Raw genomic sequence first — 115,343 nt, 5'->3', positions numbered from 1 at the left:
GCGGCTAAGGTCGTGAAGGCCGAATACCAGTGTCCGTTCCTGCCGCACAGCCCCATGGAGCCGATGAACTTTTTTGCCCACGTGAAGTTCGAAGGCGATAAAGCGGTCAGTGCCGAACTCATTGGACCCACGCAAACCCCTGAACTGGCCCGTAACGAAACCGCAAAACTCCTGGGCATTCCCCCCGATAAGGTTACCGTTGACCTGACCCGTCAGGGTGGTGGCTTCGGTCGCCGGCTCAAAGCCGACTATGTGCACGATGCGGTGGAGGTATCGCGGCTGGTAAAAGCGCCGGTCAAGGTGGTCTGGACCCGCGAAGACGATATGACCGGCGGTAGCTACCGTCCGGCCGTTCGGTACCGCTTTGAGGCCGCGCTGGATGCCCAGGGGAATATGATCGGTTACCGGTTACGCGGAGCCAGTATAAACGCCGGCAACGCAACGCGGGAAAACAACTTCCCCTCGGGTGCCGTGCCGAATCTGCTGATCGATTCCGTCGACCATAAATCGCCGATTACTACGGGAGCCTGGCGGGCACCGATTACCAACTTCCTGGCCTTTGCTGAGCAGTCGTTCCTGGACGAAGTAGCGCAGGCCGCCGGCAAAGATCCGGTTCAGTTTAGGCTGGACCTGCTCGAAAAAGCAAAGAAGACGCCGGTGGGCGACATCAAATACGACGTCGACCGGATGATCGGCGTCATTAAACTGGCGGCTGAGAAATCAAACTGGGGTAAGAAAAAAGATGTAGCCCAGGGCTTCAGCGTGTACTATTCGCACCTGTCGTACGTGGCGCAGGTAGGCGAAGTAGTCATGCAGAAAGGGAAACCGGTGTTGCAGAAGATCTACGCAGCCGCCGACTGCGGCATTGTGGTCAACCAGAGCGGTGCCCGTCAGCAGATCATGGGCGGTATCGTGGATGGACTCGGTCACGCCATGTACGGCCGGTTAAGCTTCCAGAATGGCGCTCCTGAGCAAACCAACTACAACAATTACCGGCTGATTCGGCTAAACGAGATTCCCGAGATCGACGTGCATTTTGTCGACAACGGCGTTGACCCCACGGGGCTGGGTGAACCCGCCCTGCCGCCGACGGGTGCAGCCGCTGCCAATGCCTTTTTCAAGGCCACCGGCAAGCGCCTGTACAGCCAGCCGTTTGCCGAGCAGGATTTGTTTAAAGGCGTGTCTTAGACTTCTATCGAAACTCGTCTTGCCTGTTTCGCTCGTCTCCCGCTCGTCCGCGATTATATCGCGAGACGGGCGGCACGAGCGTTTGTAACGCTCGTGCCAGACAGACCTCTTATGCAGTGTATCCGCTCACAGATGCGCACCTCATTCATCCGCGTCACCAAGCACGCCGGCGGGCCGGTGGATGAACACCGCTACAATAACTTCCCTCCCATTCCCCTGCCTCTGTCAAACAAATCGGACATACGCTGGTTGAATGCATGAAAAGGTCTAATCCAAAAAATAAACATGCGTTGGCAAGGTAGGCGCGAAAGCGGAAACGTAGAAGACCGCCGGGGAAGCGGTGGTACGGGAATGGTGGTAGGCGGTGGGCTGGGCACCGTCATTATTGCGGTTATTATTTACCTGCTGGGTGGCGACCCGTCTTCGTATATTGGTACCGAATCCGATCCGGGAGCCGCGTCGCAGACACAAACGACCAACCCGCAGGACGATGAGGCCGCCCGTTTTGTCAAAACCACGCTGGCCAGTACAGAAGATATCTGGACCAAGGTGCTGGCTCAACAGGGTGAACAGTACAGGCCTCCGATCCTGGTGCTTTTCCGGGGAAGTACGCAATCCGGATGTGGCACGGCCTCGGCCGCCATGGGTCCTTTTTACTGCCCTGGCGATAAAAAACTGTACATTGATCTTTCCTTTTACGATGAGCTCCATACCCGGTTCAATGCACCCGGCGATTTTGCCATGGCCTACGTAGTAGCCCACGAGGTCGCTCACTACATACAGGACGAATGGGGGATTACGGATAAAGTCTCACAACTAAGGGGTAGACTCAGCAAAGTTGAAAACAATCAGCTTTCGGTACGGCTCGAACTCCAGGCCGATTTTTTGGCTGGCGTCTGGGCTCACTATGCCAATCAGGAAAAAAATTATCTGGAGCAGGGTGATATCGAAGAAGCTCTCCGGGCGGCCAACGCCATTGGCGACGATCGCATTCAGAAGCAAAGCCGGGGCTATGTAGTGCCCGATGCGTTTACCCACGGCACCTCCGCCCAGCGCGTATACTGGTTCACGAAAGGCTTTAAAACCGGCGACATCAACCAGGGTGATACCTTTAACAGCCGCGAAGATGCTAACCTTCAATAATTATCTTTTAACAATTTAATCGCAGCCCTGCGATTTTCGTTAAAATAACCCTATTTTGTCAGCGAATACCAAATCATTCTAACAGAACTGTTAATCATGAAAATTTTCGTAGGTAGTCTTCCCTTTTCGGTGGAGGACGACGAGTTGAGAGAGTATTTTGAGGAGTATGGAGAAGTAAGTTCGGCAACGATCATAATGGATAAATTTTCGGGGAAGAGCCGGGGATTCGGGTTTGTGGAGATGGCTAACGAAGAAGAAGCGAAAAAAGCCATTGCTGAGCTGGACGGTGCAGAGGTTGGCGGCCGGACAATCGTGGTAAACGAAGCCGAAGAAAAGCGGGACAGTCCCAGAAGAAGTAATTTCAGCGGAGGAGGAGGCAACTCCGGAGGAGGATATAATCGCGGTGGTGGCAATGGCGGCAGCGGTGGCGGCTTCAACCGGGGTGGTGGCGGTGGCTACAATCGCGGTGGCGGTGGTGGTGGCGGCTACAACAAAGGCGGTGGCGGTGGTGGCCGTGATCGCGACCGGGATAACCGGCGGGGTGGCGGCAGCCGATACGAATAAGACACTTCCAGCAGGAGACCGCTATACTGATCATCAGTATAGCGGTCTCCTGCTGTCTCATTTTACCTGTTTCGTCTCTATTTCTTCTCACAGACTACTGTACCTCAGCGTTCTAGTCAGTACCTTTTTGCATGTCAACATTAACTAATCCCGTGCGCGTGCTCGTTGTCGGCTGTGGCAACATGGGTTCGTCTCACGCCAAAGCGTATCAATTGCTGGATGGATTCGACATCTGCGGCATCGTCTCCACCGGAAAAAGTAAAGAAGTCCTGAATGAAAAACTCGGCGGTGGCTATGCCCTGTTCGACGATTACGCCACTGCGCTGCAAACAACCCGGCCTGATGCCGTTTGCATCTCTACCTACCCCGACACCCACGAAGCGTTTGCCATCATGGCTCTCGAACAGGGATGCCATGTTTTTATCGAAAAGCCCCTGGCTGATACCGTTGAAGGCGCCGAACGCGTAGTAGCTGCCGCCGAAAAAGCGGGTAAAAAGGTAGTGGTAGGCTATATTCTCCGCCACCATCCCTCCTGGGAAAAATTTGTGGAGATCGCCAACGACCTGGGCCGGCCGCTGGTCATGCGAATGAACTTAAACCAGCAAAGCCACGGCGGTATGTGGACCGTTCACCGCAACCTGATGAAAAGCCTCAGCCCGATTGTCGACTGTGGCGTTCATTACATCGACGTGATGTGCCAGATGACCCGCTCGAAACCCGTACAGGTCAATGCCATTGGTGCCCGGCTGACGGAGGAGATTCCGGCCGGTAATTACAACTACGGCCAGTTACAGATCCGGTTCGCCGACGGCTCGGTGGGCTGGTACGAAGCGGGTTGGGGGCCAATGATGAGCGAAACCGCGTTTTTTGTCAAAGATGTAATTGGTCCGAAAGGCTGTGTGTCGATCGTCGCCAAAAATGCCGGCGGCTCGGGTAAATCCGACGATGTGGACTCGCATACCAAAACCGAATCGCTGCGAGTGCATCATGCCACCCTGGACCAGAACGACCAGTTTACAAAGGCCGACACCTGGATTGATATGCAGGACGAGCCCGATCATCAGGAGTTGTGCAACCGCGAGCAGCGCTTCTTCCTGAAAGCCATTCAGGATGATCTGGATATGACCGATCACCTGCAGGACGCCGTCAACAGCCTCCGCATTGCCTTCGCCTGCGACGAGTCGGTACGGACGGGCCAGCCGGTTTTGTTGTAATCCCCTTATGTTGAAGGCTCCGGGTTGTAATCGACCCGGAGCTTTTTATTGTCCTGACCATACCGCCAACGTCACGCTTATGCTTATCGGTTACCCATAACTATCCCAAGCGTAATGAGGCCAACAATCAGGACAAACAAAATAACCATCAGCCAGGTAAGCCATTTCTTCCGGGGATGGTTGACCCAGTAGTAGAGCAGGCCCGAAAAAAGAAAAGACTGGAGCAATACCTCCGGAAGGCCGATCAGATGAAACCGGCCCGGCAATACCGTATAAATCAGTCCTTCGACGGAGCCGGGAGATGGCCCAAACGTATTGATAATACCGAGTATAGCCAACAGCAGCCAACTGATTAGCCATCCTCTGCGCTCTCCGAAGAACTTGTCCCGTACCGGGTAAAATGCAACGGCAAACAAGAGCCCCCGTAGCGGCTGGAATAGCGGTCCGGCCATAACGATGGGCTCACTAACCTGTCGCATCAATTGGCGTACCGATTCATCGGCGTACAGGTTGCGGTAGTCGAACAGGGTGAGCGCCAGGAAGCCCATGAGAAAGTAGGTGACCGTATGCGTGAGAGCCGCCTTGAAGGCCAGCGTCCCAAAGGAAGGTAATTGACGGTTCATGGTGGTTGAAGTCGTAAACGCTAAGAACGCCAATAAAAATAACTTTTCACTACACCAACACAAACCTTTATCCGGATGGCCATTTTCCCGACCCAGTATTCGACCCTCGCGGCTTCGGCGCTGAAAGACCGGATTGCAGAACGGTATGCCCTGAAAGACGCAACATGCCGGCTCCTGTTGCACGGCGTCAGCGATACCTATCTACTACAGGATGCGACCACTAAGTATATTCTCAAAATATACCGCAGCGCCCACCGGTCGCTCACCGAGATTAAGGGAGAAGTCGAACTGCTGAACATCATGAAAGCGGAAGGTGCCAAGGTATCTTATCCCATCGGGGATGCAGCGGGCGAATACGTTCAGGCATTCAACGCGGCTGAAGGTACCCGGCATGGAGTCCTGTTCAGCTTTGCGCCCGGCAGTCCTGTTTATGATCTGACGGATGAGCAACTACGAACCGTCGGTCGTGAAATGGCGTTTAACCACAACATTACCGCCCGGATCAGCCTGCAGCACGAACGTAAAAGCTATGATGTCCATACCACGCTGATCCGGCCTTTGCAACGGTTAGAAACTGCCTTCGACCACGATCCGGAAGGTTTTACCTACCTCTCCGAAACAGCCGACCACGTTATCCGGCGGATGAAGACCCTGGACACAGCTGCATTCGGCTACGGGTATTGTCATTACGACTACCTGCCCAAAAACTTCCATTTCGATGAAGCCGGTCAGCTGACCCTGTTCGATTTCGACTTTGCCGGCAAAGGGTATCTGGCCAGCGACATCACCTCCTTTCAGGTGCATTTGTTCTTCTCCGTTACCTACGCGGGCATGGCACCCGAAGAGGCCGACCGGCAATACCAGGTGTTTCTGGATGGCTACCGGGAGCTTCGGTCTTTGACAGACGATGAGCTTACCGCCGTGCCTTACCTTGGCTTCATGTTCTGGGTCTTTTACCTCAGTTTTGCCCGCGAAAACTTCGACGACTGGTCCAACTTCTTCTTCACTCCCCGTTACCTGAAAGAACGAGTCGGCCTCATCCGCCGGTACATGGGCATGTACACTCACTCCGTCCACTAGTAAACCGATTAACGACCCTGCCCCAGTTGCCGGATGTCCTTTACCTCCAGCACCCGCTTATCATACCCCCTCAGCGTGACGTTGATCATAGCTCGGCCAAGTTCCTGCAAGGTGCTGACGTAATTCCCGGCAACGGCTTTGAAGACCGGGTACAGCCACGACAGATAGGCGTAATAGGGTTTGGTATTTTTCAATCCTGGCGTTGGATGCAGATACCCCGGCCGGAACATATAGGCCGCTTTGAACGGTAACGCCATCAGGTGGTTCTCCGTTTTGCCTTTCACCCGTGCCCACATGGAGTTGCCCTGTTCGGTGCCGTCGGTGCCCGCACCCGATACGTAACAAAATGTCATCTCCGGGTTCAGCCGGGCCAGTGTCTGCGCGACATGCATCGTCAGGTCGTAGGTCAGGCGGTTAAACTCCGGTTCTTTCATGCCGACGGAGGACACGCCCAGGCAGAAATAACAGGCGTTGTAGCCAGTCAGTTGAGTTTCTATAGGCGACATGTTGTAAAAGTCTTTATGAATGATCTCTTGCAGCTTAGGGTGAGATACCCCGCCCGGCTTCCGGTTGATGACCAGTACCTGTTCGACATCCGGATGCTGCAGGCATTCGTGCAGGACGCCCTCGCCGACCATGCCGGTAGCGCCGGTAATAATGGCTCTGATTTTCATAGTTATTCTGGACTAACCGTTTCCTTCGGCTTCCGAATATATGTATCTTTCGCTATTTCCAACCCTGCCCATGCCTACCCGAAGAATATTTCTGAAAACAGCCGCAGCCGGACTGTCGCTTGTTCCTACCTGTGTGGCGGTTGCCGGTAATCTCAGCTCGGATACAAATCCGAAAAAGCCCGGCCACATCAAGCTCAGTTGCAATCTCTATTCCTTTAATGAGCCGCTGACTACCGGTCAGATGACACTCGAACAGGTGCTTAAATTCTGCGCTGACCTGGGTTTTGACGCCGTTGACCCGACGGCGTACTACTTCCCCAACTACCCCACCCTACCCGCCGACAGCTACGTCTATGACATTAAGCGGAAGGCGTTCCAACTGGGACTCGACATCAGCGGAACCGGCGTACGCAATGACTTCACGCTATCCGATCCGACTCAGCGAAAAGCCCAGATTGATCTTGTCAAAAACTGGATCGGGTTTGCCGCCCGCTTTGGTGCGCCAAACCTGCGGGTATTCTCGGGCAAAGCCTTAACGGCCGGGCAAAATCGCGAAGAAGTGACCAACCGGGTAGCCAGCGCACTCCGCGAATGCACCGAGTACGGCGCGCAGTATGGGGTAATGCTTGCGCTACAAAACCACGCCGACTTTATCGAAACCGCCGACCATGTGCTGCAAATCCTTAAGATGGTTAATTCTGAATGGCTGGCGGTCAACCTCGATATCGGCAGTTTCCGGATTGGTGATCCGTACGCCCAGATTGCGCAACTGGCACCCTATGCCGCTACCTGGCAGATCAAAGAGAATCTGTACGTCGACGGCAGGGAAGTTGAGACAGACCTGAATAAAATTGTCCGGATCGTACGCGACTCCGGCTACCGGGGCTACCTGCCCATTGAAACGCTTGGCAAAGGCGATCCCCGCGTAAAGGTGCCTGATTTTCTGGAGAAGGTCAGAAAGGCGCTGGCCGTAGCGGGTTAAGCAACCCTTCATTAACTGTTGTCATATGCCCCCGTTAACGAAACGTGATTTTCTGAAAACCCTAGCCGGTACTACCGGTTTGACGATGATATCCCCGATTTCTCTGGAAAAAGCGTTAGCCAACGTAGCTACCTTAACGCCGGCCGAACTGGCCAGGGACGAACCGTTCTGGCGGCAGGTCCGGTCGGCCTACACCATTACCGATGAGTTTATTCACCTCGAAAACGGCTACTACTTGCTGGCCGCGCAGGAGGTACTCGACCAATACCAGCAGCACATCCGCCGGATCAACGCGGTGTCATCGTATTACATGCGTACCCGGCAATTTGACGATAAGCTCGCTTCGCGAAAGCAATTAGCCGATCTGCTGGGTTGCCTCCCGGAGGAGGTCATCATTACCCGCAATACCACCGAGTCGCTGGATACCGTGATCGCCGGCATCGACTGGAAGCCGGGCGACGAAGCCGTAATGGCCGAGCAGGACTATGGGGCCATGCTCGATATGTTTAAGCTCCAGGCACGCCGGCATGGCATGATCAACCGCCTAATCTCCATACCCAACCATCCTCAATCCGACGAAGCGATTGTCAGTCTGTACGAAAGGGCTATTACGCCGAAAACGCGGCTGCTAATGGTGTGCCACATGGTAAACATTACAGGCCAGATTATGCCAGTCAGGAAAATTGTTAACATGGCACACCGGCACAACGTAGCGGTGCTGGTGGACGGGGCTCACGCGTTCGGACACCTGGCCTTCAGCATTGCCGACCTGGGCGGATGCGACTACTACGGTACCAGTCTGCACAAATGGCTCGGGGCTCCACTAGGCGCAGGACTGTTATACGTTCGTAACGATAAAATTCAGCCGCTCTGGCCCCTATTCGGCGAATCGGGATTTGCCGATGACGACATCCGTAAGCTGAACCATACCGGCACCCATCCGGTGGCTACAGATCTGGCCATTCAGGATGCGATTCGCTTTCACCAGCAAATCGGCATCGCCCGCAAAGAAGCCCGGCTACGCTACCTTCAACGCTACTGGACCGATCAGGTTCGGAACCACCCCAACATCATCCTGAACACCCCCGCCGATCCGGCCCGCTCCTGCGCCATTGCCAATGTAGGTGTCAACAACATAAAACCGGCTGACCTGGCCAAACGCCTGTTCGACCAGTACCGGATCTTTACAGTCGCCATCGACTACGCCAACGTACAAGGCGTACGCGTCACTCCGCACCTGTTTACTACCACGCAGGAACTGGATACGTTCGTGAAGGCGTTACGGACGATTGCCGGCTGAGGAAAAGCACGGTCTTCATAAACAACTAACGTTTAACACTGTTAGATTAAAGCTAATTGATTGTTTATGAGCAGGGCTTTTTTGAAAAATGAATCGGCAGATGACCCCGTCTTCATTCCGGCACGGGCTCCGCTGCCGCCGGGCACGCCCAACTATGTTACCCCCAGAGGGCTGTCTCTGCTACGGGCGGAGCTCACCGAACTGGAATCGGAACGCAGCCGCGTTCAGGCTGACGAAAATGACGAAACCGAACGATCACGGCAGATCAGCCTGTTGAATGGCCGCATCGCCAAACTCAACGAACGGATTGCCAGTGCCAGAGTGGTGGAACCACACAGTCAGCCGCACGATGAAGTGCGTTTTGGTGCCACGGTTACCCTTCGACCCCGTAGCGGAAAATATTCGGGTCGTGCGGGCACGCAGGCAGAGCGCCAATTAACGATTGTCGGCGTCGACGAAGCGGATCTGGCACAAGGTCTCATTGCCTTTACGGCACCCGTTGCCCGAGCCATGCAGGGAAAGAAGGTTGGGGATCTGATCACCCTGCCCTCCGTGCAGGGCGAAGGGGTGCTGGAAATAGTTGGTATTGCCTATGATTCAGGCTAAAACCAGAAACCCCGGCGTCTGCCGGGGTTTCTGACAATGCGTTTACCTAAGCTGATAACCATGCCACTGCATTTGGAAACGGAACCGATTACATCGTCGGAATGGCGATGCCGGTATACATCAGGCTTTTGTTGTACTTGGCAAGGGTGGTGGCTTTTCCCGTCTCCAGATCGATGGTAAACAGGGTTGATTTCTTGTTAACTTCGTACAGGGCCAGCGCCACTCCACCACTGGAAGAAATATCAAAACCACCCTCGCCCACTACTTTCAGGCCCAGCGAACCAACTTCCACAAGCGTGCCATCATTGGGCGGCATCTGCTTAAAAAGCTTCTGGCTGGCAACGTCAATATTATACAGGGTTGTGGTTGTCGCCCCAGCCATATTGTTGGTGTAAGCAACGGCGGAGATCCGGGCTCCGGCCTGGCCGTTAATCATTCCGTCGACGACTGCCACCGCGCCGGTTATTGGATTTACCCGGAGGTTCTGCCCCTGATCGGTTACGATTCGGATGCGGTCAACGGTGGGGTTAAAATCAAAGCCAGCCACATTGCCCATCAGCGAAGGCGTAAAGGGGCCCGGCCCAACCATAGTAGCCATTCCGGTTTCTGTGTTGATGGTATAGAGCCGGCTGGTACTCCCCAGGCCGTATAGCTGCCCGGTAGCCGGCCGAAAATCAATACCAAGTATTGTTTCACCCATTTGCAGGCCGGAAATCGTTACTGACTGGAGCAGCATTTCGGGATTTTTTGTCGAGTATTTATCCAGTTGGATGCCACCAGCCAGGGCGTAAAAGGTAATGTCGCCAAATCCCTTCCTGGCGTTAGCCGTCGATAAGACTTCGGGTTTACTAGGCACGAGTGCGTCGTTCTGGCAGGCTGCCAGCGTGGTAAGCAGGAGGGCAAAGGCCACAGCCTTCAATGGATTGACGATACCTTTCATAACTAACAATTGTTGAGGTGAAAAACGTTGTTACGCCCTTACCTACGGAATAGCGCTCCATCCGGATTGCTGGAACTTAGCAACTGCACCTGAATCGTGTAAATTCTTTCTACGGGTATAAAAACAACGAGGCCGGCATACCTAAATGCCAGCCTCGCCTTATCGTTATTTTACAATTACTTTTTGTCCTGCGTCAGCTCTTTTTCATTGTAGCTTAGCCCGTACTGCTTCAGCACATCGGCGGGTACGCCATCCCACTGGTTGGGGGTATTTCCCAAATAACCAATGTCTTTAATGCCCATGGGGCTGGTATAAAAGCCGGTGAGCACAAATCCCCGCAGCCGGTTAAAGAACGCGACGCCCTGACTCATCTCGGGCTTAGCCAGTTCGGGATACGCAATAGCATCGACAACCTCGATCTGTTGCGCTTTGGTGGTCTGCGCAAAAGGCTTCCCGTACTTTTTGGTGCAGTAGTTGTCCAGCCAGCGCAAGCCACCGCGCATAGGCGTCTGATTGGCCGGTACGTCTTTCATCATAAATTCGATGAAGGCGGGTACTCCGGCCTGCGACGCGCTGCCCGATTTACTGTCGGCCGGAATAATAATGTCCGACAGCACCGTAATGGTCTGTAGTTCCTGCGGGGTGAAGAACTTCTGCTTCATCAGCTCCGCATCGCGAATGGCTTCAAACTTCTGCCGACCGCCCGGTATTTTTATCGGGGTTTCGGGGGGCGCAGGCACAGCTGCTTCGGCCGGCATAACCGCCAGCCCCAGTGAACTCAACGAAATGGCTTTAAGGGTGTCTCTGCGTTTCATAGCTTAAATATTTTTCTGCTTAACTTGATCAATGAGGTAATCGGAGGTGCGCATGGAGCAGGCCAGGATGGTCCAGGTTACGTTTTTGTCACCCTGCGACGGGAAGGCAGCGGCATCCACCACAAACAGGTTCTTCACGTCATGGGCCTGCTGGAACGAGTTCAGGGCCGAGTTCTTCGGGTTGCTACCCATCCGGGCAGTGCCCACCTCGTGAATAATGCGGCCGGGGGCTTCCAGTCCGTAGTTGTTTTCCGCACCGGGTTTGTTACCCAGCGCAATACCGCCCATGGCGTGGATGATCTCCTCGAAGGTATCCTGCATGTGCTTGGCCTGCTTCACCTCGGCCTCCGACCACTTGTAGTTGAAGCGCAGCGTCGGAATCCCGTACTTATCCACGTTATTCGGGTCAATTTCGCAGTAGTTGCTTTCCAGAGGTACCGGTTCACCGCGACCAGCCATGCCGACAAAGGCACCATAGTACCGCCGGATATCATCTTTCATGCTGGCACCGTAACCACCAGCGGGACGCTTTTTGCCATCACGACCGGGAATCATGCCGTTCAGGCCGGCGACTCCGCCCATGAAACCGTAGCCGGGCATACCCATACCCCCGGAATATTCAATGTGGTACCCACGGGGGAAATCGAGTTTCTTATTGTCGAGCCACCAGGGCGTAAAGACGTGCATACCGCCAACACCGTCTTCGTTGTACCGCTTGCGGTCCATCAGGGTCGGGATGAACGCCGAACGGGACGCCCCGGTCGAGTCATTCAGGTATTTACCGATTACCCCGCTGGAGTTGGCTAACCCATTCGGGAAGCGCGATGATTTGGAGTTGAGCAGCAGCCGCGCCGTTTCGCAGGTACTGGCGGCCAGCACGACCACCTTAGCCTGCACCGTTTTTTCCTGCAGCGATTCGGTATCGACGTACGACACACCAGTAGTGAGACCCGTGTTGGCATCGGTCATCACCTCGCGGGCCATGGCATTGGTAATCAGGGTAACGTGGCCGCTCTGCAATGCCGGTTTCACCAGCACCGACGAAGACGAGAAGTCGGCGTAGGCCGAACAGCCCCGACCACACTGGCTGCAGTAGAAACACTGACCACGCTCTTTGTTGATGGGCTTGGTCAGAATGGACAATCGCGACGGGATGACCGGGATACCGATGCCCGTGGCGGCTTTCCGGATCATCAGCTCGTGCAGACGCGGTTTTGGAGCCGGCAAAAAAACTCCGTCCGGTTCGTTACGGATGCCTTCCTTGGAGCCAAACACCCCAATGAGCCGGTCAACCTTATCGTAGTACGGAGACACATCGTCGTAGCCGATGGGCCAGTCTTCGCCGATACCGGTCATCGAACGGCGCTTGAAATCATCGGGCCCGAAGCGCAGCGAAATACGGCCCCAGTGGTTAGTCCGGCCACCCAGCATCCGCGAGCGGAACCAGTGAAACTCGGTACCCTGGGCCGCCGTATAGGGCTCGCCCTCAATCTGCCAGCCTCCCCAAGCGGCATCAAAATCACCAAAGGCACGCGTTGTACCGGCTCCGCGCCGGGGTGACTCGTACGGCCATTTCAACTGGGTGATGTATTTTGGATCGGCAGGGTCATAGTACCCACCCGCTTCCAGCAGAACAACGTTGGCACCGGCTTTGGACAGCTGATAGGCCGCCATGCCGCCACCAGCCCCGGAGCCCACGATGCAGACATCGTATACTTTCGGAGCCTTTTTTATCTGAAATAAATCCATGTAGATAGGGTTAGAGAAGAGTAAAGTCTTCTTCAGCTTGTCATATAAAGCCAATTTATACGCATTTATACTATAGATCTGCCACTTTTAGCGTAGCCAAATGCATAATCAGTAACTCTACTACTACAATTCTCTGAAAATCGACCGTTTACAAACTCACCTTTGGGTACAAGGATGATTCCTTCGTAGTATTAGCCAGTCAAAACCCCAGTCTATCTGTTCCGTGAAATCATCCAGAACCCCGCTTTTAAACCTTCTCCGGCAAGCCTATCGGCTGGCAGTGGCCGCCAACCAATCCGAAAATCCGCCCGCTGACGAACTGATCGACCAATGGCGTGACCACCAGTCGCGTCGTCATTTTCTGCGCTCGGCGGGTCAGCTGACCCTGCTGGCCGGCGGCCTCGGTACCCTCGAAGCCTGCCGTCCCGATGTACTTGACCCGGCCCGGCCCCAGAACCGCGACCGCTCGGCCCGCCGGAACGACCAGCCGGTTGTGGCCATCATCGGAGCCGGTATTGCCGGACTCAATGCCGCGCATACGTTCCGGAAAAACAACTTTACTAACTTCACCATCTACGAAGGATCGGCACGGACTGGTGGCCGGATGTACACCGCCAAAAACATCATGGCTCCCGGTCTGACCACTGAATTGGGCGGTGAATTCATCGACAGCGGCCACCGCGATATGCTTCAGTTGGCACAGGAGTTTGGGCTGTCGCTGCTGGACACGCAGGCCCCGTCGGAGATGGCGCTCATCAAAGATGCCTTCTATTTTGGTGGTAACCACTATACGCTGAGCCAGGTAGTAGCAGCCTTCCGGCAGATTGCTCCGCAACTGGAGAAGGATATTAAAAGCCTGCCACCAGTCGTTGATTACCGCACCAAAGGCGTAGCGCAGACCCTGGACCAGTTATCGATCTCGGATTACCTGACCAGCATCGGGGCCGGTGGATGGCTGAAAGACCTGCTGGAAGTAGCCTACGAAACGGAGTTTGGTCTGTCATGCAGCGTGCAGTCTTCCATCAACCTGCTGTACCTGATTTCGGCCGATACCCGGAAAGGGCAATTTGACATTTTTGGTATCAGCGATGAACGCTACAAGATTGCCGGGGGTAATCAGCAGATCGTCGACCGGCTGGCGGCCTTGTACGAGAGCCATATCGAACTGAGCCGAATCCTGACCACCATTGATCCGGCCGGCACCAAACTGGCGCTTACCTTTGACGACGGCTCGGTGGTGCAGGCGGATTACGCCCTGATTACCCTTCCCTTCACCAAACTCAGGGAAGTCAGTATCAATGTCTCCCTGGAACCGGTAAAACAGCAATGTATTCAGGAGTTGGGATACGGCACCAACGCCAAACTGATGATGGGCTTCAGCGGACATCCCTGGCGAAGCGGGGGCTATACCGGCTATGTCTTTACCGACAATGGGGTACAGACCGGCTGGGACAACAGCCAGAGGCAGGGTATTCCGGGTGCCGGTGGCTATACGGTGTACCTGGGCGGGCAACGGGGCGTTGAGGTTGGTCAGGGAACGCCTGAACACCAGAAAGACATTTACCTGCCCCTGCTGAACCAGATCTTCAATGGCTCGCAGGTACTTTACAACGGTAATGTGCAGCGTTTCCACTGGCCGACGCATCCGTTCACCAAAGCCAGCTACGCCTGTTATACGGTAGGACAGTGGACGAGTATTAGCGGTGCCGAAATCGAGCCAGCCGGTCGGCTGTTCTTTGCCGGTGAACATTGCAGCTTCGAGTTCCAGGGCTATATGAACGGCGGTGCCGAAACCGGCCGGCGGGCGGCCCGGCAGATGCTGCGCTATGTAGCGGCTACCTCAGCCCGCCCAGTTTAGGAGGATTTTCGTACCATTTTCAATTCGACTTTATCCACACCATGAACCAACTAAAGTACGCGGTGCTTTTTGCACTTTCCTTTTTCGTGGCCCAGCCTGTTTTTTCGAGTGCCTCTTCGTCGTCCAGTCAGGAGGCCACAGTTGCCCGTCAGGCCGATACAGCACCCAAAGCGGCTGTTGCTTCTTCGGAAGAAAAAGCGGCTGCAGAGAAGACAGGAAAAGTCAGGAAAAAGAGGAAAGCGCAGGGCAGGCAAATTGAAATCTTCGCTATATCGGCGCTGGTGTTAAGCATCGCTGGCGCTTTTTCCTTTTATTACATCGCCGGTCTGGTCTTTAGTCTGCTGGCGGCCATAGCGGGTTTAATCAGTTTAGTGCGAATCCGGGAGAACCGGGACAAATATGCCGGCAAAGGGTTCGCTATCGCCGGCTTGATAATAGGTGTTTTGGGCGTGGCTTCGTTTGTGATTTACGGCTTGTCGAACGGACGGTTTTATTGATCGTTTGTTTTTGCAACGCAGCCAGTTTCCGCTCCAGCAGTTGCTTCTCAGCCTGTGAAGTAGTCAGCCGGATGGCCTGCTGCAAAATTCATGGGCGAGCGGATGATAAGCATGTACTTGTCCATAATTGCAGATTGATTGAAGGATGACATGATTTTGTTTTTGCCACTAAGACGAACTCGCCTTTAAAAACCGGACAACGTCCTGAAAATTTCTGCGTTTTTTTCGCCGGGCGTTCAGACCAGTTACAGGGTTGGCAACAGATGAAAAACAATTGAGGTGTATCTTTGCGGTATGGCACAATTAGGCAATGACCTGCAGGCGGCAAAACAATTATTGGAACAGGGAGAAGTCGTGGGTATTCCCACCGAAACAGTATACGGGCTGGCCGGTAACGCCTTCAACCCGGATGCGGTCCTTAAAATCTTTACGGTAAAAAACCGCCCCGCGTTTGACCCCCTGATTGTGCATACCGACTCCCTAACGAAGGTAAGTCAGTTTGTGGATGAAATTCCGGAGCCAGCCCGCAAACTGGCGGAGAAGTTCTGGCCCGGTCCGCTCACCTTGCTGCTGCCGAAGAAGCCAGTGATTCCAGAGCTGGTTACCTCGGGACTAAGCACGGTGGCGGTGCGTATTCCCAACCACCCGCTCACGCTGGCGCTGCTCCGGTCGCTGGACTTTCCGCTGGCCGCGCCCAGTGCCAACCCTTTCGGCTACATCAGCCCTACCACGGCCCAGCACGTAGTAAACCAGTTGGGTGACCAGATTCCTTATGTCCTGGACGGCGGGCCGTGTCAGATCGGCCTTGAATCAACCATCATCGGTTTCACCGACAAGCACCACCCCATTGTTTACCGGCTGGGCGGTATGGCGTTGGAAACCATTGAAGCGGTAGTGGGACCGCTCACGGTCCGCAGCCACTCGACGTCTAACCCGAAAGCGCCGGGTATGCTCAGCAGCCACTACGCGCCCCGAAAACCGCTGGTGCTGATGCCGACCCACTATGCCGCCGTCGACCCCGAAATGAGTGATGTCGGTGCCCTAGCCTTTCAGAGACCCATCGAAAACATTCCGTCCGACCGGCAATTAGTCCTCTCCCCAACCGGCGACCTGACCGAAGCCGCCCGGAATCTCTTTGCCTACCTCCGCCAGCTCGACCAGCTCGACGTCGACATCATCTACGCCGAAAAGCTCCCCGACGAAGGCCTCGGCCGCGCCATCAACGACCGGCTCCGGCGGGCTGCCGTGCGGTGAGTAGCCCGATGGCCTGTCCATCGGGTTCCCCTATCTTCCGTACATTGACGATCGCTGGTGGCAGACATTCCGACTCCACTGACTGTTGGGCGGTTTGCTGGTCTGAGACGGTTACGCCAGTTTCTGACTAAAAAAGTCGATGGTGCGCTTCCAGGCCAGATCGGCGGCCGCTTTGTCGAACCGCGGGGTGGTATCGTTCAGAAAACCGTGGTTGGCATCCGGATAGATGTACGCCGTGTATTCTTTACCGTGCTTCTTTAGCGCAGCTTCATACGCCGGCCAGCCTTCATTCACGCGGGTATCCAGCCCGGCATAGTGTAACTGCAGGGGAGCCTTAATTTTAGGAACGTCATCGATGGGCGGCTGCCCGCCATAAAACGGTACCGATGCCGCTAAATCGGGAACGCGTACGGCCATCAGATTGGCAATGGCTCCTCCAAAGCAAAAACCGACAACGCCCACCTTACCATTACTGGCTTTATGAACCTTCAGGTAATCGAAGGCAGCGATAAAATCTTCCAGCATTTCATCCCGGCTCCGTTTGCTTTGCATGGCACGGCCTTCGTCGTCACTACCAGGATAGCCGCCCAGGGGGGTCAGCGCATCCGGTGCTATGGTAACAAATCCGGCCAGGGCCGCCCGGCGGGCCACATCGGCAATGTGCGGATTAAGGCCCCGGTTTTCATGAACCACCACAATGCCGCCAAGTCTCTTTTTGGCATCGGCGGGCATGGCCAACTGGGCTTTGATGGTACCCCCTCCTTTGGAAGACGGATAACTGATGGTTTCCGTTTTCAATCGGGGATCATCGGTTTTAACCTGAATGGTGCCTTTATAATCAGGCATCAGAAAGCTCATCAGAGAGGCTACGGTAATACCGCCCACAGCATAGGCCGAGAGCTTCTGCGCAAAGTCCCGCCGGTCAATGCGGTTGTGGGCGTAGTCATCGTAGAGGTCAAAGACTTCCTGCTTAACGTCTTCTTTTTTAATTTCTTTCATGGTCGTTTGTCGTAGGTACGCTAATCGAACGGAATCCGGGTATTTGGTTTATGCAGTAAACGGGCTTGTCCCACTAAATCTACTCAGTTTTACATAACGGTGAAACGACCCGCCAGCCATAAGGTGAGAAGCAAGCAGGCTGCTGCGGCTTTACTTTTCAGACGAAAGGGCCCTGGTAATCTGATCGAGGTGGTTCTGATTATGCCAAGCTACCTTATCAAATTCGTCTTTGAGGGTGCGCAGACCAGTCTGGCTGTGGACAAACTCGTTACTACCCAGCTGCTCGTAAAACGAGTCGGCAAGATAAATAATGGCGTTTCGGTTGGCCCGGAACAGATCACGACTCAGATTCAGCGGAAACAACTCATAGGCCAGCGCTGCTGCCCATAAATCCTGATCAAAGGCCCAGATAACCTGCTTCGGCTCGGCAATTATGCGCCTGATACGCTCATGCAACACGCTTTCGGCATCGGCCAGGTGGACCAGAATCTGGCGGATAGTCCATTTGCCGGGCGCATATGTCCTGGCCAGATCGGCTTCAGGCAGATCAAAACAGGCGAGAGTCTGATCGCGGGTGGTGGTGAGATCGGTTAGTAAGGTCATGGTTACTATTGGTTATCGGTTTGTCTTCCTCCAGCGTTGTCGGGTACGTGAAATCTCTTCTCCGGTTTACGTTGGCAATGCCTACGACTATGGATTTGGGTATTCGGTTGACCCAGGGAAAGGTGTTAAACTGAACCAGCCCGACGACGTGGATAAAATCTTCGTCGGCCGAGCCATCGAGTAAGTAGATGACTGGATACCGGGTGGTGTCGTCTTTGTTGTACCCCTCCGGCAGGTATATGTTCAGCGTTCGTTTTTCGGCTAATTGAGTGGATTGTATCTCGTCAATGATCCCCAGCACAAATGGTTTGGCAGCTTTTTTGGCCATTGGTTTAGTTGTCTGACCAATAACGGGAATGGCAAAGAAAACCAGAAGGAGTATGCAAACAGGAGTTCTCATCATGATTCAGGTGTCAGCGCTGCTCTGTTCAGTTGGTAAACGGCACAAAGATCGTCGTTAAACTGCCGTTCCTCCACAAACCGGAAGCCCAGACGCTCATAAAACCGTCGAGCGTTGACATTGGTAACCAACGGGTCAAGCAGAATAGCCGACACATTTTTATCCCTGAAGCAACGGTCAATGGCTAGCTGCATCATCCGGGTCCCGTATCCTTTACCCAGGTCCTGTGCTTCCCCAATCCAGATGTCAATTGCCCGGAGGTTTGCCGGTACATCACCCCAGTAGTGGGAATCTTCCAGCGCCGGATCGATGATCTGGATAAAGCCGATGGGTCTGCCGTCCAGTTCGGCAATTAACTGTTCCCGCCAGGGCGGTTGCCGGTTCAGTTCAACCCCCCAGGCCCAGTCGTCATTTGGATCAGAGGCCACCGTATGCGGCTGCTCATCCCAATGTCTCAGCAGTGGCAGGTCCTGAATGGTGGCCGGGCGGAGGGTAATGCGCTGGTGAGCCATGGTCTATCAACAAAGAGGTGGTGTATGAACTGGCGCGGCTGGGTCCGTCGGTGAAGGTTTTCGTAATCCAGGCTATTTAAAACGCTGCCCCGTTACTGAAAAACCAGGCAGGTGGGCTTCGATACAGAAAACCCCTCATTGAGCAGCGTCAGCTTACCGGTGTCGGCATTTACGGAGAACACCGAAATGGTATCGGTTCCCATATTCGCCACCAGCAGGAACCGGCCGCTGGGGTCCAGGTTAAAATCGCGTGGCGTGTGGATGGTCTGTGTCTGCGCGTCTACCTGCGTCAACGTACCGTCGGACCCGATGCGAAACGCGGTGATGCCGTTATACCCCCGGTTGGATACGTACACGAACCGACCGTTGGGATGCAGCCGCACAGCCGCAGCGGTGTTCTTTTCCTTAAAGTCGGGCGGTAACGTCGCTACAGTCTGAATCGTACGGAGTACACCTTTCTTATCGAGGCTAAGTACCGACAGCGTCGCATCCAGTTCGTTGATCACAAACACAAACTTACCGGAAGGGTGAACGGCCAGGTGCCGGGGCCCGGAACCAGCCGTAGTTGAAAAATAGGGCTGGACCGGATTGGGCTGCACGGTACCCCGGCGGACATCTACCGCATAGTTCATGATCCGGTCGGTACCCAGGTCGGTGACAAACAGGTAGTGGCCGTCCGCACTCGGCAGGGCACAGTGGGCATGCGCTTTATCCTGGCGGGGTTTGCTTGGCCCATCGCCGGTATAAGTCTCAACAAACGTGGCGGGTTGCAGCTGTCCATCGCCGGTGATCGGAAAGGCCGCTGCGCTGCCCCCGGTGTAGTTGGCGACAAAGGCCATGCGTCCCGACGGATGAACCGAGACGTAACAGGGGTTCGCTCCCTGTGAAGACTGCCGGTTAACCAGCGACAGTTTGCCGTTCGAGTTTACCTGAAAGCCTACAATTTCGTTGGTCTGCGTGACAGCGTACAGGTGTTTCCCATCTGGCGACAGGCTCAGGTAACCGGGGCCTTTAAGCGACCCGGTGGTATCCAGTTGCGTAATGCGCCCGGTTGTCCGGTCCAGTTCGCAGTAGGTAATGAGCGAGGTTGGCCCCGGTGTAAGCGAGCCAATAAAAAACCGGGGATTGGGCTGGGCCTGCAGCAGGGTAACGGCAAAGAGAAAAATAAAAGAGACGGGTAACGTTCTCATGGGTAGTCCAGGTTGTCAGTGGGATTGCGGGAGACAGTCACCGTTCATTAGCCTTACAGGGATAGATTACGCTCAGGCTCGTAACTGTCCATAGCCGGCTGCTCCAGGGAGGAATCCGGTGATTGAGGTACGGTGTTTCGTCGCCGGGACATGAATGTGTACATGGCCGGGATCACGTACAACGTGAGCATCAGGGAAAACAGAAGCCCGCCGATAATCACAATCCCCATCGACATGCGGCTCCTGCCGGCCGAACCCAGCGCCAGCGCGATGGGCAGCGCCCCCAGAATCGTGGCCAGGCTCGTCATCAGAATAGGCCGCAGCCGAAGCGTGGCTGCTTCCAGCGCAGCGGCCCGGACGCCCGCCCCTTCTTCCCGCAGTTGGTTGGCAAATTCCACAATCAGAATCCCGTTCTTAGTCACCAGGCCAATGAGCATGATGATGCCGATCTGCGAGAAAATATTCAGGGTCTGATTAAAATACCAGAGTGCAAACACGGCCCCGCCAATAGCCAGCGGCACCGTCATCATGATGATAAACGGATCGATGAAGCTCTCAAACTGGGCCGCCAGAATGAAGTAAACCAGCACCAGCGCCAGCAGAAAGGAGAACAGAGTATTGGACTGACTCTCAGCAAAATCCCGCGACGCGCCACTGAGGGCGGTCTGAATGGTGTCATCCTTCAACCGCTCCCGGATTTTGTCCATGGCCGTAATGCCTTCGCCAATGGTTTTGTCGGGGGCCAAAGCAGCCATGATCGTCCCGCTCATGTACCGGTTATAATGGAACAGCTGCGGGGGACTGCTCTGCTCCTCCAGGGTAACGATGTTATCCAGTTGCACCGCCTGCCCCTGGGCGTTCTTCACATACATGCCCGTCAGGTCCAGCGGCTCATTCCGGTCGGCCCGGTCAAACTGCCCGATCACCTGGTACTGGCGGCCGGTCTGGGTGAAATAGCCGAAACGCTGCCCGGCTAGGGCGAGTTGCACCGTCTGGGCCACATCGGCCACTGATACGCCCATGGATTTGGCCTTCTGACGGTCGATGCGCACATTCAGTTCCGGCTTATTGAACTTCAGGCTGGCGTCGACCGAGGCAAAGGTCGGATCTTTCTGGGCCTCTTCCAGAAATTTGGGCAGATAAGTCCGCAGTTTGGCAAAATCCGGTGCCTGAAGCACATATTGCACCGGCAGGCCGCCCCGCTGATCGACCGAGATAGTCTGCTGCTGAATCGCCACCGATTTGGCATCGGGCAATTGCCGAAGCAGTTTGGTGGTATAATCGGCCAGCGTCTGCTGGTCGTTGAGCCGTTCGGTTTTATCTTTTAAAATGACCCGTCCCGTACCCACATTCGGGCTACCGGCCCCAATGCGGTTGGGCGCCGTAACGAGCATGATGCCGTGGGTTTCGGGCAGGGAGTCGTTGAGCAGTTGCCCTACCTGAAGCATATACCCATCCATAGCTTCAAACGAGGTACCTTCCGGAGCGGTCATCGACAGGCGGAACCAGTTGCGGTCGTCGAGGGGTGCCAGTTCAGAAGGAATATCCCTGCCGAAAAACCAGATCATCCCCAGCGTCAGTCCGACGATTGGGAGCGCTACCCACCCGCGTTGCAGAAATGAGGCTAGACTGCGGTTGTAGGCTGTGGTCAGTTGCTCAAAATACGGTTCGGTCTTCCGGTAGAGCCAGCCCTGGTGGTGCGTTTTCCGGTTCAGGTACGCATTGAGCATCGGGGTGAGGGTCAGTGACACAAAGGCCGAAATCAGGACCGCCACCGAGATCACCACCCCAAACTCCCGGAACAGTTTACCCACAAAGCCCTCCATGAAAATAACGGGCAGAAACACGGCGGCCAGCGTTATGGAAGTAGAAAGTACCGCGAAAATAATCTCGTTGGCCCCTTTAATGGCGGCTTCGACGGGCTTCATGCCCTGTTCAATTTTCTTGAAGATGTTCTCGGTCACTACGATACCGTCATCTACCACCAGACCAGTCGCCATCACAATGGCCAGCAGCGTGAGCACATTGATGGAGTAATCCAGCAGGTACATGACGAAGAACGTACCGACCAGCGACACCGGAATATCGATCAGCGGGCGAACCGCCACAATCCAGTCGCGGAAGAAGATAAAAATGATGATGACGACGAGGCCAATGGCGATCAGCAGGGTTTCGGCCACTTCTTCTACCGACCGCTTGACAAACACGGTAGAATCAAACAGCACATCGATCGTGTACCCAGGCGGTAAGTCCCGCCGAATACCGACCAGGCGCTGGTTCACTTCGCGGGCGATGTCGAGGTGGTTGGAGCCCGGCTGTGGTACAATACCCAGTCCGATGAGCGGAATACCGTTCAGCCGCAGGTAGCTTTCTTCATTTTCCGGCCCCAGCTCGGCGCGCCCAATGTCGCTGAAGAGGACATTGTTGTCGCCGGCATTTTTGATGATCAGGGCGTTGAAGTCGGCCTCGGTTTCAAAGCGGCCCTGGGTTTTCACCGTCAGCTCCGTAGTAGCGCCGGTCAGTTTACCGCTGGGTAGTTCAACGCTTTCCCGGTCCAGCGCATTTTTTACATCCTGGGTGGTAACGCCATAAGCCGACATTTTGCCGGGGTCCATCCACAACCGCATGGCGTATTTTTTCTGCCCCATGATCGATACCTCACTGACCCCCTCGATGGTCTGGAGCCGTTGCGCCACCGCATTCTCAGCATATTCGCTGACCTCCAGATGCGGGTGGGTGGTGCTCTGGAGCAACAGGATCATGATCTGGTCGGAGTTGGCATCGGCCTTACTCACGATGGGCGGACCATCCAGGTCGGGGGGTAAGGTCCGCCCGGCACCCGCTACCTTATCCCGCACATCGTTGGCGGCCCGTTCCATATCGACATCCAGGCCGAACTCAACGGTTATCTCGCTGCGTCCCTGGCTGCTCTGCGAATTGATGGACTTAATGCCTTCGATGCTGTTGAGCTGCTTTTCGAGCGGTTCGGTAATCTGCGACTCAATGATGTCGGCGTTGGCACCGGCATAGTTGGTCCGGATCGAAATTACTGGAGGGTCGATGGAAGGAAACTCCCGGATACCGAGAAAGCGAAAGCCGAGGTAGCCGAACAGCAGAATGAGCAGGTTCATCACGATGGCCAGCACCGGACGCCGGATCGACAGGGTTGAAATACTCATGCTAGCGGAGTTGAGAAGATGAAGGTGTCTTTTTTACAGATACCGGAGAGCCGTTGCGCAGGGCCATTATGCTGGAAACAATGACCGAATCGCCAGCCGTGAGCCCTTCCGTAACCTGGACGTTCCGCTCCTGACGCAGCCCGATCTTAATAAACTGCTCCTGGGCCTTACCGGCCTTTACCAGGAAGACTTTCTTACCTTTTAGTTCGGGTATAACAGCCTGCGAGGGTACCAGAATTGATTCGTTGTTTCCGCTCAGCCGAACGTGAACGCGGACGAACATACCGGGAACGAGCCGGCCCGCATGATTGGGAGCAATAGCCCTGATTTTTAAGGTGCGAAGCGTGGGGTCGACCAGCGGACTGATGGCTGCTATCCGGGCCGATACCGACTCACTACCCTCGGTGCTTAGTTGCAGGAGGGTTCCGACCCGCAGGTAATGCGCGTATTTCTCGGGAATGGAAAAGTCAATTTTAACGGGGTTGGTCTGCACCAGGGTCGCCACCAGCGTACCGGGCATCAAAAAAGCACCTTCACTGACCTGACGCAGCCCGATTTTGCCGCTGAACGGAGCCCTGATCTCGGTTTTTTCCAGTTGCGCCCGCAAGAGTTCCTTATCGGCCCCGATCGTGAGCGTATTGTTCGCCACAATGGCGAATTCTTCCTTGCTGACGCCCTCCACGGCCAGTAGTTGTCGCTGCCGCGTCTCTACTTCTTTAGCCCGCTGTTCCTGAAGGTCCAGCTTGAGCAGTTGGGCTTTGAGTTCCTTATCGTTGATTCTGGCAATCAGCTCGCCTTTGGCCACGGACTTGCCTTCTTTGCCAATCAGGTAGTTGAGCCGGCCCGATAATTCGGCCTTCAACTCGACGCTTTCATTGGGCAGGACGGTACCCGGTATGGTAATAAAATTCTCAACCGACTCTTTATGGACCAGCAACACATCCACCTTGACGGGCGGCTTATCACCCGATTTCGACTCCTTCTTTTTTGCCTCTTCCGGTCCCAGAATCAGTTTGCCTTTCGACTCTCCGGAAGCTTTGGGTAGAAGAAATAGTTTGCCAATTATCAGCGCTCCGCCCACAATCAGTATAAGTAATAATGCCCGCATGCAATATGACCTGGTAAGTAATCCAACAGTTCTAAAATTAAGTTAATCATTTTATCTACTCTTTCCGCACTGCCTGCGTTACCGAAGGGAACGCAGGGTGGGCAGCATCATTCACGGAAATCGCCGGACGGTTCAGACGGGCAGCGCAACGCCTTACTCCTACCCTGCAGCCCACCCGTATGGATAGCCACAACGGTAGCCCCGTCAGGAAAGTAACCCCGACGGGCTAAATCCAGAATTCCGTAAAGCATTTTGCCGGTATAGACCTGTTCAATCAGAACTCCGGTTTGCTGTTCAAAGTCCAGGATGAAAGCAATCAATTCGGGGGTAGTTTTGGCGTAACCACCAAAGTGGTAATCGGTGAGTAGCCGGAATGGCTTCGCCAAGTCCGCTGCGTTAAGTAATTTTTGCACATCATCCGTTAAAAAGCCCCCCCCCTTCAGCGCCGAAAAGCCGAGTACCTGCGTCGGTTCCGATGCGCCGGCAGCCAGTCCGGCCAGCGTGCCGCCGGTACCGACCGGACAGCATACGTAATCGGGTACCCGGCCCAGCTGCTGCTCAATTTCGGAGATAACCTCCGCTACACCCTGCACCGCCAGGTGGTTGCTGCCGCCCTCGGGCAGGCAATAAAAGCGCCCAAACTGGCTGGCTAATTGAGTTATAAACTCGGACAGGTCTTTCCGGCGGTAATCGGCGCGGCTGACGAAATGGAGGTGCATCCCGCACGACCGGGCAAACGCCAGCGTTGGACTATCGCGCTCCCGGTGGTCTTCGCCCCGGACAATGCCGATGGTGCTGAACCCGGCGAGCTGACCGGCTGCGGCCGTGGCAAACAGATGGTTGGAGTACGCCCCACCGAAGGTCAGCAGGGTATCGTGCTGCTGTTGCCGGGCAGCTATGAGGTTGTATTTCAGCTTGCGCCACTTGTTACCCGACACCTGCGGATGCAGCAGATCATCGCGCTTCAGGTACAGCCGGATAGTGGCCGGCCCGGATAATTGTTGCAGCGGTGATTCTCGTTCGGGTAGCATTGGTTAATTTTGTGCCAGACCATGCAAGATATCTTAGAACTACCAGACGAAGAAGAATTATACGAACACCACCGGATTGTGGTCGATAAAGGGCAGGGCCTGCTCCGCGTCGACCGCTACCTGATGGACCGTATCCAGAACGCCACGCGCACTAAAATCCAGGCGGCCATCGATACCGAATCGGTGAAGGTAAACGACCGTCCCACCAAGGCCAGTTACAAAGTGAAGCCGCTGGATGTGATCACGGTCTCCCTGCCGCATCCACCGCGCGAAACCGATATTACCCCCGAAAATATCCCGCTCAATATCGTCTTTGAAGACGCCGACCTGCTGGTGCTGAACAAGCCGCCGGGTATGGTGGTGCATCCGGCCCACGGCAACTGGAGCGGTACGGTGGTGAATGCGCTGGTGTACCATTTTCAGCACCTGCCCACCTCCCAAAACGGAGTAGCCCGGCCGGGGCTGGTCCACCGCATCGACAAAGATACCTCCGGACTGATGGTGATCGCCAAAACAGAATACGCCATGACACACCTGGCCCGGCAGTTTTTCGAGCACACCATCGAACGCACGTATAACGCGCTGGTATGGGGTATCCCCAACCCGGCGGCCGGCACCATTACGGGCCACGTTGGCCGCAGCATCAAAGACCGGCGCGTGATGGCGGTCTACCCCGATGGAAGCCAGGGTAAACACGCCGTTACGCACTTTAAAACCCTGGAGACGCTTCAGTATGTATCGCTGGTCCAGTGCAATCTCGAAACGGGACGCACCCACCAGATCCGGGCGCACCTGAAGCACATCGGCCACCCGCTGTTCAACGACGCCACGTATGGGGGCGACCGTATCCTGCGCGGCAACCCCAACGGCAGCTTCAGGGCGTTCGTCGATAATGCCTTCGCCCTGCTGCCCCGGCAGGCGCTGCACGCCAAATCGCTGGGGTTTGAGCACCCCCGAACCAAAGAATGGATGCAGTTTGATTCTGACCTGCCCGACGACTTTAACGCTGCGCTGACCAAATGGCAGAAGTTGCACAACGGCTAATCATTTCCGATGTCCAGGTTATCAATCAGGCACTATTTTGTAATTTCGCGCTCTAATTTTCCACCGCATGATTACGATTCGTCCCGGCACGCGTGCCGATGTTCCGCAGGTTTTTGAGCTGGTCATGGAACTGGCTATCTACGAAAAGGCTCCCCACGAAGTAACGAATACCCCCGAACAGATGGCCGAAGACGGCTTTGGTCCCAATCCGCTGTTTGGTTTGCTGGTTGCGGAAGATACCGATACGGACCGTTTGATAGGAATATCCCTGTATTATTTTCGTTATTCTACCTGGAAGGGTAAACGGCTGTACCTGGAAGACATCATTGTGACGGAGCGCTACCGGGGCCGGAACATTGGCCGTCAGCTCTTTGACGCCACTATTGAAGCAGCCAAACAGACCGGTTGTACGGGTATGATGTGGCAGGTGCTCGACTGGAACGAGCCCGCTATCGGCTTCTACCGGCAGTTTGGTACCCGCTTTGATAGCGAGTGGACCAACTGTCACCTCGATTTTTAGGTTATAACCGGTAAAAACATTCCGGCCCCAAAAGCCGTATCTTTAGTGTAAGTGAATAGTAAACAGAATGCTTGAAAAAAGACGGAAGGCGCTCAAAATTACCATCTGGACGCTGATTGCTTTATTTGTACTGGGAAGCGTCGGTGCAGGCGTCGCCTATTCAAAACGGGAAAGACTGCTCCAGGCCGGCCTGGAACGCGGTATCCGGAAAGCCAAACGGGATTATAACCTGGATGTCCGGATTGGGCTGGCTCATTTTTCCAATCCGACCACGGTTGCATTCAATGATATTTCGGTGGTACCCGCCGGTCGGGACAGCCTGCTGCGTATCGACCGGGCCGAAATCAGCGTCAGGTTCTGGCCGCTGCTGATCGGCAACATCCGGCTGGCTGATCTGAAGCTGGAAAATGGGATGGTGCAGGTCGTTAAACGCGATTCGCTGACCAATATCGATTTCCTGCTGAAGCGCAGCCGGGATACGACCAATGCCGATAAAAAACGGGCCGATCTGAGCAAAGTAGCGGAAAATCTGGTCGATAATGTCCTGTCCAAAATTCCCGACGATTTCGATGTGCGGAACCTGGACCTGCGGTTTATCGATGATGAACACCGCGTGAGCCTGCTCACCATTGCCGCCACCATTGACGATGAAATTGTCAACTCGATGCTGAAGCTGAACGGCAGCGAAGCCACCTGGCACGTAACCGGCCGGGCGAACCCTGACGAACGGCAGTATAACCTGGCTCTTTATGCCGACGGTCAGCCGCTGGAATTAAGTTATCTGCAAAATAAATTCAACATTAAGCTCCAGGCCGACACCGTTCGCGCCGAACTCAACGAGTCGGGCCGTTCGGGTGGCGTCTTCCGGATGAAGGGGTCGGGTTCGGTCCGGAACATGCGGGTCAATCACCCGGCCATTGCCCGCCATGATGTGCTGGTTGAGCGGGCAGCCATGGATGCCAATCTGTTCGTGGGCGAAAACTACGTGGGCGTCGATAGCTCCTCTACGGTGTATCTGGGTGAGGTGAGCGCCCGGCCGTTTGTCAAGTACACTCTGTCGCCGGATAAGATTTATGACCTACAGCTCCATACCGACATGGTCGACGCCCAGGCGCTTTTCAACGCCTTTCCGCAGGGGTTATTCGAATCGCTGGAGGGCATGAAAGTAGCCGGCAAACTAAAGTATGACCTGGCGCTGCACCTGGACACGTCGCAGCCTGATTCGGTGAAGTTCGACTCCGGACTCCAGCAGGATAACTTTCGGATCCTGCAAATGGGTAAAACGGATTTTACGATGATCAACCGGCCGTTTGACCATACCCCGTATGAAAACGGACAACCCGTGCGCACCTTCCGGGTAGGCCCCGAAAACCCGGATTTTACGCCGTTACAGGATATTTCGCCCAATATGCGCAACGCCCTGCTTACGTCGGAAGATTATACGTTCTTCACCCACAAGGGCTTCAATGAAAAAGCATTCCGGGTATCAATCGCGACAAACTACAAAGCGAAGTCGTTCAAGCGGGGTGCCAGTACCGTTTCTATGCAATTGGTCAAGAACGTCTTCCTGAGCCGACAGAAAACGATGGCGCGCAAAGTAGAGGAGATTCTGATTGTCTGGCTGATCGAAAACGAGCGGCTGGTTTCGAAAGAGCGGATGTATGAGGTTTACCTGAACATCATCGAGTGGGGCCGCAATATCTACGGCATCGGCGAAGCGGCCCGGTTCTATTTCGCCAAGCATCCGTCCGAGCTCACCCTCGGCGAGAGCATCTTCCTGGCGTTTGTGGTGCCCCGGCCCAAAGCCGCGCTCAACCATTTCAACCCGGATGGTACCCTACGCTCTTATGTGCGCGGCTACCACCGGCTCATCGGCAAGATTATGGCCCGGCGGGGTATGGCCCAGCCGGATACCAATGCCTACGGATTTTACACCGTCCAGCTCCGCGAGGGGCTGCGCCAGCAAGTCGAACCATCGGATTCGCTTCAGATCGAAGACATGATGAATAACGACGAACCGACGGATGGCGGTGGTTTGCTCGATGCCTTCCGGAACCTGTTCCGGGGCGACAAAAAAACCGAGCGGGAAGAGACCCTTCAGGTAGAATCAGAAACGACCAATCAGCCGGCGGCAACCGATACTGTTAAAACCCGGAAGCAGCTACGCCAGGAACGCCGGGAGCAACGACGCCGGGAACGGGAAGAACGCAAGCGTCAGGGCGACGGCGGATTGTTTTAGTGGGCAGTTCGCAGTTGGCAGTAGACAAATAGCAGTTAATGAGCGAGGCCGCACGGATGGGTGCGGCCTCGCTCGTTTGTTTGCAAACCGTTTCCAGTCTGCCTACTGCCAACTGAGAACTACCTACTGAGAACTCCTCCCGACGATTCCGTACGATTGGCCCGAAGCGGTAGCGTTTGCCTGGATAAAGGCAGCCAGGTCATTGGTCAGCTTTTCTTTGTGGGTGAAGAACAAGCCGTGGGGCGCCCCCTCATACACGACGATTTGCGCGTTGGGAATAGCCTGGTGGGTCCGCTGCCCGGAAATCTCAAACGGAACGATCTGGTCGGCATCGCCGTGGATCACCAGGGCCGGTACACTGATGGTCGTCAGATCCTGCCGGAAGTCGGTTTCCGAAAAGGACCGGACGCATTCAATCGTTGCTTTGGGCGAAGCCAGCATCGCCAGCATCTGGTAATACTGCAGCGCTGAGTCGCTGACGGGGTGACTGATAAAGTTTACCCCAAAAAAATTCCGGCCGAAGCCGTGCAGGAAATCGGCCCGGTCTTTTTTGATGCCTTCGATCATTTCATCGAACACCCCCCGCTCAATACCGTCGGCATGGGAGTCAGACTTCAGCATCACCGGCGTCACGGCACCGATAAACACCACACTCCTGACACGGGCACCCCGGTGGCGGCTCATGTACCGCGCTATCTCGCCCCCACCCATCGAAAAGCCGACCAGGGTTACATCCTGCAGGTCAAGCCCGTCAAGTAGCGCCTTTAGGTCATCGGCCAGCGTGTCATAATCGTAGCCTTCCCAGGGTTTGCTCGACTTGCCAAAGCCCCGGCGGTCATAAGCAACGCAGCGGATGTCGTGTTTTGGCAGCTCGGTCATCTGGTATTCAAACATTTCGTGACTCAGCGGCCAGCCGTGGATCAGAACGACGGTTGAATGGGCGTTCCCGGGGCCCCAGTCCTGGTAGTACAAATTAACGGGTTGTCCATTGGCGCTCTGGCCGGCATGAATGTAGCTCATAGAGGATGAGGAGTTAAGTGAAGCAACAATACGCCTAAGGATAACCAGATTTACCCCGAATGGTTGCTCCACCAGCAACGGCTTCTCCAGCAGGCTATCCGCCCATTGCCTTACTCATGGTTTACTGTTCTTAAGGCGTTTGGCCACGGCACTGCCCACCCGCCATTCTGCTGGCCGAAGCAGGGACCGGCGATTGTCAGCGCCAGTAAGGGTAATACACTGCCGCAGGTAAACCTTTTCTGCCTTTTACGAACTCGCTCCGGTCAACGGAGCGAAAGCTGATTAATTTTCAGGTACTGGCGGCAGTAACAACAAAAGAAGCACACCATGGCTTACATCGATCAGGTAATCGCTAACCCCAAAACCGGACAGTCCATCCGGTTCATCCAGACCAGCCGCGACACCCGCGGCCGGTTGCTGGAAATGGAATCGACTTACAATCCGCACTCCACCGAGCCGGTCGCGCACTACCATCCTCAGCAGGATGAAGCGTTTACCGTGCTCGCCGGGGCACTAACGGTCCGCATCAACGGCACACTAACGGCGCTGAAGGCCGGTGATACGCTGCACATTCCTAAAAATACCATCCATTCGATGTGGAACAATGGCGACCAGCCGGCAGTGGTCAACTGGCAGGTGCGGCCGGCGCTGAACACCGAGTTTCTGCTCGAAAGCGGCATGCGGCTCGCCAGTGACGGTAAAACCAAAGCCGACGGCACTCCTCCCCTGCTCCAGGCGGTTGTGCTGGTCCATCAGTTCCGGAACGAGTACCGGCTGGCCAAACCACCGTACGCGGTTCAGCGGCTGCTGTTTCCCATCCTGGCGGCTATCGGCCGGCTGTTGGGATATCGGGCAACGTACGAAAAATACAACCAGGAACAGCCTGGGGTAATGAAGGTACTTGAGTGACTTTATACTATCTTGCTATCCATTTTTTGGCCTTCATTACTGGTCTAAATCACCACCGGCTGGCACTGAGCCAGTTGCCTGAACATTGATAGCATTACCCCATGGGACGCTCAACCGTACACTACGCCGACAACAAAACTAATAACGCCTTAAAACGACTTCATAATAAATTACGCCCGGCCGGAACCCCCGTGCAACGGGTCGAGTACATTATTGAATTGCTGCTGCTCCGGATTTTTGAAACCAAAATCAAACAGGATGAGGAGTTTAAGCCGCTGCGTAAGCTGTTTTCGCCGGAGTATAAGTGGCGCAACCCAAAGACCGGAAAAGAAGAAACTAACGAAAACCGCCTGTTTTCGTACCTGGCTACGGTATCCAACGACCAGATTCTGGCCGAACTGAACAACAATTTCTTCCCCTTCTACGAGAACCTGCTGCAAAGCGCCCGTCAGGTTTACGAAGGCAACCTGCCCCAGAAAGTGCAGGACCAATTGGTATTGATTGAAGAGGTATTTGGTAACTCCAACTTCACTAACAACGTCAATAGCGGCAACCTTGGCGAGGTCATCAGCATCGTTACCAACGATATCGAAGACGAACGGCTGCTGAAAACCGATTTGCTCGGCGATGCTATCGAATCGTCCTTAAGCGAAACGGGCGGAACCAAAGATATTGGTCTGTTCCGGACGCCCGACCACATCCGACAGTTTATGACGGCACTGGTCGAGCCAGGTATCGATGACTTTGTGTTTGACCCGGCCTGCGGTACGGGTGGTTTTCTGTTCGATGCCTTTGAGTTTGTAATGCGCCGGATTGACCCCGACCAAACCTGGCCGGGCGAAAAAACGCATAAGGAGTTGCAGCAGTGGTTCGACCAGTACTTCACCTACAATCAGCTCGATTTTCCTAGCATTGAGCAGAGTACACAATTTTACCGCTCCGGGGTGGCGGGTATCGAGTACCTGGGCATGATTCGGAAGATGGCCGCCATCAACTTCTACATCCGGGGTCTGAACCCGGCCAACATCGAGCAGGGCGACAGCCTGGCCAAATACAGCCCGGTAACCGATGCCGAAAGCAAAACGGTGATACTGGCCAATCCGCCCTTCGGGGCCGAACGCGACCAGGAAGCCTACCCGGACGTGTGGCCCGAGTACGCCAAAGAATCAGAAACTACCATTCTGTTTGTGAAACTGATGGTGGAACTACTCAAAAAAGGCGGGCGAGCCGCCGTGGTGGTATCCGAAGGTTTCCATACCTGGGATCAGTTCAGCGCCAAAGCCCTGCGCAAACTGCTGCTGGACGAAAACCAGCTCAAAGCGGTTATCTCGCTGCCGCAGGGCTTGTTTGTGAGCAAAAGCGGGCAAGGCCCCAAAACCTCTATCCTGCTATTTGAGAAAGGTGGCGCTACCGATTGGGTCTGGTTTTACAAGGTAACCAACGACGGCTACACCATGGGTACCAACCGCAAAGAGCAGCCCGGCTGCCAGTTGGTGGAGTGCCTGACCCTCTACCACGAGTATGTGAAGCATGGCAAGCAGCCGCCCGAAACCAAACACCAGTTCTGCATACCAGCCGAGTGGATAAAAACGCTGGACCCGCGCATTAAAGACAAAATCCGGCAGGAAACCCGCACCGAACTGGCCGCAAAAGGTACCATCGAACGCGCTAAAAAAGAAGCCGAATACGACCGGAAAATAAAAGCTTGCAAGTTATCCGAACTGGAGAAGTCGATTCAGTTGAAGCAGTTTGACCAGATACTGGAAAACAAAATTCAGAACGAAATTGCCAAACGGATTGATAAGGCGCATCTGTATTCCTTTAACCTGAGCAACTACAAAAGCAACCTCAGCGAAAATCAGGTGCAGGATTGGCGAACAGCGCTGGAAGCTATACAGCCCAACGGCGTAGCCACGGTAGAAGAAGCCTACAAAAAGCTGAAAAGCGCCACGCCCGACAAAGCCGCGACGTACATTGCCCGGCTGAACCCGACAAACGCGCTCGAATCCGATATTGTCCGCGAGTACGTCAGTAATCTGGATGCAAACGTGGTAGCCGAACACCAGGAGCTTTACACGCTGAGGGAATTGCTGAAAAGCGGAGCCAGTTACCCCAAGGTAAAATTAGGAGCCCTGATTACGCTCCAGAGAGGTTCCATAACCGTTGAGGAGGAAAGCCTGTATAAACGAGTTACGTGCAAGCTCAATGGGCAGGGCGTTTTTCTAAGAGATAAGGTTTTAGGACAAGATGTTAAAACCAAACAACAACAGGTTTTAAAGAAAAATCAGCTTTTAGTGGCCGAAATAGACGCCAAATTTGGCGGTTATGGCATTGTTCCTGAGGCTTGTGAGGGAGCTATTGTCAGTTCCCATTACTACATCTACAATATTAACCAGGCAGAGTTATTGCCTGAGTTTTTAGGCGCACTATTGCAAAGCCCTCAGGTTCTTGAGCAGGTAAAAACATTTGTAAAAGGAACGACCAGCTATGCCGCCATTCGGTCAGGCGATTTCCTTGAAATTGACATTCCGCTACCTAATCTGGATGAGCAAGCAGAAATTGTTGCTCAGATTGACAAACAAAAAGCACTGATTGAGGGAGCAGAGAAGGTGTTGGATAATTGGGAGATTACGGAAGTTTCTTTTACCCGTGATGATACCCAGTTTCGGAATTTACAAATAGATAATTTCGCAATCGTTGGTACTGGCTCAACACCATCAAGAGAGGATAATGCCTACTTTTCAGGTGACATAAATTGGGTACTTACATCAGAGGTAGCAATGAATGAAATTGTTGAAACTTCGGAGAAGCTATCTGAAAAGGCAATTACTGACTATGCGCTAAAGATATATCCAGAGAACACCATTTTGGTTGCTATGTACGGCCAAGGTAAAACGAGAGGACAAAGCTCGCTGTTAAAAGTGCCTGCTGCCATCACTCAGAATTGCGCTGGTATAATCGTTAATGAAGAAATAGCCCTACCAAAGTATGTTTGGTATTACCTAATGTCAATTTACGAGAAAATTAGAGGGCAGGATTACTCAGGTGGCGGTGTACCTCATCTGAATTTAAAAATAGTTAAATCAATAAGAGTCCCGCTGCCAGACCTCGAAACCCAACATCAAATCGTAGCTGAATTAGACGCACAAATACAGGTACTGGATGGGTTACGAAAGATGAAGGCAGCCGCCGAAACAAAAATAGAAAGCCTGTTGTCCACGGTCTGGGGCGTTGTCCACGGTCTGGGGCGTTGCCCCCGCACCAGCCCCTGCCCTACTTGACGCATGAACGAACCTGAGTACCCACCGTTGCTCACGGACGGCTTTCAGTACATCACTGTAACGGATATAGACCGACTTATGGTAAAACCGTTCAGACAAGCCCGTCGGTACGAAATTGCCGAAGGGTTAAAACTTCTTATAGAAGAAATAAGCCAGTTGGGCTTGTCAGGCGAAGTCTGGGTTGACGGGAGCTTTGCCACCCGCAAGCCGATCCCCAATGATGTGGATGTCGTCTTTTTATTCGACAGAGATGCGGTTGAATCCCTCGAGGGTTCCAACGCGTTAAGGTTCAGAAAACTCTTGTTAAATCGTCAGGTTACATTATTACATTATCACGTTGATGTTTATTTTATTGACAAGAACAATCAGTTGGACAGAGCAAAGTGGCAACGCGTGTTTGGAATGAATCGCACTAAAACAGAAACCAAAGGGATATTCGTTATCCAATTCTAACGTTACTCTATGTCGGCCATTGAGAAAACACAGGAGTTGTTACAAGATGCAGAAGCCATGCTGAACCGCTACCGTGCTGAACTCGACGGAAAGCCTAACAGCCTGTTTTTGGAAGGCATGGTCAAGAACACGCAAGAGTGGATCGAACAATTGCAAAATGACCTCGCCCGCGAAAAAAAAAAGCCGAAGAAACCCCTTGTTAACGAAGCCACGTCTACTGACATAACGGTCATTAACCAGTTGCAGGCCTTAGGCTGGAAAGCGGGTGATACGCTGTTGTATCAGCAGGAGTACAAACTTACGCCGGAGCAGCAGGCGCAGTATCCGGGCTATAAGTCCATCAAACCCGACATTGTCTTACAGGACCTGAACGGCGACATCGTTGCCGTTATCGAAAACAAACTCACCGACGAACGGAAGGCCCTGCAAAAGCTCCGGATGGTTTATTCGGCCATTCTAAAGCCCCGCTTCCTGTACGCGTGCAGCGCCGAACGCATCCTGTTTTACGACAACGCCTGGCGCGGGCTGGAGGCCGGGGAATTCCGGCAGGTAACGTCATTTATGCGACTGGAAGAGATGAAGCTCAAAATTGAGCAGCAGCGCAAAATCGCTTCCAACCGCGAGATTGTAGTGGATACTACCATCGCCGGCGGCTACGACCCGTCCGTTGGTAAGGACCGATATTATCAACTGCAATGTATTTATACGCTGGTCGAACAATACAAAGCTGGCAAGCAAAAGATGCTGGTCCACATGGCTACCGGTCTCGGCAAAACCCGTACCGCCGTAGCCCTGGTCAAAACCCTGTTGAGTCACGGCCTGGCCAAGCGCATACTGTTTGTGGTCGACCGCCGGATGCTGGCCAAGCAGGCCGTCGACAAAGGCTTCGCCCTCATCAGCAAAGAATACCCATCGAGTTGGATTACCACGTCCAATTTTAAAACCCGGAAACACGCCAACATCCATGTAGTGGTCATTGACACGCTGGAGATGATTTACAGCGACATTCCGTCTACGTTTTACGACCTGATTATGGTGGACGAATGCCACCGCAGCATCAACGTCAGCCGCAAGCTGATTTTCGATCATTTTCTGTGCCCCCGCATCGGCCTCACCGCTACCCCCCGTTTAGCCGTGGCCAAAGAAGGCAGCGAGGTACCGGAAGAAGACCTCGCAATTCTGGACACTTATCGGCTGTTCGGCTGCGAAACCGGCGAGCCCGACTTCCGCTTCGATATGGAGCGGGGCATCCGGGAAGGGTTTCTTGCTCCTTACAAACCAGTTGAACTGTTGTCATCGCTTATCCAGGAAGCCGAAGAAAGCGGCATTGAATTCGACCACGTACTCGACCCGGCAGACAAATACCGGATTGACCTGGGTGCCGAAAAAAAGCTGAAGCTGGAACAACTCAACCGCAAGTTTATCTCCGAAGAAAACTGTCTGCGAATTGCCGAAGAACTGAAGAAGAATACCCAGTGGGGCGAAAAAGTCATCCTGTTCGGCGTCAGTCAGGCCCACTGCATCGAACTGGCCAAAGCTATCAACAAAGTCTTTGAAAACGACTACTCCGAAAAACCCTACTACGCCGAAACCATTATTTCGGAGAACAACGAACTGAACGAAACGCTGAAAGCGTGGTTTGAGAAGCCCTACCAGAAGCCTTACATCGCCGTCTCGGTCGATATTATGAGTACGGGTGTCGATATACCCTGTATCCGTTATGTATCGTTTGCTGCGCTGACCAAATCCGTCGGCCGCTACATACAGATGCTGGGCCGGGGCACCCGCATCGACCCCAAATCGGGTAAGTTCAGCTTCACCGTACTGGATTTTGTCGGGCTGTGCCGTCGCATGGACGATAACGGCTTCGGTACGCTGAAAGAAAACACAAAGATTGTAAAACCCCAGGGCGAGAGTGGCCGGAAGGCATCGGGCAGAACCACCCCGCTGGAAGGTGATTATTACCTGATTGACAACCCCGACCCGGCGCACCTGATTCAGCGGGTAGAGATTCACGGCGACGCCATTCACATCATCGATAACATCCCGATTGAACAAGCCCGGAGGCTGTTTGAAGAAGAGATTCAGAAAACCGACAACCCCGTGGTAGCCGAACTGCGGCAAAAAGCCCAGATTGAGGAGTATCAGCCCACAGAAGAAGAGATAGACAGATTTTTGGACTGGCTAAGCAAGCCCAATGTCTTTCTGGACGAAGGGCACCTTCAAAAAATGTACGATTATCCAGAAGGCTCGGCCTGGGATTTCCTGCTCCATGCCTTAGGTAAAAAGAGTATACCCACCCCCAAAGAACGTATCGAGAAGAACTATCTGGCGTATTTGCACACGTACGACTTTTCTGACGAGCAAATTGTAGTTCTTCGGAAAATAAAAGACCTGTTTGCTTCGAATATCACCTTGAAACGGGACATTGAGGTAAAAGACATCTTCGGTAACCCAATTTACGAGCGTCTTATTGGTTCGTACGAGAAGGTGAATACTAAGTTTGATGGTGATTTCAACAAGGTGTTGGTGGACCTGAAAAATACGCTTGGGCAAAAGCGGCCGGATGCCGCATAACCAGAATACTCTCCCTTTTACCATCTAATGCAGTAACTGTTCACCGTAGAAACACAATAAGTAAATCTTTACGAAAAACATGTTCTTCCGTCGGCAATACGTTATCTTGTATCAACGATAAACCCTGTCGACTATGAAAACGCGACTCCCTGTATGCTGGAAGAAGCTGGTCTTTCCGGCGGCTTTTCTGGTCATGACTTTTGGCACGGCGCAGGCCCAGCAACCAACCGAAATCATATGGGATAAGTATGGCGTACCCCACATCTACGGCCGCACCACCAATGACATGTACTATGCGTACGGCTGGTCGCAGATGCACAACCACGCCAACCTGATCCTGAAGCTCTACGGACAGGCCCGCGGCCGGGCCGCCGAGTACTGGGGCGAAACCTACCTGCCCTCCGACCAGCAGATACACTTGTTTAACCTGCCCGAAGTAGCCCGGCAGCAGTATGCCCGACAGGATGCCGACAGCAAAACCATTGTTGAATCGTTTGTAAAAGGCATCAACGCCTATGCCCAGGCGCACCCGGAAGCCATTGACGCTACCATGAAGCAGGTCTTGCCGGTTACCCCCTACGATGTGCTGGCGCATAGTACCCGCGTTATCTGTCTGGAGTTTTTAGCCCGCCAGGATATAGCGACCGCTACCCATCTGCTCACACCGGGCTCCAATTCCTACGCCATTGCCCCGTCCAGATCGGCGTCTAAAAAAGCCATGCTGGTTACTAATCCGCACCTGCCGTGGGGTGATTTCTTTTTGTTTTTCGAAGCACACTTAACCGCTCCTGGTTTCAATGCCTACGGCGTTTCGCTGGTCGGACAGCCCGTACTCAACATTGCGTTTAACGATAACCTGGGCTGGACCCATACCGTCAACACCATTGATGCCTCCGACCGGTACGAACTGACGCTGCAGGATGGCGGCTATCTGCTCGACGGGGCGGTGCAGCTGTTGGAAAAGAAAACGGTGTCGCTGAAAATCCGGCAGGCCGATGGTAGTATGAAAACCCGGGATCTGGCACTGGCTTACTCGAAACATGGTCCGGTAATCGGCGAAAAGAACGGCAAAGCCTACGCCATCCGGGTGGCGGGCCTGGCGAATGCATCCATGGCTAGCCAATACCACAAAATGGCCCAGGCGAAGGATCTAAAGGCATTTGAAGATGCCCTGAAAATGATGCAGAATCCGATGTTCAACGTCATTTATGCCGACAAAGCGGGCAACATCCTGTACCTGTTCAACGGCAATGTACCGGTACGAAGCGAAGGAAACTGGGCCTTCTGGAATAATACCGTAGACGGCCGGTCCTCGAAATACATCTGGAATCAGTACCACCAGTATGAGGACCTACCCAGGGTATTGAATCCGCCGGCCGGCTTTGTCCAGAATGCCAACGATGCGCCCTGGACCAGCACGTATCCTATGGTGCTGAAACCCTCGGATTACCCGCCGTACATGGCCCCGCAGGTCATGACGTTACGGCCTCAGCGGGCCGTTAACTTAATCAAAGACGATGCCTCCATCACGTTCGATGAGCTGATCGGCTATAAACTGAATACCGGTATGGAAGCCGCCGACCGTTTTCTGGACGACCTGCTGGCGGCCGTAAACCAATACCCCGATCCGGCGGCCCAGCGAGCCGCTGCCGTTTTGCAGAAGTGGGACAAAGCCACCAATACCGACAGCCGGGGAGCGGTGCTGTTTGCCAGCTGGTTCGACAAACTGGAGCCAGGTATGCTCCGCATTCCCTGGAACCCCGCCCAGCCGGTAACCACTCCCGATGGTTTAAAGGACCCGCAGCAAGCGGTAGCCCTGCTGGTCAAGGCTGCGGCCGACGTACAGCAGCTGTACGGTGCACTGGATGTGGCCTGGGGTGAGGTGAACCGGTTCCTGGTAGGCAGCCATAACGTACCCGCCAATGGCGGTTCGGAACGATACGGTATTTTCCGGACGATGTATTTCTCGCCGAACAAGCAGGACCAAAAAAATTATGCGGTAGCCGGTGATACCTACGTAGCCGTTACCGAATTTGGCGATACCGTGCACGCTCAGGTCCTGCTCAGTTACGGCAACGCAACCCAGCCCGGCAGCAAACACATCGGGGATCAGTTGCCTCTGCTGTCGCAGAAAAAGTTGCGTCCTGCGTTGCTGGACAGGAATCAGATTTTGCAGAACATGGAGAAGCGGGAAACACTATCGCCCTCCAACTAGACCACCGGCCCGACTTACGGCTGCCTGCCGCCAGCAACAAAGAAGGTCACCCCTATGCAGGATGACCTTGCTTAAACCAACCATTTAATTAAAAAGGGCAGGGCTCATACGTTCCACCAATAGGTAAATTTCAGGACCAGCGCCCGGTTGCGCACCGAGAACGGGAAGGGCAGGTAATTATCGGTGTACACGATGTACAGATCAGAGGCCGGCTTGTACCGCCACTGAAACCGGGAGTTCAGATTAATATTCTGCGTCTGCTGATTGTACTGCACAAACGTGGAGAAAAACACGGTGTTGGTCAGCGTTACGTCGACCTGCGAGCCAACCAGCCAGAAGGTCGTTCGTCCATAGGGGCCCGGCAGCCGGATGTCGTTATAGCTGGCATTAGCCAGCAGACTCACGTACGGCTGAAAGCGGTACCCGATTTCTCCCGTCAGGTTCAGGCGGGTTCCATCGGCGTAATACCGACCATAGCGGGTGTTGAACGCATACGTGAATACGCTTTGCGGCTTGGAGACGAAATCGGTGCGCCAGGCTTTCCAGTGGTGCTGCGTGCCGCGGGCCAGGGTATCTTTGCCGGAATTGGTCGGATCGAAGGGCAGCAGCAACCGCACATACTCATCCACCAGCGCCAGGGTAAACGTACTCTGGGTCCGGAAGGTGAGCGTGTAAAAGGCCATATTCAGATAGTCGGTCTTTTGCATGGCCGTTGTGTGGTAATGCGACAGGCTGACTTTGGGACCGTGACTCAGAATAATCCCTCCTTTCGGAAAAAATAAGCGGGCGGCTGTGGAGGTAAGGCGTACGTAGCCGTTCCGGGGCACATAACCCACTTCGGCGGTGTAGTTCCGGCCCACGTATTCTTCCTGCACCAGCACGTTCCAGCGCCGGCTCCGGTACTCCAGGTGAGCGGCCTGCACCACATCCTGACCGGATTTGTCCGGCGAGAAAGCTTTGAGCACAAAGGCTTTGCCGGTCCACTGATTGTTGGCGGAAGCCAGGTTGTATTCCAGTCCGATGTTCCGGTTGTAGCGGGAATGGCCGGGCGGGAGCGAATCCACCCCTCGTGCGTAGTTCAGGGATTCTTTATTGACGAACAGAAAACCGATATTGGACCGGGCAAAAACCCGGCGCTGGAGCGACATAATGGCAAAGTTCTGCTCGGGCAGACCGCGCTCGGCTACCCGCCCCGTCTGCATATTCATCAGCCCAATGCGCCAGTCTTTGGTTAGCTTGCCGCTCAGTCGGGCGCCCGCCCGGATGGGCACTCCCAGCCCTATACGGCGGGAGAAGAAGGGCCGGATGGTGGCATATCCGAAGTTGGCGAACAGATCGGCGTTCTCCAGAAAGAACTGTCGGCGCTCCGGGAAAAACAGTTCGAACCGGTCGAGGTTGGTAACCTGCCGGTCTACTTCTACCTGCGAAAAATCCGGATTGATCGTCAGGTCCAGGTTCAATGACGAGGTGATGCCGACCTTCACATCGACCCCGGCTTTTTTCTGGTAGGCCGACGGCAGATCTCGCTGGTAATTACGGCCTACGCCCCCCAGCACATACGGAATGACCGAAATATTGGCCCCGGTAGCCGGCGGAGGCTGATCCCAGACCAGTACACCGGCATACGCCAGCGAAGCGGTGGGGAATTGCCGGGGGACGGGGGCCCAGCTCGCCTTTTCGGTCGTTTTCAGATCCAGCCGGCTGAAGTTGATCCCCCACCGGCTTATGTTCTTTTTGTAGCGGATGGTCTTGAACGGAATGGCCATCTCCAGCACCCATTTATCCGGATCGTTTTTGACCACCGACACCCATTTGTTGTCCCAGTTCAGGTCTACCTCGCCACCACCGTACATGGTGCCGTCCCACTGGGCACCCGCTGCGTTGGCCCCGAACGAGAAGCCATTGGTCTGGTCTTCAAACGGGTCCATGAACAGCAGAAAGTTATCGTTTTTGCCGAACGCAAAATCCCGTCGCAGCGATTCGACATAAAAAGGACCGGGTACGGCATGGTAGCAAAGGGCAATCAGGTACAGATTTTCGTCGTCGTACGTCATCCGGACTTCGGTGCGTACCCTGGCCCGGCTGGTATCCATCGGAAGCACCATGAAGAAGTCGGTGGCTACCTCGGTCGTCTGCCAGGCGGCTTCGTTCATCACCCCGTCCACGCTAACGGGCAGCGACGTTTTCCGGATCGCGTACTGAACGGCCTCGTTCTTTTTCTGAGCGAGCGTCGGCAGGCTGATGAGCCAGGCAACAAATAGCAGGAAAAGGTTCTTCACAGGCAGGTTGAGCTTAGGCTGTTGTGCGGGTTGGCGGGTTGAGGAGTTGTTTCAGGTGATCCGAAAGACGCAGCGTTAAGGCCACCAGCGTCAGGGTCGGGTTGGCCGCTCCGCCGGTGGGGAAGCAGGAAGACCCCGCCACAAACAGGTTTGGGATGCCGTGTACACGGCAGTTGGCATCCACAACGCCTTCTTTGGGGCTCTGGTGCATCCGGGTGGTACCCATATGGTGCCAGCCGGCTCCGAGCGTTTCGGGCCAGCTCGTATCCTGCTTATCACGCAGCCAGTCGACCAGCCGCACGCGGCCGAGACCGGCAAGGCCCGCCTGCTGCCCGATCAGATCATATAAAGTACGGATGCTCCGTTTCTCCAGCGGAGTCAACTCCCAGTGCAGCGTCGCCCGCGGCATCCCCAGGGCGTCCTGTTCCCGATCCAGCGTGACGCGGGAGGCCGGGTTGGGAGCCTGTTCCATCCGGGTGAAAAGCGAGAACATGTTGTATCGGGGCAACGCTGCTTTGGGGGGATCGCCCTTTTTGTAATTCTGCTCCCGGAGTTCCCATTTCCGGACCGTAGCTTCGCCGGAGTCGGGAAACGTATCAATCATAGCGGGTGGCTGCTTGTCTTCCGTTTTCGGCCACAGGGATACCGTCCCGTTAAGGATCTTCAGTTCCTTCTGCTTTTGTTCCGGAATAGCCAGTTCGGCCCGCATCCTGGTAACAAAATACTGCCAGAGGTATAGCTGATTCGACGCAGGCGTAGTCAGAAACAGGTCGGCGGAGGTTACTTCCAGGTGTTCCATGAAATAGCGCCCCACCTTGTCGTAATCGTTGCCCAGGCCATTTGGTACCTGGTGGTTGGAAGCCAGCAGCAGCCGGGCGTTCTGAATGGCGCAGCCCGCCAGCACAAAATACCTGGCCCGTACGGTATGCTCTTTCCCCGCCAGATTTTTGACCGTCACCTGCCGGATGTGCCGGCCCTGCTCGTCGGTATCCAGGCGGGTAACGTTGGCGTAGGTATACAACTGGATATTTTTGGCGTTTACGATGGCATCCCGGTATTTGGTACCGAACCGGGTGGGTGGACTGAACTGCCAGATTTTATGCGTCACCATCTGCTCATCAAACGGCAGCGGAGTCAGCGAAGGGTCTTTATCCAGCCAGTAGCGGAGGTCATATTCATACGGCCCCAGGTCGAGCAAGGGGTGCGCCCTGGCGTAGTAGGGGTCCAGCGCTTCCCGCCCGATGGGCCAGCCGCTGTTGGGCACCCAGTCGCGCCGTTGAAAATCGATGGGGTCGAACGTGGAGCAAAAGCCGGCCCAGTGGCCCGTGGTACCGCCGAAATAATGAAGGCGCGACGATTGCAGGGGATAATAGCGCTGACCGGTGGTGTTGCCCCGGTACAGCTCCTGCATGGCGGCTTCTACCTCGAAACCTCCGCCCTCCAGCAGAATGACCCGGTGGGGTGTGTTCTGCCACTCCAGCGCCAGGCTGATGCCGGCCGCTCCGGCACCAATGATGCACAGGTCGCCTTCGATGAGCGAATGGGTTTCCAGCGTTCGGGCATCAATATGCATAATCGGTAAGACTGTTAAACAGTAACTAGTGAGTAAAGCGCGCATTGCCGGGCTTCGGTCTGCGACAGCAGCCAGCCTTCCAGGACGACGATCCGGCCTTCTTTAAAATCCCGCCGGATTTTATGGTCCAGCAGGGGGCCCAACATGGACTTGCCAAACGACCGGATAACCAGCGCAGCCGGGCTACCCTCCAGCAGCCGGTCCGTAAGCGTCTCCTGGTTGGCCTCGGTGGGGACCTGAGCCCGGTAAGCCTTGCCAATCCGGCGTACGGTAGCTTCGTCGGTCAGTTGCGAGAGCACCTGGGGCAGTTGCAGGGTACGGTCGGCCCGTGCGTGTCTGTTGCCGCAACCCAGCAGCGGAGCCGGCAGAGCCGCCACCAGCGCATACCGCAGAAAGTGCCTTCGTTCCATACGTCAGAATCAGCGAAGAATTATTGCCAAGACGCGTGTACTTACCCGGCGTGCTGGTTGCCGGGCGGGTATGCGTTATTATGACGCAAAGTATAAATTAGCGGGGTATCTACTCAGATTCGGAGAGATTTTATTTATTTGAGGCTGGTATTTGTCAGCCAGAACGGATCTAGCAACGAGGTGGAACAGGATTTAGAAGACATACTACAGCGCGGGGGTGAGTTATATCATCCCGGCTTTTCCATTGACTGCGCGATATTCGGGTTTCACGCCAACCAGCTCAAAGTCCTGCTGCTGAAGGTAAAGAACACCGGGCGGTGGGCGCTGCCGGGTGGGTTCATGCTGAAAAACGAAGATGTAGAAACGGCCGCGGCCCGGCTGCTGAAAGCCCGTACCGGGCTGGAGCACGTATTTCTGCGCCAGTTTTACCTGTTTGGTGACCTGGCCCGCAATGACGAAGCCTTTAACCGGCAGCGTCTGCGTAAAGAAAACATCCAGGCATCGGCGGAGCACTGGTTCCTGCAGCGGTTCCTGACGCTGGGCTATTATGCGCTGGTTGATTTTGCGCAGGCCGTTCCCCGTCCGGACTATATCTCGGAGGACTGCGCCTGGTGGGACCTGCACGAGGTACCGGCGCTGATGCTGGACCACAACCGCATCCTGGACAAAGCGCTGGAGACCTTACGGCTCCAGTTGACGTACCAGCCCATCGGCTACAACCTGCTGCCCGAAAAGTTCACCATGACGGAACTACAATGCCTGTACGAGACGATTCTGGGCCGGAAACTCGACCGCCGGAATTTTCTGCGCCGGATACAGTCGTACGGCATTCTCCGGCGGCTCGACGAGCGCCGGGACGGGGTGGCTCACAAACCACCCTATCTGTATCGTTTCGATTTGCCGGCCTATGAGCAGGCCCTGCGGCAGGGCCTGAACGGAGCCTGGTAAACAGGTCAGGTGCCGGACTGCCGGGAGCAATTCAGACCCGGATGTAAAGCTTCCGCTTATCCATCCAGTAGCCAATCAGCCACAACAGCAGCATGTAGCTCACGGCAAACGCCAGCGAGGCATTTTTATCCGCCAGCCAGGAGGTAAACAGGTTCCGGTAGAGCCAGCCGCTCAGGCTCGTGCCACCCACCCGGACCAGAATCAGCAGTTCGATAATGATGCCGGACAGCATATAAATGAAAAGTGGGTTTTTGCCGAATACTTCAAAAAAATACGTCCAGCGCCGGGCTCCCACCACATCGATCAGCAGCATGAGCGTTGCGAGCAGAAGCAGATCCAGACCAACCGTAAGCAGCACGTAGGAACTGGTCCAGATGGGTTTGTTGATGGGAAAGCTTAGATGCCAGAGCAGGGCGACACCAATGGTAAGCAGCCCGGCGATTGCCAGTCGGCCGATGGTGGGCAAGGTATTACCTCCTTTCTGAATAAAGACGCCCGCCAGGTAACCGGCCAGCACATTGACGACCGATGGCAGCGTACTGAGCAGCCCTTCCGGTTCAAAGGGGAGGCCGAAGCCGTGGTACAAATTGGCGGACTGTATCAGCAACAGGTCCAGTTTGCGGGAGGCATTGGTTTCCAGGCTGTAGGGGTCGGGGCCGCTGCCGAGGGCAAACGCAGCCGCCCAGTACCCCAGCAGTGCGAACGCGCTGAACAGGAGCGCCCCCCTGACCCTGGCGAACCGGATAACCAGCGAAGCCACCAGGTAACAGAGCGCAATCCGCTGCAACACACCCATGATGCGCAGGCTGGAAAAGTCAATCAGCGTCAGTTCGCCGTTACTGCGGGTAACAAACGGAAACGCATTCAAAAATAGGCCAATCAGGAAGATCAGGAGGGTGCGTTTACCCACCGCCCCGAAAAACGCCGGGTTCGGCTTCCGATCAAACTTGCGCTGGCTGAAACTCATGGCGTTGCCGACGACAAACAGAAAGGTAGGGAAGACCAGATCGGTGGGCGTGAAGCCGTGCCAGTCAGCGTGACGAAATGGGGCATAGATGGTCTCCCAACTGCCCGGTGTATTCACCACAATCATAAAAGCCACGGTCATACCCCGGAGAACGTCCAGCGAAAGATAGCGCTGGGTGGTCTGAAGCGCCTGTATTGGTGGGTTAGAAATTACGCTTGTCATAGCGGGTTTAGGTTTCGAAGCCGCAATTTAAGAAGTTGGGTTAATCATCACCAACCGATTAACCAGGACGGAAAAATAAAAAAAGTTATAAATTTTATAAAAAATACTTTGTTTTGTGGGTAAAGGATAGGAAATAGAGGATTCAGCGGAGAATCACATAGCTATGGCAATGACAAAACAGGTATCATGGACGCACAACTAAGCCGGCAAAATGAACCCCTAAAGATTCTGGTCTTCTCTGCTTCACTGAGGACAGGGTCACTCAACACGCAACTTGCAAAGCTGGCGGTCAGGGTGATAGAAGAAAACGGCGGCCTGGCTGACTATGCCGATATGCGGGAATTTGATTGCCCTTCCCTGAACCAGGATCTGGAAGTCGATGATTTTCACCCCGACGGCGCGCGGGAACTCCGGAAACGCATCCTGGCTAATGACGCGTTTATCATTGCTTCGCCCGAATACAATGGTTCTATGCCCGGTTTGCTTAAAAATGTAATCGACTGGACATCCCGGTTTCGGCCTCAGCCTTTTAACGAGAAACATGCGATGCTGATGTCTGCTTCGCCAAGTATGGCCGGCGGCAATCGTGGACTCTGGACGTTGCGCATGCCGCTGGAACACCTGGGGACGAGCGTTTATCCCAATATGTTCTCGCTGGCGATGGCCCATAAAGCGTTTACCGCTGAGGGTGATATTGCGGATGAAACCTTGGCCCAGCGCTTCAGAACAAACCTTTTTGCCTTCATGAGTCTGGTTGAAGCTGCAAAAAATTACCCTTGTATCAAAAAAGCCTGGGTAGAGTTTCTGGGCGAACAGACCGACGCGGTTACGGAGCGGGTGGAGTAAACCGGCACGCAACCGGATCAGCGGAACAAATAGCCCAATAACGTGTCCCTTAACGGCTTGACTCCAAACCAACCAATGAACCCTTACGTCACCTTATCCGGAACCATGAATGAACTACGCAAGCAAGGCTACGTAGAAGATTTCAATTTGCTACAACAATGCCTCGAATGCCGCAATGGTCAGTATAAACTGTTTGCGGACGATTTCACCGTCGACAATTTTTACCGGTTTGAAGGTCCGAGCGACCCGGCCGATATGGCTATTTTGTACGCCATCTCGTCAGAGCGCTATGGTTTAAAAGGCCTGCTGGTAAACGGCTATGGCATTTCCAGCGATGCCGTGACCGACGAGATGCTGCAAAAACTAACCGTTCGGGATAAAGGTCTGTCATGATACAATGACGGTACGCTGAGAGCGGTAAATCAGCCTTTGTGAATCTGACGTGGTAAGTCTGCCGAGTATTATTCTTTCTTTAATAAATTACCGCAAACACCTAACCCAATCCTCATTGCGCTGATTGCATGGAACAGCCGCGTAACAAACCTTCACGCCTACGTCTTACTTTATCGGTTGTTAGCCTGTTGGGGCTAATCCTGACCAGTATATTCCTGAGCCGCCGTAGTGTTCATCAAATCCAGGAGGCATCGGCCTCCATCTACAAGGATCGCCTGGTTCCGACGGCTATTATCGCTAAACTAACCTCACAGGTTTATCAGAAAAGATTATTGCTCGAACCGTATGGCGTGGGTAAAACCAAGCCGCAGGCAGGCACCGTGGTGTTGGCGCTCGATCGTTTAAATCGCCAGATAGACTCGTTGATAACTGAATTCGGGCAAACAAAACTGACGCCTGAAGAAGCGGAACGTTTGGAATTGCTCAAACAACGACTAACCGTTTATAATCAGTTGGAGGGAGAACTTACAGAATCTCTGACCGATCTGCCGAAAGCGCAGCAGGTTCTGTTTACCGGAACCGGGCATACCGCGTTCGGTCAGGTTGCCCAAACCCTGACCGAACTGTCCGCTTTACAGTTGACCGTAGCAGAGGAACTGTTGAGCCAGTCGAGGGGCCAATCCAACTATATCTATGTCCTAACCGCCATACAGATCGCCCTTGTGGTGTTAATAGCCTTAAGTCTGTTTTGGTACCGCTTCTAATCCTGCAAAAAGGTTAATAATGTAGTTTGATGCCCGGCTCCAGACCACGTGAGGCTGTTTATTGCCGTTCATCACTCATCTTTTCATCAGCTTCGGGTTAAAGATCCCGCAGGCCGGCACCATGGCTCTCGTCGGCTCTATTCATAGATGATGGTGAAAATATACATCATCAGGTTCACCAGCAGCACCGTTCCGTACAAGCCATTCGTCCGCCCTTTGTTCAGGGAAAGCATAACGGTGAAAATAGAAAGGCCCAACAGGATCATGGATTTTCGGTCAAGGCCCAGCACAAGCGGCAGATCCAGTACCGTACAGAGTATAGCCACGGTGGGAATACTTAAGCCGATACTCGCCAGGGCTGACCCTAAGGCCAGGTTAATGCTCGTCTGATACCTGTTCTTTGTGGCAGCCCGGACAGCCGCAATGCCTTCCGGCAACAGAATGACCGCAGCGATGGCCACCCCGACTAATTCGGTTGGCAACCCGGCGCTCACCATCCCATTTTCAATGACCGGCGAAAGCTTTTTTGCCAGCAGAATAACCGCACCCAGGCAGATAACCAACAACAGCAAACTGACCAGGGCTTCCCGCCGGCTAATGATGGTTTCCTCCTCTGAGGAGTCTGACATAAAGTAATGCCGGTGACGAACCGTTTGGGTGAACAGGAACGATGCGTAAATAAGCACGCAGGCAACCGTTACCATCACCAACTGCGGTTTGCTATACTGCGGACCGGCAACGCTGGTGGTAAAATTGGGCAGCACCAGCGTAAGCACCAAAATGGAAACGAGGCCGACCAGGGCGATAGTCACCGATTTGGTTTCAAACGTTTGCTCTTTATATTTAATAGTGCCTACGATCATACTGACCCCTAATATCCCGTTTAATATCAGCATCACCGCGGCAAACAGAGTATTTCGGGCATAGCTTTCCGACCCCTGGCCACCCGCCAGCATCAGTGATACAATAATAGAGGCCTCCAATAAGGTAACGGCCACCGCAAGGATGATGGTGCCGTATGGCTCACCTACCCGGTGGGCTACCACTTCGGCATGATGCACGGCGGCCATAACGGAGCCAATCAGAAACAAACCGGCCAGGAGGTTGATGATCAGGTTGCCGCCGATGGGAGCCGTAAAATACAAACCCCAGGCAAACACCGGTGCTAAATAGGTCCAGTTGAAAATTTTCTTCATGTACTATGGATTTGGAAGATGGTTGCGGTGCCGGGCTGGCTATCGATACGCTTACCAGCCAAACGGGTACAGTAAGGATGCCCTGCAATCACACACCATCCATTACATTGTGCATCGGTATTGATACGTCTCAGCCCGCCAAATTACCAGTTCCTGATCAACTCAGCAAACTACGTTGCCTGAACTAACCTTTTCCACCTTTCCTTTGCAACCCTTTTACAGCCTTTGGCATCTATAGTATTGATGACCAGGCTAGCTCGAAATCCGTTACGGCTGGTTACCTTTTTATGGCCGATGTTGCTGTAATTTCGTCCTGATGATCAGATTTTGTAATTTCGTAGAAACTTCATCCTTGAGTATGAAACGGATAACCTATACGCCAACCCTGGTGCTGCTGGCCCTGCTGAGTCTGCTCAGCGGCTGTGCACCCTCGGTTTACCAGCTTCGTCCGGTCTCCGGCGATGTGATTACCCTCGACGGTCGGCCAGTGACGAAGGCCGAGAAAGATGGTATCGTCGTGGTGGCTTCCTACGAGAAACAGGACATGGACTATGTGGTGCTGGATGTGGAAGTAAAGAACAAGACCGACGAGCCCATTGAGGTGAATCCGGCCGACTTTTCGGTCTACGCCCTCGGCAGCCATCAGGATACGCTGACCCGGCCCAATACCTCCCGGCCGTACATCCGCTCAGCCGCCGACCCTACTTACGAAGCCGACATGGTGGCGCGTAATCAGCTCCGGGAAGAAAAACGATTGAAGCGGGCGAAAGTGATCAATACCGTCCTGATGGTAGCGGTAGTCGCCAGCGATGTGGCCTCCACGACCTCCCGCCGGAACCAGACGTACGACCGCTGGGTAACCAACCGGACATCGCACAATGCCGCCTACCAGGCTATTCAGCTAAAGCGAATGATCGACTATGGCTCTTTTGCCGATAAAATGCAGCGTTACGATTACGAAGCTTACCGCTGGAAACAACTGGCCCTGAAAGCGACCACCGTGCCGGCGGGTGAATCGGTACGCGGTTTTGTGTACCTGCCCAAGACGCAGGAAGCCGCTTACCTCCTGCTCAACTACCCTACCCCCGCCGATGGCGAAAAGCTCTCCCTGCTGTTTGAGCAGCGGCAGGAGAAGGTCACCCCACAGCGCCGGAGGAGATAAGCCGTTACCTCGGAGGATACACCTACCGCAGCGGAGCACCACCAATCGGGTGCTCCGCTGCTGCGTTTATGGGTTTTCATCCCACGTTTCCGGTGATTCGTCACACCCGTTTTCAGGCCTCAGCTATGCGTCTTAATCTTGCTGAAGAAATGATTCAGTAACGATTATCAGGACTTTTTATGAAAACCTTCATCGTAAAAGCACTACCTCTCGTCCGGGTTTTAAGCTATACTTTCTTCCTTACCATCGCGCTGTTGATTACGGCTGCCACCGGCGACAAGCGCTTCCCTTCGTACATGAATCTGGTCGCTCAGCGTAATGATCTGGCTCGTAAACCCATCCCCCCCAGGATACTGGACCGGAAGCGGATAGCGGCCGTAGCCGACTCCCTCGCCAGGATGTATATGTCGGCCGGCACGGTGCCTGGCCTGACCATCGCCGTCGCCAAAGACGGGGAGATTGTAGTCGCCAGAGGGTACGGCAAAACCGATATCGAAATGGGCGTGGCCGCGCATCCGGACGCAGTTTTAAAGATTGGCTCCATTACCAAGCAGTTTACGGCGGCTATCATCATGCGCCTGGTCGAAGCCGGGAAACTGGAACTCGACGACCCTATTACCAAATACCTGCCGGATTATCCGGTGCAGGGGCGCTTGGTCACCATTCATCACCTGCTCAACCATACATCCGGCATCAGAAGCTATACCGGGCTTGATAAAGCCCACCGGCAGCGGGAGTTCCGGCTCGACCTCTCCTACGCCGAAATGGTGAACCTGTTTGGCAAACAGCCGTTCGATTTTGAACCCGGCACCAAATACCAGTATAACAACAGCGGTTATTACCTGCTGGGCGAGATTATCAGCCGGCTGACGGGCATGCCCTACGCCGAATACGTCGAGCACGAACTGCTGCAACCGCTTGGCCTGACGCATACCTACTACTGCGATGACCGCCGGATTATTCAGAACCGGGCGAAAGGGTACGAGTTTGAGGGCAACAAACTCACGAATACCAATTACATCAGCATGGCTATTCCCGGTCCGGCCGGTGCCTTATGCTCCACCGTGGGCGATCTGGTCCGGTGGACCCATCTGCTGCACAGCGGAAAGGTAGTCACGCCAATCTCCCTGCAACTGATGACCAGCCCGACCGTGCTTGAATCCGGTGATACGCTCGGTTACGGGTATGGTCTTCAGTTGAGCGAGATCGGGGGCTATTTTCAGGTCTATCACGGTGGATCGGTAAATGGCTTCCTGTCGGGTTTGGCGCATTATCCCGAAGCGGGACTCACCGTAGCCGTCCTGACCAACTCCGGCAAGGGAAGCCCGGGTCTGCTGGTGAAGGAACTGGCGCGGACGGCGCTCAATGCCCCCATGCGCGACCTGCCGCTGACGGCTCAGGAGGTAGCCCGCTACGAAGGTACCTACAAGTACCAGTCGACCGTTCGGACGCGTGACATACGGGTATTTGGCGAGAATGGGAAGCTCCATGTTCAGGCGGCCGGCCTGCGGCCGTACAGGCTCCTCTACCAGGGCAACCACACGTTTATCCCCACCGTCGATGACGACGACCGGCTAATCTTTTCCGTAACGAATGGAATCGCGCAGGGCTTCAAGCACCACGAGGGCCGCTGGACTGTAACGCCGGCCCTGCGCAAGCCGTAGCCATCTGCCGGCATCAAACTGTTTCTCTTTCAAGCAACCCTATCCAATGAATACCTATTTGCCATTGACCCACATGACACGCACAGCGCGACTGAAACGTTACCTAACCAACCCGGATACCGTACAAAAGGCTGAGTTCTGGGGAGCCACCCTGCTGTATGCCATCTTTATTTTAGCGTATGTCATCTTTGCCGACCCGGAGGATACCCCCAAAGCCGAATTTGAGCGAGCTAATGTGCCGTTCAGCTATTACGAGAACTACTACATTCCCAGCTTTATCCGATATTCAATTATTTACGTGGCCTTTCTGCTGCTCAATTTCCGGATTATTCCCCGCCTGGTACGGAAGGAAAAGGTATGGCAGATGATCCTGCTGGCCGCCCTGATTTTCCTGATCGCCGGGCTGGCCAGAGCAATCTCCGACAGCGACCTCAACGCTTACCTCGTACCGGTTTACGAGACCAGAGAAGCCTACAACGACTTTATCTTTACAAACGGCTTTTTTGTTGCCCTACTGCTCTTCGTTATAGTTGGTATTTACGCCACCTTTAAATACACGGTGCTTTACCTGGCTACTCCGGCAGAAGGGGTCAAATCAAAGAAACGTACCGTTATAAAAGATACTTTGGGAGCGTTCGGCTTATGGATCATCAGCATGATTCTGCTGCTGATGGCCGAAGCCGAAGGCGAAGTTCTGTTAGGCTGGAGCGTGATCCTGCTGACGGCCATCCCGGTTTACGCCCTCTCCTTCTTCCGGCTTATTCCAAATGCCTTAGGCCGGTCGCGGCCATTCCTGGCGTACCTGCTCCGGACTGTGCTGGTGCTGGTGATCATCAATCTATTCCTGTTTGTGCTGCTGACGCCCATGACAGGCAACGCCGAAATCGCTATAAACTATGTCTTGTTTAACACAATGTTTCAGCTTGTGATTACCGTACCCTTGTCCTGGATTTTGTATAAACGCTACCAGAAAGGCAGTGAAGAGGTGCTGGGCCTACAGCAGGAACTGGGGCAGTCGGAAGCCAACGTCGATTTTCTGCGCTCCCAGATTAACCCACACTTCCTTTTCAACGCGCTGAACACGATCTATGGCACCGCCCTACAGGAGAACGCTGAGCGGACAAGCGAGGCCGTTGAAAAGCTGGCCGATATGATGCGCTTTATGCTGCACGAAAATATGCAGCACAAGATACCCCTGACACGCGAAATAGAATACCTGACCAATTACATCAGCCTGCAGAAGCTGCGGACCGATCCTAATCTCACCATCCACGTCCAGATAGACGCCGGGTCCTCGGCCAATACCGTTCAGATCGCCCCCATGCTGCTGATACCGTTCGTGGAGAACGCCTTCAAACACGGCATCAGTTTGCGGGAGCCATCGCACATTATGGTATCTTTGGATGTCAAAGACGGCACGCTGAACTTTGACGTGCATAACAGCCGGCACGTAAAGCCGGTAAATGATCCGGAGAAGGATAAGAGTGGCATCGGCCTGTCGAATGTGAAGCAGCGGCTGGAGCTGTTGTATCCGAACCGGCATGAACTACTCATTCGGGAAACCGGGAACGCGTTCTTTATTCACCTGACGATCCAGCTTACCTGACCCATTTGCGTAACCCCGTTCGATGAAAGCCATTGCCATTGATGACGAGCCGATAGCCCTGGAGATTATTAAAGCACACGCAGCTAAAGTGCCTTTTCTGGAGCTGAAAGCTGAATTTACCGATGCGTTCAAGGCTCTGGAGTACCTGCAGAAAGAGAGCGTGGACCTGCTGTTCCTCGACATCAAAATGCCCGACATTTCCGGCATCGAATTCTTCAACAGTCTGAACAAAAAGCCGCTGCTGATCTTCACCACGGCCTACTCGGAACATGCCCTGACCAGCTACGACATGGATGCGGTGGATTACCTGCTCAAACCGTTTTCCCTGACCCGCTTTCTGAAAGCCTGCAACAAAGCCTACGAACTCTTTACGACCAGAAGCGCGGCTGAGGTAACCGACCACCTGTACGTAAAGACCGGCTACGAGCAGCAGAAAGTGTTTGTCGACGACATCCTCTACCTGGAGGCTACCGGCAATTACGTAACGTTCGCCCTGAAAGACGGCAGCGATGTGCAATCCCGCAGCACGTTTGCAGAAGCCATAAACCTGCTTCCGTCGGAAAAGTTCGTGCGAGTACACCGGTCCTACGTGGTGGCGATCAGCAAAATCGACAAGATGGAACGGCACCAGGTCACGGTTAGCAACCGAAGGATCCCTATCAGCGAAGCCTACCGGCAGAACCTTGTGGCCATGCTGAACAAATAGTCTATTACAAATTTTGTCCCACCAATTATCCGTTTAGCAATTTATGACGGTATGCTAACGACAAATTCAGTAAATTCTCCGGGCGTAGACTCAACCCTCATTTCACCTCCATGCCCCTTTGTTACTATATCATAACTGAGCGACAAGCCAAGCCCTGTTCCCTGACCAGTTGGCTTGGTGGTGAAGAAGGGTTGATAGATCTTGTTGATGACCTCCGGAGAGATGCCGGTACCATTATCCTTTATTCGCAATTCAACTTGACCGTTACCTTTATGGGTAGTTATCTCAATCTGTGGTTGATAGTCGAGCACAATCCCGGCCTTACCGGTTTGCTTCAACTTCTCCTGGGTAGCATAAAAAGCGTTGTTATAGATGTTCAGCAGTACCCGGCCTATTTCCTGTGGAGCAACGTTTACCAGTTTTAAATTGGGATCAAGGTTGAGCCGCAGGTCAGCATTGAAGCTCTTGTCTTTAGCCCGTAATCCTTGATAGGCCAGCCGCAGGTACTCCTCTGCTAGTTTGTTGAGGTCCGTAGGCTGCTTCTCTCCGCTACTAGACCGGCTGTGCTGAAGCATGCCTTTGACAATGCTATCGGCTCGTTTGCCATGGTGGGTAATCTTTTGCAGACTTTCTTCTAGGTCAATGAGCAGTTCTTTCCGAAGTGTGGGGTCTGGATTGGCTTTATCTTCTTCCTCTTTGAGCTCTCCTACCAATTCCTGACTCACCTCCGTCAGGTTGTTAACGAAGTTCAGCGGGTTCTGAATCTCATGAGCAATGCCCGCCGTCAGTTCACCCAGCGAGGCCATTTTCTCGTGATGAATCAATTGCGTCTGAGCCTTCTTTAACTCATCTAGGGATGCCTGTAGTTGTTGGGTACGATTAACCACCTGCCGTTCGAGCGTTTCGTTATGCTGCGCCAGAATCTGCTGCTTTTCCTGCTCTTGGCTAATTGTTTTTTTTGACAGTGTTTCCACCTCTGCCAACTTAATCTGGAGTGTCCGGCTGGTGCGGGCGTACTCGGCCGCCAAAATTGCGGAGAAGCTGACGGGCGATAACAAGTCGAAGCCCGCCCGGAAAACAACGGCTAAGACAGGATTGTCGGAAAAGTATGGGGAGAGTGCCGCCAACACCAGGCAGATCATCCAGATAATAGAATTAATGGCTACTATTCTTCCTTCGGATTGCCCCTGGCGAACTCCTTTCAGAGCCGTTTGCAGCGAAAGACCTACCTGATACAGGGTGGTAAAAAAAGCCAGCACAAAGCCTAGACCATAAACGGGCATACTTAGAGTTGCCAGCATATACCCAAGAATCAGCGTGCGGAAAAAGAAATCCGTTGGCCGATTGAAAACCTGATATAGCGCTAATGTGCCCAAGATACCAGCAATAGCTACGAACCCATACAGGAGCCAGAACAGGCCGAATGCCTGCGATACAGTCAGCGTTGATTCATAGAGCAGGGTTGGACCAATAAGCCATGGTGAATATAAGAGCATGGAGATGCCGAACGGAAGGTGTGCGCGTTGGCCTGGGTAACCAAAGTACAGGAACAGGTGAAACAAGGCCAGCATCAGAGTTATTCCGGCTTTCAGGGCGGCAGGAATCAGGATTAAGTGCAGAAAACGGGAGTAGCTAGTAACAGCGGCTTCGTGCGGAAGAAGGGATACGCGCAGACACCAAAGAGCGTAGCCATCCATTGGGAAGAACACGTAAAAGTTAGGCGCTGTGAACGAATATCGTACAGCGATTACCTGTTCACCCGCCTGGCTGAACGAAACAGCAACAGGTTGGTTAGTAATGAAGCGAGCTTTTTCAGTGTGTGGGTTGGGGCTTACCGTTCCCAACCGGGTTATTAAATGACCGTTCAGGTAGATCTCCGAAGCGCCCGTCTGCGATACTAGCAATGCGAGTGGTTTGCCTACTAGTGAAGTATCCACCTGCAGTCGCAGTCGAAACCAGCCAATCCCGGCCTGCCGAATGCGGTTTAACGAGTGAATGCTTTGGGCTGGGTTGATGGGACTCCACTGCCGGTCATTATAGGAGGGCCCGGCCCAGCCTGACTCGTCACCAGCCTGCCACGTCCACCCTGTATCCAGCACTATACCCTTTTCCGACAGGTTTCCAAGCTGAACAACCGCAGCCGATTGGCCCCACGTTGTTAAACGAAGTAGCCAGATAAGCAACAGTGTTAGTAGTCGCGTTTTCATTGACGCAGTGGATTATACAATTATGGGTAACCGCTCAATCCAGTCCTTACCGTTGCGGGTTCCAACTGTGTATAATTAAATTAGTGTGATTAAGCAGGAAGAGAAGTATACCGGTAAGAATCAGGAGGTGGGTACGTTGCCTTTAACCTTATACACTAAGTGACCTATATCCTGAGCCACCTTAAACAACCAAGGCACTTCGTTGGTCCAGGGCAGGCCTTTCTCGTACCGCTGTTTATCGAGCCAGCGTAGGGGAGCTAATAGATCAGGCTCGTGCAGTTTCCATATCTGGCAATAGGGTGCGTTAACCCCGCTGCGGGCAATGATTCCGTTAACAGCCCGGCGGGCGGCTTCATTGGCGCCTTCCATAGTGGCCAGATCGGTGTTGGTGCGCACGTAGTCCGAAGCCAGAAAGAAGTTCAGGATGTTGGTAGCGGCCTCTGGCCGTTTGCTCCATGTGTTGGCCACATTCACCAAAAGTGGTTCGTCATTATGATCGGAAAAAAAGTGGTTATCCAAAGCCTTAGGTGTACCATCATCCGTATCAGGGTCGGCTGGTGAGGTGATAAGCACGTGGCCTGCTGCATTTTGCGCCTTTTCTTGTTTTTGCTTAACGGTAATATCCTGATCTACATTAACCCAAACAATCATGCTGCGATCCAGTAACTTGCGCCCATCCACAATAAGGCTTCGTTCCATTTGTACCCAAACTTCGTCCTTGATCTCCTCTAAGGAGCATTCGTGGGCGGCTTTTCCGTTAAAGCCTTTCGTGAACCAGTCCGAAACATCCACCGACAATACGCCTTTAACGCTACCGTCGTAACACTGGCTTAAATCAAAATTCGGCCAGAACTGAGCCTGAGATATGCCCGTAACGGCCCAGGGAGAGTCAATGAAGATAACGTGTCCTTTATCAATCGGCACATCCTGGTTCAGGTAATACTGAATGCCGTTCATCCAGTTGAGGCTTTTAACCGGCTTCGGTGTTTCGCCGTTTTGGTGTTTATCCACCGAATGGCTAGTCTCGGCCAAGTGCCACAGAAAATCAAGGGAGTTGTCAACCGCTAGCATATCATCGCTGATTAGCTGAATCATACGCTCTAAAGGCACGGCTGCGATGTAATAATCAGCTTTCACCTCTTTTTTTTCACCATTAACGGCATTAATTACTGTCGCGCCGGTGATGATTCTGGTGTTCCGGTTGCACTGGAATTCAGTTGCATGATAGCCGTGATAATACTCGACCCCCATATATTTGAGGTGCTGAAGCCAGGGAAAGAGCCAGACCTCGTTAGTGGGGCCGTTCAAAATCCGGTCCGTGCTCGCAGCTGGATTAAACATGAGTAGTATGAGTTGCAGCAGAATATCGCCCCCGGTTTTGGTGCTCATAAGTTTCGGCTGAGCCGCTACCAGGGTGTGGGTAAGACCGCCCACGCAATATTCCTCGTAGGCTTTACTTTGTTGCTCCGTTTCCATGAACTGCCACCAACTAATGCGTTCGTATTCCTGCTGGCGTCGGGTGTAGCTGCTGGTCAGCAACTGCCAGAGCTTGTTAACAAATCGTTCTTTATCGGAGGCCGTCAGGCCCATGTCGGCATGAGTCATGGCATTGATGGCCGTTCGCAGATCTGCCATGTTTTTGGGGAAGCTTACCAGGTTGAGAATGGGCGCTTTGCCAAACCGGGCCAGCAACACCCGTTCCGTGCTGACCAGATTATCGAACACGCCGTTTGGGTTTCCCGCAAAGGGAATCCGCTTCATTGTATCGGTAATGTGTTTGTAAAAGCCGGGAAAGAACCTGAAGCCGTGTTCGCCCGGCAGGGGTTTGCTTCCGTTGATGGATGTACCGTCGACATCCACGCTGCGGGCTTTGCCGCCCACGTAAACAGGCTGACGTTCGTAGACCTCAACGGCAAAGCCGCGTTCGGCCAGTTCGTGAGCGGCACTCATGCCGGCAACACCACCGCCAAGAATAGCAACTTTCGGTTTCATAGTGAGGAGGAGAGAAGGTTGAGATAGGTAAAAAAGTATAACCGTTTATTCAATTGCAAATTACCGTAAATTTTAAATATCAATTTTTTATATAGCCCTTACCTGCCGGGACCCAGAATATACCTTCGCTGTTCCCATAAATCGACGTTAAGGTGTTCCACGGATCAAGCCGAACGGATTTTATGCCGTATGCGGTGACGTTGCGGGTCTGTCTATCTATCAAATTCAGACCACCACCGAACTTAGCAACCCAGAGCTGCCCCTGGCGGTCTTCATGAATATCAGTAATAATGTAATGTTGCAGACTATGTTCCGGATCATCAGGATCGGGCTTGAATACGGTAAAAGTATAGCCATCATAGCGGTTTAATCCATTAAATGTACCAATCCACATAAAGCCCTCGCAGTGCTGAAGCATGCACCAGACATTGTTATTGGAAAGCCCTTGCTGTGCCGTCAGGTGACCAAAATGTAGCGGCTGAGCATGGCTATACACGTAAATACATAGCAACAGTATGCTAAGGCACAGGAGCTGGCAAGTAGATAACAACTTCATGAAAAGGAAACCGGGTCAGGATAACACGTATCCTAAGTTACACATTTCCAGAGAAATAAAGCAGCGGCTATTTATTATTCGGTTGATAACAAAAAAGCCATAATCCAGACGGACTATGGCTTTTCCTTTATGTATGTACTAGCTGTTAATTCGGCCCACGACGGCCACCCCTGAGGCCGCCCGGCTGCTCATTGGATTGTCCGGCTGCCGGCTGCTCTACCTGGGGTTGCGGCCGATCACGCTGGATGTGTACGTCTGGTCTGGCCTGAGGTTGTGGCATCTCGGCGCCCCGGCGGCCACCCTGGATACCGCCACTGCCGAGCCCCTGCCGATCATTAGTTTCACTGCGCTGCTGCGGTTGCATAGAACCACCATAGTTTTCGAAACGGCTCCGTGGCCTTTCTACCTGGCTCTGCGGATTAACTGTGGTCTCGTCGGAACGCGTTCTGCGGTCCTGGTTCCGGTTGTACTGGTCAGGATAATTCCTCGGCTCAGCCCGTGAGCCACCAAATGGGTTTGTGCGGTTGTCGGAAGGCTGCGCTACCTCCGGCTGGGTATACTGTCCCCGCGAATTCTGCCGGTTATAAGTTCCGTTGTACTCGCGGTTTGTCGAAGGTGAGTCGTCTACCGAAGAGCGGCCCCGGTTGTTGCCATACGGATCCGGGTAGGCATTACCCCGTGAATACCGGTCCGGCGTATCAGGATATCGATTACCGGAATTGCTGCGGTTGTCTGGCCGGGTAGTGCCGTAGCCGGGATAGTTGTTATCCCGCCGGTTGGAGCGGTAATTGCCATTGTTCCGGATGCTGGGGCGGTAAAGACCCACATAGCCATCGCGGACTACCGGACGACCCGGACGGTTCATGTTATCGATCCGGTAGACCGGCACCCGGCTCCGGGTTACGTATTCTAGTTCATTACGATACGGTCCATACACATACGCCCGGTTGTTGCTCCGGTAGACATTGTTGATGATAGTCGTATTGTTGTAGATACGAACTACCTGCGGGCGAGGCACGCAGTAGTTGTACAAGCGCGGACTGGTGATGTACATCTGCGGCACAAATACCCAGTGCCGGGCCGGAATGTTGATGTTTACGTTGATATTAACGCCCGGACCCAGCGGTGCCCAGCCGTAATAGCCACCACCTGACCGCCAGCTTACCCAGGCCGGTCCCCACTCGTTGCCGGGTACCCACGTCCAGCCGTAGTAGTCATCGAAAAACCAGCGGCCGTAGTGAAACGGCCCCCAGCCCCAGGCATAATCAGACACCCAGGTGTTGCCGTATTCGGTAACAACCCAATGCCCGTTGGTGGCGTACGGCTGAAAATTCCGGTCAACCCTGGGGGTCCACACCGGGCCGTAGTTCGGATGATCCATCCACTGTCCGTAAGGAGCCAGTTCATCGTAAAAGTCACCCGATGGGTTACCATATGGCTGGTCGTAATCGTACGGATCCGGCCCATATTGGCCGTAGCCCGGCTGGGCCACCCCCTGCATCGGGAGAAATGTTCCGGTCAGCAGGATTACCAGCAGCCAGATCGGTTTTATCGTTGGAGTCGCTCTCATGTTGGGCCGGATTTAGGGATAGAGAAAACCCGGACTGCCATTAGACCGCACAAAAAGCAAATGGTTTAATCAGCACTCATTTTTTTAATGTGCCCGGTTAGAACCTCATTACTTTACATTCATTGTGGAAAATACCAGCTAAGGCCACCCTTCTACTAAGCAGATCCCATATAGCGAATGGTGAGAACTGTAATATCGTCGAACTGATAATGCGAGCCGATAAACTCCTGCAATTGCTGGCGAACAACGTCATTAATTACCTTAGGAGATTCCGTATCATCCATTGACCCGATTAACTCCTCAATACGCTTGAGACCAAATCGTTCACCGGCTGAATTGTTGGCGTCGGTTGCACCGTCGGTATACATAAAAAGGGTATCTCCCGGCTCCAGAAAAAGCTCCTGAGATTTATACGTAAAGGTGCCATCAATACTTAATGCCAGGCCCCCCCGCTTTTTCAACACTTCGATACCTTTTCCTTTCCGAATAATCAATGGGGGTTCGTGGCCGGCATCAATGTATTCTACTCTGCCGGTTTTCACATATAGAAGACCAACAAATGCCGTAACAAACATGAAAGATGGGTTATCGCTACTTAAGAACGTATTGATCTGATTTACCTCATCACAAAAATCACCACAGTTCTTATTAAGGAAATGACTCTTAAAAATGGCTTTGGTGATGGCCATGTAAAGAGAGGCCGGAATACCTTTGTCAGACACGTCGCCAATAATAAAAAACAAGCGCTCATCATCCATCATAAAGTAGTCGAACAGATCGCCACCAACAGACTTCGCCGGTTCCAGAAAAGCGTGCAGGTCAAGTGCCTTACTTTCGATAAACGGATTGGACACCTTGGGGAGCATCGACTGCTGAATATCTTTAGCAATGTTCAGATCCGTCTGAATAGCTAGCAATTGATCATGTTCATGCTGAAGCCTGCTCAGCATTTCAATATGCTCGATCGTTTTCTTTACGGTGATTTCCAGGTCTTCAAATTTGATCGGCTTGGTAATAAAGTCAAAGGCGCCCCGATTCATGGCTGACCGGATATTGTCCATATCACCGTAAGCTGATATCATCACTGCTTTCAGTAAGGGAGCCTTCAGATCATTAACTTTTGTTAAAAAAGTCAGACCGTCCATTCCAGGCATATTAATATCAGACAGAATAAGCGATATATCATTATTCTCCCTCAATATTTCCAAGGCTTCAATTCCGTTATGAGCAAAATAGAACTGATATTTTTTTTCCCGAATCTGTGGTCTGAACATTTGCTTGATGAGCATTTCCATGTCCAGCTCATCATCAACGCTTAAAATTTTGATTGCCATTAGCTTTAAAGTTTGGAACAGTCAAGTGAGTTTCGTTTAAAAAAGTCCCATCTAGACCAGAATGGGTAATGTTATGGTGACTTCGGTAAACTCTCCGGGCTCAGAATCAATAGCCAGAGTGCCTTTGTGAATCTCCTGAATGATGCTGCGGCTCAAAGATAACCCCAAGCCGGTTCCTTTTCCAACTGGTTTTGTGGTAAAGAACGGAGTAAATAATTTTTGCCTGACTTCCGGCGGAATTCCTATTCCATTATCCCGGATCCTTATAACCACGTACTGCGGTAACCGTTCCGTTGAAATAAAAACCTCCGGGTTGTATTTTTCACCGAACCGGCGTCGCTTTTCATTCACAGCATAATAAGCGTTACCAACCAGATTAATGATGACTCTATTAAATTCAGTAGCAGCAACATTTATCAACCCAACAGCCGGATCGAACCTGAAGGAGAATGTTACATTGAAATCTTTATCTTCGGCCCGTGCGCCCTGGTAAGCAAGCTTTGCAAATTCTTCGAGGATCTGGTTAATATTGGTAGGCTGAAAAGCAATTTCGTTAGTCCTAGTTTGAGAAAGCATGCCAAATATGATTCGCTCGGCACGCTCACCATTCTCCTGTATTTTGGTTAGATTGTTTTCAAGAATAACAACCAGATCATTCATTTCGGCTATGTCTTCCGGACTTGTACCCTCCTGAATCTTCTGTGAAATCTCCTTTACCTCTTTGCAAATAGTTACCGAAAGCTTGGAGAAATTAGTTATAAAGTTTAGTGGATTTTTTATTTCATGCAGAATACCCGCCGTTAAATTACCTATGTTTGCGAGGTTGTCCTGCTGAACAAACCGTTGTTTAAATACATCAATTTCTTTATTTAAGGCTAACACCATTTCGGATAAAGATGCGTTAGCTTTTTCAAGCTCGGTAGAGCTGCTGGTAGTTTCCATAATCGATTAAATTATACTGGTCACTTCAGAATAGTACGGCTATTAATAAATTATTTTACACATACTCTAAATTAACCTAATGCTGAGTATTCTTCTTTTAATACAGGTAAACTAATCACAATTTCGGTATATTCATCTTCCATTGAATCAATTGCAATTCTACCCCCATGAGTTTCCACAATATCTTTCGTCATAAACAGGCCTAAACCCGTACCTTTTGACGTTGGTTTTGTGGTAAAGAATGGGCTGAAAAGCTGTTGCTTTTCTTTAGCAGGTATACCTTTTCCATTATCTTTAAAGGTCAGCTGAACTTCATTATTTATTACCTTAGTTGATACACTTATTTCTGGCATAAAATTTTTCACACTCCTACTCTTCTCAGTCAGCGCGTAAACAGAATTACTGATGATACTACTAATTGCCTGACCTAACTCATTAGGCAGAATATTCGCTTTTAGCAGTTTTGTATCAAAACTGAAGCGTAAATTAACATCAACCCCATTATGTTCTTTTTTACCTTCCTGTAGCGCTATAATGCTTTTACTTTCTATAAAAGCATTTAAATCGGTTTCGCAAAAATTGGTCGTTTTTTCGCGTAAAAGCTTTTGCATATCCTTGACAATCCGTGAGGTGCTGTTGCCATGCTCCTGAATCTTACTTAAGTTATCTTTTAGTAACTCCAGATCGTCAATCACATCACTCTGCAGCTCTTCAGGAATTACCGCTTTCTGTTCCTCCAGCATCAATGTAATCTCGGTGATCAGGTTGTTTGAAAGTTGAGAGAAGTTGTTGATGTAATTGAGCGGATTCAGGACCCGGTCCATAATGCCTTTTGTCAACTGACCCACCGAAGCCAGCTTTTCCTGGCGAATCAGTTCCTCCTGGGTCGACTTCAGATTGTCCAGCGTGTTCTCTAAATTTCGAAGGATCCGTGTTTTGATAAAAGCTGCCAGCAAGTGTTCTTTTAAGTTTCGTAAGGTATTAAAATCCCGCTGGTCGAAGGCGTCATACCGGTTAAGGTTGTACAATATAATAAATCCTTCTACCCGCCCTTCAGCCTTCAAAGCAATAGCAATCAGCGATTTAGGCTGAGTAAGGCCGGCAACGAGCGGAGGATTCTTTCCGGCATGGAGTTGATTTTGAACAAAAATATCTTCAAAAACTTCGTCTGCATTAGTCAGGTAACGATCCAGGGCCTGATTAAGCGTTATACGCACTTCATCAAATAATTCTGCGTTCTTGATGCCAACCGATGCCCTGAATCTGAACATGTCTACTTCCGGGTCGTAAATCAAAGCGGCTGCGCTTTCCATATTGCGGATGATCTTCAGCCTTTCCAGTATTGTTCTGAACAGGTTGGTAATGCCAACTTCCGCATTAATGGCCTGAACGATCAGGTCAATCCGTTCGAGTTGGTCATTTTTCAGCGCTAATTCTTCTGATTGCTGTTCCAGTTCCTGCTTTTGACTCCTGATTTCTTCGGTGCGGTCTTCAATGAGCTTTTCCAGCGCTTGTTTTTCTTTCTCTGAGCGCTTCGTGCGCCAGCGCAGAATAACAACAACAAAGGCTATTCCCAGCAGTGCGTACAAGGTTTTCGCCCACCATTGCAAATAAACCGGCGTTCGGATAACGAATGAAAAGGTTGCTTCCTGACTCTGATCACCATATATGTTCCGGGCCCTTACCCTGAAGGTATACGAACCAGGCGGTAAGTTAGTATACTCTTTTTCGACCTGCGTGCTCCAGGCCGACCAACCTTTATCAAAGTTGGTCAGAAAGTACTGAAATTCGACGGGCTGATTGGGGAGGTAACTAGCCGCCGAAAATTCGAAGGTAAGGTTATTGAGGCTGGACGAAAATTTTGCATCCTGACCCATAATCGCCGGATACTCCGCATTACCGGTGAAGCCACTAAAATAGGTGCTGTCGCTGTTGAGCCGTATCTGACGGATCACGGCAGGAAAGGCCCCTGTGCTTGTCTGGGAAAACTGCTGATCATACCGGACGAGCCCGTCCATGCCGCCGAACCACACCACCCGGTCACTGTCCGGATAAATGACCGTAAACGCTACATCCGCTAATGGGCGCAGCAAGGCCTGCCTGGCACTGTCTATCCGGGCATTTGCATACACCTGAATGTGCTTTTGGTCACCATCGGTAGCCCACACGTTCCCGTTGCTGTCTTCTACGATGGCCCCAAACCAACTGGTGGTTTTTAGTCCGGAAAAGGTGCTGACCCTTTCAAACGTGTCTTTTACGCTGTTATAGGCAGAAATCCCGTCAGCACTGTACAACATCAGCCGCCCTGCCGATTTGAGCAGATGGTTGTCGATCAGTTTTTGATCGTTATCAAGGTATACCCGGCTTTTCTGGCTTTCAGGATAATAAGCGATCAGGCGATTTCCCATGGCCGACAGCCAGACGGTACCGGTACCGTCATCAACGATTTCGGTAATGTTGCCGATTTCCGATCTGCTCCGATCTGATATGGGCAGCCAGTTAAAACTGGCACTGGCCCCGTTTACCCGGATCTGGCCAAGGCTGTTTTCCGAACCCACGTACAGGCGGTTGGGATCGGTAGCGGATCGTACTACGCAGAATGAAAAGGCACTGGAAAGCTGACGTACTTCCTGGTTGACCAGTTGGTAGAGTCCGTTACTGGTACCGATAAAAAGTGATCCACCCGCTTCGGCCAGTGACCAGCAACCCCACGTAATGGGTGACACAGGGCGTAAGGCGGCCTTGTCTACGTAGAACAGCCCTTTACCCGTCGCTACGTACAGTTTTCCTTTATGGCGGAGGATGCTTTTAACCTGGCTGGCTCCGGCAAAATAAGACACTGGTGATGCCGTATTCAGTATAGCCACTCCATTATCCAGCGGCAGCCACAAATTGCCTTCCCGGTCTTCAAACAGATTTCCAACCTGACCACCTTCCAGTTGATTTTTGTAATCGCTAACCTGTAACAGTTCCCCTTCCCGGCTCAGCAAAACCAAGCCAAGCTTATCCGACCAGAGCGCCAGCCGATCGGATTGCAGGGTAATGGCTTTTCGGATAGCCCCATTGATGAGTAATTGATTCGCGGAGGAGGCAAATGGGAGCAGATTCTCGCCTGCCAACCGAAATAGCCCCAGATCAGGCGTAACGATCAGATTCCCGCCCCTGAGCGGTAATACTGCGCTGACACCTCCCGCCAGCCGGGCCGTTTGCCGGATGGGAACTATGCCGCCATTGATAAAACGGCCAAGGCCTTTACCGGGCTGATAAACGTAAGCAACGCCATTCGACAACCAGGCAGCCGCTATATCGCGGTCAACTGTCCATTCAGTTGTTCTGCCCGTCGTCTGATTCCATTGAAATACTTTCTGCCTGCTAAAAAAGATAGTGTTCTCCTGCTGGGTAAGGATGGTATGGATCTCCCCAAAATCGGTTCTTACACCGGTCGTAAGGGCCTTGTACTGCAACTGTCCGGTTTTATCCGGGGCTAAAACACCGAAGTCGTTGTTTCCCCCCACAAATAATTTCCCTTCTTCAGTGCGTCCAAATGCGGTAACTCTGGTTTGTTGGGCCGTATTGATCTGGTGCCAGTTTACCCCATCGTATTGCAGCACGCCGGCAAAATTGCCCACGTATATAATGCCCCGGCTGTCCTGCGTGACAGCGAAGTTCTGGGCATGTGCTTTATAGACCTGCGGACCAATCAGCCTGACAAATGACTGTCCAATTTCACCGGACCTTCCCGACTGCCCTATGCTAACCTGGTAACCTGCCAGCAGCAGGCAGATTACGAGTAAGCATGATTCTGCACGGCCCGATCGTTTATACCTGATTTGCCTACACATACAACTTTTTAATATACTACCTGTTCCTGGTATACGGTTCCTAAGTGTTGGTTTAAGTCATTACAAGCGGTTCATATTTTGTCGTACCCGGTCCCTCTACCCGGTGGTGGTTTGTGATTCGCTCACAAAGGCGAAGATGAGTCTGATCGTTTGTCAGCTCATAATAGGCCATTAGCTCGTTGAAAGCCTGCGTATCCGATCGATATAAACCATATAGCGCGGCTTCGGCCAACGCTTCACTGGCCGAGCCGGCAAAGGCCATATATACCAGCGAAAGATCGCTATCGGGGTACTCCAGCAGTTGCCAGAGCGCCAGGGTTCGGGTATGATCCCGAATTGCCGCCGGGTCTTTGTTAACGATATCAACCAGACGGTCTCTGGGCGTCTGGTGCTGCTGAGGATAAAAAGCCTGCATTTTCAGGATTGTCTCCTGAATGGAAACATCGCCAATGATGGGTAGTATTCGAACTTTCATTTCGTCTGACAGTACCATATCGACAATCTCAATCAGGTAGCTCTTCCGTTTTCCGGTTGCTTCAAAATACAGGCTCCGCAGTTGGTCGATCCGGGCATCACCGTACATGACAGTCAGCAGATTAAAAATTTTCGACAAGACTTCGGTACGCTCGTGCCGGAGGGCCTCAATCAGCTCACTATCGCTCAGGTTATCAATCAGATCTACCTCAGCGGCTAAGGTCCAGATATAAAAAGAGAGTTTGTTGTCGACCTCCTGGGTGATAGACAACTGTTCGGTAAAGTTAGCCTTATAGCCCATTTGCGTTAAGGCCTCATATACTTTGTCTCGAATGATAGCGGAGGGGTTAGCCAGGTTCTGACGCAGAAACCGTACGGCTTTTGCACCCCCTATGTCACGGACAACGTCGATGAATACCAGCGACAGATCGGTACGGGCAGCCATTTTGACAAACGATTTTTCTACTGCCTCAACACCTGCATCACCAAACATGACCATGGCCCGCACCACATCGGGCCGGAATTCTTCTTCAGCGAGGTTGCTCACCAGAAAAGGCCATAATTCCATACGCTTTAGCTGACCGGCGGCTTGCAGGGCGGCTTTACGCGTTCGGGGGTCCGGGTCCTCCAGTAAATGAATCAGGTGCTTATAAGCCAGATAGCGCTTTGACTGGCCAAGATGCTGCGCAGCCGTCAGACGGTCACAACTCTGCGGAGATAACGAAAGGGCCTGAAGGTCTTCATAGGAAATTGTATCGGCGGGGACGGTGCATTCGTCAGCCTCCTGTCGCGCAACCGCATTCGTAAACGCTGTCTTTACCTGCGATAGCAACGACAGGAGCCGGTTCCGGTATTCGTCGAGCATGACCAGCGCGCACAGTAGCCACGCAGCCAATACGCCGGTCAGTAGCAGATAGACTTCCAGGGTTCCGACCACTTTGAACTGCATTAACACAAGCAGAAAGCCACCGGCCACAATATACCCCAGGGGCTTGGCATAGGACTCTACCCGGTTCTGAAGATGAACACTCTCCTGCTCCGGAACAGGCTGAAACAGCATCTGGAACGAGGTATCACTAAACGACCGCCGGATAGACGTTATCAGGAATCGACTGATCAGGATCAGGAAGAACACGCCACCGCCGGTGGTCTCAAGACCGATGACCCCGGCAGCGATCAACAGCAACCCGATGGGCAGCATAGTGAGGCCGGCGGCCAAGCCAAAAGTTTTGGTAACGAACCGGTACAGAAACGCTTTGATCAGCAACTCGATAACCGAGCAGAGGAACAGAAACTGCCCCAGAAACTGGGCGAGTTGATTCTCATCCGGGTATTGCTTTTTACTGGTAATGGAAAAGTTAAATTCGATCAGGTATAAGCAGGCAACCGGCAGCAACGCCAGGAGGTACACATATACGTGGTAGCGATTCTGGAACAGGCTGAACTGCTTCTTCTCCTCGTTAGCCGGTTGCTTCTGACGAACGTGGGTGAAGGCTAGTTTTTCCCTATTTTTCCGGAGAATCAGGAGGAGGATGAAAAACGAAATAACGATGCTGGCCAACGAGATATACAAAAGTCCCACCACGCTAACCACTTTGCTGCTCAGCAATAGTTTGACCATCAGGTTAGCGGCTATGGACGAAGCCACCTCGCCTGTACTGATGACACTGAAAATCCGCTTGGCCTGCTCCAGGTCAAATATACGGGAAGCAGAAAGCCAGAAGGTAAAGCTGAATACGAACAGATTCGTACGTATCCAGAGAAACAACACAAAGATTATCCACTTATTGTCGGTCAGCCTATACGCCAGCAGCAGGCCGGCAATAGACAGAATCAGCGCAATAAGCAGGTAGGCCGACAGGCTGGAGAATTTGAAGCGGGCCTGAAGAAAAAGATTACTGCGCCCGATAAAATGGAGCATAACTCCGCCAATGATGTAGGCGACCGGGAGCAGTTCCGTATTGAATTTGGTCAAAAACAGCGACGTAGCGGCTACATAATACATGTACAGCCCAAACCCGATAAAAAATGCATAGCTGATCAACAAAAAGACTACGGTCTTTTCGTTTCGCCGGATGTCCAGTAAAGCCAGTATTTTGTTACTGAGCTCCATACGGTTTCAGATTCTCTTATAAAGGTTACAGTATCAGGTCCAGAAGAAAATTAACCGGTCACCAATGCTTTCGGTAATGCCCAGGTCGTCAAGAAAGCTTTTCTCTTTGGAGGGTGCGAATTCAAAATTCTGCCGTTCAAAATCACTGTAACGCTGGGGCAGCGAGGTGGTAAATTTGAATGGGTGCATGCTTTCTTCGACACTTATGCCCAGTTCCCGCTTTAGCTGATTGACAACAATACGCCCGGTATCCGTATACGAACCGTCGGGAAATGGCTCAATATGCTCACAGACTTTCCAGTAAGCCCGAACCGCGAATGGGTTTGAGGTAATGGCGTAAAGCAGGAGCCGGGTGTTCTCCTGGCTGATGCGCTGGTTAAATTCGTTGGTAGCGTTTGCGATCAGGTGCTGTAGTATACCCTGGTTCCTGTAGTTCAGATCGGTTACGGCATACCCGTTGTAGATAGCGGTATAAGCCCGCTCTCCGGCTCGTACCTTGTGCTTGCTACGGTAACTGAACAGCAGGATACCGATGATTTTTTCCTGGAATATCGCCACAAAGGCAGTATCGTTTATGGCGAAAATCCGCTCTATGAGCTCATCCGCATTCTGGTAGCTGCTTTCTACCAGTTCATACAGACGATTTTTAAAAGCCTGGTTATCAGTAAGCTGTTTTCCCTCCAAAATATCAAACTCGATAGGCAAAACATCGACCGGGTTATAGTCCATTTTTATATCCTGTTTCATATAGTTTATTTTTATAGATTTATCATCACCCGGATCATACCGTTAAGGCCCTTTTGAGGAGTTCGGTACGCCTGTGACACACCATTGGCGCTCCGTCCCCCCGGATCTGAATATTGCTCATTGAGCATATTATGGATAATAAGCTGAACATCCAGGTATTTATTTATCTGATAGGTAATGGCTGAATTAAATAGTTTATACGCAGCAAAATAACCGCCCGGTCCGGTGCTGGCCTGATCGGCCGGATTTCTGCCCACCGGGTTATCGGGCACAGAGGTGTTTTTACCCACCGGCCGGGCGGCTACATAATTGAACCGTACATTTACGTTCAGCCGATCTTTCAGCAGTAAAGCGTTCACTCCGGCATTGAAGTGGTACGGTGCAATGTCGCCAGTTACTAAACGAACCGTTTCGTTTCGCCCTGCCACCACGGTGGTTACGGTCCGGTGGGCGTTGGTGTACGTCGCATTGGCGTAGAAGGTAAACCGCTCCGACAACTTGTAATCGGCCATAGCCTGAATACCAAAAATATCGGCTTCACCTGTATTCTGTTTCTGGAGCGTGGTCCCCGATCGGTAAGCCACGCTTACTTCCTCTACAATATTGGAGCAGAGCGCATAGTAAGCCGATAGCCCGATTTGCAAGTCTGGATTCGGCACATAGTTGGCGGCCAGCTCAAAATTCCGGATTCGGTCGGGGAGCAGGGCGGGATTATTCAGCAGCCGGGTCGAAGCCAGGGCGTAACGGTCACGGCTGGAGGCATCCTGGAAAGCCTCGGCATAAATTGCTTTAAAAGCAAAATGGCCGGGCGTATACACGATAGCCAGACGAGGATTGAACACCCGGCCGTAGCCGCCCGACCTGCGGATTCGCGCATAATCAAAGCGGCCCCCAAACACAAACTGAAGCGCAGGCAGGGGCGAATAAGTACCCTGAACGAAAGCACCGATATTCCGGTACCGGAACATATTACCGCCCTGGGCCGTATCCAGACTGCTTCGTCCGTACTCCTCGGCACTGCGGTAGATCGGGCTGGAAGACGTATCGACCAGTTGCTTGTAATCGCCCTGTAGGCCGCTGTTTCTGAATTCCAGACCGCCAATGACATCGAGATGGTTTGCCGGCGATGCAATTACTCGTATCTCGTTCCTGAACTGGTCGGAGTGCTGGAAGAAATACTGCGTTTCCCAATACGGCTGCGCATTATTCACCAGATTGTAGGCCATCCGAACGCTCGCCGGTAACACATTGGTAGCAAACTGAGCCTGAGTGCCCGTCGGTAAAGCCGCTAATGAATCTTTAACCGATTGGGTCAATGGCGCTAACGGGAGCGTTCGGGTACTGTAGTTCCGCAGGGTTACCGCTCTGGATCGGTCATTGACTGAGGACGTCCGGTATTGGGTAGTATTGATCAGAACCAACTTATCTTTTATGATTTCCCGGGTGTAGGTGTTATAAAACAAACTTTGCATAGGAATCCAGACGCTGCCATTCTTTACCCCGGCCCGCGAAAGGTCGGTACCTGCATTGGTAGATGCCTGATCCATCCGCCAGATCTGGTAGCCCATATTGAAGTCATTGATGACAACATTAGCCCGGACGTAAAATGATTTCAGCAGGTTAGAGTACCCAATGGGAGCGCCATTCACGTTTTTCGTCATGGCCCGTTTGTCGTACGCCCGGGCTGCCTCTACCCCCGCCGGGGTTAAGGTGAGCGTATTCCCGTTCAGCGAGAAGTACGGTCCCTTCAGCCCATAAATATCACTGTAGCGTTTGCCATTCTGGCTAATCCTGAAAAGAGTCGCATAATCCGTAGTATTGAAGTCGTCAGGATTGTAATCGTATTCGGCATAACCCGAAAGGTCATTCAGGGTGGAGTAATACGCGCGTCCTGTCACCGAGAAACTAATATTCTGAATCCGGGCCGCGGTGGTTACGTCGGCATAGCGGGTGTTGTATGACCCATACCCCATATCGGCTTTCAGGATGGCGTTTCCCGGACCGGTAAGCATTTCTTTCGGTGTTTTCGTAATCACATTGATCACTCCCAGAAACGAGTTGGCACCGTACATCGTAGAGGCCGGTCCGTATACGACTTCAACCCGCTTTACATTGGTTATGGGAACCTGAACCGACCAATAAGCGATATTGCTCCAGAAGTCATTCTCCTCGATGCCATTGATCATGAAGAGTGTCCGTTCGGTATTGTCAGAGCGGTAACCGCGCTGGTAAATGTTCGAATAGGTCAGGCCGTAAGACCGCGTAACATCGAAGCCCGGCAAATCATTGAACAAAATCTCCAGATCGGTATAACCGCGCCGGCGGATATCTTCCTCTGAAATAACCATAGCGGTAGCGGGCGCTTTATACAGGTCTTCCGGCTTCTTGGACACCGACGTTACCTGCACCACCCTCGCCTGCGTTTGCTTCACCCGGTTAACCAGATTTACGAAGCGATAAGGTAGCAGCAATTCCGTTTCCGGCTCATAATTAGGGTTATAACTAAGCATTTGTTCGATAGACTGACTAGCTCTTTCCGTAGAGTCGAGCGCCAGGTACGTCAGCGACATCAGCTTGTAGGCCAGGCTGGTATTATCTTTACTGAACCCTCCGTAACCCAGACAGGGTTTCAGCAAGGCAAACACCTTGTTGAAGTTACCTTCATTGTACGAGTCCTGAGCCTCTTTTATTTTGTAATCGCCACACCCAACCTGCGCGCTGGCGGAATGAACAATCCCCAGCGAGCAACAACAAAGAGAGAACAAGCAGGAGAAGTAGCGGTGCTTCATACTATATAACTGATTTCTTAATTGACCTGAGGCCGGTCAATGTCCTTACCTACATATTTATTCCATTCCTCCACCGTAAGGCTTCGGGTGACCTTTTTGGAAACCCGCTCGTAAAGGTCGTTTATATCGATCGGCATAAGCCATATAGCCCGATCCTGCCCGCTGATAATCAGCCGTTTACCGCCCCTCCGAAAAGACACATCCAGGATCCAGTTTCCATAATCGTCGATGCTGATGGGTTGTTGCTGCAGCTCCCTTTGCACCAGGTTACTATGGTTCCAGACATGCACGCTGCCATCGTAACTACCACTGACCAGGTATTTCTCATCGGGCGAAAACGCCAAACTCGACACCGTCGACTTATGGTTCCCGGCCAGTGAGCCCAGGTATTCGCCCACTTTATACTTACCATATTCCCACAATCGTACCGCCCCATCGGCACTGCCGGTTACCAGCATATCGCTATTTGGGCTAAGCGTGATGGCGGTAATCTGGCTGTTCAGATTAGGCTTAGTAATTATGTCTGGCTGTTTGTCGGGGGTGAGAAGGTTAACAATGGCTAATTTACCCGTAGCACTGCCGCAGATCAGATGAGTGCCGTCGGCGGTAAGCGCAACGGAGGTAAGTGGCAGGCCCGTACGGAGGTGAACCAGCGAGTCGAGGCCGGTTGGCTTAATCTGCCAGGTTCGGATGTCGCCCTCCGCCCCTACAGTAACCAGCTGACCGGCGGCCTTATATAGCGTGGTCGCCAGAATCCTGGAACGATGGGCCGGATACGTGGCAATACTTTTCGGTTTGGAAACATCCCAGGCAAAAAGCTGTCCTTCGGCGGTGCCGGCCAGAACCAGCTTGCCATCCTTTGAGAACGTAAGGCTTCGAAAACCCATAGATACCTTGCGGGCCGGCACGAGTGTACGTACGGGTTTAATGGAGTTGAAATCCCAGATCCGTACGGTACCATCATCGCTGGCCGAAGCCATCAGCGACTCATCTGCATTCAACGCTACGCTCCTGACGTTGTCTTTATGTCCTTCCAGGATGGTGTTCTCGTTAGCGGCTTTCGAGAGGGCCAGAAAAATACCGGGTGCGTTGGCGGAGCCGTTGTTCTCTTTGTTGAGCTGGTAGGCGGTAAGGGCGAGTAACTTCGGCAATTCATTCTGCGAAATGTCAGGCATCTGCGACGTTTGAATCGCCAGTGCCTGAGCGATTGCCAGCTTGCGTAACCGGTTGGCTTCTTTGGCGTTCTGTTTGGCCAGGGTTTCCGAGGTGCGGGCCCGGCCGGCGTTTTCATCAGCAATGTCAGCGTTTTTCTGGGCGGTTTCGGCGTTTCGTTTGGCTTGGTCAGCATTACGCTTGGCCTCCTGTGCATTGGCAAACGCTTCTTCCCTCGATTCTTTGGCCAGTTGCTCCTGGGTCCGGGCTTCCTCCGCATTCATTTCGGCCAGTAACGTTTGCCGGCGGGCCCGTTCGCTTTGCTGTTCGGCAATTTCCTGAAGCTGAAACGCAATTTTACTCTGCGATGTCGCTTTTTTGAAGGCCCCCTCGGCAATTCCCTGTTGTTTCTTGGCTTCGTTTGCGCTGCTCCGGGCAAACTCTTCAGCCTGTTTGGCTTCCGCGTTCAGAAAGATCAGATAGATGGTGGCCAAAATAGCCGCAATGGCCAACCCGATACCCAGCATGGCCAGGAGCCGGTTTCGCTTTATTTCCTGATGCTGGCGTTTTTCTTTGCTCTGAACCTCAAACTCGTATTGCTTACGGCTGTAATCCAGGTAATTGATAGCCTGTTCAAAGTGAAAATTGTACCGTCGCGCCCAGGCAGCCGTAGGCTTGCTATCCCTGAGCCATTTCAGCGCAATCAGCAATTCAGGGTTAGTGAGCAGCCCGGTTTTTCCCTCCTGGTACTGACTCGCCGACATACTGATTTGCTGGTATAGCTTTGCCGATTCTGTTTCTTCGCGAACCCAGGTCTGGAGCCGTTCCCATAAATCAACAATGCGCTCGTGCGCAAAGTCGATCACGGTTTCGCCCACCAGGGGTACTGAAGGCTGAGGGAGCAGGAACGAAATACCCGGATCGCGGAAACGGTCGATGACGTCTAACAGCAGTTCCTCGTGGAGGCCGGTGACCTTCTGAATTTCCTGTAAGGCTATGGGGCGCGTACTCCCTGTTTCGGCCGGCCCAAGGCAGACAAACGATTTGAACAGCTTTTCGGTGGCGATGCGACTTTTCTCGGTTATAAACGAGTTGTAAACTTCCTCTGCATGCAGTGTGATGGCACCGTGCAGGGTACCAATGGCCGTGTAATCATTAACGGATACGGGCAGATCATTTTGCTGGTGATTTTGCTGCCAGTAAGCCCAGGTACGCATCAGCGCGTGCTGGAGAATCGGCAACTGATCGTGCTTGTCACCAACATCGGCCAGTATCTGCTCGGTTAATTCCCCGGTAATGGGAATGTTAAACACCTCGAGGGGGCGCGTGATTACCTGCCGGTATTCGTCGCGGGTCATGCGGGGCAGCAGGTAGCAGCCCTGATTAATGGCTTCCGTCAGTCCTTCATAATTTGTACAGGCATCCAGGTAATCGGAGCGGACGGTCAGTACGATATATACGGGCTGGCTGGTACTGAGCAGTTCCAGCAGTATCTCAATGAACCGGTCGGTTGGGGAGTCCTCCTGCGCGGATGAATCAACATACCGAAACAGTTCTTCAAACTGATCGATGAATATTAACAGGTTCGAATTGAACCGATACGTAAGGTTACTTAAAAACCGGGGGCTGATCCAGTCAGGCTCATCAGCAGGCAGTGGGAGTTCACCTTCAGGGGTATGGCGCTCTACGGCTTGCTTTACCGCTTCTGCAAACGAATCGGTTGCATGAATACCCGGATTGAACGTAATGACAAACCAGTCGTCAAATTCTGCTTTGTCAAGGCCTCCCTGCTCAATACCGGGAATAACACCAGCTTTTACCAGGGATGACTTTCCACTTCCGGAGGAGCCAACGACGGCAACAAACCGACTGGCCGCCAATTTTTTACGAACCTCTTTTATTTGGGAGTCCCGACCAAAATACAAACCGGCATCTTCAGGCTCAAAGCTACGTAAGCCGGGAAATGGGTTAACGTTCAGTAAAACTTCCGACATAGTTTTGTACTTGTTTCAGTAGGTGAAACGTTCCGGTGAGTATGTCGCTTCAGGAAACACGACTTCGCCTTTCAGGAAACTAAGGTTAATATTAGTGAAAATTAACTAAAACGGCAATTTCAACGGGTTCGGGCAGAAGGTCCTGAAAAAATTTAATGGCCTGCGAGGTATCACAGGCCATTAATAACATTGGGAGGAAACTGATTTCTTTACGTTTTCGTCGGGTCTACGTGCATGATAAATATATTTCTGTTTTTATCATCAACGTATTCGTATTTGAATTCATCGACGCCTTTAATGGTCAGCCAGATGCCCATTCCTCCAATTTGCCTTTCTTCCAGGGGCTTATTGAAATCTTCTTCATCCGGTAAGTCCTTAGTGGTCGGATCAAAAGGTATCGCCTTATCTTCAAAAATAACCGTAAGTTTTGCGTCAGATAGTTCAGACAGTACCTGTATATCTCCGCTCCGGCCCGCCTGCTCATAGCCGTAGAGGATGATATTGGTCGCTATTTCGTCAACGGCCAGCGTGAGTCTGTAAGTCGCCTTTTTGTCTAACCCTGCCTGCTGGGACAGTTCTTTCACGTACTGCCTGATCGGGTCAAGGGAGTCAAGGGTTCCCGGAAATAGTTTCGACTCCATTTTTGTCCGTGTCAGAAAGAGTATTCATCAACAATATTGACACTGTGATGAAGGCCGGTTTTTTCCAGTGTTTCAACAATGACCGGCTGGGGCTTTACAATGTAAATGGACAGATCCGGTCCAATCTTCTGTTTGGAAAAGATAAGCACCCGTAAGCCGGCCGATGACATGAAGCTCAGATTTTCGACCAGCAAAACCAGGTCCTTCGGTGATTCAGCCGCGACCTTCTCAATCTCTGCCTGAAACTCCCTGGATGATAAAGAATCTAGTTCGCCCGACAACGTCATGATAGCGACCTTTTTCACCTCTGAAGTAATAAAAAAGCTCATGATTCTCTCTTTTATGTTAAAAGTTAGATTTAAAATTAAAAAACCAGCGACTTACCGGCCCACCAGAATTACCACCGAGCGTGATCCGACCCAAACCGTGTTCTGCTGGTCGAGCAGGGGTTCCGCCCCAATCTCGAAGCTATCGGCCGGATGCGGCAAATCGGTATTGACAGACAGGTACCACTTTTTCTCATTTGGTAAATGAGGTAATTCAAAGGCCAGCCCCTCCCAGTACATGTTCATAGCGACGTAGATTACGTCATCTTTGCTTGAACCCTGTTTGGCATGGTCTCCGCAAAACATTACGGCAAACGCACGGCTCGATTCTGACCAGTCGGGAAACCAGGCGCTCACGCCGTGGAGACTGACATCCGGGAGGCCGCTGCCCACATAATCTCGGTGCTGGAAGTGCTTTGAGTTTCGCAAAACGGGATGAGCCTGCCGGAAACGGATGGTATGTCTGGCAAAACTATACAGATCCGAATTCTCTTCCATCAGGGACCAGTTGAGCCAGTTCAACTCACTATCATGGCAATAGGTATTGTTATTCCCTTTTTGCGTGCGGCCCATCTCATCACCCATGAGCACCATGGGCACGCCCTGGCTGACCATCAGAATGGCGAAGGCGTTTTTTATGAGCTTATGGCGGAGATGATTGATCGCCGGATCGTCCGTTTCTCCTTCCCAGCCGCAATTCCACGAGTGGTTATCGTTGGCCCCGTCGTTGTTATTCTCACCGTTTGCCTCATTATGCTTGGTGTTATAGGCAAACATATCGTAGAGGGTAAAGCCGTCGTGGCAGCAGATGAAATTGATACTGGCCGTTGGTCCGCGCTGGTAATACAAATCCGGTGACCCCAATATCCGCTGGGCCATATCCCCTACCTGACCTTCATCTCCCTTTAGATACTTCCGCAGGTTATCGCGGTATTTTCCATTCCATTCGGCCCATCGTCCATAGGCCGGAAACGACCCAACCTGATACAAACCGCCGGCGTCCCAGGCCTCGGCAATCAGCTTACACTTAGCCAGAATCGGATCGTGCGCCAAAGACTCCAGCAACGGCGGATTGCTGAGCGGACGACCGTCCTGCGCCCGGCCTAGAATGGCGGCAAGGTCAAAACGGAACCCGTCGATATGGTAGTCGGCCGCCCAGTAGCGCAGGCAATCCAGTACCATATTCCGTACCACCGGATGATTACAGTTCAGGGTGTTACCGGTGCCGGAGAAGTTAAAGTAGTATCCTTCCGGCGTGAGCATGTAATACGTCTTGTTATCGATCCCGCGGAACGAAATAGTGTGCCCCCGGTGGTCTCCCTCTGCCGTATGGTTAAATACCACATCGAGCCAGACTTCGATACCGTTCTGGTGCAGTTCTTTGATCAGCGTTTTTAATTCGTCGACCTGCATCCCGAACTTCCCGGTTGCCGCGTAACCGGCCTTCGGCGAAAAGAAGTTAACCGTGCTGTAACCCCAGAAATTGATGAGTAATTCTCCTGTTACCGGGTTTTCGCGGCTGTTTTCCCACTCATCGTACTCATAGATTGGCATCAATTCAATACAATTGATGCCCAGTTCTTTCAGATAAGGAATCTTGCTACGGATAGCACTAAACGTACCAGGATTTCTGACTTCAGAACTCGGGTGCATGGTAAAGCCCCTGACGTGCATTTCGTACACGACCAGGTCCTCAATGGGCAACTCAAGCGGCCGGTCATCTTCCCAGTCGAAATCTTCAAAAGCCAGTCTTGACCGGTAGGGGTATATGTTATCCCAGTTTGGTTTGGCCAGCCAGGTGTCCCGGCCGCCAATGGCTTTGCCGTAGGGATCACTCAGGATAATACTCTTATCAAACCGGTGACCCTGCTCCGGGTTAAACGGCCCATCCATCCGGTAGCCATACTCCAGTCGTTCAAAATCCAGATCGAAAACAATCATGCAATACACATTGCCGATGCGGAATTCATCCGGGAAGGTGATCTCTGCAAATGGTTCCGGTTCTCCCCGTTCGAACAACACGAGGGAGCAGGATGTGGCCGCGCTGGAATAGATACTGAAGTTTACACCGTTAGGTACCATTGTGGCCCCAAACGGCAAGGCATGCCCTCTTCTAAACTTTATCCCTTGCTCTTCATGGGTAGGATAATAGTCGATCCGTATATCAGCCATAAGTTTTATACTTCTTTAAATGCTTGAATACCCTCTTCAAGGTTTTCGGCCAAAATGAAGAAGTTTAAAAACCCGGTATTTGCCATGACATCCTGTATATCCTCCGATGTTCCTACTAAGACCACCTGGCCATTATTCGCTTTAATCTGCCGGTAGATCATCAATAATACCCGCAAGCCGGCACTAGAGAGGAATTCTACTTTTGTCAGATCAATTATAATTTTGTCTTTTCCTTCGGCCGCCGATACGGCACTATTCTGGAACTCAGGCGCTGTTTTACTGTCAATATTCCCTGCGGCTTCAATGACAGTGATGCCTTCTTCAGACTTAACCGTTACTTCCATTGGTCTATAAGCGTTGATGTCTTTACTGAACCGGACTAATTAGAACTTTTACCCGAACCTGCTTACTTGTCTCCGGCAATTTTACCGTCAGCGCCTGGGCGTCAAAATTGCTGTAAGGCTGATCGTCGATAAAGCATTCGCTGATATGAACACTGCCTTTGGGCAGAATATCCGGCGACACATACAGGATGTTGTCTTTAAACGAATCCGGGTATGGCTTGAAGTAGAAATAGGTTGGCTCCTTCGTGATAAGCAGGTTGGTGTATACCGCAGACAGATAACACAATTCTGTGCTGTGGTAGGCACTCATGGAGTGGCTGCCTTTAAACCGCTCGTTGCCAAGCAGGTAAGGCATTCCATTGGCAAACGTATTGAAATAGACCCCTCCATCATCAAGATCCAGGAAGAATGCATTGTAAAACGCAGCCGACTCCCTGGCTAATTTCTTGTATTCCTCATCCTTCAGAATACCGTGGAGTATCAGATACGCCAGAATACCCTGCTCCTGCTGCCACCAGGCTTTACGGTCGTGCCACACGTAGCGGTGATACTTGCCCCCAATCGGGTTCTCGCGCTCAACCACATCGTACCAGCCCCCCCGCTGCAGGTCAGAGCCGACAGCCGGCATGATTTCGGCGATCTTTTTGGCAAAATCAAGATACTCCTGCTTCGGATTCAGCGAGTGCATGCGCATCAGGTTCCAGGCAATTTTCAGGTTGTGCCCCACAACGGCCCGGTTTTGCTGCCAGCCCCAGGTCTGATCCTTGCTCCAGTCTTCGTGGAACTTCTCCTGCACGAACGGACTATTCTCGTAATCCGGGAAGTACTTGGTGATGGTATCAAACGTATATTCGAGGAAGTCAGCGTACTTCTGCTCACCGGTTGCCAGGTACAAGTTGATCAGGTAAGCCGGTGCGTGGTCACCCACGGAGTTCCAGTTTTTACGGGCGCGGTTATGGGCCAGTGATTCAGCGCGGGGGTCTAACGCAAACGGATCGACATGGGAGAAATAGCCTTCCTTCTCATTATCCTTATAGTACTTTTCAAACAGATCAATGGTCTTTTCTATATCGGACATAATCCGCTTATCGCCCGTGATGCGGTACGTCTGAGTCGGACCGGCCAGCGCATAGATCTGCTCATACATGGGGATAGAATCATAATCATCGCCAAACTCCGACGTGAGCAGTTTGGTCTCTTTATCGCCCTGTACTTTAACGCCATGGTACCAGTAAATCAGGTCGGCGTCCTGGTCGTAGAACCGCATGTGCTCACGCAGGTACTCGGTTCCCAATTCGGCTCCTTCCAGGAATTCATCTTTACCCGTCAGCAGATAGGCGGACGCAAAGCCATAGATCATCCTGGAAATGGTGTCGGTTTCCTGCAGATAATCTCCTTTTTTAGCCCCGGCCAGGTGCAGGATCGTCCGGTAATTTTTATAATCTATCTTGTCATGCGGGTGATTAAACTGCCATTGCAGGTATTTGGAAGCAATCGAATCGATTTGGTTGATCCACCAGTTTTGCTCTTCCTGACGATATTGCCCAGGCTGACTCCCCGGGAACACCATCCACTGGACCTCAAAAATGGGTTCACTATCCCCGTTGGGATAGAATGTACCGTAACAGAATACAAATTGGCCTTTCTGGGACAGCATTTCGCGCAGCACACCCGTCGCATCTGAATAAGGCTCATTCAGGTTCCGGGTTCCCTTGGCGTACGTAGAGGCTATCAGGTTTAGCTTAAACTGCCGTTTATCCGGTGTTTCTACGGTAAACGATCGTTCCGCAGAGTTAAAATCTAAAATGTACCCGGCGATTGTGTCCGAAAAGGTAAAATCGATTTTCATATTAAAATAGTGTACGTATATGGTTGTGAAAAAGGATTTATAGGAGCTGGCTAACTACGGCCCAACAACTCCCTGCTACAACAGTAGCAGTTCAAATGCATGAACAGGGATTAATTCTATTAACCCCTGCTGGGTTGACCTTGGGCTATTATTGTTTACAGCTTCAGTACTTTATAGGTATAGTACTCAGCTGCGTATCGAATCAGATATTGTTTGGCACTTCAACCTATTCCCGGTTCCATCAAATTGGCGGCCCCGGAAAAGATTATGGAGAGAATTGTTAGTCAGCCTGATTTCTGCATAACTATATTGCATCAGACAGACCAACATGTTTAGAGGATATGTTTCTGAGGAGTCTCAGTCAGTGCTTGACTGCCAGGAAGTTCAGAAAACATCTACTTGCCTTGCGGCACGGGACAGGTCTAAAGACCGATTAGCACTGGAAAGATAAGCAACTATTACGGTTCTTTATTCATTCCACTCTAAATATGCCCTTTTATTTTCTGCGTAAACATATGTTTTGTAACACTAGATTGCAAATGAAATAATTTATTAGGTACTTTATCGATTGGGGCCCTGAAGAAGGACAATTAGCCGGCACAAATAACCAGCTGATTAATAAGTAATTACTCTTACACTGGAGAGCTACTCCAAACAGCACAGTTTAGTAATCGGTAATGCCCTAAGTGCCTGTGAAACATTAAATTTACCTTTGCCATACCTGCATTTTAGTTGACATGGTAAATCAGATGGTAACCATACAAGTCTGGCTCACCCGTACAGCCCACCGGAAAATCAGACTCCGGCCGCCCGGTGCCCGTTACTGACCAAATGGTTGGCCCAGTCTGTAATGAAGACCGGGGTCTTACCCCGGCGGTTTCACAGCATTGAGTGAAATTATAAGATAAGTATGTCACTATCAGTCACATACGCCGATAACTTGTGGTACATCATTACCGATCACTAACTCATTTTACCAGATCGATACCTACAACGCCTATATTGCCCCTGTTTTAAACTAGTTGGGTAACAAGATCTTACCAGCCAGGGTAAACACGTTATCAAAAAATTAAAATATGGAATAACTCTTGCGTTTGGTGAGGTTCTTTACAACATTTGGAACAGCTTTCCATCGGAGGCTTCCGGCCAACGCTTCGGTTTAACTACTAAAGTTCTGCTTTTAGTTAAATTCGACTTTCTAAGGAGTTTCTTCCTGCCCTATTTCTAAGTAACATTTAAGCCATTCACTAAAAACTTCGACTTTATGTCAAAGAAAGTTCTAGCTATCTTATCAGAGTTCGGTTACTGGGGTGTTGAGTTGGTGGGCCCGCTTGAGAAACTGGAGCAGGCCGGCTATACGGTGGAGTTTATGACCCCGAAAGGCAAAAAAGCACAGGCGTTACCTCCCAGCTTCGATACTACGTATGTAGATCCCCCGCTGGGAATGTGTGTAACCACGCCTGAGGCTGCCGAAAAAGTACAAGCCTTTGAAGCTACTAACCGGCTCGAACAGCGCCGGAATATGTCGGAAGAGATTCCCGAAAGGCCTTATTTTTCATCACCTGATTTCCTGAGAAAATTTGAGCAATATTTCAGCGATGTGAAGGAAGCTCAGAATAAACTCACCGAAGAATATGCAGCGCTGCTGCTGGTGGGTGGTAGCGGACCAATTATTGATATTGTCAACAACCAGCGTGTACACGATATCATTCTGGGCTTCTATAAGAAGAACATGCCGATCGGCGCTATCTGTTACGGGGTGGCTCCGCTGGTGTTTGCCCGTGACTTCAACGAGCGGAGGTCTATCATTCGCGGTAAGCACGTAACGGGCCACTGCATTGAATACGACTACCACGATGGTACAGGTTTCCTCAATACCGATCTGAATATGGGGCCACCGCCATATGTACTGGAGTATATTCTATCCGACGCGGTTGGACCGGATGGCCAGTACCATGGCAACTTCGGTAAAGGGACGTCCGTGATTGTGGATTATCCGTTCATTACGGCCCGCTCCCTCCAATGCTCGTTTGAGTTTGGTGAACAGTTTGTCAACGTGCTCGATCATGGCCTGAAGCGCTATGGGTGGTAAAACCCGTCTGCTGATACTTGTTACCCCTTAATTCGGTATTCACAACAATATTAACGTATGGCAGAGCAATCAAAAAGGACAGGAAACTTCGCAATCATCGAGCAGTTCCTGGCCGACGGAATGGATCACATGTTCGGTAATCCCGGCACGGTCGAACAAGGCTTCCTGGATGCACTGGAGTCCTATCCGGACATGAAATACATCCTGACCCTGCAGGAGAGCGTGGCCGTGCTGATGGCTGATGGCTATGCCCGTGCTTCGCAGAAACCGACTATTGTCCAGTTGCACAGTTCGCCCGGTATCGGCAATGGCGTTGGTGCCCTGTATCAGGCCAAACGCGGTCATTCGCCCCTGGTAGTGATTGGGGGTGACGCCGGATTAAGCTACCTGAACATGGACGCTCAGATGGCCAACGACCTGGTTGCCATGATGGCCCCCGTTACCAAGTATTCTACTATGGTAACTGATCCGCGTTCGCTGCTGCGTACCCTGCGCCGGGCCATCAAAATTGCCGGCACGGCACCAATGGGGCCGGTGTATGTCTGCCTGCCCATGGATATGCTGGACGCGGTAAATGAGGAAGAGGTATTTCCGACGTTCATACCCTCAACGCGGGTAGCTCCCGATCCGGACATAATCCGGCAAGCCGCCGGGAAACTGGCGAACGCCCGGAAGCCCATGATTTTTATCGGCGACGGTGTGGCCTACTCGGGCGCGACCGACGAACTGAGGGAGGTAGCCGAACTGTTGGGTGGTGAGGTTTATGGAGTCGATTACGGTGATTTCATCATGGACTACACCCATCCGCTGTATCAGGGAAGCACTGGGCATATGTTTGGCGACTACAGCCACCCCATTACCAGCAAAGGCGACGTTAATCTGGTTGTGGGTACGTATATGGTGCCGGAGGTATTTCCCCACCTGGGCGACATTTACGCGCCGGGTGCCGAGGTGATTCACTTCGACCTGAACGCCTACGAAATAGCCAAAAACCATAAAGTGACGCTGGGCGCGGTCAGTGATCCTAAACTGACCCTGATTGCCCTGCGGGATGCGTTACAGGAAATCATGACACCCGAACAGGTGTCGGCTGCCCAAAAACGCACCGATGAGATCAGACAGGCTAAAGAGGCCAGACTTCAGGCCGAACTGGAGGCTGATCAGAAGACAAGCGGCAGTACGCCCCTGCACATGGCCGACTTCGCCGAGGCTCTGGCCCGCCGACTGCCGGAGAATACCATTATTTTCGACGAAGCGCTGACCTCCTCACCGGCCCTGACCCGGTATGTTCCTCCGCGTAAGCCCGGCCACTATTTCGTAACCCGGGGCGGTTCCCTGGGTGTCGGTATACCCGGTGCTATGGGCGTTAAACTCTATAACCCCGACGCTACGGTAATTGGCTTTACCGGCGACGGCGGCTCCATGTACACCATCCAGGCCTTATGGTCGGATTTGCGGCATCGCATCGGGGCCAAATACGTGATCTGTAATAACGGCTCGTATAAGCTGCTACAGGCCAATATCGACCAGTACTGGAAAGAGCGGAATATCGGCAAGCATGAATTTCCCATTAGCTTCGATCTGTCGTACCCGGCCATCCGGTTCGATCAGATTGCGCAGGCTATGGGTATTAAATCCATGCGCGTTGAACATCCGGACCAAATCGAAGACGCCATTGACGCCATGCTCGCCGACGATCAGCCTTTCCTGATCGATCTGGTAGTAGAGGGCGACGTAAAACCGGAAGCGGTTGAGAAGAGAACCCGGTCATCAGCCCGAGTGCTGGCCGATACGGTGTAGTTAAACCAGTTTGTCACATCATTCATTCACTAATTCCCATAAAGTCATGATTACCAGTGAAACTCTATTGACCAGCGAAGCCATCGAGCAAATGGCAAAAGATTGGTATCGTAAACTCGATGTCCATGTGCCTATGGTTGAGATTCTGCCGATGCTCGCCGATAAAGAACTGAAAATGGTTTTTCCCGAAGCTACGGTCTACGGATACGCCGGCTTCGAAGGCTGGTACCAGCGCGTGATCCGGATCTTCTTCGACGAGGTACATACCGTAAAATTCGTTGAGTCGACCATTAACGGGGATACCGCCAACGTAAAAGTGGTTGTGCAGTGGGAAGCCAGTGTCTGGAATGCGCCCGAACCGTTCAGTAAGCGCATCAAACTGGATGCCTATCAAACCTGGGAGGTAGCGTACTCTCCCGAAACAAATGCGCCGATCGTTACGACCTATATTGTTGACGATCTGAAATACCACGAAGGTTCGGCTACGCTGTAACCAGACCAACCACCATTCACCCCCGACGTAAAACGACCATGAAAAACGTACCCAGCTCCAAGCTTGGTGAGATGTACCGTTCGCACATCCAGTTCATTCTGGATAAAAACATTGACGCATTACTTGACCAGTACACTGACGATGCCCTGCTGATCAGCAGCTTTACGAAAAAGCCGATCATCTACAAAGGACGGGATCAGATACGTGAGCACATGCAGGGCATTCTGGGAATTGATGGTCTGGAGACCGAAATCATTTTCTGGGCCGAGACCGAAGATCCTGAAACGCTCATGATTACCGAACAGATTACCATGACTACCCAGGATGGCGAAAGCCAGATGCGCTTTGCCGATAGCTGGGTACTGCGCGATGGCCGGATTGCCATTCACTTTGCCGGAATGGTACAGCATCCGGATGGTTCACTGGCTTAGATTCCTGTACCCTATATCCTTTTCTACTTATGGATCTTAATTTAACTGTCAATGGAAGTTCGTTACGGGCTGACGTTGAACCACGTACGCTGCTGATTGACTTGCTGCGTGAGCAGGGCGGCCTTACAGGAACAAAGTGGGGATGTGGCTCAGGGTCCTGCGGAACCTGTACCGTTCTTGTTGATGGCAAAGCCACCAAGAGTTGTCAGGTGCTGGCCGTAGAAGCCGAAGGCGCTCAGGTAACAACCATCGAAGGATTAGCCACCGATGGCCAGCTCCATCCGTTACAGGAAGCGTTTTGGGAGCATTTTGCCGTTCAGAACGGGTTCTCAACGCCCGGTACCATTATGGCAATGGCCGAACTCCTGGAAAACAACCCTTCTCCAACCGAAGCCGATATCAAAGCCTGGATGCAGGGCAATCTGTCGCGGGAAACCGGCTATCAGCAGATAATCGACGCGGTAAAAACTGCCGCCCGTCACATGGTAGGGCTGAATGGTCAGGAGTCGGCGGCTGTTAATAATGGCGGTATTGGTGATTCGGTCAAAACCAGAAAAACACGGGATTTACTGACCGGAGATGCTAAGTTTATTGCGGACATGTCGCTGCCGGGTATGCTCCATGCTGCCATTCTGCAGAGTCCGCACGGACACGCGATCATCAAAGGCATTGATACCTCGGAAGCGGCCAAAATGCCGGGGGTGGTTCGGATCTTTACGGCCCAGGACACCATGCAGCATATCATGCCAATGCCGGTTATCTGGGTACCACCCAATATTGAAAGCCACTTTCTGCCTCACCCCTCCGGCATTGTACCGGGATCGCATAGTGTTTTTGCCTCCGACCGTGTGCGCTTTGCCGGCGACCAACTCGCGGCCGTAGTTGCTGAAACGCGTGAGCAGGCGTATGATGCCCTCGCTAAAATCAAAGTTGATTATGAGCCGCTGCCGGTCGTTCTCGATCCGGAAGAAGCCCTGAGCGAAGGCGCTCCTCAACTCCACGAAACGGCCCCCAATAACCTGATGATCCATACCGTTTTTGGCGACAAGACGGCGGTAGAACAGGCCATCAGCGATGCTGAGGTTGTTGTAGAGCAGCGTATTTACAACCAGCGGATGATGCATAATACGCTGGAGGTACGGGGTGTGTTAGCGAATCATGATGCCGTTACGGATCAGTATACCCTCTGGACCAATACACAGATCCCATTCCCGCACCGGCTCCTGATTTCTCTGTACGTGCTGGGTATTCCTTACAACAAAATGCGGGTGATTGTACCAGCCATCGGCGAAAGTAATGGTTGCAAAGGAAACCTGTACCCGGATACTCCTCTGGTGCTGTGGATGGCCAAAGTGCTGGGCAGACCGGTAAAATGGGTGGATACCCGGGAAGGCTTTTCCCGCAATACTGCCCAGTCACGCGATCAGGTGCAGTACGGCACCATTGCCGGCACAAAAGACGGAAAGATTACGGCACTCTACTGCCGGGCGTTCAGCAACGTTGGGGCTTACCCGGTTATCAATGCGCCTGGTCAGCCGTTAGCGCTGATCGGCCGGAGTATCACCGGTGCCTATGCGATTCCGAATCCCTGTTACGAGGTCAACGTAGTCTACACCAACAAGGTACCTACCGCACCGATGCGGGGATCAGGACGAGCCGAGGCTATTTTCTTCATGGAGCGGATGATCGACCTGTTTGCCCGGAAGATCGGTAAAGATCCGGCCGAGGTCCGGCGCATCAACATGGTTAAACCTGACCAGTTCCCGTATGAGAATGGTTTAGGCTGGACCTATGACTCGGGCCGGTACGAGGAACTCCTCGACATGGCGCTGGAGAAAGCCGGTTACGCCGACCTGCCGGCCATGAAGCAGGAGGCCGAGGCCCGTGGCAAATGGCTGGGTCTGGGTATTGGGTCGTACGTTGCCGTAGCCGGGGTAGGTAACTCCGGTAAAATGGCGGGCGAAGGGTTGATGAGCGGCACCTGGGGCAGTTCCTATATCCACGTAGCTCCTTCGGGCGAAGTAGCTATCACCACCGGTGCCCAACCGCACGGGCAGTCGCAGGATACCACCTTCCTGCAGATTGCGGCCCAGGAGCTTCAGATTCCTATGGACTACATTACGCTGAAGCACTCCGACACGTCTAATCCGATCTATTACGGACAGGCCAGTTACGGAAGCCGTTCGCTGAGCGTAGAAGGCCCGGCGGTGCAGAAGGCCTGTCAGAAGATCATTCAGAAAGCCCGCGAATATGCCGCCTACCTATTTAAGATGCCCATTGACCTGATCGAATACAAAGACGGTAAGGTAATTGGAACACCCGCCCCAGATCAGGCAGTTATGTCGCTGCAGCAGGTTGCCCTGATGCTCTGGTTTGCCTGGGATCTGCCCGAAGGCATGGACCCGGGACTGGAAGCTACCGCTTACTTCGACCCGAAAAACTTCAACTTCCCATTCGGTACGCACATTGCCGTGGTTGAAGTTGACCAGCAGACCTACGCTGTCTCGCTGAAGCGGTATATCGCGGTCAATGATTTTGGCGTGGTTGTCAATCCGCAGGTTGTGGATGGGCAGAGTTACGGAAACATTGCGCTCGGTATTGGTCAGGCACTGTCGGAAGAGGCCCGGTACGATCCCGAAACAGGATTGGTTATCACCAAAGATTTCGATTCTTACCAGATACCGAGAGCAGGCTGGCTGCCGAAAATCGAGTTGCTGCGGACAGAAACACCATCGGCTTCAAATCCGCTGGGCGCTAAAGGCGCTGGTGACGTCAGCAATCCGCCCGTTGCCCCTGCCATCGTTAATGCTATCTGTAATGCACTCGCGGAGCAGGGCGTCGAGCATATCGATATGCCGATAACGCCGGAAAAAATCTGGCAGGTCCTGCACGCATCTGAACCCGTAACCGCTTAAGATCATGATCAGAACCTCTTATACTTATGCCGCTCCGGATACCCTGGAGGAGGCCCTGAGCCTGGTGGGCCAGGATGGTCAACAGGTATTAACCGGTGATCAGTCGTTGATCGGTCAGCTGAAGCAGGGCATAGCGCAACCGCAAACGCTGGTCAGTCTGCGTAAAATACCGGGGATGGCGAACATTGACGCTACGGCCGGCGACGTTCAACTCGGCGCCCTGGTGACGTACGCCGACCTGTCCAGGCACTCCGCCCTGGCTGGTATCCCGGCTTTGGCGGAAGCGGTGAACACCATTCAGGACCCGCACCTGCGTAACCATAGCACCATTGGGGGGGCACTGTACCAGGGTGGCCCTATCCATGGCCCTGTCCTGGCCGTACTGGCAGCCCTAGATGCAGAAGCCGTACTGGCCACCCAGGCAGGTGAGAAGCGGGTAGCGATTACTGAACTGCTCCAGAATGGGTCGTCGGGCCTGTTAACGTCGGGCCAACTGCTGAAAGGCGTGGTTGTTCCCCTTAATCAGGATGTTACCTGCACCTATCTACCGCTGGAACAACTACCCGGCCAGCATGCCCGTAAAGGCATAGCGGTGGGCTTTCGCAGGACTGCGGAGGGACAGGCGGACCAAACCAGACTGGTTGTAGCTGGTTTTACACCCTTCCCGGCCCGCTTTGATGGCGTAGACGGATCGGTCAGTCAGCTACAACTGGAACAGACCATGGCTACCTGGCTGACCACTGTGCCTGCCGGGTTCCAGCGCCATCTGATTAAGGTGCTCATTAATCGGGCACTTTCCACCATTGGTGTGTCCTGACGGGATTGATTACCTGATTATTTTCCAACATAACAGACAATTTCTTAAGCTATGGATAATCACGCGTTCTACGAAAACCACCTGGAGCTGCTGGCCAAAAACGACGCAAACGAGCTGGTCGAACATGACTACCACGATGATGCACAGATGATTTTGCTGGTAGCCGACGAGCCTATTTACGTGAAGGGTAAAGAAGCTTTGAAAAAGCAGTTGGACGAATACCTGAAGTATATCTACCGGGGCTTCAAATCAACCGAAAAACTGGCCATTACCGATGACAGCATCTTTCTGGAAGCGACTATCGAAACGACCAATGGCCCGGCCAAAGTTTACGATGCACTGTACATGAAAGACGGAAAGATCTTCCGTCATTTTTCCGGAATTAAATAAAATTGCTCCTCACCCCTATTAACCAACGCAGATATGAATACCACGACAGGGACCGCTACCGGCACTATTACAAAGCTAGAGAAAGGACCTTATACCATCCATAGTTACCTGAGTCCGGAGTCGGCGGAAATGGTTTGCACGCAAATCATTGAAACCCCGTCGTCCCTGGTCGTTGTTGATGCGCAGTTACTGAGGAGTCAGGCGCTGGAAGTCAAGAGCTATATCGAAAGCCTGGGTAAACCCATCCATAAGTTCATCATCAGCCACTGCCACCCCGACCACTGGGCCGGCCTGGAGGTTTTCCCCGACGCACCGGTATATGCGCGGTCAGAAACCATCTTTGAAATTCAGAACTACGGTCAGGGTATGCTCGACAGCAAAACACCGCAGTTTGGCGATGCCGTGACGAAGGTGATTACGATGCCAACCAACGTGCTGGATATCGAAAGCGAGGAGCTTGACGGACTACAACTCAACTATGTCAAGCTTACTGATACAGAATCCGTTTACTCGGTGATGATTAAAATACCCCAACTGAAGGTGCTCATCGCCCAGGATACGGTGTACAACGGTGTGTATCCGTATTTCGGTGACCGGGATTATTACACCAAAGCGTATTGCTTTGATACCTGGACGGCTATTCTGGAAGAACTGAAAGCAGAGGGTTATGAAGTCATCTTCCCCGGCCACGGCTTACCGACCGACGCCAGTGCCCTGGACCGCATGATAGACTACCTCAGCTTTGTTAAACTAACTGTCCTGTCGACAACCGACGGCAACGAAATGATCAGCAAAATCATGACGCATTATCCAGGGTACAAGATACCCGATATGCTCTATTTGTCATCGTTTATGCTGTACAATGCACAGGGCTGATTATCTGAAAAAGTAACCTTAATTAACTGTTAATTTTCTACATACCATGAGCAAGAAAGTACTAATTCTGGCATCGAACCTGGGCTTGTGGGGAGAAGAATTGCAAGCTCCCTGGGATGCGCTGAACAAAGCTGGTTTCGACGTTACGCTGGCTACGCCAAAAGGTATTACGCCACTACCACTCGAACTGAGCGTTGATAAAAATTTTATTGATCCGATGCAGAACTACCATGTCAATCCAGGTGAAGTGGTTGATCGCATCAATGAAATTCTGGATAACGGTGAGTGGGATAATCCGATCAAAATAGAAGATGCCAACATGGCCGACTACGATGTGCTTGTGCTGGTTGGCGGTCCCGGTTCCCCGCTCGATCTGGTAGGCAACCCGTTTGTGCATAAGCTGTGTGTTGACGCATACGCGCAGGGTAAGATACTCGGGGCCCTCTGCTACGCCGTTGGGGCGTTTGTCTGGGCTCGGGATACGGATACCTTACACCGCAGTATCATTTACGGCAAAAAAATTGTGGCTCACCCGCGTGAGTGGGACTTCACGGGTCCGTTGAATTATCCCTTGTCGCGCCGGAATTCCCAGAATGCGGGAACCGATCTGGTAACGCAGGGTTTCATTTTCCCGCTTTGCGTAGTCGTCGAGGATGCTGTCGGTCCAGGCGGACGCGTTTACTCCGACCCAACCGCTAACCGCGAGAAACCACAGGTAATGTACGACCATCCGTTCGTTACCGCCCTATCGGTTGAGTCGTCTATCGCGTTTGGTAACAAGCTGGTTGAGGTTCTGTCCGTATCAGCCGAAGTACCGGCTTAAGCAATCCTGACGGATCACCTTCTGGTGATCATAGCCATCCAACAGCATGAAGCTAAAAGGCAAAAAAATCGGTATTCTTCTGGAAAGCGATTACTTCGAAAACGAGATTTTCTATTACAAGTATCGCTTTCCGGAAGAGGGTGCCGACCTGCATTTTCTGACCCGGCTCTGGGGTCAGGAGCGCATCACTTTTCACGGCCATGAATACAAAGTACCCATGGACTGCTCGGAAAGTTTCGAGAACATGAGCGACGAAGAACTGCGGAGTTACGCGGCCATTATTGTCCCTTCCGGGATGGTATCTGACCGGCTCCGTTACACCGAAGACGTGACGAAAATTCCACCAGCCACCGAGTTTCTCAAGCGGGTATTCGCCGAGAAAAGCGTCCTGAAAGGTATAATCTGTCATGGACTCTGGCTGGTGGCTCCGGCCACAGAGCTGGTGAAAGGCCGGCCGCTGGTTTGTCATAATAACCTGATTGGCGATGCCAAGGCTTATGGAGCGGTATATACCAACGAAGATGTGGTTGTGGATGATGATCTGGTAACCGGCCGCTCAGGGGGGCACGCTCACTTGTTTGCCAAGAGGATAATCGAAATCCTCTCCAAGCAGTCAGAACCGGTTCCTGCTCTTGAAACAGCCTAGCGTTATCGGCATTTTTATCCGCTGCTCCAGACGTTAAGTAATTCAAAGGAGTGGTTATCTGCACCGCGATGTAGATAGCTGCTCCTTTTTAGTAGAATTATCCGTATCAGTACTACCACATTCATTTTCACTTTCAATTCTAAAAATCATGCAAACACTCTCCAAAACGGCCATTCCGGAGGCTCACGGAATTGAGCGCTATAAAGCGATCATGCGCTTTATTGTTGAAAACAACGATGCCAGAACGTTCAATGAATATCTCGAATTTGTGTCGGAAGATTTCGTAGGCCATACCCACTTTGTGCCCGGTGATCTTCATGGCAATCAGGCTTTAAGCGGATTCTTTTACGTAACGGAGGAAGTTGCCTTTCCGGATGGTTCTCATAATATCGAACACCTTTTCGGTGAGGGCGAAATTGTCACGCTGGTGCTTAACTACACCGGTACCTTCACGGGTCCATTGCCTGATGGAACCCCGCCAAACGGCAAAGTAATTACATTCCGGTATAACATATTGTGCCGGTTTGCCGAAGGCAAGCTGGCCGAATTAACGTGGTATTCGTACGACTCGCATGCCCTGATGACGGAACTCGGAATGGTATAATCGCCCTGGATCATGACCTTTAAGCAAAAACTGAATTCTGGTGAAATCGTATATGGCTTAACTTTAACAATTGGCAATCCAATCATTGCAGAGTTAGTAGGGCACCTCGGTTTTGACTGGGTCTGGATTGAAGCCGAGCACACAACCATGGGTCTGGAGACGATTATGGCCCAGCTTCAGGCTATCTCGGGAACCGGCACCAGTACCGTGGTACGCGTTGATTGCAACGATCAGACGATCATCAAGCGCGTTCTGGACACTGGCCCGGACGGAATCCTCATCCCCTCGGTCAATACCCGCGAAGAAGCCGAGAAAGCCATAAAGTTTACCAAATACCCGCCCTTAGGGGAGCGAGGAATTGGCCTGGCTCGTGCTCAGGGGTATGGACTCCGGCTGGGCGATTACATAAAGTCGGCTAACGACGAAGTAGCCACGATCTTTATGATCGAACACGTTACGGCAGTTCAGAATATCAACGAAATCCTACAGGTGGAGGGGTTAGATGGTGTGATCATCGGAGCCTTGGACCTAGCGGGCAGTATGAACCTGCAAAATGATCTGGGGAATCCGCAGATAGAAGCCGAAATCCAGAAGGTCCTGCAGGCCTGCAATCAAGCGGGTATTCCCTGCGGTGCGTTTGTCGGAGACCCTAATCAGGCCAAGGCCCGTATCCAGGAGGGATTCCGGCTGCTGACATTAGGCGCTGATGTCCTTTTACTGGCCTCATCAGCCAAAAATGTGCTTGAAACGGTAAAAAACGCCTGATTCATCAACAGCCCTGCCGCCTGGCAGGGCTGTTTCAATACGAACGTAGTAGCCAAACTTAATTGACCAGCAGAGACCATTATGCCTACCCTAAAGTTTTCCCACATCGCTTTATCCTGCACAGATCCGGTTGCCATTGAGCAGTTCTACTCTACTCACTTTGGCTTTTCCAGGGCCCGCGTCATTCCGTTGGGCGAAGACAATGCGATTGTGTTCCTGAAAAACGACCAGGACGTTTACCTGGAGTTATTCCGGGCCGACGCCGAAACTACAAGCCCCAAAGTTGAGACGGGCGACGGTCCACATTTTTCGGCAATCCGCCACATTGCTTTCCAGGTCGACGATGTAGACGCTAAACTGGCCGAGATGGGAGACGCTGCCGTACCAACCCTGGGCCCGCTCGATTTCAGCGATTTCATACCCGGCTGGAAAACCGTTTGGGTGAAAGATCCGGACGGAAACATTGTCGAAATAAGCCAGGGGTATACAGACGAGGCAAACCCGGTTTAACCAGGCCATTTATGTTGGTCGGTTTCACCGGCATCTTCTGGTTTCAGACCTGGCGGGTGTTTAGATCGGCGTACTGGTTCCGGCGGTAAAGTACAGTTCGGCCACGGCCTTCTGGTATTTGGCCCGTAACTGCGCCAGCTTTACCGCCATATCGATCAGTTTGGCCTCCCGTGCGTTTACCAAGAACAGGGAGCTCTCCCCGATCTCGAACTTCTGCTGCTCGGCCCGAAGTAAGACGCGTTGATTAGCCACCGCCTGTTGCTGGACGGCAATCTGGTTTTCCAGCGCCTTAAGTTCATTGTAGGCTCCCTGCACGGCATTCAGGATAAACCGGCCGGTCTGCTGCCGCTCCAGCGTTACCTGCTGGGCTTTGATCTGTACCTGACGAAGCTTTCCCCGCTCCTTCCGGAGAAATAGCGGAAACACCAGGTCTACGCCGATCTTGTGGTTGGCCGGTCGGAACGAGTAGTACATTGGCCAGTCATTGGGCCCGCCAACGAGCGCCGTGCCACTCAACAGACTGGCGTTGACATTTACCTGCGGCTTCAGCATTTCGCGCCGGAAGCGCTCTTCCAGCACCAATTGCCGGAACTTGGTATCGAGTTTGGTCAGGTCGGGGTGTTGCTCGGCCGCCCGGTTCAGCAGCGACTGCAGCACTTCCTCGTTGGCAAGCGCCAGACCAGAAGCCTGCGGAACCACATTTGCCGGTAAATCGACTGGTTGATTGTTGGTATTCCACAGAAAAGCCGACATACGGAGCCGGGCATTCTGTAAGTCTACCTCGGCCTGCTGGCGCTGCACCAACCGGTCCTGCGCCGTAATCAGGGCTTCGGTGGTATCAATGGCTGCGGCATCGCCGAGCAGGGCACGCTGGCGAACAGCCCGGTACCGGACATCAGCCAGCTGATACCCCTCCTGAATTAGCACGTATTGCTGGTACGCTACATACCAGTCCCAGTACGTTTTAGCGGCATCAAACAGAGTCTTGTTAATGAGCTTCAGCCGGTCGGCATCGGCTAGGGTTACCGCCAGTTCTGCCTGTCGCAAGGCATTCCGGCGGGCGTCGATCAGCAACCCCTGCCCCACCGGTATGTTGATGCCCACCGCCGTCAGGCCAGGGGTCGACATCCGGTCTTCGGCATTAACAAACGAGCCCCGGTTGCGTTCATGCGTAACTTTGATGTCGGCCCCGCCCAGCCATACCGGCACCGACAGGCCCGACAGCCATTTATCGTAGTAGAGTTTATTTCCGAAATCTTTCCGGTAGTACTCACCAAGCAGTTTTGGATCAAAGGCACCCTGGGCCTGGAGCACCTCCTGACGGGCTTCGTCGTTGAACAAAGCTGCCTGCCGGACCAGGGGATGATTCTGCGCAACAACCTCATAGAACGACCGGGCCGTGAGTACAGTCGTATCCGGCTCGGCCGTCCACAGGACAGTTAATAACAAGACAGCTGGTATCATTTCTTTGGCTCCTGCGCTTTAGGTTCTTCATTCAGGCTCGGTGGAAACCCGTTCAGCAGCCGCCAGATCTCATACCAGACCGGTACATCGTCCAGCATGACCCAGCCGTAGACACCAGACCCGGCCCGAAGCTGTTTGGGCCAGGGATGATCGTCGTCTTTCGGCTTAACCAGCAGCCGGTATTTGCCGCCCTGGCTATTGACCGCATCCACCACGGCCACCTCACCCCCAAATGTACCAACCGCCACCAGTGGCCAGCCCGAAAACTGGACCGCCGGCCAGCCGTCAAACTCCAGCCGGACCGTGCGCCCCCGCGAAATGAGCGGCACATCCATCGGCCGTACGTACAGTTCAACCGCCAGCAGGGGTGAATCCGGTTGCAGGGTAGCAATGGACTCGCCTTCCTTTATGGTCTCACCAATACCCGCTTTCAGGGCCCGTACCACGTAGCCATCCTGCGGAGCCCGGATGACGTACATACCCCGACGAACATCAACGCTTGATATTTTATTCTGAATCTTGGAAATCTCCCCGGAGGCTTCTGCCCGGTACGAGACCGCCGAACTGCGGTCTGACATCGCTTTGGCCAGCTTCTCCTGGTAATCGGCCTGAATGTTGGTCAGGTCAAGCCGGGCGTTGATTAGTTCCTGCCGCGATACATTCAGTTTGTTTTCCTGAGAAATCACCTTGGCGTAATCTTCCTGGACCTTCAGTCGGCGTGACTCAAGATCGGTCAGGGAAAACAGACCTTCTTTATACCCTCGTTCAAACCGCTCCAGCCGGTCCCGGGCAATCTGGTAGTTATTGCGGGTGGCAATCAGGTCGGTACTGTCGCTGACGACCTTAAACTGAGACTGCCGCACCTTGTTACGGGCCGACTCCAGCTTCACCCTCAAACCGGCCTGCAGGGCCTCAATCTGCCCGTCCAGAGCCGCAATTTTAGCCACAGTAGCCTCCATGCTACCTTCTTTGGCCGACCGCTGCTCCTGAAGCCGGAGGGGCAGATTCGGGTCAAAGTATTCGTCCTTGATCTCCGAGACGACGACCAGCGTATCCCCTTTACGGACGTATTCGCCTTCCTGAATAGCCCACCGCTCGATCCGGCCCGCAATGGCGTTCTGAATCGTCTGCGGGCGATCCTGGGGAGTTAGGGCAGTAACCGAGCCCTCACCGGTTACGTTCTGCCGCCAGGGCATAAACAGGACAATAAGCAGCATGGCCAGCATAAACAGCAATAACCTGGCCAACCGCCGTCCGGCCTGCAGATTAGGCAGGGTATGCAGCGTACGAAGCCGGTAGTGCTGAAAAATGGTTTCGTCTACCCGTTGTCTTGATAAATTTAGCATGGATAATCAGTCATCTAAGTACTTGACAGAAGCCCGGCTCAGGGCTGATATGTTACGTCGGTTTCGGCCAGGGGCAAATCGGTCACATTGCCCAGTTTTTCAACGGCCGTGAGCAAATCAAACACGACATCAATGCTCATGACGAGCTTCTCTACTGAATTGGTGATTAAGACAATAACCAGTTCAGCGGCCACAAACTGGCCAAGCGTCATCTGACGATCGACCACCAGCAGCGTGCCCAGAACCAGTAGTGCCCCAGTCACGATGGTCTTAAACCCAACGGCATTGTAATAAAAGCGTCTGAGTACACTAAAGTGCTCATTTCGGTATTTGAGGTAGTTCGCTACCAGTTCATCGGTTTTGTCCATCATGCCCGGCGAGTCGGGATCCTGGCGATAGTCTGGCAGGTTACCGGCAATTTCCTCCAGCCAGCCCGCTACCTTGTACTTGTATTTCGACTCGCTCAGACTGGTGCGTAAGCCCGAGGGCCCATAAATAAGCACCACTCCTATCAGCATCATAATGGTCAGAATACCCACGGCGATAAAAATCGGGTGGTAAAACGAGAGCAGAATGATACCAAACAGAATTTGAATGAGGGCAGCTGAAATATCAATCAGAAGCTTGGGCAGCCCTTTTTGCAACGTAAGCACGTCGAAGAACCGGTTCATCAGCTCGGGCGGGTAATACGGGTCCAGGGCTTCGGGCTGGATACGCGGCAGGCGAAACGTAAATTCAAAAGCGGCCTTTACAAAGATTCGCTGCTGCAGGTATTCCACCAGCGCCATCTGGCTGATCAGCAGAATGCCGGTTAGCACGACCCCCAGAACCACCAGCACAATGAGCAGGTAAATGGAATTGAACACCATTCCGCTCGACACCAGGTTGAATACCGCCTGTATGCCCAGGGGCAGCGACAGACTGACCAAGCCGGCTACAATGGCGTACAGGTAGATATACCAGATATCCCGCTTCTCATTGGTCAGAAGCCGAATCAGGCGCTGGAGGGGAGTAAGAGGCTTAAGGTTATCCGTATAAGAAGTTATCATTCACCGTAAATTTTAGATCCAGACTATCGGGTAGCGGTCAACCAGACTTTTGATCCTGCTTTATAGGTCCGAACTAATTTATATTTTATTTGTTAGAGGGTTAAACTACCAATTAAGATAGTTTTACTTTCATAGTCGCAAACATAACTATTAAACCTAAAAGTTCATTAACTTTGAGGAAAAATTTGGGGTAGGCCACTAAGACATCACATGCATGGAATATACAGTACATGTCCGGATGAACGACAAACTTTTTCTACGTGATCCGGAGCAATCAGAATTAGGTCGCCGGATAATCCGGCAGGGCATAACGCTGATTGATGAGATTGGGTTCGAGGAGACGACCTTCCGCAAACTGGCCGACCGGATCAGTACCAAGGAAGCCAGCATTTACCGCTATTTCGAAAACAAACACCGGCTGCTGGTGTATCTGGTGGCCTGGTACTGGCAGTGGCTGGAATATCAGGTGGTTTTCCAGACCCATAACCTCAATAACGCCCACGACAAACTGGAAAGTGTGCTGCGGCTGCTGTTGCTGAAAGACATTGAGGAGATGGCGTCCGACGATATTGATATCCGGGCCCTACACCGCATCGTAATCCGCGAAGCCAGTAAAGCATACCTGACCCGGCATGTGACCGAAGACAACCGGCAGCAATTGTTTAAGCCGTACAAGGACTTGTGTGGTCGTATTGCCGGCCTGATGCTTACCTACCGTCCGGATTATCCGTTTGCCCGCTCGCTGGCCAGTACGATCATTGAAACAGCCCATTACCAGTCGTTCTTTATGCAGCACCTGCCGTCGCTGACGGATTTTGGGGCTACCAAAGACGAAAATCAATTGCTGGCTTACCTCCATCACCTGCTCTTTACCTCGCTCGAACACTGAACCGGACCGGTATGGCGCCCCTTTCTGAAACCGGCAACTGAGCCGTGCTTCGATTGTTATTGGATTATATGAATGAATTTGAGTATCCGGAGCAAACCCAGTTCTATTTTTTCAGATTATTGGAAAAATACAATTCGTTGTAACTCTGTAGGAACCTTTAGAACTTTCCGGAGAAACGCCTGACTATTCAGATTTCGAGTATGACGTTTTAAAGAACTTTGGTTAAGCTATTGTTAACCAGCTCCTTTCCGCTTGCATTTGATTTACCCATCGGCCTACCTTAGTCCCGGAAAAACCAAATTTTCTTCACCAATGAAAAAGTTCCGAATTAAGGTTGCCGTGCTCATTGCAGCATGGAGTCTGGCCAGCATGGGAGGTGCTTTGGCCGACGACAAAAAACCAGGGGTCAGTAAGGTGAAAGTAGTAAAGTCCGAGCAAAAGAAGTTTCGTTTATATACACCCGAAGGGGAATCACAGGCAAGCCAGTCGTATTATGTAACCCTGATGGACCCCAACGGTGTGCTGCTCTACGAAGGTAAGGTAGCGAAGAAAGGCGAGGCCGTTACCTCGTTCGACCTGAAAAATCTGCCCGATGGCCGGTATTACCTTAGGGCTTCGACCGACGCCTGGTATATGTCGCAGGGGCTCACCATTCACAACGACAATCTGTCTATCGACGAGCTGGATTACAACCTGCTCCAGAAGCCTACCCTGGAATCATACGATACCAACAAGTTCAAGGTGTCGTTTCCCAGCGTTAGCCGGGACGATGTACAGCTGTGGATTCTGAACCGCTGGGATGAGGAAGTCTACGCCGATATTGTTTCCAGTGAGCGGCCGCACCGGTTCGACCTGAGCCGCTTACCGGCAGGCCCGTATAAGATTGTGGTCCGGCTGGCGCAAAAGGATTTTGTCGAGCCGATTACCATTAAGTAACTACTACTTTCGATGCACTGATCATCGGCCCCAACTCGGACGGGGCTGATGGTTACACCCCTCCAATGCCAGTAGAGACGCAACACGTTGCGTCTCTACTTTTTTTAAATCGTCATCTCTCCGGTCAGGCGCATGACAGCCTGCTCTTTCATTTTAGCTTCAAAGACAATATCGACCTCCTTGCCGTAGGTATTTACGGGCGAGTACAGCCAGTCAGCATGGGCTTCGCGCCGGGCTTTAGGATCTTCACGCGTCTGGCGGGAGTCGGAGAAATGCACCACCGGCCGTACATCCCAGGTTTTGTAGGCCGTCATAAACGCTTCTTCTTCGGTCTGGTAGCCGGGGTTGAGTGAGTGGTGGAAGTAATCGAAGACAATAGGCGTACCAATGGTTTCGTATACGGGTACCAGGTCGGTGACCGTGTACAGGGTAGGCCGGTCGTCGTTCTCTATGGTCAGCCGGGCGCGCAGATTTTCCGACAGCAGCCGAAAATTCTGGGCAAAACGTATCAGGGTAGCCGTTTTGTCGCCGTAGGTGCCGCCGGCATGAATATTAATTTTGTTCCAGTGCGAAGGTCTCAATCCCATCAGGTCAAACACATCCGAGTGGTATTCCAAGTCCTTAATGGTGTTCTCCAGCACGTGTCCCTGACCGGCCAGGTGGTTAAATGGCCCCGGGTGTACCGTCAGCCGGATGGGCCGGCGGCCGATCTCCTCCAGGGTGGCGCGAATTTCGGAAAAATCGGGTAGCGAGGAGATTTTATACTCCGAGGCCCAGGGGAACAGGTCAGACGAGACGCGGAAGATCCGGAATCCGTGCGCCAGATTCCAGTCGACGATTGTGAGCAGGTCCTGCACATTTTTCAACGCCAGTTGCGAGGCATAGGCAATTCCTTTCTCCTGAAAGGTCTTTTTGATCATGCCCCGGTTGGTCGTAACCTTCTCGGCCTGCAGGCTCAGGTTGATGCAGGCGTAACCGATATTCTGGGATGCTTCAACTTCCATACCGCAAGAACTACCTGAACAGCCTTCGGGTTTAGCGGATTTACCGTTCGTTCAAAAGTAGCCGATTTTATTGCCAATCCGGTTTATGTAGCTTACATTGACAATATGACGTCTTTTTCCCCGGCTGTAACAGCCATGACCTATCTAAACGCTGAACAACTAAACGCGCTGGCCCGCACCTGGAAGGTAGCCGCCTTTAGCCTGAATCAATACCAGGCCCGCTGCTGGGACACGCTCACCATTGAACAGCACCTGGACATTAATGCCTACCAGAACAGCCTGCTTAACCGCGCTCACGACCTGGAGACCGGTATCGTCAAAATCGGATTTGATGACAACGCACAAGCCATTCAGACTATTTCGGTGGTGACCATCGAAGCCCAGAAATCGCTGCAAACCACCAGCACCATTCCCATAGGGATGAACATTGGAGCCATACTGGTAGCGCTGGCAGCGGCTACGGCCCGCCGGAACGCCAAAGCCATGCAACATGCGTTGCGTGAGCTGGATGATCTGGCCGGCTTTACCCTGTAAAAAAGCCCACTCACCGAATGAGCGGGCTTTTACGGTCGTACAAACCAGCTGTGCTTACCGAATGTCGACCAGTTGTACTTCAAACACCAGATCCTGACCAGCCAGCGGATGGTTGGCATCCAGCGTAACGCTTTCGTCGGTCAAATCCCGAACGATCACCGGAATCGGCTGCGGATTTCCATCTTCGTGCATATTGAGCGTCATACCTACCTCCAGCGGAATATCATCCGGTATTTCGGAGCGGTTGAGCGTAAAGACCATTTCTTCATGAGCCGGGCCGTAGGCTTCTTCCACCGGAATCTGTACGGTTCTGGTTTCGCCTACCGCCATTCCGCTGATGCCTTCATCGAACCCTTTGATCACCTGTCCGCTGCCGAGGGTAAACTCCAGCGGCTCACGGCCTTTCGATGAATCGAAAACCGTACCATCAGTCAGTGTGCCGGTATAATGCACCTGAACGGTATCGCCGGCTTTTGCTTGTGCCATATTGAAAAACAATTAATTTTCGACAAAACTACCGAAACCCGGCCGGAACCGGGCACCGTTTCCTCTGTTTTTCCAATTATTTAACAAAACGCGGCCGGCGGTATTCGCTGGTACGTGTTTCCTGCTCATTTGCCGGTGCCTACCGGCTCTGCCCTGAGAAGCTCTATCACGGTGGAAATTTCATTAACGATTTTTTCATCGTTGTAATCAAACCCAACGCTCTGGTACCGAATGTTCCCCTGCTGATCGATGATGAATTTTGTGGGGATTCCCTGAACCTTATACCTGCTAGCTACCTGACTATCGAGATCGAGGGGGACCGTGATGGTGTATTGATTTTCCTGAATAAAACCGGCAACTCGTTGGATCAGCACGGCCTCATCATCTTCCCTTTCCCTGGTGTTGATAAACAGAAACGTCACGTCCGGCTTATTCCGGAACTTGGCCTGGGTCTGTAACATGGCCGGAAAAGAGGCAATACAAGGGCCGCACCAGGTGGCCCAGAAATCGATCACCACGATTTTGCCTTGCAGGTCCGCCAGGGTTACCGTGTTCCCGTCCAGATCGTTCAGTGAGAAAGGCAGTGCCGGTTCGTTGACCAGCAGCTTCGTGACTTCTTCGCGCAGTTTTGCTTTTGCTTCGGCCTCCAGTCGGGCGATATACAGATCAGCCTCCAGTGAGCTTCCCGTCTGGGTCAGGAATAGCTCCCGAAGAGCCGCTTTCATCCCGGAGGTGCCTTTACCAGCCTTTATATAAGCTTCGCCGTTCTCCCTGGCTTCGTCCGTATGGCCGGCCTGGATGGCGCAGCGAATGTATCGCTCATTCCCCTCCGGATCTGAACGTTCGGCCGGCAGATTAGCGTTGGCTTGTTTATACGCGTCAAACGCTTCGGCTACCCGGCCCTGCCGGTCTAAAATGTAGCCGTAGGTATCGATTAGCGCACTGTACCGCTCCTTCTTAATTTCCTCCCAATCCAGTCCCGGTGGCAGGACCACATGTTCCGGTTGCTTCTCCTCCTTCAGCAGCGTCAATGATTTTCTGGATAATTCCTCGGCAAACGACAAATCGGTTCCCTGTTCAGCCAATTGCCAGGCGGCATCGTTCAGCATCATTGGGTCGTTAAACAAGGCCGGCCGTTCGGCTATAAACTGTTTCAGGGCCTCCAGCTCATTATGTTTCAGGAAAGCGGTGATCAGACCGGTGGTCAGGCTCTGTTTCCAGAAGGTCTGGTTGTCGTCGGCAAAATCTCTCTCAAAGTCCGAGAACAAGGCTATTTTCCTGCCCAGGTCCTCCTCCTGATCCACCAGCCGGGCGCGTTCGCTCTGGGCAACTGGTCCTTTGGGATCTTTCTGAATCACAAGCTGTGCATAGTGTTCAGCGTTCTCCCGGTCACCCAGTAAGCCATATAGGCCGGCCAGGGCGTTTAAATCAGTAGGGCCCATATCGGATATGCCCGCCTTGGCCTCCTCAATCCCCTTCAGGATCAGTTCCCGGTAGCCGGGCTTGCGCTCGATGGCATGGATAGCCAGTATGTCTGCCCAGTAATCGGCCCTGCTGGCCGGGTAATGCTCTATTTCCTGCTCAAATAGCGGTAAGGACTTAGGTATGTCGTCTCGTCCTAACCCGAATATGAACGGAAAGGCCGTTCGATAGACCGAGCCGAGACCACCGAGTGCGTACTGAACCGGTTGCCCGGCATCATGCACGGCCACCGAATAAAACGCAGCCTCATTATGGTCTGCTTTGCCACCCGGCGGGCCAGCCACCATAAAGGCAATAGCCACACCGGTTGCCTCGTTGGGCAGGGGCAGGGCACCCGTCCAGGTGTCGTCCTGGCGGGTTAGGGTGACGCGCTCCGGCTGCCTGTTTTTCATAAAAGCGGGTGAGCCAAAATACATGGCCAGACACTGCAATTCTGGCTCATTCTCCAGCGGAGTGCCTTGCGGGCTGTATATAAACTGTACAGTTTGACCAGGCAGAGGTTGGCCCGGCGTGAATTGAACGTTCATAGCATCACTCACTTATTAGCGCTGATTGGCCTTGTGCTGAGAATGTCGATAACGGTCGCGATTTCGGTGATGGTCTTTTCGGGGTTTCCATCAAATCCGATGCTCCGGTACCGAATGCTCCCTTCCTGATCAATGACAAATTTGGTCGGTATACCCTCCACCCTGTAGGCACTGGAGACCTTATTATCAAAGTCGAGCGGTACGGTGAAGCTATATTGCTTTTTCTGAATAAACTCCGCTACTTTTTTGGTTAGTACCGGAGACTCATCGCGCCCCTCCATGGTATTGATAAAGAGAAACTTAACGTTTGGATTGCTCTGGAACCTGGCCTGAGCCTGCTGCATGCTCGGAAAGGAGGCTACACAGGGTCCGCACCAGGTAGCCCAAAAATCGACCACCACGATCTTGCCTTTCAGATCGGCCAGCGACACCTTGTTTCCGTTCAGGTCAGTCAGCGCAAACGCCGGGGCGGGCTCATTCACGAGCGACTTCAGGATTTGTTCATGGTGTTTAGCCTTGTACTCAGCTTCCAGCCCGGCAATATACGCGTCAGCATCGCCGGCCGTACCCGGCTGCTTTTGGTATAATTCACGCAAGGCTTCTTTTATCTTCGGCGTACCCTTACCTACCTTTACAAAAGCCTCACCGTTCTGTTTAGCCTCGTCAACATGGCCGGCTTTTATTGCGCACAACACGTACCGCTCGTTCACTTCCGGATTAGACCGGTCGGGCAGCAAGTCAATGGCCTCCTTATAAGCCTCGTATGCTTCTTGGATACGCCCCTGTTGCTCTACTATGTAGGCGTAGGTATCCATGTACATGCGGTAAGGTCCTAATTTTCTTTCCTCCCAATTCCGGCCCGGACCAAGAAAGGTATTTTCCGGCTGCTTTTGATCTTTTAGGAGGACTAAAGACTTGTTTGAAAGCTCTTCAGCGAATAAAAGCTCCTGACCTTTTTCTGCTAATTTCCATGCTATTTCATTTAACTCACCAGGATCACTAAAGTATTTCTGGAAATTAGAAACAAAGACTTTCAATTTAGAGAACTCGTTTTTGTCTGCATAAAATAGTGCCATTTGATAAGCCAAATTCTGTACCCAAGTAAACGGAGAACCGGCAAAATCTTTCTCAAAAGCAAGGAAAAGCGACCCCTTCTTCGTTATATCTTTTTCAGCCTGAACCTCTATAGCTCGCTGCTGCTGAGCCATTGCACCATTAGGTTCTTGCCTGATTGCCTGTTGTTTATAAAATTCTACTTTTGCTTTATCGCCAATGAGATCGCTTAGCCGAATTAGATTTAGCAGTTCTCTGGAAGTCAACTCCTTTTTCCCTGCCACATAGGAATCAGTTTCCCTTCTAATTTTTTCCTTATATCCTTCTTCTCGTTGCTCTACATAGGCAAAGAGAATGGAAGCCCAGTAAGCGTTTTTACTGGAAGGATACATTTCAATTTCCTGCTTGTAAGAACTTATAGCATGGGTGATATTTGTCTCAGCTCCAACAGTATATAAATATCCATGCCCCCTAAAAAGCTCTCCCAATCCACCGAACGCATATGGTACCGGCTTTCCACTGGCATCGCACACCATAGCCGTGTAAAGAACTGACTGGTTGTTGTCCACTTTAACAGGATGGCCCGATCCCACAAAGGCAATAGCTACTCCGGCGGCTCCTTCTGGCAGGGCCAACTCACCCGTCCAGGTAGCCCCCTGGCGGGTTAAAGTGACTGTTTTAGGCCGGCTCAGTTTCATAAAATCGGGAGAGCCGTAATACATAGCCTGGCATTGCACCGTTAACTCATCCGCAAGCGGGGTTCCCTTCGGCGTATACACAAAGCGAACGGTTTGCCCGGCCAGTGGCTTGCTGGGCGTAAATTCAACCTGTGCGGCAGCCGGTAGGCAAAGAATTAACAGAAAGAGGAAGCTATGCAGAAAAGAGGTTTTCATGGGTCAGGAGGTTAGTCTATCCACAAACGTAGCGATCCCGTACTAATTTCCTTATCAGGCAGTTTAGTTTCTATTTATCGGTAATGATGCCGCTAAACCTGCGTAACAAAAAAGCGGGTCTCTGGCCCGCTTTTCAATACTTTCATTCAATCTAACACTGTTAATAAGCCCGTGCAAAGACTACCCGCCGGCTGGAAGGCTTGCCGGTATAAATACACTGACCTTCCTCCTCCGGAGCATCCAGCGGAATGCAACGGATGGTTGCTTTTGTTTCTTCTTTTATGGCCTCCTCGGTTTCGGAGGTGCCGTCCCAGTGGGCCAGGATGAAACCGCCTTTTTCGATCTGCTCCTTAAACGCGTCGTACGAGTCGACGCGGAACATATTAGACTCGCGGAACTGCAACGCCTTCTGGTATATGGTCTGCTGAATGTCGTCCAACAGATTCTGGATATGGCCGACTATGCCATCGAGCGCCACCGTTTCTTTGGTCTTCAGGTCGCGACGGGCTACCTCGACGGTACCGTTTTCGAGGTCGCGCATCCCCATCGCCAGCCGGACGGGTACGCCCCGCAGTTCGTATTCGGCAAACTTCCAGCCGGGCTTGTTCGCATCGCTGTCGTCGAACTTCACCGTAATACCCAATTTGCGCAGTTCCTGCATGACCGGCTTCACCTTGGCCGACAGTTGCGCCAACTGCTCTTCGTTTTTGAAGATTGGTACGATCACTACCTGAATCGGGGCCAGTTTAGGCGGCAGCACCAGGCCATCGTCGTCTGAATGGGCCATAATCAGGGCACCCATCAGGCGGGTACTGACACCCCAGGAGGTACCCCAGACATAGTCGAGCTTGTTTTCTTTAGTCAGGAACTGCACCTCAAACGCTTTGGCAAAGTTCTGCCCCAGGAAGTGCGAGGTACCGGCCTGCAGTGCCTTACCATCCTGCATCATGGCTTCGATGCAGAGCGTATCTTCGGCACCGGCAAAGCGCTCATTGGGCGTTTTGGCGCCCCGGATCACCGGCATGGCCATCCACTCTTCGGCAAAGCGGGCGTACACGTCCAGCATCTGCCGGGTTTCGTCCATGGCTTCGTCGGCAGTAGCGTGGGCGGTGTGTCCCTCCTGCCAGAGGAATTCGGCGGTACGCAGGAAGATCCGAGTCCGCATCTCCCACCGCACCACGTTAGCCCACTGGTTGATGAGCAGCGGCAGGTCGCGGTACGACTGAATCCAGTTGCGGTAGGTACTCCAGATCACCGTCTCCGAGGTCGGGCGGACGATCAGTTCTTCTTCCAGCTTTGCTTCGGGGTCAACAATCACTCCGCTGCCGTCTTCGGCGTTCTTCAGCCGGTAGTGCGTTACCACCGCACATTCCTTGGCAAAGCCTTCGACGTGCGACGCTTCTTTGCTCAAAAAAGATTTGGGGATGAACAGCGGAAAGTACGCGTTGGAGTGGCCGGTCTCCTTGAACATATCGTCCAGCGCCCGCTGCATCTTCTCCCAGATGGAGAAGCCATACGGCTTGATCACCATACAGCCCCGAACCGCCGAGTTTTCGGCTAGGTCCGCTTTCTTAATCAATTCATTATACCACTCGGAGTAATTTTCACTGCGTGAGGGAATCGCTTTTGCCATTTTTTATAAAAATTTTCGAGCCCGTTTAAACCATAAGGTAGCTAATCGGGTCTAACTATCTGAGGAGCTTGCAAAGATAGGTTTTTATCCTATATTTGTTGCAGGCCGAATTAATTGGCATATTTTGACGTTATAATAGTAACATTACCTTTGGTCAAACCTTTCTACATAAAAGCATCAGTCATGAGAACGAGTCATACCTGGAAATACATTACCATGCTGGCCGTCATGGGTCTCTGGGGCTGTAGCTCCAGCCGCCAAACGGCTCAGAACGCGGGTGAGGTAGACGATCTGTACGGCAATTCGTCCGATGCGGTTGTATACGCCGGTACCCAGCCTACCCGGACGCGGCAGGCAGAACGGCCCTCCCGGGTATCGTCTGACCGGCAACTGCGCGACCGGAATCCGGAGTACAGTGAGTACGACGAGCAGCGCGGCTACGACAATGAAGATTACTACACGGATCTGAGCACCCGGAAGCTGCAGCGTGGCATCTCGGCCGATCCGGGCTGGAGCAACGACAATGCGTACCGCAGTGGTTTTGCCGACGGCTATAACTCAGCCGCCTGGAGCCCCGGATTCAACTCCTGGCGCTGGAACCGCTGGGGCTGGAATAACTCCATGTTCTGGAACGGCTTCAATATTGGCGTCGGCATGGGTATGATGCCCATGGGAATGGCGTATGGCTACTCGCCCTGGGGCTTCAACAGCTGGAACCGCTTTTACGATCCGTTCTGGGGACCGAATTATGCCTACGGCGGGTTTGGCAGCTTTTATGACCCCTGGGGTTACTCGCCCTACGGCTATGGTTACAACAGTTTCTACGGTGGTGGTTTCTACGGTCGCCCGGTTATTGTAAGCAACTCCGGTATCATTACCGGGCCGGCTACGGAGCGGGCGCGTACTTACGGAGCACGTAATGGTGGTTCATCTGATCGCTACAACAACGCGTTCAACAATACGCCACGCACTTATACACCGAATAATGGCGGCCGTCGGGCTGGCACGGATAATGCGGGTTATACCACATCGGCACCGGCCCGCAGCAACTCATCGTCTAATGACGGTTACTACGCTCGTCCGCGCCAGAACAGCCGGGGCTCGTATTACTACGAGAATCCGTCGAACAGCGCAGGTCGTACCAGCTCGGATGCGGGTTCGTACCGGGCACCCAGCAATTCATCGTCGAACGACGGCTACTATGCCCGTCCGCGTCAGAACAGCCGTGGTTCGTATACGCCCGCCGAGAGCGGTTATAACTCAGGTGCCCGGGGTAGCTACCAGAACCAGTCGCCCCAGTACCAGGCACCGCGCCAGCAACAGCAGCCAACATATCAGCCGCCGTCACGCAGCGCGGATACCTATTCGGCACCGTCGAGCGGAAGCCGGGGTGGCGGATACAGCGCACCGAGTGGTGGCGGAGGGGGATCATCCAGTGGTGGCTCGCGCGGCCCTCGCTAACCAGCCTTACGTCATTTTTTCATAAAAAAACCCCGCCTGTTTCTACAAACGGCGGGATTTTTCGTTTATAGGATAATTGGTATCACCACACCGACTAAACCTTTTACGAGCCGGTGTAGTCTAATGATACACCACATCTAATAAACACCATGAACAGAAGTATATGGATTACCGGTGGCTTGCTGCTGACAGCCACCGTATCGTACGGACAGTACGCCAGCGATGCCTTCCGCTATTCTGAACAAACGATAAACGGAACCGCCCGCTTTCAGGGCTTAGGCGGGAATCATACCGCTCTCGGGGGCGACGCCAGTGCGGCCTTCGGTAACCCTGCCGGACTGGGCTTTTACAACCGCTCTGAATTCAGCATCAGCCCTGCCTTACGGCTGGTTAATGTAGATGGCAGTTATGCCGGGACCACTACCAACGCCCAGAAAGCGTTCCCAACCATTGGGCAGGCCGCGCTGGTTTTTGCCGGCAGCCCGCAGAGCGACAGCCGGGCGTGGCGCCGTACGTCATTTGCAGTCACCTACTCGCGGCAGGTCAACCTTAATAACATCTTTACCTACCAGGGCCGTAACCTGCGCAGTTCGCTGGCCGATGCGTATGTGCAGGATGTAAACCGACGCAATATATCCTCGGCAAATCTGGACCGGGAGTTTGACCCCCAAACGAACACGGCCAACAACATAGAGGCAGCCGCCTATCAGTTGTACCTGGTTAACCCAACCGATCCGAGTGGTAATGGTACCCAGTATGTTCGCTATGATGTTGGGGTGCCCACCGAGCAGCGGGGCAGCTATACCGCCAGGGGAGGTCAATCACAGTGGACGATTGCCTACGCTGGTAATCTGGAAGACCGGCTGTATTTAGGGGCATCGCTGGGCCTGACCCGCACCCGCTTTGATTTTACCAACGTCTTGGACGATCAGTACATCGGAGGCCGTGTCTTTAGAGGCTTCAGCGAAAGTTCTGACCTGACGGTTACCGGCGGAGGAATCAATGCCTCCTTTGGGGCTATTTTCAAGCCCGACCAGAATTTTCAGATTGGGGTCGCCCTGACATCGCCGACCTTTAGCAGCCTGCGCGAAGAGTATAACCGCTCGATCACCATTGATCCAATTGGTATCCCCGTCGAAAACAATCAGCTATTTGTTCCGGACGTTAAAACGGTTGAGGTCGCGCCCAACAATTTTGAGTACTCGATTACCAGCCCGCTACGGGCATCGGGAGGAGCAACGTATTTTCTGGGCCGGTCCGGTTTTTTAACGGCTACCGCCGAATATGTAGGGTATTCGGGCATGCGCATCGGAACCAATTTCTACCAGGCAGCCGCCGACAACCAGGCCTTCCGTGAAGATAACAAGCGGGAAGTACAAAATACGTATCAGAGCGTAGTTAACTTCCGGGTCGGGGGCGAAGCCCGGATCAACCTATTCCGGGTACGGGCCGGGGTAGCCTATCTGCCGGACCCGTATAAAGTAAAGATCGATAACCTCGACCGGACCAAGTTCCTGTTTTCGGGCGGGTTTGGTGTACGCAACGACCGCTTCTTTGCCGATGTGGCCGGCTCTTACCTGATGTTTAAGTCAGCCTATACGCCCTACACCCTGAGCAGCCCCCAGGATTTTGCGTCGGCACAGTTGACGAATCGGAATACGAACCTGATGCTGACGGTAGGGGTGTTTTTCTAAAAGGTCAACATTAAAGCGTCAAAGGCGCCAATACGCAGCGATTTTCAGTGCGTATTGGCGCCTTTGCTATGTCTACCCTTGTCACAACCAGTCGCCCAACCGCTGCATAATCTCTCCCGCCGTCGTTTCGCCGGACATGATAATAGTGGCCTGCGAATAAAATGGTAATCGGTCCGTGTATTTCTTCCGCAGGTTCTCCAGCAAAGCCGGGTCGTTTTGTTGATAGAGCGGCCGGTCGGCGATGGCGTGAGCCATCATACGCTGCAGCAGGACTTCCGGCTCCACATCCAGAAATACCGAAATTCCGGTCGCCTTAATGTACGCCATGTTGTTATGAAAGCAGGGTGCTCCGCCCCCGGTAGCTACGACCAGGCTGCTCCCCGGCCGGATCGAATGCAGCACCTCACTTTCTACCCTCCGGAAGTAGTCCTCGCCCTCCTGCGCAAAAATGTCGTTGATGCTCCGCCCTTCCTGCCGGACAATGAGTTTATCGGTATCGGTGAACCGATAATGCAGCTCCCGCGCCAGTTGCTTGCCAATCGTACTCTTACCCGACGACGGCATACCAATTAGAAAGATGTTTTTCAAAACTATTTAACTAATTCAACTACTTCCTCCGGATCGGGCGTGGCGTTGTGGTGCCATTTGCCTTTGACGACCCCATTGCTGACCAGCCAGGTGCCCGGATTGGAGCGCATAATGGTTTTCAGCACAGTAGCATCCGCTTTATAGTATGGAATGTCAAGCTGGTATTCCTGGCGGAAGCGCTTGATGTCGTCGTCACTGACGGAGGTTAAAATCTGGGCCGTAATAGTGGAGGTTTTCAGCCCATTGACCAGCGACCGGATAGAGGTAATGGTACCAGAGTCAAAGTCTTTAGTATCCTTTATAATCACGAACAGCTTATTCCCCTCAAAGGTTTGCTGGGTGAAGTCGCTCTCATCCGTCCAGACCCGGTAATCAGTAATTTTGGGTTTGGCGTTTTCGTTTACCAGCACCATCTGCTTAAACTTATATGTGGTGTCGGTGGGGTACTGTTCAAACTCAAACTCTTTGCCGCCCCGCTCCACAATGTATTTATACCGCAGCGGCTCCGATGGTTTCATCTGGTCGGGGATACTCTTACCAACCGCGTACGGTAGAAGATCCAGCGGAGGCAGGTACATAATGGCGTAAATCCCTAAGCCAACCGACAGCACGGTTGTCAGGGCCACGATCCAGCCGGTTTTGGCTGCCCGGAAGCGGTTGCGATGACCAATGATGAACAGGATCAATACCATCAGCACCACATCCTTGCCAAATGAAGTCCAGGGTGTCAGCTTGATAGCATCGCCGAAGCAGCCGCAGTCGGTTACTTTGTTGAAATACGCCGAATAAAACGTCAGGAAGGTAAAGAATCCAACCAGCAGCAGAATGATCCAGGACGTAAGCCGGGGCTTGTACGACACCAGCAGGGCTACGCCCAGCACGACTTCGGCGGCACACAGAAATACAGACAAGCCGAGCGTCAGGGGCACCAGCGCCATAAAAAAGTTGTGCAGCAGGGGCAGATCCTGGGCAAATACCTCAAAGTACTCCTCCAGTTTGATCTGGGTACCCACAGGGTCGTTCAGCTTGATCAGACCCGAAAAAATAAACACCACGCCCACCAGAACCCGGGCGATTTGAGCGGCAATTTTCATTCCCGGCGTACCGGTCTTGATCTTCGGTGGTTTGACTTGATTTGTATTCATTGTAACACTTCTTCCTCCAGCTTTATCAGACAAAAAACGGCATAATTAATCATATCCATATAATTGGCCTCTACCCCTTCCGACACCAGCGTAGCGCCTTTGTTATCCTCGATCTGCTTGGTACGGAACAGCTTCATCAGGATTATATCGGTCATGGAGCTCACCCGCATATCCCGCCAGGCTTCGCCGTAATCGTGGTTTTTGGCAAACAGCAGATCCATGACCTGCTGCATCTGATTATCGTACAATTGCTCCAGTTCGCTGGTGGGAATTTCCATCCGGGCGTCCGCGCGCAGGTGCAACTGAATCAGCGCCATGACGCAGTAATTGATAATGCCGACAAACTCCGGCTCAATGCCCTCGCCTACCCGGCTCACGCCTTTTTCCTGCAGCGTACGGATGCGCTGCGCTTTTATGAAAATCTGGTCGGTGATGGACGGCAGTCGCAGGATTCGCCAGGCCGTGCCGTAATCCTGGTTCTTTTTTAAGAATAACTCTTTGCAGCGCTGAATAACTTGCCGATATTGACCCTCGGTAGAAGACATAATTAAGAGTTAAGAATTGAGAGTTAAGAGTTGAAACAGGGCTGACCGGCTGTTATAAGCTAGAATCAAAGCAGAGCCTTTTAATTCTTAACTCAGAACCGCCGGGCGGCCCTGTCTTAACTCATAACTCTTAACTCATTTGTTGGCGAAAGTTACGAAAAAAACGCTCAATTGCCGGGGCAAGCTGGTCGATTTAAGCACGACTACGGTGATGGGAATACTGAACATTACCCCCGATTCCTTCTACAGCGGCAGCCGGGTCGGTGCCGAGCAGGTGGTCGAAATGGCAGAACGTATGCTGGCTGAGGGCGCTACGTTTCTGGATGTGGGTGGCTACTCCACCCGGCCGGGAGCCGCCGAACTTAGTGCCGACGAAGAAGCCGACCGGGTTCTGCCTGTGATCGAGGCCATTCTCGCCAATTTCCCGGAGGCTTTGATCTCAGTAGACACCTACCGGGCGTCGGTAGCGCAACAGGCAGTCACGGCCGGGGCCTGTCTGGTAAATGATGTGTCGGGGGGAAGGCTGGACCCGGCGATGTTTCAGACGGTAGCCGACCTGGGTGTTCCCTATGTGCTGATGCACATGCGCGGGACTCCGCAGACGATGGCGCAGTTAACGCAGTATCAGGATGTAGTCACCGATGTTATTGATGAACTACAAACTCCTTTGGCGGCTCTGCGGGGGCTGGGTTTGAAAGACATAATACTGGACCCCGGCTTCGGGTTTGCCAAGACCCCGGCGCAGAACTTTCAACTGCTGAACCAGCTAGACGCCTTTCAGGTGTTTGATGAGCCGCTGCTGGTCGGTTTATCCCGTAAATCAACTATCTGGCGAACGCTCAGTATAACGCCCGAAGAAGCGCTGAACGGCACCACCGTGCTGAATACGGTAGCGCTGCTGAAAGGTGCGGCTATCCTGCGGGTGCATGATGTAAAGGAAGCGGTAGAAGCGGTGCAGTTGATGGCCCATGTTCAGGCATTGGATAAACGCTAAAACAGCATGCAGCCAACAGGTTGCATGCTGAGTTGTAAATAGGTCATCCCTAACCTAATAAGAATTTTACAACGCTATATGCCGGATGTACGAATACTTTCTATTCGGCGTTGAGACCTCCAAAGTGTACGACCTCGATCTTAGTTCAGAAAGGTTGAGCTTAACCAGGCTGGCCTTTTTGGTAAGCGGCTCCCAATAGATATTTTGCCCGTTTTTATCCTGCAGCTTAACGATTAAGCGGTACTGCTCCGGGTTTTCGACCTGCACGCGAAGCAATCGCCGGGATTCGTATTCCGTCACGTGTGAATTCAACCGAATATTGTAGTTCAATTGATTATGCACGGCTACCTCCGCCACTGATTCAGGTTTCAACGCGGGGCCGGTCCAGACTGCGGTCCGGTTGCTGATGGCTACCTCCTCCAGCGGAGCGGATTTGACTGTGCCTGCAATGAGCTTATTAGCCATTACCCGGTCGAAGATCTCATTGATCAACTGTACGTTCTGATCGGTAAGCTTGATATACTTACCCGCCATCACCTCTTCGTAGACGAGTTGGTTCTCGACGTTGAAGAATTTGATTACCGTGTTGCGATTCTGGTTGTCGGTAAACAGTTTCCAGTGTCCTTTATCCGAAACCGTAGGATGTTGCGCATAGAGGTCTGACTGCGCATTAGAGGAGATTGACACTAGCAAAGCCATCAGGCACAGCAGCATTCCTGTTGTCAGGTGTTTTTGGGCACACGAATTCATGGCGTACGTAATTTTTGATGAGGAAGGTAAGCCTCTCGAAGAAGCTTATGTAAGTTGGTAGTCCTAAAGTTGTAATGATAGGTTGTAGTGAGTCACTACAAACCGAATGGAGTTGATATGTCGGTTCAGCTTTTTAGAAAAGGACAAGCTCAACCGCACTA

The 115,343-nt window shown here is 52.6% G+C and carries 94 protein-coding genes (1 of these 94 running past the window's edge); 47 read left to right on the top strand and 47 right to left on the bottom strand.

Annotation, left to right across the window (positions count from 1 at the left end):
* The 5 genes from ABD949_RS23440 to ABD949_RS23420 form a co-directional block, all read left to right on the top strand.
* Window positions 1-1,188 carry the 3' portion of a molybdopterin cofactor-binding domain-containing protein gene (locus ABD949_RS23440; RefSeq protein ID WP_345247547.1) on the top strand. Its footprint begins 960 nt before the window's first position, so the window shows 1,188 of its 2,148 coding nt (coding positions 961-2,148); the start codon falls outside the window, past its left edge; its stop codon occupies window positions 1,186-1,188.
* Between the two features lie 111 nt (window positions 1,189-1,299).
* A complete protein-coding gene (locus ABD949_RS23435; RefSeq protein ID WP_345247545.1) occupies window positions 1,300-1,449 on the top strand; it encodes a hypothetical protein in 150 nt (49 codons plus the stop codon).
* Between the two features lie 24 nt (window positions 1,450-1,473).
* A complete protein-coding gene (gene ypfJ, locus ABD949_RS23430) occupies window positions 1,474-2,331 on the top strand; it encodes a KPN_02809 family neutral zinc metallopeptidase (protein WP_345247543.1) in 858 nt (285 codons plus the stop codon).
* Window positions 2,332-2,427: 96 nt separating this feature from the next.
* Window positions 2,428-2,895, top strand: a complete 468-nt coding sequence (locus tag ABD949_RS23425) for an RNA-binding regulator (protein ID WP_345247541.1) — start codon at window positions 2,428-2,430, stop codon at window positions 2,893-2,895.
* A gap of 131 nt (window positions 2,896-3,026) precedes the next feature.
* Window positions 3,027-4,109, top strand: a complete 1,083-nt coding sequence (locus tag ABD949_RS23420) for a Gfo/Idh/MocA family protein (protein WP_345247539.1) — start codon at window positions 3,027-3,029, stop codon at window positions 4,107-4,109.
* Window positions 4,110-4,192: 83 nt separating this feature from the next.
* Here ABD949_RS23420 and ABD949_RS23415 read toward each other — a convergent pair whose 3' ends face one another.
* On the bottom strand, window positions 4,193-4,732 hold the full coding sequence (locus tag ABD949_RS23415; protein ID WP_345247537.1) for a hypothetical protein: 540 nt from the start codon (window positions 4,730-4,732) through the stop codon (window positions 4,193-4,195).
* A 75-nt stretch (window positions 4,733-4,807) separates the two neighbouring features.
* On the opposite strand from ABD949_RS23415, the gene ABD949_RS23410 reads away from it, so the two are divergent.
* Window positions 4,808-5,812 (top strand): phosphotransferase enzyme family protein, encoded by a 1,005-nt coding sequence (locus ABD949_RS23410; RefSeq protein ID WP_345247535.1) that lies wholly within the window; start codon window positions 4,808-4,810, stop codon window positions 5,810-5,812.
* 8 nt (window positions 5,813-5,820) lie between these two features.
* Here ABD949_RS23410 and ABD949_RS23405 read toward each other — a convergent pair whose 3' ends face one another.
* Window positions 5,821-6,486 (bottom strand): NAD-dependent epimerase/dehydratase family protein, encoded by a 666-nt coding sequence (locus ABD949_RS23405; protein WP_345247533.1) that lies wholly within the window; start codon window positions 6,484-6,486, stop codon window positions 5,821-5,823.
* Between the two features lie 70 nt (window positions 6,487-6,556).
* Here ABD949_RS23405 and ABD949_RS23400 point away from each other — a divergent pair, with 70 nt between their 5' ends.
* The 3 genes from ABD949_RS23400 (at window position 6,557) to ABD949_RS23390 (ending at window position 9,374) form a co-directional block, all read left to right on the top strand.
* Window positions 6,557-7,468 carry a sugar phosphate isomerase/epimerase family protein gene (locus ABD949_RS23400; RefSeq protein WP_345247531.1) on the top strand — a complete coding sequence of 304 codons (912 nt, stop codon included), beginning with the start codon at window positions 6,557-6,559 and terminating at the stop codon, window positions 7,466-7,468.
* 85 nt (window positions 7,469-7,553) lie between these two features.
* The gene (locus ABD949_RS23395) at window positions 7,554-8,768 is read left to right on the top strand and encodes an aminotransferase class V-fold PLP-dependent enzyme (protein WP_345247529.1); all 1,215 of its coding nucleotides are present in this window, start codon (window positions 7,554-7,556) and stop codon (window positions 8,766-8,768) included.
* A 66-nt stretch (window positions 8,769-8,834) separates the two neighbouring features.
* Window positions 8,835-9,374: a GreA/GreB family elongation factor gene (locus tag ABD949_RS23390; RefSeq protein WP_345247528.1), complete on the top strand. Its 540-nt coding sequence runs from the start codon at window positions 8,835-8,837 to the stop codon at window positions 9,372-9,374.
* 88 nt (window positions 9,375-9,462) lie between these two features.
* Here ABD949_RS23390 and ABD949_RS23385 read toward each other — a convergent pair whose 3' ends face one another.
* From ABD949_RS23385 to ABD949_RS23375, 3 genes are all read right to left on the bottom strand, one after another.
* A complete protein-coding gene (locus tag ABD949_RS23385; protein ID WP_345247526.1) occupies window positions 9,463-10,314 on the bottom strand; it encodes a DUF4394 domain-containing protein in 852 nt (283 codons plus the stop codon).
* A gap of 176 nt (window positions 10,315-10,490) precedes the next feature.
* On the bottom strand, window positions 10,491-11,129 hold the full coding sequence (locus tag ABD949_RS23380) for a gluconate 2-dehydrogenase subunit 3 family protein (RefSeq protein ID WP_345247524.1): 639 nt from the start codon (window positions 11,127-11,129) through the stop codon (window positions 10,491-10,493).
* Window positions 11,130-11,132: 3 nt separating this feature from the next.
* Complete coding sequence (locus ABD949_RS23375) at window positions 11,133-12,878, bottom strand: GMC oxidoreductase (RefSeq protein ID WP_345247522.1); 1,746 nt, start codon at window positions 12,876-12,878, stop codon at window positions 11,133-11,135.
* A 223-nt stretch (window positions 12,879-13,101) separates the two neighbouring features.
* On the opposite strand from ABD949_RS23375, the gene ABD949_RS23370 reads away from it, so the two are divergent.
* The 3 genes from ABD949_RS23370 to ABD949_RS23360 all read left to right on the top strand — a co-directional run bounded on the left by ABD949_RS23370 (window position 13,102) and on the right by ABD949_RS23360 (window position 16,487).
* Complete coding sequence (locus tag ABD949_RS23370) at window positions 13,102-14,736, top strand: flavin monoamine oxidase family protein (protein WP_345247520.1); 1,635 nt, start codon at window positions 13,102-13,104, stop codon at window positions 14,734-14,736.
* A gap of 41 nt (window positions 14,737-14,777) precedes the next feature.
* The gene (locus ABD949_RS23365) at window positions 14,778-15,233 is read left to right on the top strand and encodes a DUF4190 domain-containing protein (protein ID WP_345247518.1); all 456 of its coding nucleotides are present in this window, start codon (window positions 14,778-14,780) and stop codon (window positions 15,231-15,233) included.
* Window positions 15,234-15,527: 294 nt separating this feature from the next.
* Window positions 15,528-16,487, top strand: coding sequence for an L-threonylcarbamoyladenylate synthase (locus ABD949_RS23360; RefSeq protein WP_345247516.1), 960 nt, complete (start codon window positions 15,528-15,530; stop codon window positions 16,485-16,487).
* A 111-nt stretch (window positions 16,488-16,598) separates the two neighbouring features.
* On the opposite strand, the gene ABD949_RS23355 is transcribed toward ABD949_RS23360, so the two are convergent.
* The 8 genes from ABD949_RS23355 to ABD949_RS23320 all read right to left on the bottom strand — a co-directional run bounded on the left by ABD949_RS23355 (window position 16,599) and on the right by ABD949_RS23320 (window position 25,509).
* On the bottom strand, window positions 16,599-17,486 hold the full coding sequence (locus tag ABD949_RS23355) for a dienelactone hydrolase family protein (protein ID WP_345247514.1): 888 nt from the start codon (window positions 17,484-17,486) through the stop codon (window positions 16,599-16,601).
* A gap of 150 nt (window positions 17,487-17,636) precedes the next feature.
* Window positions 17,637-18,089, bottom strand: coding sequence for a DinB family protein (locus ABD949_RS23350; RefSeq protein ID WP_345247512.1), 453 nt, complete (start codon window positions 18,087-18,089; stop codon window positions 17,637-17,639).
* A complete protein-coding gene (locus tag ABD949_RS23345; RefSeq protein ID WP_345247510.1) occupies window positions 18,034-18,417 on the bottom strand; it encodes an alpha/beta hydrolase-fold protein in 384 nt (127 codons plus the stop codon). Before ABD949_RS23345 ends, ABD949_RS23350 begins: the two co-directional genes overlap by 56 nt.
* A 71-nt stretch (window positions 18,418-18,488) precedes the next feature.
* Window positions 18,489-19,001 carry a GNAT family N-acetyltransferase gene (locus ABD949_RS23340; RefSeq protein ID WP_345247508.1) on the bottom strand — a complete coding sequence of 171 codons (513 nt, stop codon included), beginning with the start codon at window positions 18,999-19,001 and terminating at the stop codon, window positions 18,489-18,491.
* A gap of 92 nt (window positions 19,002-19,093) precedes the next feature.
* Window positions 19,094-20,191, bottom strand: a complete 1,098-nt coding sequence (locus tag ABD949_RS23335) for a lactonase family protein (protein ID WP_345247506.1) — start codon at window positions 20,189-20,191, stop codon at window positions 19,094-19,096.
* Window positions 20,192-20,244: 53 nt separating this feature from the next.
* A complete protein-coding gene (locus tag ABD949_RS23330; RefSeq protein WP_345247504.1) occupies window positions 20,245-23,370 on the bottom strand; it encodes an efflux RND transporter permease subunit in 3,126 nt (1,041 codons plus the stop codon).
* 1 nt (window position 23,371) lies between these two features.
* Window positions 23,372-24,478 carry an efflux RND transporter periplasmic adaptor subunit gene (locus tag ABD949_RS23325; protein ID WP_345247502.1) on the bottom strand — a complete coding sequence of 369 codons (1,107 nt, stop codon included), beginning with the start codon at window positions 24,476-24,478 and terminating at the stop codon, window positions 23,372-23,374.
* A gap of 107 nt (window positions 24,479-24,585) precedes the next feature.
* On the bottom strand, window positions 24,586-25,509 hold the full coding sequence (locus tag ABD949_RS23320) for a 1-aminocyclopropane-1-carboxylate deaminase/D-cysteine desulfhydrase (RefSeq protein ID WP_345247500.1): 924 nt from the start codon (window positions 25,507-25,509) through the stop codon (window positions 24,586-24,588).
* Window positions 25,510-25,530: 21 nt separating this feature from the next.
* On the opposite strand from ABD949_RS23320, the gene ABD949_RS23315 reads away from it, so the two are divergent.
* The 3 genes from ABD949_RS23315 (at window position 25,531) to ABD949_RS23305 (ending at window position 29,312) form a co-directional block, all read left to right on the top strand.
* Entirely contained in the window at window positions 25,531-26,553 is a 1,023-nt protein-coding gene (locus ABD949_RS23315; protein WP_345247497.1) for an RluA family pseudouridine synthase, read from the top strand.
* A 67-nt stretch (window positions 26,554-26,620) separates the two neighbouring features.
* Window positions 26,621-27,073, top strand: coding sequence for a GNAT family N-acetyltransferase (locus tag ABD949_RS23310; protein ID WP_345247495.1), 453 nt, complete (start codon window positions 26,621-26,623; stop codon window positions 27,071-27,073).
* Window positions 27,074-27,140: 67 nt separating this feature from the next.
* Window positions 27,141-29,312, top strand: coding sequence for a transglycosylase domain-containing protein (locus tag ABD949_RS23305; RefSeq protein WP_345247493.1), 2,172 nt, complete (start codon window positions 27,141-27,143; stop codon window positions 29,310-29,312).
* A gap of 123 nt (window positions 29,313-29,435) precedes the next feature.
* On the opposite strand, the gene ABD949_RS23300 is transcribed toward ABD949_RS23305, so the two are convergent.
* A complete protein-coding gene (locus tag ABD949_RS23300; protein ID WP_345247491.1) occupies window positions 29,436-30,332 on the bottom strand; it encodes an alpha/beta fold hydrolase in 897 nt (298 codons plus the stop codon).
* Window positions 30,333-30,659: 327 nt separating this feature from the next.
* On the opposite strand from ABD949_RS23300, the gene ABD949_RS23295 reads away from it, so the two are divergent.
* The 5 genes from ABD949_RS23295 (at window position 30,660) to ABD949_RS23275 (ending at window position 39,767) form a co-directional block, all read left to right on the top strand.
* The gene (locus ABD949_RS23295) at window positions 30,660-31,241 is read left to right on the top strand and encodes a cupin domain-containing protein (protein ID WP_345247489.1); all 582 of its coding nucleotides are present in this window, start codon (window positions 30,660-30,662) and stop codon (window positions 31,239-31,241) included.
* A 101-nt stretch (window positions 31,242-31,342) separates the two neighbouring features.
* Window positions 31,343-34,522, top strand: coding sequence for an N-6 DNA methylase (locus tag ABD949_RS23290; RefSeq protein ID WP_345247487.1), 3,180 nt, complete (start codon window positions 31,343-31,345; stop codon window positions 34,520-34,522).
* Window positions 34,523-34,525: 3 nt separating this feature from the next.
* Entirely contained in the window at window positions 34,526-34,975 is a 450-nt protein-coding gene (locus ABD949_RS23285) for a DUF6932 family protein (RefSeq protein WP_345247485.1), read from the top strand.
* Window positions 34,976-34,984: 9 nt separating this feature from the next.
* A complete protein-coding gene (locus tag ABD949_RS23280) occupies window positions 34,985-37,552 on the top strand; it encodes a DEAD/DEAH box helicase family protein (protein WP_345247483.1) in 2,568 nt (855 codons plus the stop codon).
* Window positions 37,553-37,685: 133 nt separating this feature from the next.
* Window positions 37,686-39,767: an acylase gene (locus ABD949_RS23275; RefSeq protein ID WP_345247481.1), complete on the top strand. Its 2,082-nt coding sequence runs from the start codon at window positions 37,686-37,688 to the stop codon at window positions 39,765-39,767.
* A gap of 104 nt (window positions 39,768-39,871) precedes the next feature.
* Here ABD949_RS23275 and ABD949_RS23270 read toward each other — a convergent pair whose 3' ends face one another.
* Genes ABD949_RS23270 through ABD949_RS23260 form a run of 3 tightly spaced genes read right to left on the bottom strand, consistent with a single transcriptional unit; the run spans window position 39,872 to window position 44,029 of the window.
* Window positions 39,872-42,046 (bottom strand): carbohydrate binding family 9 domain-containing protein, encoded by a 2,175-nt coding sequence (locus ABD949_RS23270; protein WP_345247479.1) that lies wholly within the window; start codon window positions 42,044-42,046, stop codon window positions 39,872-39,874.
* A 13-nt stretch (window positions 42,047-42,059) separates the two neighbouring features.
* On the bottom strand, window positions 42,060-43,619 hold the full coding sequence (locus tag ABD949_RS23265) for an FAD-dependent oxidoreductase (RefSeq protein WP_345247477.1): 1,560 nt from the start codon (window positions 43,617-43,619) through the stop codon (window positions 42,060-42,062).
* A 14-nt stretch (window positions 43,620-43,633) separates the two neighbouring features.
* Window positions 43,634-44,029, bottom strand: a complete 396-nt coding sequence (locus ABD949_RS23260; RefSeq protein ID WP_345247475.1) for a hypothetical protein — start codon at window positions 44,027-44,029, stop codon at window positions 43,634-43,636.
* A 180-nt stretch (window positions 44,030-44,209) separates the two neighbouring features.
* Between ABD949_RS23260 and ABD949_RS23255 the strand changes: the two genes are divergently transcribed.
* Window positions 44,210-44,977, top strand: a complete 768-nt coding sequence (locus ABD949_RS23255; RefSeq protein WP_345247472.1) for an NUDIX hydrolase — start codon at window positions 44,210-44,212, stop codon at window positions 44,975-44,977.
* Between the two features lie 31 nt (window positions 44,978-45,008).
* Here ABD949_RS23255 and ABD949_RS23250 read toward each other — a convergent pair whose 3' ends face one another.
* Window positions 45,009-46,166: an acyltransferase family protein gene (locus ABD949_RS23250; protein ID WP_345247470.1), complete on the bottom strand. Its 1,158-nt coding sequence runs from the start codon at window positions 46,164-46,166 to the stop codon at window positions 45,009-45,011.
* 186 nt (window positions 46,167-46,352) lie between these two features.
* Between ABD949_RS23250 and ABD949_RS23245 the strand changes: the two genes are divergently transcribed.
* The 3 genes from ABD949_RS23245 (at window position 46,353) to ABD949_RS23235 (ending at window position 48,169) form a co-directional block, all read left to right on the top strand.
* Window positions 46,353-47,012, top strand: coding sequence for an NADPH-dependent FMN reductase (locus tag ABD949_RS23245; protein WP_345247468.1), 660 nt, complete (start codon window positions 46,353-46,355; stop codon window positions 47,010-47,012).
* A gap of 75 nt (window positions 47,013-47,087) precedes the next feature.
* The gene (locus ABD949_RS23240) at window positions 47,088-47,405 is read left to right on the top strand and encodes a phosphoribosylpyrophosphate synthetase (RefSeq protein WP_345247466.1); all 318 of its coding nucleotides are present in this window, start codon (window positions 47,088-47,090) and stop codon (window positions 47,403-47,405) included.
* A gap of 128 nt (window positions 47,406-47,533) precedes the next feature.
* Entirely contained in the window at window positions 47,534-48,169 is a 636-nt protein-coding gene (locus ABD949_RS23235; RefSeq protein WP_345247465.1) for an MCP four helix bundle domain-containing protein, read from the top strand.
* A 137-nt stretch (window positions 48,170-48,306) separates the two neighbouring features.
* Here the strand turns inward: ABD949_RS23235 and ABD949_RS23230 are convergent, their stop codons facing one another.
* The gene (locus tag ABD949_RS23230) at window positions 48,307-49,365 is read right to left on the bottom strand and encodes a calcium:cation antiporter (RefSeq protein ID WP_345247464.1); all 1,059 of its coding nucleotides are present in this window, start codon (window positions 49,363-49,365) and stop codon (window positions 48,307-48,309) included.
* 358 nt (window positions 49,366-49,723) lie between these two features.
* Here ABD949_RS23230 and ABD949_RS23225 point away from each other — a divergent pair, with 358 nt between their 5' ends.
* The 4 genes from ABD949_RS23225 (at window position 49,724) to ABD949_RS23210 (ending at window position 54,503) form a co-directional block, all read left to right on the top strand.
* A complete protein-coding gene (locus tag ABD949_RS23225) occupies window positions 49,724-50,527 on the top strand; it encodes a DUF4352 domain-containing protein (RefSeq protein ID WP_345247463.1) in 804 nt (267 codons plus the stop codon).
* A gap of 179 nt (window positions 50,528-50,706) precedes the next feature.
* Entirely contained in the window at window positions 50,707-52,191 is a 1,485-nt protein-coding gene (locus tag ABD949_RS23220) for a serine hydrolase domain-containing protein (protein ID WP_345247462.1), read from the top strand.
* Window positions 52,192-52,264: 73 nt separating this feature from the next.
* Window positions 52,265-53,797 (top strand): sensor histidine kinase, encoded by a 1,533-nt coding sequence (locus tag ABD949_RS23215; protein WP_345247461.1) that lies wholly within the window; start codon window positions 52,265-52,267, stop codon window positions 53,795-53,797.
* A 22-nt stretch (window positions 53,798-53,819) separates the two neighbouring features.
* Window positions 53,820-54,503, top strand: a complete 684-nt coding sequence (locus tag ABD949_RS23210) for a LytR/AlgR family response regulator transcription factor (RefSeq protein WP_345247460.1) — start codon at window positions 53,820-53,822, stop codon at window positions 54,501-54,503.
* Between the two features lie 41 nt (window positions 54,504-54,544).
* On the opposite strand, the gene ABD949_RS23205 is transcribed toward ABD949_RS23210, so the two are convergent.
* From ABD949_RS23205 to ABD949_RS23130, 16 genes are all read right to left on the bottom strand, one after another.
* Complete coding sequence (locus tag ABD949_RS23205) at window positions 54,545-56,710, bottom strand: ATP-binding protein (protein WP_345247458.1); 2,166 nt, start codon at window positions 56,708-56,710, stop codon at window positions 54,545-54,547.
* Between the two features lie 120 nt (window positions 56,711-56,830).
* Entirely contained in the window at window positions 56,831-58,702 is a 1,872-nt protein-coding gene (locus ABD949_RS23200; RefSeq protein WP_345247456.1) for a hydroxysqualene dehydroxylase, read from the bottom strand.
* Window positions 58,703-58,781: 79 nt separating this feature from the next.
* On the bottom strand, window positions 58,782-59,258 hold the full coding sequence (locus ABD949_RS23195) for a ligand-binding sensor domain-containing protein (RefSeq protein ID WP_345247455.1): 477 nt from the start codon (window positions 59,256-59,258) through the stop codon (window positions 58,782-58,784).
* 145 nt (window positions 59,259-59,403) lie between these two features.
* Window positions 59,404-60,828, bottom strand: coding sequence for a DUF6600 domain-containing protein (locus tag ABD949_RS23190; RefSeq protein WP_345247454.1), 1,425 nt, complete (start codon window positions 60,826-60,828; stop codon window positions 59,404-59,406).
* A 155-nt stretch (window positions 60,829-60,983) separates the two neighbouring features.
* On the bottom strand, window positions 60,984-62,162 hold the full coding sequence (locus ABD949_RS23185) for a PP2C family protein-serine/threonine phosphatase (RefSeq protein WP_345247453.1): 1,179 nt from the start codon (window positions 62,160-62,162) through the stop codon (window positions 60,984-60,986).
* A gap of 51 nt (window positions 62,163-62,213) precedes the next feature.
* Window positions 62,214-63,104, bottom strand: coding sequence for a sensor histidine kinase (locus tag ABD949_RS23180; RefSeq protein WP_345247452.1), 891 nt, complete (start codon window positions 63,102-63,104; stop codon window positions 62,214-62,216).
* A gap of 71 nt (window positions 63,105-63,175) precedes the next feature.
* Window positions 63,176-66,946 (bottom strand): ATP-binding protein, encoded by a 3,771-nt coding sequence (locus ABD949_RS23175; RefSeq protein ID WP_345247451.1) that lies wholly within the window; start codon window positions 66,944-66,946, stop codon window positions 63,176-63,178.
* A 52-nt stretch (window positions 66,947-66,998) separates the two neighbouring features.
* Window positions 66,999-69,533 carry a HEAT repeat domain-containing protein gene (locus ABD949_RS23170; RefSeq protein ID WP_345247450.1) on the bottom strand — a complete coding sequence of 845 codons (2,535 nt, stop codon included), beginning with the start codon at window positions 69,531-69,533 and terminating at the stop codon, window positions 66,999-67,001.
* A gap of 33 nt (window positions 69,534-69,566) precedes the next feature.
* Window positions 69,567-70,280: a hypothetical protein gene (locus ABD949_RS23165; RefSeq protein ID WP_345247448.1), complete on the bottom strand. Its 714-nt coding sequence runs from the start codon at window positions 70,278-70,280 to the stop codon at window positions 69,567-69,569.
* An 11-nt stretch (window positions 70,281-70,291) separates the two neighbouring features.
* Window positions 70,292-73,069: a TonB-dependent receptor plug domain-containing protein gene (locus ABD949_RS23160; protein WP_345247446.1), complete on the bottom strand. Its 2,778-nt coding sequence runs from the start codon at window positions 73,067-73,069 to the stop codon at window positions 70,292-70,294.
* A gap of 17 nt (window positions 73,070-73,086) precedes the next feature.
* The gene (locus ABD949_RS23155) at window positions 73,087-76,215 is read right to left on the bottom strand and encodes a WD40 repeat domain-containing protein (protein ID WP_345247445.1); all 3,129 of its coding nucleotides are present in this window, start codon (window positions 76,213-76,215) and stop codon (window positions 73,087-73,089) included.
* 209 nt (window positions 76,216-76,424) lie between these two features.
* Window positions 76,425-76,856, bottom strand: coding sequence for an ATP-binding protein (locus ABD949_RS23150; RefSeq protein WP_345247444.1), 432 nt, complete (start codon window positions 76,854-76,856; stop codon window positions 76,425-76,427).
* 11 nt (window positions 76,857-76,867) lie between these two features.
* Window positions 76,868-77,185 (bottom strand): anti-sigma factor antagonist, encoded by a 318-nt coding sequence (locus ABD949_RS23145; RefSeq protein ID WP_345247443.1) that lies wholly within the window; start codon window positions 77,183-77,185, stop codon window positions 76,868-76,870.
* A 51-nt stretch (window positions 77,186-77,236) separates the two neighbouring features.
* Window positions 77,237-79,354, bottom strand: a complete 2,118-nt coding sequence (glgX, locus tag ABD949_RS23140; RefSeq protein ID WP_345247442.1) for a glycogen debranching protein GlgX — start codon at window positions 79,352-79,354, stop codon at window positions 77,237-77,239.
* Between the two features lie 5 nt (window positions 79,355-79,359).
* Window positions 79,360-79,698: an anti-sigma factor antagonist gene (locus tag ABD949_RS23135; protein WP_345247440.1), complete on the bottom strand. Its 339-nt coding sequence runs from the start codon at window positions 79,696-79,698 to the stop codon at window positions 79,360-79,362.
* Between the two features lie 22 nt (window positions 79,699-79,720).
* Window positions 79,721-81,547, bottom strand: a complete 1,827-nt coding sequence (locus ABD949_RS23130) for an AGE family epimerase/isomerase (RefSeq protein WP_345247438.1) — start codon at window positions 81,545-81,547, stop codon at window positions 79,721-79,723.
* A gap of 1,264 nt (window positions 81,548-82,811) precedes the next feature.
* Between ABD949_RS23130 and ABD949_RS23125 the strand changes: the two genes are divergently transcribed.
* The 13 genes from ABD949_RS23125 to ABD949_RS23065 all read left to right on the top strand — a co-directional run bounded on the left by ABD949_RS23125 (window position 82,812) and on the right by ABD949_RS23065 (window position 94,709).
* A complete protein-coding gene (locus ABD949_RS23125; RefSeq protein ID WP_345247436.1) occupies window positions 82,812-83,639 on the top strand; it encodes a type 1 glutamine amidotransferase domain-containing protein in 828 nt (275 codons plus the stop codon).
* Window positions 83,640-83,696: 57 nt separating this feature from the next.
* Entirely contained in the window at window positions 83,697-85,439 is a 1,743-nt protein-coding gene (locus tag ABD949_RS23120; protein WP_345247434.1) for a thiamine pyrophosphate-binding protein, read from the top strand.
* Between the two features lie 46 nt (window positions 85,440-85,485).
* Window positions 85,486-85,932, top strand: a complete 447-nt coding sequence (locus ABD949_RS23115; RefSeq protein ID WP_345247432.1) for a hypothetical protein — start codon at window positions 85,486-85,488, stop codon at window positions 85,930-85,932.
* A 38-nt stretch (window positions 85,933-85,970) separates the two neighbouring features.
* A complete protein-coding gene (locus tag ABD949_RS23110; protein ID WP_345247430.1) occupies window positions 85,971-86,363 on the top strand; it encodes a nuclear transport factor 2 family protein in 393 nt (130 codons plus the stop codon).
* A 29-nt stretch (window positions 86,364-86,392) separates the two neighbouring features.
* Window positions 86,393-89,278, top strand: coding sequence for a molybdopterin-dependent oxidoreductase (locus ABD949_RS23105; protein WP_345247428.1), 2,886 nt, complete (start codon window positions 86,393-86,395; stop codon window positions 89,276-89,278).
* Window positions 89,279-89,282: 4 nt separating this feature from the next.
* Complete coding sequence (locus ABD949_RS23100; RefSeq protein WP_345247426.1) at window positions 89,283-90,095, top strand: FAD binding domain-containing protein; 813 nt, start codon at window positions 89,283-89,285, stop codon at window positions 90,093-90,095.
* A 51-nt stretch (window positions 90,096-90,146) separates the two neighbouring features.
* Entirely contained in the window at window positions 90,147-90,485 is a 339-nt protein-coding gene (locus ABD949_RS23095) for a hypothetical protein (protein ID WP_345247424.1), read from the top strand.
* Window positions 90,486-90,518: 33 nt separating this feature from the next.
* Window positions 90,519-91,361, top strand: coding sequence for an MBL fold metallo-hydrolase (locus tag ABD949_RS23090; RefSeq protein WP_345247422.1), 843 nt, complete (start codon window positions 90,519-90,521; stop codon window positions 91,359-91,361).
* A gap of 46 nt (window positions 91,362-91,407) precedes the next feature.
* On the top strand, window positions 91,408-92,184 hold the full coding sequence (locus ABD949_RS23085; protein ID WP_345247420.1) for a DJ-1/PfpI family protein: 777 nt from the start codon (window positions 91,408-91,410) through the stop codon (window positions 92,182-92,184).
* Window positions 92,185-92,230: 46 nt separating this feature from the next.
* Window positions 92,231-92,830 (top strand): DJ-1/PfpI family protein, encoded by a 600-nt coding sequence (locus tag ABD949_RS23080; protein ID WP_345247418.1) that lies wholly within the window; start codon window positions 92,231-92,233, stop codon window positions 92,828-92,830.
* Window positions 92,831-92,978: 148 nt separating this feature from the next.
* Window positions 92,979-93,434: an ester cyclase gene (locus ABD949_RS23075; protein ID WP_345247416.1), complete on the top strand. Its 456-nt coding sequence runs from the start codon at window positions 92,979-92,981 to the stop codon at window positions 93,432-93,434.
* A gap of 12 nt (window positions 93,435-93,446) precedes the next feature.
* A complete protein-coding gene (locus ABD949_RS23070) occupies window positions 93,447-94,199 on the top strand; it encodes an HpcH/HpaI aldolase family protein (protein ID WP_345247414.1) in 753 nt (250 codons plus the stop codon).
* Between the two features lie 81 nt (window positions 94,200-94,280).
* Window positions 94,281-94,709: a VOC family protein gene (locus tag ABD949_RS23065; RefSeq protein WP_345247412.1), complete on the top strand. Its 429-nt coding sequence runs from the start codon at window positions 94,281-94,283 to the stop codon at window positions 94,707-94,709.
* A gap of 60 nt (window positions 94,710-94,769) precedes the next feature.
* On the opposite strand, the gene ABD949_RS23060 is transcribed toward ABD949_RS23065, so the two are convergent.
* Genes ABD949_RS23060 through ABD949_RS23050 form a run of 3 tightly spaced genes read right to left on the bottom strand, consistent with a single transcriptional unit; the run spans window position 94,770 to window position 98,568 of the window.
* Window positions 94,770-96,173, bottom strand: coding sequence for a TolC family protein (locus tag ABD949_RS23060; protein ID WP_345247410.1), 1,404 nt, complete (start codon window positions 96,171-96,173; stop codon window positions 94,770-94,772).
* Window positions 96,170-97,519 carry an HlyD family secretion protein gene (locus tag ABD949_RS23055; protein ID WP_345247408.1) on the bottom strand — a complete coding sequence of 450 codons (1,350 nt, stop codon included), beginning with the start codon at window positions 97,517-97,519 and terminating at the stop codon, window positions 96,170-96,172. Before ABD949_RS23055 ends, ABD949_RS23060 begins: the two co-directional genes overlap by 4 nt.
* A gap of 38 nt (window positions 97,520-97,557) precedes the next feature.
* Window positions 97,558-98,568 (bottom strand): ABC transporter transmembrane domain-containing protein, encoded by a 1,011-nt coding sequence (locus tag ABD949_RS23050; protein WP_345247406.1) that lies wholly within the window; start codon window positions 98,566-98,568, stop codon window positions 97,558-97,560.
* 214 nt (window positions 98,569-98,782) lie between these two features.
* Here ABD949_RS23050 and ABD949_RS23045 point away from each other — a divergent pair, with 214 nt between their 5' ends.
* Entirely contained in the window at window positions 98,783-99,457 is a 675-nt protein-coding gene (locus ABD949_RS23045; RefSeq protein WP_345247404.1) for a TetR/AcrR family transcriptional regulator, read from the top strand.
* 312 nt (window positions 99,458-99,769) lie between these two features.
* Window positions 99,770-100,393 (top strand): T9SS C-terminal target domain-containing protein, encoded by a 624-nt coding sequence (locus ABD949_RS23040; protein ID WP_345247402.1) that lies wholly within the window; start codon window positions 99,770-99,772, stop codon window positions 100,391-100,393.
* Window positions 100,394-100,497: 104 nt separating this feature from the next.
* On the opposite strand, the gene uvsE is transcribed toward ABD949_RS23040, so the two are convergent.
* Window positions 100,498-101,397: a UV DNA damage repair endonuclease UvsE gene (gene uvsE / locus ABD949_RS23035; protein WP_345247400.1), complete on the bottom strand. Its 900-nt coding sequence runs from the start codon at window positions 101,395-101,397 to the stop codon at window positions 100,498-100,500.
* A gap of 135 nt (window positions 101,398-101,532) precedes the next feature.
* Between uvsE and ABD949_RS23030 the strand changes: the two genes are divergently transcribed.
* Window positions 101,533-101,931: a hypothetical protein gene (locus ABD949_RS23030; RefSeq protein ID WP_345247398.1), complete on the top strand. Its 399-nt coding sequence runs from the start codon at window positions 101,533-101,535 to the stop codon at window positions 101,929-101,931.
* Window positions 101,932-101,985: 54 nt separating this feature from the next.
* On the opposite strand, the gene ABD949_RS23025 is transcribed toward ABD949_RS23030, so the two are convergent.
* The 4 genes from ABD949_RS23025 to proS all read right to left on the bottom strand — a co-directional run bounded on the left by ABD949_RS23025 (window position 101,986) and on the right by proS (window position 108,005).
* Window positions 101,986-102,417 (bottom strand): FKBP-type peptidyl-prolyl cis-trans isomerase, encoded by a 432-nt coding sequence (locus ABD949_RS23025; protein WP_345247396.1) that lies wholly within the window; start codon window positions 102,415-102,417, stop codon window positions 101,986-101,988.
* Window positions 102,418-102,542: 125 nt separating this feature from the next.
* Window positions 102,543-104,426: a redoxin domain-containing protein gene (locus ABD949_RS23020; protein ID WP_345247394.1), complete on the bottom strand. Its 1,884-nt coding sequence runs from the start codon at window positions 104,424-104,426 to the stop codon at window positions 102,543-102,545.
* A gap of 8 nt (window positions 104,427-104,434) precedes the next feature.
* Window positions 104,435-106,372, bottom strand: coding sequence for a redoxin domain-containing protein (locus tag ABD949_RS23015; protein ID WP_345247392.1), 1,938 nt, complete (start codon window positions 106,370-106,372; stop codon window positions 104,435-104,437).
* Window positions 106,373-106,532: 160 nt separating this feature from the next.
* A complete protein-coding gene (gene proS / locus ABD949_RS23010) occupies window positions 106,533-108,005 on the bottom strand; it encodes a proline--tRNA ligase (protein WP_345247390.1) in 1,473 nt (490 codons plus the stop codon).
* A 183-nt stretch (window positions 108,006-108,188) separates the two neighbouring features.
* Here proS and ABD949_RS23005 point away from each other — a divergent pair, with 183 nt between their 5' ends.
* On the top strand, window positions 108,189-109,466 hold the full coding sequence (locus tag ABD949_RS23005; RefSeq protein WP_345247388.1) for a pilus assembly protein: 1,278 nt from the start codon (window positions 108,189-108,191) through the stop codon (window positions 109,464-109,466).
* Window positions 109,467-109,615: 149 nt separating this feature from the next.
* Window positions 109,616-111,160 carry an OmpP1/FadL family transporter gene (locus tag ABD949_RS23000; protein WP_345247386.1) on the top strand — a complete coding sequence of 515 codons (1,545 nt, stop codon included), beginning with the start codon at window positions 109,616-109,618 and terminating at the stop codon, window positions 111,158-111,160.
* Window positions 111,161-111,241: 81 nt separating this feature from the next.
* On the opposite strand, the gene ABD949_RS22995 is transcribed toward ABD949_RS23000, so the two are convergent.
* Genes ABD949_RS22995 through ABD949_RS22985 form a run of 3 tightly spaced genes read right to left on the bottom strand, consistent with a single transcriptional unit; the run spans window position 111,242 to window position 113,438 of the window.
* Entirely contained in the window at window positions 111,242-111,748 is a 507-nt protein-coding gene (locus tag ABD949_RS22995; protein WP_345247384.1) for a shikimate kinase, read from the bottom strand.
* Window positions 111,749-111,750: 2 nt separating this feature from the next.
* Entirely contained in the window at window positions 111,751-112,842 is a 1,092-nt protein-coding gene (locus ABD949_RS22990; protein ID WP_425576800.1) for a BT_3928 family protein, read from the bottom strand.
* A gap of 47 nt (window positions 112,843-112,889) precedes the next feature.
* Window positions 112,890-113,438, bottom strand: coding sequence for a DUF1599 domain-containing protein (locus tag ABD949_RS22985; RefSeq protein WP_345247380.1), 549 nt, complete (start codon window positions 113,436-113,438; stop codon window positions 112,890-112,892).
* A gap of 142 nt (window positions 113,439-113,580) precedes the next feature.
* Here ABD949_RS22985 and folP point away from each other — a divergent pair, with 142 nt between their 5' ends.
* The gene (folP, locus tag ABD949_RS22980) at window positions 113,581-114,432 is read left to right on the top strand and encodes a dihydropteroate synthase (protein ID WP_345247572.1); all 852 of its coding nucleotides are present in this window, start codon (window positions 113,581-113,583) and stop codon (window positions 114,430-114,432) included.
* 66 nt (window positions 114,433-114,498) lie between these two features.
* Here the strand turns inward: folP and ABD949_RS22975 are convergent, their stop codons facing one another.
* Entirely contained in the window at window positions 114,499-115,182 is a 684-nt protein-coding gene (locus ABD949_RS22975; RefSeq protein WP_345247378.1) for a hypothetical protein, read from the bottom strand.
* Window positions 115,183-115,343: the final 161 nt, after the last annotated feature.

This window comes from Nibrella saemangeumensis, assembly GCF_039541915.1.
GTDB lineage: Bacteria > Bacteroidota > Bacteroidia > Cytophagales > Spirosomataceae > Nibrella > Nibrella saemangeumensis.
Note: the sequence above shows the minus strand (reverse complement) of the source record. Positions and strands in the feature narration are given on the sequence as shown.

Bases quoted from the DNA above. Each gene is read 5' to 3' on its own strand.
- ABD949_RS23435 (WP_345247545.1), top strand. From the start codon at position 1,300: ATGCAGTGTATCCGCTCACAGATGCGCACCTCATTCATCCGCGTCACC.
- ypfJ (WP_345247543.1), top strand. From the start codon at position 1,474: ATGCGTTGGCAAGGTAGGCGCGAAAGCGGAAACGTAGAAGACCGCCGG.
- ABD949_RS23425 (WP_345247541.1), top strand. From the start codon at position 2,428: ATGAAAATTTTCGTAGGTAGTCTTCCCTTTTCGGTGGAGGACGACGAG.
- ABD949_RS23420 (WP_345247539.1), top strand. From the start codon at position 3,027: ATGTCAACATTAACTAATCCCGTGCGCGTGCTCGTTGTCGGCTGTGGC.
- ABD949_RS23415 (WP_345247537.1), bottom strand. From the start codon at position 4,732: ATGAACCGTCAATTACCTTCCTTTGGGACGCTGGCCTTCAAGGCGGCT.
- ABD949_RS23410 (WP_345247535.1), top strand. From the start codon at position 4,808: ATGGCCATTTTCCCGACCCAGTATTCGACCCTCGCGGCTTCGGCGCTG.
- ABD949_RS23405 (WP_345247533.1), bottom strand. From the start codon at position 6,486: ATGAAAATCAGAGCCATTATTACCGGCGCTACCGGCATGGTCGGCGAG.
- ABD949_RS23400 (WP_345247531.1), top strand. From the start codon at position 6,557: ATGCCTACCCGAAGAATATTTCTGAAAACAGCCGCAGCCGGACTGTCG.
- ABD949_RS23395 (WP_345247529.1), top strand. From the start codon at position 7,554: ATGATATCCCCGATTTCTCTGGAAAAAGCGTTAGCCAACGTAGCTACC.
- ABD949_RS23390 (WP_345247528.1), top strand. From the start codon at position 8,835: ATGAGCAGGGCTTTTTTGAAAAATGAATCGGCAGATGACCCCGTCTTC.
- ABD949_RS23385 (WP_345247526.1), bottom strand. From the start codon at position 10,314: ATGAAAGGTATCGTCAATCCATTGAAGGCTGTGGCCTTTGCCCTCCTG.
- ABD949_RS23380 (WP_345247524.1), bottom strand. From the start codon at position 11,129: ATGAAACGCAGAGACACCCTTAAAGCCATTTCGTTGAGTTCACTGGGG.
- ABD949_RS23375 (WP_345247522.1), bottom strand. From the start codon at position 12,878: ATGGATTTATTTCAGATAAAAAAGGCTCCGAAAGTATACGATGTCTGC.
- ABD949_RS23365 (WP_345247518.1), top strand. From the start codon at position 14,778: ATGAACCAACTAAAGTACGCGGTGCTTTTTGCACTTTCCTTTTTCGTG.
- ABD949_RS23360 (WP_345247516.1), top strand. From the start codon at position 15,528: ATGGCACAATTAGGCAATGACCTGCAGGCGGCAAAACAATTATTGGAA.
- ABD949_RS23355 (WP_345247514.1), bottom strand. From the start codon at position 17,486: ATGAAAGAAATTAAAAAAGAAGACGTTAAGCAGGAAGTCTTTGACCTC.
- ABD949_RS23350 (WP_345247512.1), bottom strand. From the start codon at position 18,089: ATGACCTTACTAACCGATCTCACCACCACCCGCGATCAGACTCTCGCC.
- ABD949_RS23345 (WP_345247510.1), bottom strand. From the start codon at position 18,417: ATGGCCAAAAAAGCTGCCAAACCATTTGTGCTGGGGATCATTGACGAG.
- ABD949_RS23340 (WP_345247508.1), bottom strand. From the start codon at position 19,001: ATGGCTCACCAGCGCATTACCCTCCGCCCGGCCACCATTCAGGACCTG.
- ABD949_RS23335 (WP_345247506.1), bottom strand. From the start codon at position 20,191: ATGAGAACGTTACCCGTCTCTTTTATTTTTCTCTTTGCCGTTACCCTG.
- ABD949_RS23330 (WP_345247504.1), bottom strand. From the start codon at position 23,370: ATGAGTATTTCAACCCTGTCGATCCGGCGTCCGGTGCTGGCCATCGTG.
- ABD949_RS23325 (WP_345247502.1), bottom strand. From the start codon at position 24,478: ATGCGGGCATTATTACTTATACTGATTGTGGGCGGAGCGCTGATAATT.
- ABD949_RS23320 (WP_345247500.1), bottom strand. From the start codon at position 25,509: ATGCTACCCGAACGAGAATCACCGCTGCAACAATTATCCGGGCCGGCC.
- ABD949_RS23315 (WP_345247497.1), top strand. From the start codon at position 25,531: ATGCAAGATATCTTAGAACTACCAGACGAAGAAGAATTATACGAACAC.
- ABD949_RS23310 (WP_345247495.1), top strand. From the start codon at position 26,621: ATGATTACGATTCGTCCCGGCACGCGTGCCGATGTTCCGCAGGTTTTT.
- ABD949_RS23305 (WP_345247493.1), top strand. From the start codon at position 27,141: ATGCTTGAAAAAAGACGGAAGGCGCTCAAAATTACCATCTGGACGCTG.
- ABD949_RS23300 (WP_345247491.1), bottom strand. From the start codon at position 30,332: ATGAGCTACATTCATGCCGGCCAGAGCGCCAATGGACAACCCGTTAAT.
- ABD949_RS23295 (WP_345247489.1), top strand. From the start codon at position 30,660: ATGGCTTACATCGATCAGGTAATCGCTAACCCCAAAACCGGACAGTCC.
- ABD949_RS23290 (WP_345247487.1), top strand. From the start codon at position 31,343: ATGGGACGCTCAACCGTACACTACGCCGACAACAAAACTAATAACGCC.
- ABD949_RS23285 (WP_345247485.1), top strand. From the start codon at position 34,526: ATGAACGAACCTGAGTACCCACCGTTGCTCACGGACGGCTTTCAGTAC.
- ABD949_RS23280 (WP_345247483.1), top strand. From the start codon at position 34,985: ATGTCGGCCATTGAGAAAACACAGGAGTTGTTACAAGATGCAGAAGCC.
- ABD949_RS23275 (WP_345247481.1), top strand. From the start codon at position 37,686: ATGAAAACGCGACTCCCTGTATGCTGGAAGAAGCTGGTCTTTCCGGCG.
- ABD949_RS23265 (WP_345247477.1), bottom strand. From the start codon at position 43,619: ATGCATATTGATGCCCGAACGCTGGAAACCCATTCGCTCATCGAAGGC.
- ABD949_RS23260 (WP_345247475.1), bottom strand. From the start codon at position 44,029: ATGGAACGAAGGCACTTTCTGCGGTATGCGCTGGTGGCGGCTCTGCCG.
- ABD949_RS23250 (WP_345247470.1), bottom strand. From the start codon at position 46,166: ATGACAAGCGTAATTTCTAACCCACCAATACAGGCGCTTCAGACCACC.
- ABD949_RS23245 (WP_345247468.1), top strand. From the start codon at position 46,353: ATGGACGCACAACTAAGCCGGCAAAATGAACCCCTAAAGATTCTGGTC.
- ABD949_RS23240 (WP_345247466.1), top strand. From the start codon at position 47,088: ATGAACCCTTACGTCACCTTATCCGGAACCATGAATGAACTACGCAAG.
- ABD949_RS23235 (WP_345247465.1), top strand. From the start codon at position 47,534: ATGGAACAGCCGCGTAACAAACCTTCACGCCTACGTCTTACTTTATCG.
- ABD949_RS23230 (WP_345247464.1), bottom strand. From the start codon at position 49,365: ATGAAGAAAATTTTCAACTGGACCTATTTAGCACCGGTGTTTGCCTGG.
- ABD949_RS23225 (WP_345247463.1), top strand. From the start codon at position 49,724: ATGAAACGGATAACCTATACGCCAACCCTGGTGCTGCTGGCCCTGCTG.
- ABD949_RS23220 (WP_345247462.1), top strand. From the start codon at position 50,707: ATGAAAACCTTCATCGTAAAAGCACTACCTCTCGTCCGGGTTTTAAGC.
- ABD949_RS23215 (WP_345247461.1), top strand. From the start codon at position 52,265: ATGACACGCACAGCGCGACTGAAACGTTACCTAACCAACCCGGATACC.
- ABD949_RS23210 (WP_345247460.1), top strand. From the start codon at position 53,820: ATGAAAGCCATTGCCATTGATGACGAGCCGATAGCCCTGGAGATTATT.
- ABD949_RS23205 (WP_345247458.1), bottom strand. From the start codon at position 56,710: ATGAAAACGCGACTACTAACACTGTTGCTTATCTGGCTACTTCGTTTA.
- ABD949_RS23200 (WP_345247456.1), bottom strand. From the start codon at position 58,702: ATGAAACCGAAAGTTGCTATTCTTGGCGGTGGTGTTGCCGGCATGAGT.
- ABD949_RS23195 (WP_345247455.1), bottom strand. From the start codon at position 59,258: ATGAAGTTGTTATCTACTTGCCAGCTCCTGTGCCTTAGCATACTGTTG.
- ABD949_RS23190 (WP_345247454.1), bottom strand. From the start codon at position 60,828: ATGAGAGCGACTCCAACGATAAAACCGATCTGGCTGCTGGTAATCCTG.
- ABD949_RS23185 (WP_345247453.1), bottom strand. From the start codon at position 62,162: ATGGCAATCAAAATTTTAAGCGTTGATGATGAGCTGGACATGGAAATG.
- ABD949_RS23180 (WP_345247452.1), bottom strand. From the start codon at position 63,104: ATGGAAACTACCAGCAGCTCTACCGAGCTTGAAAAAGCTAACGCATCT.
- ABD949_RS23175 (WP_345247451.1), bottom strand. From the start codon at position 66,946: ATGTGTAGGCAAATCAGGTATAAACGATCGGGCCGTGCAGAATCATGC.
- ABD949_RS23170 (WP_345247450.1), bottom strand. From the start codon at position 69,533: ATGGAGCTCAGTAACAAAATACTGGCTTTACTGGACATCCGGCGAAAC.
- ABD949_RS23165 (WP_345247448.1), bottom strand. From the start codon at position 70,280: ATGAAACAGGATATAAAAATGGACTATAACCCGGTCGATGTTTTGCCT.
- ABD949_RS23160 (WP_345247446.1), bottom strand. From the start codon at position 73,069: ATGAAGCACCGCTACTTCTCCTGCTTGTTCTCTCTTTGTTGTTGCTCG.
- ABD949_RS23155 (WP_345247445.1), bottom strand. From the start codon at position 76,215: ATGTCGGAAGTTTTACTGAACGTTAACCCATTTCCCGGCTTACGTAGC.
- ABD949_RS23150 (WP_345247444.1), bottom strand. From the start codon at position 76,856: ATGGAGTCGAAACTATTTCCGGGAACCCTTGACTCCCTTGACCCGATC.
- ABD949_RS23145 (WP_345247443.1), bottom strand. From the start codon at position 77,185: ATGAGCTTTTTTATTACTTCAGAGGTGAAAAAGGTCGCTATCATGACG.
- glgX (WP_345247442.1), bottom strand. From the start codon at position 79,354: ATGGCTGATATACGGATCGACTATTATCCTACCCATGAAGAGCAAGGG.
- ABD949_RS23135 (WP_345247440.1), bottom strand. From the start codon at position 79,698: ATGGAAGTAACGGTTAAGTCTGAAGAAGGCATCACTGTCATTGAAGCC.
- ABD949_RS23130 (WP_345247438.1), bottom strand. From the start codon at position 81,547: ATGAAAATCGATTTTACCTTTTCGGACACAATCGCCGGGTACATTTTA.
- ABD949_RS23125 (WP_345247436.1), top strand. From the start codon at position 82,812: ATGTCAAAGAAAGTTCTAGCTATCTTATCAGAGTTCGGTTACTGGGGT.
- ABD949_RS23120 (WP_345247434.1), top strand. From the start codon at position 83,697: ATGGCAGAGCAATCAAAAAGGACAGGAAACTTCGCAATCATCGAGCAG.
- ABD949_RS23115 (WP_345247432.1), top strand. From the start codon at position 85,486: ATGATTACCAGTGAAACTCTATTGACCAGCGAAGCCATCGAGCAAATG.
- ABD949_RS23110 (WP_345247430.1), top strand. From the start codon at position 85,971: ATGAAAAACGTACCCAGCTCCAAGCTTGGTGAGATGTACCGTTCGCAC.
- ABD949_RS23105 (WP_345247428.1), top strand. From the start codon at position 86,393: ATGGATCTTAATTTAACTGTCAATGGAAGTTCGTTACGGGCTGACGTT.
- ABD949_RS23100 (WP_345247426.1), top strand. From the start codon at position 89,283: ATGATCAGAACCTCTTATACTTATGCCGCTCCGGATACCCTGGAGGAG.
- ABD949_RS23095 (WP_345247424.1), top strand. From the start codon at position 90,147: ATGGATAATCACGCGTTCTACGAAAACCACCTGGAGCTGCTGGCCAAA.
- ABD949_RS23090 (WP_345247422.1), top strand. From the start codon at position 90,519: ATGAATACCACGACAGGGACCGCTACCGGCACTATTACAAAGCTAGAG.
- ABD949_RS23085 (WP_345247420.1), top strand. From the start codon at position 91,408: ATGAGCAAGAAAGTACTAATTCTGGCATCGAACCTGGGCTTGTGGGGA.
- ABD949_RS23080 (WP_345247418.1), top strand. From the start codon at position 92,231: ATGAAGCTAAAAGGCAAAAAAATCGGTATTCTTCTGGAAAGCGATTAC.
- ABD949_RS23075 (WP_345247416.1), top strand. From the start codon at position 92,979: ATGCAAACACTCTCCAAAACGGCCATTCCGGAGGCTCACGGAATTGAG.
- ABD949_RS23070 (WP_345247414.1), top strand. From the start codon at position 93,447: ATGACCTTTAAGCAAAAACTGAATTCTGGTGAAATCGTATATGGCTTA.
- ABD949_RS23065 (WP_345247412.1), top strand. From the start codon at position 94,281: ATGCCTACCCTAAAGTTTTCCCACATCGCTTTATCCTGCACAGATCCG.
- ABD949_RS23060 (WP_345247410.1), bottom strand. From the start codon at position 96,173: ATGATACCAGCTGTCTTGTTATTAACTGTCCTGTGGACGGCCGAGCCG.
- ABD949_RS23055 (WP_345247408.1), bottom strand. From the start codon at position 97,519: ATGCTAAATTTATCAAGACAACGGGTAGACGAAACCATTTTTCAGCAC.
- ABD949_RS23050 (WP_345247406.1), bottom strand. From the start codon at position 98,568: ATGATAACTTCTTATACGGATAACCTTAAGCCTCTTACTCCCCTCCAG.
- ABD949_RS23045 (WP_345247404.1), top strand. From the start codon at position 98,783: ATGGAATATACAGTACATGTCCGGATGAACGACAAACTTTTTCTACGT.
- ABD949_RS23040 (WP_345247402.1), top strand. From the start codon at position 99,770: ATGAAAAAGTTCCGAATTAAGGTTGCCGTGCTCATTGCAGCATGGAGT.
- uvsE (WP_345247400.1), bottom strand. From the start codon at position 101,397: ATGGAAGTTGAAGCATCCCAGAATATCGGTTACGCCTGCATCAACCTG.
- ABD949_RS23030 (WP_345247398.1), top strand. From the start codon at position 101,533: ATGACCTATCTAAACGCTGAACAACTAAACGCGCTGGCCCGCACCTGG.
- ABD949_RS23025 (WP_345247396.1), bottom strand. From the start codon at position 102,417: ATGGCACAAGCAAAAGCCGGCGATACCGTTCAGGTGCATTATACCGGC.
- ABD949_RS23020 (WP_345247394.1), bottom strand. From the start codon at position 104,426: ATGAACGTTCAATTCACGCCGGGCCAACCTCTGCCTGGTCAAACTGTA.
- ABD949_RS23015 (WP_345247392.1), bottom strand. From the start codon at position 106,372: ATGAAAACCTCTTTTCTGCATAGCTTCCTCTTTCTGTTAATTCTTTGC.
- proS (WP_345247390.1), bottom strand. From the start codon at position 108,005: ATGGCAAAAGCGATTCCCTCACGCAGTGAAAATTACTCCGAGTGGTAT.
- ABD949_RS23005 (WP_345247388.1), top strand. From the start codon at position 108,189: ATGAGAACGAGTCATACCTGGAAATACATTACCATGCTGGCCGTCATG.
- ABD949_RS23000 (WP_345247386.1), top strand. From the start codon at position 109,616: ATGAACAGAAGTATATGGATTACCGGTGGCTTGCTGCTGACAGCCACC.
- ABD949_RS22990 (WP_425576800.1), bottom strand. From the start codon at position 112,842: ATGAAAATTGCCGCTCAAATCGCCCGGGTTCTGGTGGGCGTGGTGTTT.
- ABD949_RS22985 (WP_345247380.1), bottom strand. From the start codon at position 113,438: ATGTCTTCTACCGAGGGTCAATATCGGCAAGTTATTCAGCGCTGCAAA.
- ABD949_RS22975 (WP_345247378.1), bottom strand. From the start codon at position 115,182: ATGAATTCGTGTGCCCAAAAACACCTGACAACAGGAATGCTGCTGTGC.